The organism is Actinoallomurus liliacearum (assembly GCF_039542035.1).
GTDB lineage: Bacteria > Actinomycetota > Actinomycetes > Streptosporangiales > Streptosporangiaceae > Actinoallomurus > Actinoallomurus liliacearum.
In genome coordinates this window covers 617,226-721,245 of record NZ_BAABHJ010000002.1, presented here as the reverse complement: position 1 = coordinate 721,245, position 104,020 = coordinate 617,226, and the positions used below count along the sequence as shown (strand labels likewise).

At 70.4% G+C, this 104,020-nt stretch carries 96 protein-coding genes and 1 pseudogene (1 of these 97 running past the window's edge); 55 read left to right on the top strand and 42 right to left on the bottom strand.

All coding sequences use genetic code 11. The annotated features are described in order from the left end of the window. Positions 1 to 686: 686 nt before the first annotated feature. Positions 687 to 965, top strand: coding sequence for a transposase (locus tag ABD978_RS43775; protein ID WP_425550673.1), 279 nt, complete (start codon positions 687 to 689; stop codon positions 963 to 965). On the opposite strand, the pseudogene ABD978_RS05915 reads toward ABD978_RS43775, so the two are convergent. After that, positions 886 to 1,302, bottom strand: a pseudogene (locus tag ABD978_RS05915) (helix-turn-helix domain-containing protein); the annotation flags it as partial. The gene ABD978_RS43775 and the pseudogene ABD978_RS05915 sit on opposite strands and share 80 nt — an antisense overlap. 526 nt (positions 1,303 to 1,828) lie before the next feature. Here ABD978_RS05915 and ABD978_RS05910 point away from each other — a divergent pair. Further along, positions 1,829 to 3,118 (top strand): protein kinase domain-containing protein, encoded by a 1,290-nt coding sequence (locus tag ABD978_RS05910; RefSeq protein ID WP_345349536.1) that lies wholly within the window; start codon positions 1,829 to 1,831, stop codon positions 3,116 to 3,118. 442 nt (positions 3,119 to 3,560) lie between these two features. Here the strand turns inward: ABD978_RS05910 and ABD978_RS05905 are convergent, their stop codons facing one another. Both ABD978_RS05905 and ABD978_RS05900 read right to left on the bottom strand, forming a co-directional pair. Beyond that, positions 3,561 to 4,415: a PD-(D/E)XK nuclease domain-containing protein gene (locus tag ABD978_RS05905; RefSeq protein WP_345349533.1), complete on the bottom strand. Its 855-nt coding sequence runs from the start codon at positions 4,413 to 4,415 to the stop codon at positions 3,561 to 3,563. A 340-nt stretch (positions 4,416 to 4,755) separates the two neighbouring features. Then, a complete protein-coding gene (locus tag ABD978_RS05900) occupies positions 4,756 to 5,682 on the bottom strand; it encodes a hypothetical protein (RefSeq protein WP_345349530.1) in 927 nt (308 codons plus the stop codon). Between the two features lie 567 nt (positions 5,683 to 6,249). Between ABD978_RS05900 and ABD978_RS05895 the strand changes: the two genes are divergently transcribed. Both ABD978_RS05895 and ABD978_RS05890 read left to right on the top strand, forming a co-directional pair. Continuing rightward, positions 6,250 to 7,677, top strand: a complete 1,428-nt coding sequence (locus ABD978_RS05895) for a HAMP domain-containing sensor histidine kinase (RefSeq protein WP_345349527.1) — start codon at positions 6,250 to 6,252, stop codon at positions 7,675 to 7,677. Beyond that, positions 7,674 to 8,333 (top strand): response regulator transcription factor, encoded by a 660-nt coding sequence (locus ABD978_RS05890; protein WP_345349524.1) that lies wholly within the window; start codon positions 7,674 to 7,676, stop codon positions 8,331 to 8,333. The genes ABD978_RS05895 and ABD978_RS05890 overlap by 4 nt, the downstream gene beginning before the upstream one ends. A gap of 2 nt (positions 8,334 to 8,335) precedes the next feature. On the opposite strand, the gene ABD978_RS05885 is transcribed toward ABD978_RS05890, so the two are convergent. From ABD978_RS05885 to ABD978_RS05865, 5 genes are all read right to left on the bottom strand, one after another. Continuing rightward, positions 8,336 to 9,517: an ABC transporter permease gene (locus ABD978_RS05885; protein WP_345349521.1), complete on the bottom strand. Its 1,182-nt coding sequence runs from the start codon at positions 9,515 to 9,517 to the stop codon at positions 8,336 to 8,338. Then, positions 9,514 to 10,179 (bottom strand): ABC transporter ATP-binding protein, encoded by a 666-nt coding sequence (locus tag ABD978_RS05880; protein WP_345349518.1) that lies wholly within the window; start codon positions 10,177 to 10,179, stop codon positions 9,514 to 9,516. Before ABD978_RS05880 ends, ABD978_RS05885 begins: the two co-directional genes overlap by 4 nt. Next, entirely contained in the window at positions 10,166 to 11,302 is a 1,137-nt protein-coding gene (locus ABD978_RS05875; protein ID WP_345349515.1) for a peptidoglycan-binding protein, read from the bottom strand. Before ABD978_RS05875 ends, ABD978_RS05880 begins: the two co-directional genes overlap by 14 nt. Beyond that, positions 11,295 to 11,825, bottom strand: coding sequence for a hypothetical protein (locus ABD978_RS05870; protein ID WP_345349512.1), 531 nt, complete (start codon positions 11,823 to 11,825; stop codon positions 11,295 to 11,297). Before ABD978_RS05870 ends, ABD978_RS05875 begins: the two co-directional genes overlap by 8 nt. Positions 11,826 to 11,948: 123 nt before the next feature. Further along, positions 11,949 to 12,296, bottom strand: a complete 348-nt coding sequence (locus ABD978_RS05865) for a carboxymuconolactone decarboxylase family protein (protein WP_345349509.1) — start codon at positions 12,294 to 12,296, stop codon at positions 11,949 to 11,951. A 286-nt stretch (positions 12,297 to 12,582) separates the two neighbouring features. Here ABD978_RS05865 and ABD978_RS05860 point away from each other — a divergent pair, with 286 nt between their 5' ends. Beyond that, a complete protein-coding gene (locus ABD978_RS05860; protein ID WP_345349506.1) occupies positions 12,583 to 13,014 on the top strand; it encodes a cold-shock protein in 432 nt (143 codons plus the stop codon). Between the two features lie 17 nt (positions 13,015 to 13,031). Here the strand turns inward: ABD978_RS05860 and ABD978_RS05855 are convergent, their stop codons facing one another. Genes ABD978_RS05855 through ABD978_RS05845 form a run of 3 tightly spaced genes read right to left on the bottom strand, consistent with a single transcriptional unit; the run spans position 13,032 to position 16,378 of the window. Beyond that, a complete protein-coding gene (locus tag ABD978_RS05855) occupies positions 13,032 to 14,798 on the bottom strand; it encodes an alpha/beta fold hydrolase (protein ID WP_345349503.1) in 1,767 nt (588 codons plus the stop codon). Positions 14,799 to 14,853: 55 nt separating this feature from the next. After that, positions 14,854 to 15,423 carry a TetR/AcrR family transcriptional regulator gene (locus ABD978_RS05850; RefSeq protein WP_345349500.1) on the bottom strand — a complete coding sequence of 190 codons (570 nt, stop codon included), beginning with the start codon at positions 15,421 to 15,423 and terminating at the stop codon, positions 14,854 to 14,856. Between the two features lie 40 nt (positions 15,424 to 15,463). Beyond that, a complete protein-coding gene (locus ABD978_RS05845; RefSeq protein WP_345349497.1) occupies positions 15,464 to 16,378 on the bottom strand; it encodes a LysR family transcriptional regulator in 915 nt (304 codons plus the stop codon). Positions 16,379 to 16,465: 87 nt separating this feature from the next. Here ABD978_RS05845 and ABD978_RS05840 point away from each other — a divergent pair, with 87 nt between their 5' ends. Next, entirely contained in the window at positions 16,466 to 17,806 is a 1,341-nt protein-coding gene (locus tag ABD978_RS05840; RefSeq protein WP_345349494.1) for an aspartate aminotransferase family protein, read from the top strand. Between the two features lie 29 nt (positions 17,807 to 17,835). Here ABD978_RS05840 and ABD978_RS05835 read toward each other — a convergent pair whose 3' ends face one another. Continuing rightward, positions 17,836 to 19,137 carry a hypothetical protein gene (locus tag ABD978_RS05835; RefSeq protein WP_345349491.1) on the bottom strand — a complete coding sequence of 434 codons (1,302 nt, stop codon included), beginning with the start codon at positions 19,135 to 19,137 and terminating at the stop codon, positions 17,836 to 17,838. Positions 19,138 to 19,139: 2 nt separating this feature from the next. Further along, positions 19,140 to 19,499, bottom strand: coding sequence for a cupredoxin domain-containing protein (locus tag ABD978_RS05830; RefSeq protein ID WP_345349488.1), 360 nt, complete (start codon positions 19,497 to 19,499; stop codon positions 19,140 to 19,142). A gap of 91 nt (positions 19,500 to 19,590) precedes the next feature. Here ABD978_RS05830 and ABD978_RS05825 point away from each other — a divergent pair, with 91 nt between their 5' ends. Together ABD978_RS05825 and ABD978_RS05820 are read left to right on the top strand one after the other, a co-directional pair. Next, positions 19,591 to 21,414 carry a hypothetical protein gene (locus ABD978_RS05825; RefSeq protein WP_345349485.1) on the top strand — a complete coding sequence of 608 codons (1,824 nt, stop codon included), beginning with the start codon at positions 19,591 to 19,593 and terminating at the stop codon, positions 21,412 to 21,414. Then, positions 21,411 to 21,659: a DUF6479 family protein gene (locus ABD978_RS05820; protein WP_345349482.1), complete on the top strand. Its 249-nt coding sequence runs from the start codon at positions 21,411 to 21,413 to the stop codon at positions 21,657 to 21,659. The genes ABD978_RS05825 and ABD978_RS05820 overlap by 4 nt, the downstream gene beginning before the upstream one ends. Before the next feature lie 4 nt (positions 21,660 to 21,663). On the opposite strand, the gene ABD978_RS05815 is transcribed toward ABD978_RS05820, so the two are convergent. After that, positions 21,664 to 22,446: a MerR family transcriptional regulator gene (locus tag ABD978_RS05815; protein WP_345349479.1), complete on the bottom strand. Its 783-nt coding sequence runs from the start codon at positions 22,444 to 22,446 to the stop codon at positions 21,664 to 21,666. Between the two features lie 298 nt (positions 22,447 to 22,744). On the opposite strand from ABD978_RS05815, the gene ABD978_RS05810 reads away from it, so the two are divergent. Further along, the gene (locus ABD978_RS05810) at positions 22,745 to 24,781 is read left to right on the top strand and encodes a glycosyl hydrolase family 28-related protein (RefSeq protein ID WP_345349476.1); all 2,037 of its coding nucleotides are present in this window, start codon (positions 22,745 to 22,747) and stop codon (positions 24,779 to 24,781) included. 27 nt (positions 24,782 to 24,808) lie between these two features. On the opposite strand, the gene ABD978_RS05805 is transcribed toward ABD978_RS05810, so the two are convergent. Continuing rightward, entirely contained in the window at positions 24,809 to 25,456 is a 648-nt protein-coding gene (locus tag ABD978_RS05805) for a TetR/AcrR family transcriptional regulator (RefSeq protein ID WP_345349473.1), read from the bottom strand. 95 nt (positions 25,457 to 25,551) lie between these two features. On the opposite strand from ABD978_RS05805, the gene ABD978_RS05800 reads away from it, so the two are divergent. From ABD978_RS05800 to ABD978_RS05790, 3 genes are all read left to right on the top strand, one after another. Further along, positions 25,552 to 26,895, top strand: a complete 1,344-nt coding sequence (locus ABD978_RS05800; protein ID WP_345349470.1) for a cytochrome P450 — start codon at positions 25,552 to 25,554, stop codon at positions 26,893 to 26,895. Between the two features lie 78 nt (positions 26,896 to 26,973). Next, positions 26,974 to 27,174, top strand: coding sequence for a ferredoxin (locus ABD978_RS05795; protein ID WP_345349467.1), 201 nt, complete (start codon positions 26,974 to 26,976; stop codon positions 27,172 to 27,174). Between the two features lies 1 nt (position 27,175). Continuing rightward, positions 27,176 to 28,447: a cytochrome P450 gene (locus tag ABD978_RS05790; protein WP_345349464.1), complete on the top strand. Its 1,272-nt coding sequence runs from the start codon at positions 27,176 to 27,178 to the stop codon at positions 28,445 to 28,447. A gap of 102 nt (positions 28,448 to 28,549) precedes the next feature. Here ABD978_RS05790 and ABD978_RS05785 read toward each other — a convergent pair whose 3' ends face one another. Further along, on the bottom strand, positions 28,550 to 28,969 hold the full coding sequence (locus ABD978_RS05785) for a hypothetical protein (protein ID WP_345349460.1): 420 nt from the start codon (positions 28,967 to 28,969) through the stop codon (positions 28,550 to 28,552). A gap of 252 nt (positions 28,970 to 29,221) precedes the next feature. On the opposite strand from ABD978_RS05785, the gene ABD978_RS05780 reads away from it, so the two are divergent. Continuing rightward, positions 29,222 to 31,279 (top strand): NPCBM/NEW2 domain-containing protein, encoded by a 2,058-nt coding sequence (locus tag ABD978_RS05780; RefSeq protein ID WP_345349457.1) that lies wholly within the window; start codon positions 29,222 to 29,224, stop codon positions 31,277 to 31,279. Between the two features lie 127 nt (positions 31,280 to 31,406). Here the strand turns inward: ABD978_RS05780 and ABD978_RS05775 are convergent, their stop codons facing one another. From ABD978_RS05775 to ABD978_RS05730, 10 genes are all read right to left on the bottom strand, one after another. Continuing rightward, on the bottom strand, positions 31,407 to 32,177 hold the full coding sequence (locus tag ABD978_RS05775) for an enoyl-CoA hydratase-related protein (protein WP_345349454.1): 771 nt from the start codon (positions 32,175 to 32,177) through the stop codon (positions 31,407 to 31,409). 88 nt (positions 32,178 to 32,265) lie between these two features. Further along, entirely contained in the window at positions 32,266 to 33,147 is an 882-nt protein-coding gene (locus ABD978_RS05770; protein ID WP_345349451.1) for an SAM-dependent methyltransferase, read from the bottom strand. 102 nt (positions 33,148 to 33,249) lie between these two features. Then, positions 33,250 to 34,962 carry a helix-turn-helix domain-containing protein gene (locus ABD978_RS05765; RefSeq protein WP_345349447.1) on the bottom strand — a complete coding sequence of 571 codons (1,713 nt, stop codon included), beginning with the start codon at positions 34,960 to 34,962 and terminating at the stop codon, positions 33,250 to 33,252. A 319-nt stretch (positions 34,963 to 35,281) separates the two neighbouring features. Further along, a complete protein-coding gene (locus ABD978_RS05760) occupies positions 35,282 to 36,334 on the bottom strand; it encodes a DUF4331 family protein (protein WP_345349444.1) in 1,053 nt (350 codons plus the stop codon). A gap of 142 nt (positions 36,335 to 36,476) precedes the next feature. Then, positions 36,477 to 37,061: a GAF domain-containing protein gene (locus tag ABD978_RS05755; RefSeq protein ID WP_345349441.1), complete on the bottom strand. Its 585-nt coding sequence runs from the start codon at positions 37,059 to 37,061 to the stop codon at positions 36,477 to 36,479. 64 nt (positions 37,062 to 37,125) lie between these two features. Further along, positions 37,126 to 37,707 (bottom strand): GTP-binding protein, encoded by a 582-nt coding sequence (locus ABD978_RS05750; protein ID WP_345349438.1) that lies wholly within the window; start codon positions 37,705 to 37,707, stop codon positions 37,126 to 37,128. Next, the gene (locus tag ABD978_RS05745; protein WP_345349435.1) at positions 37,688 to 38,059 is read right to left on the bottom strand and encodes a DUF742 domain-containing protein; all 372 of its coding nucleotides are present in this window, start codon (positions 38,057 to 38,059) and stop codon (positions 37,688 to 37,690) included. The genes ABD978_RS05750 and ABD978_RS05745 overlap by 20 nt, the downstream gene beginning before the upstream one ends. Further along, a complete protein-coding gene (locus tag ABD978_RS05740) occupies positions 38,056 to 38,487 on the bottom strand; it encodes a roadblock/LC7 domain-containing protein (protein WP_345349432.1) in 432 nt (143 codons plus the stop codon). Before ABD978_RS05740 ends, ABD978_RS05745 begins: the two co-directional genes overlap by 4 nt. Before the next feature lie 29 nt (positions 38,488 to 38,516). Continuing rightward, positions 38,517 to 40,076: a sensor histidine kinase gene (locus ABD978_RS05735; RefSeq protein ID WP_345349429.1), complete on the bottom strand. Its 1,560-nt coding sequence runs from the start codon at positions 40,074 to 40,076 to the stop codon at positions 38,517 to 38,519. A gap of 614 nt (positions 40,077 to 40,690) precedes the next feature. Further along, on the bottom strand, positions 40,691 to 41,890 hold the full coding sequence (locus tag ABD978_RS05730; RefSeq protein ID WP_345349426.1) for an ROK family transcriptional regulator: 1,200 nt from the start codon (positions 41,888 to 41,890) through the stop codon (positions 40,691 to 40,693). 250 nt (positions 41,891 to 42,140) lie between these two features. Between ABD978_RS05730 and ABD978_RS05725 the strand changes: the two genes are divergently transcribed. From ABD978_RS05725 to ABD978_RS05705, 5 genes are all read left to right on the top strand, one after another. Next, the gene (locus tag ABD978_RS05725) at positions 42,141 to 45,770 is read left to right on the top strand and encodes a glycoside hydrolase family 3 C-terminal domain-containing protein (protein ID WP_345349423.1); all 3,630 of its coding nucleotides are present in this window, start codon (positions 42,141 to 42,143) and stop codon (positions 45,768 to 45,770) included. Between the two features lie 133 nt (positions 45,771 to 45,903). Beyond that, positions 45,904 to 49,029, top strand: coding sequence for a GH92 family glycosyl hydrolase (locus ABD978_RS05720; RefSeq protein WP_345349420.1), 3,126 nt, complete (start codon positions 45,904 to 45,906; stop codon positions 49,027 to 49,029). A gap of 16 nt (positions 49,030 to 49,045) precedes the next feature. Then, positions 49,046 to 50,710 (top strand): hypothetical protein, encoded by a 1,665-nt coding sequence (locus ABD978_RS05715; protein ID WP_345349417.1) that lies wholly within the window; start codon positions 49,046 to 49,048, stop codon positions 50,708 to 50,710. 60 nt (positions 50,711 to 50,770) lie between these two features. After that, positions 50,771 to 52,396: a GDSL-type esterase/lipase family protein gene (locus ABD978_RS05710; RefSeq protein ID WP_345349414.1), complete on the top strand. Its 1,626-nt coding sequence runs from the start codon at positions 50,771 to 50,773 to the stop codon at positions 52,394 to 52,396. A gap of 209 nt (positions 52,397 to 52,605) precedes the next feature. Further along, a complete protein-coding gene (locus ABD978_RS05705) occupies positions 52,606 to 53,805 on the top strand; it encodes an ROK family transcriptional regulator (RefSeq protein WP_345349411.1) in 1,200 nt (399 codons plus the stop codon). Positions 53,806 to 53,829: 24 nt separating this feature from the next. Here the strand turns inward: ABD978_RS05705 and ABD978_RS05700 are convergent, their stop codons facing one another. Together ABD978_RS05700 and ABD978_RS05695 are read right to left on the bottom strand one after the other, a co-directional pair. Further along, positions 53,830 to 55,134: an enolase C-terminal domain-like protein gene (locus ABD978_RS05700; RefSeq protein WP_345349408.1), complete on the bottom strand. Its 1,305-nt coding sequence runs from the start codon at positions 55,132 to 55,134 to the stop codon at positions 53,830 to 53,832. Continuing rightward, positions 55,131 to 56,288, bottom strand: a complete 1,158-nt coding sequence (locus tag ABD978_RS05695) for a substrate-binding domain-containing protein (protein ID WP_345349405.1) — start codon at positions 56,286 to 56,288, stop codon at positions 55,131 to 55,133. Before ABD978_RS05695 ends, ABD978_RS05700 begins: the two co-directional genes overlap by 4 nt. A 234-nt stretch (positions 56,289 to 56,522) precedes the next feature. Between ABD978_RS05695 and ABD978_RS05690 the strand changes: the two genes are divergently transcribed. Genes ABD978_RS05690 through ABD978_RS05655 form a run of 8 tightly spaced genes read left to right on the top strand, consistent with a single transcriptional unit; the run spans position 56,523 to position 64,625 of the window. Next, a complete protein-coding gene (locus ABD978_RS05690) occupies positions 56,523 to 57,911 on the top strand; it encodes an ABC transporter substrate-binding protein (RefSeq protein ID WP_345349402.1) in 1,389 nt (462 codons plus the stop codon). A 4-nt stretch (positions 57,912 to 57,915) separates the two neighbouring features. Next, positions 57,916 to 58,875, top strand: coding sequence for a carbohydrate ABC transporter permease (locus tag ABD978_RS05685; RefSeq protein ID WP_345349399.1), 960 nt, complete (start codon positions 57,916 to 57,918; stop codon positions 58,873 to 58,875). Beyond that, positions 58,872 to 59,768, top strand: a complete 897-nt coding sequence (locus ABD978_RS05680; protein WP_345349394.1) for a carbohydrate ABC transporter permease — start codon at positions 58,872 to 58,874, stop codon at positions 59,766 to 59,768. The genes ABD978_RS05685 and ABD978_RS05680 overlap by 4 nt, the downstream gene beginning before the upstream one ends. Before the next feature lie 45 nt (positions 59,769 to 59,813). Continuing rightward, positions 59,814 to 60,671, top strand: a complete 858-nt coding sequence (locus ABD978_RS05675) for an NAD-dependent epimerase/dehydratase family protein (protein WP_345349391.1) — start codon at positions 59,814 to 59,816, stop codon at positions 60,669 to 60,671. Next, the gene (locus ABD978_RS05670) at positions 60,668 to 61,336 is read left to right on the top strand and encodes a ThuA domain-containing protein (protein ID WP_345349387.1); all 669 of its coding nucleotides are present in this window, start codon (positions 60,668 to 60,670) and stop codon (positions 61,334 to 61,336) included. Before ABD978_RS05675 ends, ABD978_RS05670 begins: the two co-directional genes overlap by 4 nt. After that, positions 61,321 to 62,421 (top strand): Gfo/Idh/MocA family protein, encoded by a 1,101-nt coding sequence (locus ABD978_RS05665; protein ID WP_345349384.1) that lies wholly within the window; start codon positions 61,321 to 61,323, stop codon positions 62,419 to 62,421. The genes ABD978_RS05670 and ABD978_RS05665 overlap by 16 nt, the downstream gene beginning before the upstream one ends. A 10-nt stretch (positions 62,422 to 62,431) precedes the next feature. Then, complete coding sequence (locus ABD978_RS05660) at positions 62,432 to 63,598, top strand: Gfo/Idh/MocA family protein (RefSeq protein ID WP_345349381.1); 1,167 nt, start codon at positions 62,432 to 62,434, stop codon at positions 63,596 to 63,598. Between the two features lie 19 nt (positions 63,599 to 63,617). Then, on the top strand, positions 63,618 to 64,625 hold the full coding sequence (locus ABD978_RS05655; RefSeq protein WP_345349378.1) for a sugar phosphate isomerase/epimerase family protein: 1,008 nt from the start codon (positions 63,618 to 63,620) through the stop codon (positions 64,623 to 64,625). 25 nt (positions 64,626 to 64,650) lie between these two features. Here ABD978_RS05655 and ABD978_RS05650 read toward each other — a convergent pair whose 3' ends face one another. Next, positions 64,651 to 65,715, bottom strand: coding sequence for a lactonase family protein (locus tag ABD978_RS05650; protein WP_345349375.1), 1,065 nt, complete (start codon positions 65,713 to 65,715; stop codon positions 64,651 to 64,653). Positions 65,716 to 65,839: 124 nt separating this feature from the next. Here ABD978_RS05650 and hypF point away from each other — a divergent pair, with 124 nt between their 5' ends. Continuing rightward, positions 65,840 to 68,113, top strand: coding sequence for a carbamoyltransferase HypF (gene hypF, locus ABD978_RS05645; protein ID WP_345349372.1), 2,274 nt, complete (start codon positions 65,840 to 65,842; stop codon positions 68,111 to 68,113). A 74-nt stretch (positions 68,114 to 68,187) separates the two neighbouring features. On the opposite strand, the gene ABD978_RS05640 is transcribed toward hypF, so the two are convergent. Further along, positions 68,188 to 69,711, bottom strand: coding sequence for a PucR family transcriptional regulator (locus ABD978_RS05640; RefSeq protein WP_345349369.1), 1,524 nt, complete (start codon positions 69,709 to 69,711; stop codon positions 68,188 to 68,190). A gap of 180 nt (positions 69,712 to 69,891) precedes the next feature. On the opposite strand from ABD978_RS05640, the gene uraD reads away from it, so the two are divergent. The 18 genes from uraD to ABD978_RS05550 all read left to right on the top strand — a co-directional run bounded on the left by uraD (position 69,892) and on the right by ABD978_RS05550 (position 86,790). Then, positions 69,892 to 70,380, top strand: coding sequence for a 2-oxo-4-hydroxy-4-carboxy-5-ureidoimidazoline decarboxylase (uraD, locus tag ABD978_RS05635; protein WP_345349366.1), 489 nt, complete (start codon positions 69,892 to 69,894; stop codon positions 70,378 to 70,380). Positions 70,381 to 70,383: 3 nt separating this feature from the next. Continuing rightward, entirely contained in the window at positions 70,384 to 70,695 is a 312-nt protein-coding gene (gene uraH / locus ABD978_RS05630) for a hydroxyisourate hydrolase (protein WP_345349363.1), read from the top strand. A 2-nt stretch (positions 70,696 to 70,697) separates the two neighbouring features. Continuing rightward, a complete protein-coding gene (pucL, locus tag ABD978_RS05625) occupies positions 70,698 to 71,579 on the top strand; it encodes a factor-independent urate hydroxylase (RefSeq protein WP_345349360.1) in 882 nt (293 codons plus the stop codon). 3 nt (positions 71,580 to 71,582) lie between these two features. Beyond that, positions 71,583 to 72,452 carry an FAD binding domain-containing protein gene (locus ABD978_RS05620; protein ID WP_345349357.1) on the top strand — a complete coding sequence of 290 codons (870 nt, stop codon included), beginning with the start codon at positions 71,583 to 71,585 and terminating at the stop codon, positions 72,450 to 72,452. Next, positions 72,443 to 72,916, top strand: a complete 474-nt coding sequence (locus ABD978_RS05615) for a (2Fe-2S)-binding protein (protein ID WP_345349354.1) — start codon at positions 72,443 to 72,445, stop codon at positions 72,914 to 72,916. The genes ABD978_RS05620 and ABD978_RS05615 overlap by 10 nt, the downstream gene beginning before the upstream one ends. After that, on the top strand, positions 72,913 to 74,274 hold the full coding sequence (locus tag ABD978_RS05610) for an 8-oxoguanine deaminase (protein WP_345349351.1): 1,362 nt from the start codon (positions 72,913 to 72,915) through the stop codon (positions 74,272 to 74,274). Before ABD978_RS05615 ends, ABD978_RS05610 begins: the two co-directional genes overlap by 4 nt. Further along, the gene (locus ABD978_RS05605; RefSeq protein WP_345349348.1) at positions 74,271 to 76,571 is read left to right on the top strand and encodes a molybdopterin cofactor-binding domain-containing protein; all 2,301 of its coding nucleotides are present in this window, start codon (positions 74,271 to 74,273) and stop codon (positions 76,569 to 76,571) included. Before ABD978_RS05610 ends, ABD978_RS05605 begins: the two co-directional genes overlap by 4 nt. Continuing rightward, positions 76,562 to 76,942, top strand: coding sequence for an allophanate hydrolase-related protein (locus tag ABD978_RS05600; RefSeq protein WP_345349345.1), 381 nt, complete (start codon positions 76,562 to 76,564; stop codon positions 76,940 to 76,942). The genes ABD978_RS05605 and ABD978_RS05600 overlap by 10 nt, the downstream gene beginning before the upstream one ends. Next, the gene (gene allB, locus ABD978_RS05595; protein WP_345349342.1) at positions 76,939 to 78,243 is read left to right on the top strand and encodes an allantoinase AllB; all 1,305 of its coding nucleotides are present in this window, start codon (positions 76,939 to 76,941) and stop codon (positions 78,241 to 78,243) included. The genes ABD978_RS05600 and allB overlap by 4 nt, the downstream gene beginning before the upstream one ends. Positions 78,244 to 78,246: 3 nt before the next feature. Beyond that, entirely contained in the window at positions 78,247 to 79,275 is a 1,029-nt protein-coding gene (gene alc, locus ABD978_RS05590; protein WP_345349339.1) for an allantoicase, read from the top strand. 153 nt (positions 79,276 to 79,428) lie between these two features. Next, a complete protein-coding gene (locus ABD978_RS05585; protein WP_345349336.1) occupies positions 79,429 to 80,064 on the top strand; it encodes a hypothetical protein in 636 nt (211 codons plus the stop codon). A 158-nt stretch (positions 80,065 to 80,222) separates the two neighbouring features. Continuing rightward, on the top strand, positions 80,223 to 80,915 hold the full coding sequence (locus ABD978_RS05580; protein ID WP_345349333.1) for a YcnI family copper-binding membrane protein: 693 nt from the start codon (positions 80,223 to 80,225) through the stop codon (positions 80,913 to 80,915). A gap of 71 nt (positions 80,916 to 80,986) precedes the next feature. Beyond that, on the top strand, positions 80,987 to 81,205 hold the full coding sequence (locus tag ABD978_RS05575) for a hypothetical protein (RefSeq protein ID WP_345349330.1): 219 nt from the start codon (positions 80,987 to 80,989) through the stop codon (positions 81,203 to 81,205). Continuing rightward, on the top strand, positions 81,202 to 83,391 hold the full coding sequence (locus tag ABD978_RS05570; protein WP_345349327.1) for a heavy metal translocating P-type ATPase: 2,190 nt from the start codon (positions 81,202 to 81,204) through the stop codon (positions 83,389 to 83,391). The genes ABD978_RS05575 and ABD978_RS05570 overlap by 4 nt, the downstream gene beginning before the upstream one ends. After that, the gene (locus tag ABD978_RS05565; protein ID WP_345349324.1) at positions 83,388 to 83,852 is read left to right on the top strand and encodes a copper chaperone PCu(A)C; all 465 of its coding nucleotides are present in this window, start codon (positions 83,388 to 83,390) and stop codon (positions 83,850 to 83,852) included. The genes ABD978_RS05570 and ABD978_RS05565 overlap by 4 nt, the downstream gene beginning before the upstream one ends. Positions 83,853 to 83,895: 43 nt before the next feature. Then, positions 83,896 to 84,975 carry an ABC transporter substrate-binding protein gene (locus tag ABD978_RS05560; RefSeq protein ID WP_345349321.1) on the top strand — a complete coding sequence of 360 codons (1,080 nt, stop codon included), beginning with the start codon at positions 83,896 to 83,898 and terminating at the stop codon, positions 84,973 to 84,975. Beyond that, a complete protein-coding gene (locus ABD978_RS05555) occupies positions 84,968 to 86,020 on the top strand; it encodes a FecCD family ABC transporter permease (protein ID WP_345349318.1) in 1,053 nt (350 codons plus the stop codon). Before ABD978_RS05560 ends, ABD978_RS05555 begins: the two co-directional genes overlap by 8 nt. Continuing rightward, on the top strand, positions 86,020 to 86,790 hold the full coding sequence (locus tag ABD978_RS05550; protein WP_345349315.1) for an ABC transporter ATP-binding protein: 771 nt from the start codon (positions 86,020 to 86,022) through the stop codon (positions 86,788 to 86,790). The genes ABD978_RS05555 and ABD978_RS05550 overlap by 1 nt, the downstream gene beginning before the upstream one ends. Positions 86,791 to 86,923: 133 nt before the next feature. On the opposite strand, the gene ABD978_RS05545 is transcribed toward ABD978_RS05550, so the two are convergent. Next, positions 86,924 to 87,442, bottom strand: a complete 519-nt coding sequence (locus tag ABD978_RS05545; RefSeq protein WP_345349312.1) for a hypothetical protein — start codon at positions 87,440 to 87,442, stop codon at positions 86,924 to 86,926. Beyond that, entirely contained in the window at positions 87,439 to 87,735 is a 297-nt protein-coding gene (locus ABD978_RS05540) for an NIPSNAP family protein (protein ID WP_345349309.1), read from the bottom strand. The genes ABD978_RS05545 and ABD978_RS05540 overlap by 4 nt, the downstream gene beginning before the upstream one ends. A 167-nt stretch (positions 87,736 to 87,902) precedes the next feature. On the opposite strand from ABD978_RS05540, the gene ABD978_RS05535 reads away from it, so the two are divergent. The 3 genes from ABD978_RS05535 to ABD978_RS05525 all read left to right on the top strand — a co-directional run bounded on the left by ABD978_RS05535 (position 87,903) and on the right by ABD978_RS05525 (position 90,375). Next, complete coding sequence (locus ABD978_RS05535; protein ID WP_345349306.1) at positions 87,903 to 88,229, top strand: PadR family transcriptional regulator; 327 nt, start codon at positions 87,903 to 87,905, stop codon at positions 88,227 to 88,229. After that, the gene (locus ABD978_RS05530; protein ID WP_345349303.1) at positions 88,226 to 89,197 is read left to right on the top strand and encodes an HD domain-containing protein; all 972 of its coding nucleotides are present in this window, start codon (positions 88,226 to 88,228) and stop codon (positions 89,195 to 89,197) included. Before ABD978_RS05535 ends, ABD978_RS05530 begins: the two co-directional genes overlap by 4 nt. Positions 89,198 to 89,325: 128 nt before the next feature. Then, positions 89,326 to 90,375 (top strand): glycoside hydrolase family 113 protein, encoded by a 1,050-nt coding sequence (locus ABD978_RS05525; protein WP_345349300.1) that lies wholly within the window; start codon positions 89,326 to 89,328, stop codon positions 90,373 to 90,375. An 82-nt stretch (positions 90,376 to 90,457) separates the two neighbouring features. Here the strand turns inward: ABD978_RS05525 and ABD978_RS05520 are convergent, their stop codons facing one another. Next, the gene (locus ABD978_RS05520; protein ID WP_345349297.1) at positions 90,458 to 91,105 is read right to left on the bottom strand and encodes a TetR/AcrR family transcriptional regulator; all 648 of its coding nucleotides are present in this window, start codon (positions 91,103 to 91,105) and stop codon (positions 90,458 to 90,460) included. A gap of 122 nt (positions 91,106 to 91,227) precedes the next feature. On the opposite strand from ABD978_RS05520, the gene ABD978_RS05515 reads away from it, so the two are divergent. After that, a complete protein-coding gene (locus ABD978_RS05515; RefSeq protein ID WP_345349294.1) occupies positions 91,228 to 92,253 on the top strand; it encodes an aldo/keto reductase in 1,026 nt (341 codons plus the stop codon). Between the two features lie 67 nt (positions 92,254 to 92,320). Here ABD978_RS05515 and ABD978_RS05510 read toward each other — a convergent pair whose 3' ends face one another. The 3 genes from ABD978_RS05510 to ABD978_RS05500 all read right to left on the bottom strand — a co-directional run bounded on the left by ABD978_RS05510 (position 92,321) and on the right by ABD978_RS05500 (position 93,955). After that, a complete protein-coding gene (locus tag ABD978_RS05510; protein WP_345349291.1) occupies positions 92,321 to 92,860 on the bottom strand; it encodes a DUF6817 domain-containing protein in 540 nt (179 codons plus the stop codon). A 121-nt stretch (positions 92,861 to 92,981) separates the two neighbouring features. Beyond that, positions 92,982 to 93,146 (bottom strand): hypothetical protein, encoded by a 165-nt coding sequence (locus ABD978_RS05505; protein WP_345349288.1) that lies wholly within the window; start codon positions 93,144 to 93,146, stop codon positions 92,982 to 92,984. A gap of 11 nt (positions 93,147 to 93,157) precedes the next feature. Beyond that, positions 93,158 to 93,955, bottom strand: coding sequence for an alpha/beta fold hydrolase (locus ABD978_RS05500; protein ID WP_345349285.1), 798 nt, complete (start codon positions 93,953 to 93,955; stop codon positions 93,158 to 93,160). 117 nt (positions 93,956 to 94,072) lie between these two features. Here ABD978_RS05500 and ABD978_RS05495 point away from each other — a divergent pair, with 117 nt between their 5' ends. The 4 genes from ABD978_RS05495 (at position 94,073) to ABD978_RS05480 (ending at position 96,753) form a co-directional block, all read left to right on the top strand. Further along, on the top strand, positions 94,073 to 95,128 hold the full coding sequence (locus ABD978_RS05495) for a hypothetical protein (RefSeq protein ID WP_345349282.1): 1,056 nt from the start codon (positions 94,073 to 94,075) through the stop codon (positions 95,126 to 95,128). Between the two features lie 182 nt (positions 95,129 to 95,310). Next, entirely contained in the window at positions 95,311 to 95,580 is a 270-nt protein-coding gene (locus ABD978_RS05490; protein ID WP_345349279.1) for a carboxymuconolactone decarboxylase family protein, read from the top strand. Positions 95,581 to 95,617: 37 nt separating this feature from the next. After that, positions 95,618 to 96,106: a hypothetical protein gene (locus ABD978_RS05485; protein WP_345349276.1), complete on the top strand. Its 489-nt coding sequence runs from the start codon at positions 95,618 to 95,620 to the stop codon at positions 96,104 to 96,106. A 314-nt stretch (positions 96,107 to 96,420) separates the two neighbouring features. Next, positions 96,421 to 96,753 carry a YciI family protein gene (locus ABD978_RS05480; RefSeq protein WP_345349273.1) on the top strand — a complete coding sequence of 111 codons (333 nt, stop codon included), beginning with the start codon at positions 96,421 to 96,423 and terminating at the stop codon, positions 96,751 to 96,753. Between the two features lie 66 nt (positions 96,754 to 96,819). Here the strand turns inward: ABD978_RS05480 and ABD978_RS05475 are convergent, their stop codons facing one another. Further along, entirely contained in the window at positions 96,820 to 97,218 is a 399-nt protein-coding gene (locus ABD978_RS05475) for a hypothetical protein (protein ID WP_345349270.1), read from the bottom strand. Positions 97,219 to 97,369: 151 nt separating this feature from the next. Further along, positions 97,370 to 97,726 carry an SRPBCC family protein gene (locus ABD978_RS05470; protein ID WP_345349267.1) on the bottom strand — a complete coding sequence of 119 codons (357 nt, stop codon included), beginning with the start codon at positions 97,724 to 97,726 and terminating at the stop codon, positions 97,370 to 97,372. Positions 97,727 to 97,849: 123 nt separating this feature from the next. Here ABD978_RS05470 and ABD978_RS05465 point away from each other — a divergent pair, with 123 nt between their 5' ends. Then, positions 97,850 to 98,839: a hypothetical protein gene (locus tag ABD978_RS05465; RefSeq protein ID WP_345349264.1), complete on the top strand. Its 990-nt coding sequence runs from the start codon at positions 97,850 to 97,852 to the stop codon at positions 98,837 to 98,839. Positions 98,840 to 98,986: 147 nt separating this feature from the next. Here ABD978_RS05465 and ABD978_RS05460 read toward each other — a convergent pair whose 3' ends face one another. Next, positions 98,987 to 99,568 carry a TetR/AcrR family transcriptional regulator gene (locus ABD978_RS05460; protein WP_345349262.1) on the bottom strand — a complete coding sequence of 194 codons (582 nt, stop codon included), beginning with the start codon at positions 99,566 to 99,568 and terminating at the stop codon, positions 98,987 to 98,989. Positions 99,569 to 99,663: 95 nt separating this feature from the next. Between ABD978_RS05460 and ABD978_RS05455 the strand changes: the two genes are divergently transcribed. Then, entirely contained in the window at positions 99,664 to 100,545 is an 882-nt protein-coding gene (locus tag ABD978_RS05455) for an aldo/keto reductase (protein ID WP_345349259.1), read from the top strand. A gap of 123 nt (positions 100,546 to 100,668) precedes the next feature. Here ABD978_RS05455 and ABD978_RS05450 read toward each other — a convergent pair whose 3' ends face one another. From ABD978_RS05450 to ABD978_RS05440, 3 genes are all read right to left on the bottom strand, one after another. Continuing rightward, on the bottom strand, positions 100,669 to 102,219 hold the full coding sequence (locus ABD978_RS05450; RefSeq protein ID WP_345349257.1) for a cellulase family glycosylhydrolase: 1,551 nt from the start codon (positions 102,217 to 102,219) through the stop codon (positions 100,669 to 100,671). A gap of 458 nt (positions 102,220 to 102,677) precedes the next feature. Next, positions 102,678 to 103,469 (bottom strand): bestrophin-like domain, encoded by a 792-nt coding sequence (locus tag ABD978_RS05445; protein ID WP_345349255.1) that lies wholly within the window; start codon positions 103,467 to 103,469, stop codon positions 102,678 to 102,680. 2 nt (positions 103,470 to 103,471) lie between these two features. Next, positions 103,472 to 104,020: the 3' end of an FAD-binding oxidoreductase gene (locus ABD978_RS05440; RefSeq protein WP_345349252.1), read on the bottom strand. The gene runs 807 nt beyond the window's last position; only the last 549 of its 1,356 coding nucleotides appear in the window; the start codon falls outside the window, past its right edge; the stop codon is at positions 103,472 to 103,474.

Below are 104,020 nucleotides of genomic sequence, written 5' to 3'. Positions count from 1 at the left end.
ATCAACAAACGGGTCCATTTTCAGCCGCCGACCCTGGTCTCACATTGGAGCGCCGTTGACAGAGACTCAGCCTGTGGCGGCGACTCCGCCGTACAGCACCTGTCCGAGCCGTACGGCAACGCACGTCCGACGAGGGTCAGCCGGCGAGGACGTGATCGCCAGTAGTTCGCATCGATGGGGTAGGGCATCCGGTGGCGGGTCGGTTCGATTCCGACAGGCGACTCGTCTACGAAGAGGGCGTCTCCCCAGGGGAGACGCCCTCTTCGTCTTGGGCCACGTCGGCGACGCCTGATGCCTTGGTGGCAATGGTGGTTGTAGTCCGCTGGCGGGTTTTCATGATCCCTGGCATTCGCTGGCCTCTAGAAGCGCCATCTACCAGTGATCATGGCTTAGAGCTCAGCGATCGCCCCCGGTCGGCCACCCTGCGCGCGGCCGTCACCCGCTGAGCAGAGACCGGATGGCGGACAGGTGCTCTCTCGGTACGGGCTCCGGTGCCTCCAAGAGAATGGGGAAGCGCCGTTTCCCTCATCACGGGTGCTTCCCCTCACCGAGACGGTGGCAGGGTCACTAGGGCCTGTCTCGAAGTGCGGCTTGTGTCCGGGATGACGGCGTGTCGTGATCGATAAGTAGCGAGGCCTCCAGTAGTTGGGTTCATCGACCAAGAAGAACTGAACACCGGAGGCCTCGTGGCCACCCTAGCGGTGACGAGGCGGTTCGACCTGACCGATGTGCAATGGGCGCGGCTGGAACCCCTGCTGCCCGTGCCCGCCCGGCCAGGCCGGCCGTCGAAGTGGACGAAACGCCAGCTCATCGACGGGATCCGCTGGCGGGTCCGCGTCGGGGCGCCCTGGCGGGATGTCCCGGGTCACGTCCACGCGTGTGGGGTTGCCACAGCTGCATCGGCTCATCGCGTTCCCAGCGCTGATACGAGGCGCGGGGTCGGCGCCGCCCACCGGGGGCGATGAGGCTGTTGCGGGCCAGGATCCGTGACAACGTCGCCTGCGACGGAACCGGGGCAACACCTTGGCGCTGCAGTTCGTGCGCGAGACGGGCCGGACCCCACCGGGGATGAGCTCGCCGCAGCTCACACACCAGCGCTTCCACCTCCGCCGCGGTCTGATGCGGGCAACTGGCCGGCCGATGCGACCGGTCCGCCAGCCCGCTCAGGCCGCCTTCTCGATACCGGCGCATCCACGCATGCAGGGTCTGACGGGAGACCCCATAGCGTTCAGCGACCTCAATGACCGGGCATCCGGCCTCTACTTCCAGCACAGCGCGATACCGCTGCTCCACGACGCTCAGCTCCACCAGCGCCAACCCGGCCTCCCACGCGATCGCGACGAACCACGCGAAAGCCAAGCCAGCCGACAGGGCGTAAAGCATCAACCGAGGCCGGAGTGTCAAGTATCAACCGAGGAAGGACACCAGCAGATCTACAACCGGGTGAGGACTTTCTCTACGTCTTCAAGGCGCGCCCCGCTACGCGGGCCGCCGGCGGCCGACCGGCCCTCGGGCCGGGCGTGCGGCCTGTGCGGGCCGGTCCCGGCCCGAACCGGACGGCCGCCCTACCCGACACGGAACACCGCTGAATCCGTAGGAGCGGCCACCAACGGATCCGTCGCTCTCCCGCGCCGCGCAAGATCCAGTACCGATGCGTTAAGCCGCTACGCGGTCGACAGGCCCAGCCGCCCAACGTTGCACACGGTGAGCTCAAGGACAGGCATCGGTCAAGTTCGCCATCTGAGGGCCCGACTTCTTACAGACATTCGTGTGTATTCGTTGTTGGGATGCGCTCGTCTGTGCTCAACAGCAACGTTATGTTCGGCCTATGGGTGGATTGAACGGGGAGTTGCTGGCGGGTCGGTACCAGCTCGTGGAAAAGATCGGACAGGGCGGGATGGGGGTGGTCTGGCGAGCGTTCGACACCGGTTTGGATCGTGAGGTCGCCGTCAAAGAACTGCGGCTCCCCGAGTGGATCGGCGAACAGGAGCATCCCCGCTGGTACGCCCGGATGGGGCGTGAAGCGCGCGCCGCCGCGCGGTTGAAGCACCCGGGGATCGTGACCGTGTACGACCGGGTAGTAGGTGAGGACGGCCGGCCATGGATCGTGATGGAACTCATCCACGGCACATCCTTGGCCGATGAATTGAAGCGACACGGCCGGTTGCCGGTGCGCCGTGTGGCCGCCATCGGTCTGCGGTTGCTGGAGGCGGTGTCGGTCGCCCATGCCCACGGGATCGTCCACCGTGACATCAAACCCGCCAACGTGCTGTTCGAAGGGGATCGGGTCGTGCTGACCGATTTCGGTATCGCCGCGCTGGAGGGCGATGCCACCCTCACCCACACCGGCTCGATCCTGGGCACGCCCGCCTACATGTCACCCGAGCAGGTACACGGCCGACCGGTCCCCGAGTCCGACCTGTGGTCCTTGGGCGCAACCCTGTACGACGCCGTCGAAGGCCACCCGCCGTTCACCGGTCCGACGAACGGAGCGATCTTCGCGGCCATCGCCACCCAAGATCCCGTTCCGCCCGCCAAAGCCGGCCCTCTCGCCCCTGTGCTGAGCGGCCTCCTCCGCAAGACTCCAGCCGAACGGCTCACCGCCGAAGAAGCCCGCGACCTTCTCACTCCGCTTGTCAACTCGCGATCATCAGAACAGCAGGAGTCCGCGCACCGTCGGGGTCCGTCCGGCAAGACTCTCGTCGAGAGCGATCCTCTGACCGATCGGGACGCTCACTCCGCCAGCGTCAAGCCGAAGCAGGACGGTTGCGTAACCCCCCACGTCCGCAAGATCGCGGCCGAACAAGGCGTGGACCTGAACTCCATCAAGGGCACTGGCGCCAACGGCCGCATCCGCGAGCAGGACGTCATCACCGCCGCCAGGAAACGGCATGGAGCCTACGCGACTGCCGCAGCCCGCGAGTTCGCGACCGAACACGGTGTCGACCTGGCCAAAGTTCAAGGCACTGGCGCTGACGGACTCATCCTCGTGCAGGACGCCATGCGCGGTGCGCCGGTTGACGGTGATGCGGCGGCGGTCGGCGTCATTGCGGTGGTCGTCATCATCGTGCTCGTGCTTTTGCTCGTATTTGCTCTTCGAGCCCTCATAGCGAAGTAGCACTAGCGCAAAGACATATGCCCCAGGCGTGGGCGCCGCAGGTCGTGGTCTCGCGGATGATCACGGCGCCCAGTACGGGATGCGGGATGGCACTGCCTCTGAACGCCGTGCCACGTTGGAGCAGGACGGCCGAGCGAGCCCGAAGCGGAGGTCTCGCGACCCCCAGCCCCCCGCGAGCCGGAGCACTCACCCGCGCGAAGCCGTCTGTCACACCGTCTCACCGTTCGCGCGTGCGAGCACTCCGGACCGGCGCGCCCAGCCGCGTTAGGCCGGAGCTTGCTAACGTCCGCGCTAACAACCACCCTGGACGACCTGGGACAGGTCTGGACATTGTGGAGCCTGAAAGGCTGGTCAACGATCGGATCTGGACATCTGTGGACGTACTTAGCATGACTCGTAATGAGTCGCTCTGCCTGCCCGAGCTAGATAGCAGGCGCATAGGCTACTGGACGACATATACATAAACAGGCAGCCCATCATGCTTCCTGCTTAGGTCATGCTCGAGTGCGCGCCTGTTCCGAATCCTCCTGTCAGGGTCGTAAACAAGGGCGACCAGAGCGCCGCAATCTGGATGGGCTTTATATCGTTCGATATCCACAATGAGTTGCTCGGCTACTTCTTTGTATCCGAGACCGACTCTTGCCATCTTGGCTTCCACGACGATTTTTTCTAGTTTTAGCAGGAAGTCGACGCGCGATCTTGAGCCGGCCTGCTCTGGTACATAGTCTTCTGGCCTAACGTCGTCGAAAAAGATGCGAAGCAGCCCTTGAAGCACATCCTGCACGTCATATTCATCCTCCATCGGGAGCGGCGTGCGTCCCCGGCTTCGCTCGGTGAGAGGGGCGAGGAACTCCGAAAAGTTGCGGCAGATCCTCTCGATTATAAGGAGATCTGCGCTTTGGCTTCTTGGACCCTGTATCTTCTGCTTGCCTTCCAGCAGGATCTGGCGCTGATTCAGCAGTGGACCACGAAACGTTGTACTGAATGGTTTGGACCAATACTGTACGAGAGGGTTCATGTCATGGCCGTTGAATAGCGGATTGATATCACCTGGGGCTTGGAGGAAGCTTTTGATTTTGGGGCTGAAGAAGCCTCCTTCGTATTCGCCGCGAAAACGCTCCTCGAACTCGGCGGGCAATACGTCGAGTGCCCTGGCATACCAAGACTGGTAGTCGGATATTAGACTATCAATTTCGGCATCGCTGAGCTCCAGGCGCTGTTCTCCTTGAATCCGCGAAGCCCGCGATTCGATGTCTTTGATTTCTTCCAGGAGTTGATCAAGTTGGGTGTTTGCCATGAACGGACTATATCCGCATAAGGAGGGTATGGATCCGCTCTGAAGCACGGAAGTACAGCAACACTGCCGTACGGCACCTGCCGTGATCACAAAGCACTACACGTCCGAGCATGGCGAGCCAGCGCTGACCGTGAGCACGCCGGTAGTTCGGGACGAAGAGGTATCGAGGGAGCTGGCGAAGAGGCTGAGCGAGTCCCGAAGCGGGAGGCTCGCGCCTTCGGCCCCGCGGACCGGAGCACTCACCCGCGCGAGACTGTCTGTCACGCCTTCTCAGCGTTCGCGCGAGCGAGCACTCCGGACAGATATGCCCGTGATCTGCCGGTCCGGTCTCGCGCTGTCGTCAGGTCAAATCGCTCGTGTCTTCGTCCGGTACGGCCGGCCCGGGCCAGTCGAGCGGGAAAGCTTGGCGGAGCCGGTCCTTGACCCGCTCCCGGATCTCCGCCGCCCCGTACCGGACGATCGGCTTCACGCAATACTCCCGTACGGCCGGGTGACGGCGGGGTTCCCGGCACATCAACACGGCCAGAACACGGGCAGGCCAGATCAAGCCGAAGGCGTCCTGGACGGCGATACCCCCGGTCGCGGCCCTCGGCAGGTGTTTGAATACCAGTTCCACCGCCCGTTCGATCACGTCTTTTTCCGCCAGGAGAGCAGTCCAGCCGTCCGGGCGTCCCTCACCAGCACTGGTCAGCACTGCGGTGACCGCTCTCTTCGCCTGGTTGTATCGACCCCGGAATTTGTCAAGGGTATGGGCGGTCTGTGCCAGCAATTCGCACCAGAAGTGCGCCGTGCCGGCCTTTTTCTGGAAGTCCTTGATGCGCTGGTCGCCGAACTCCTTGCGTAGCCCCGGGATCACGTGCGCCTCGACGAACCGCTCCTCCTGCTCGGCGGTGAGACGTCGACGTGGTCCATCCGGGTCGGTGTCGCGAGAGATGCGGAACGGCTCGCCGAGTTGCTTAGTGGCCTCGCGCAGGTTCGGATCGCGCCGTAACCACCGGATCACCTCGGCGACGAACGTCTTGATCGCCGCCTGCCGCCCGGCCGAGGTCTGTGGCCCGGGCTTGCGCTGGTCGGTGCGACGTCGCTCGGCCTGGCTCCATGCCTGGTCGGCCTCTCGCTCAAGCCTGAGTAGGTCGCGGTCGGACGGGGCGGCGGCGATGGCGAGCGCACCTTGCCAACCATGCTCGGCACCCCCGCACTGGCAAGCGCACGGCGGCTTCTCAGCGTTCTCGCAGTTCGCGCTGTGACCGCTGCGCTCCGCCATCATGCGCCCCCAATCGAAAGTTCGGGTCGTTGCCTGTTGGGGTCGCAAAAAGTGGTGTCCGGGGTCGTTTCGCGGCTCACGGCTGCTCCTGGGCGTGAGGGGTCGCCTGGGTGGTGCCCTAATCCGCGTTCCGAGACTCGCTAGTTACCGGTTGTGGCCGTCAGGTAGCCGGTAGCGGCCGAAGCAGTTGACGACCCCGAGGTTGCAGGCACCAGACGGACGCTGGCGACCCAGCCGATGTCGTGCAGCTTTCCGCCGGTGACACCTGCTCACGCCGCTGGCGTCGTCGATGTCGGTGATCTCCGCGCGGGAAATGCGCGGGATGGCCTCCCGCCGCACAGTTCGCGGAGACCGTTATCGCATAGGTCAGGCCCCGTATTTCCGCTGCATCGCCTGTGGATTCCTAAACCCCGTGTGCGGTATAGAGCCGTGATTCACAATCGGGGTATGCGGCGGAATCCGGATCGGGCGGCGGTCCTGGTTGGTCTTCCCACGCGCAGTTGGTCACCTGCCGGGCCGAGACCGGATGGCGGGCGATAGGTGTTTTCTCGGTACGGGCTGCGGACTCGGATGGCGCTCTCGTATGTCATGGTCTCCGTGGCCGCCGTGCTGGTCGTCGAGGCCGTCCTGCTCCTGCTCGTGGCGCCTCGGGTGCTGACGGGCGCCGGCGACACAGGGGGAGCGGAGGCACAGGCGGCCGGTGACGCGAAGACGCTCAGCCTCGCCGCCGTCGACCTGGGCCTCGCCACGCCGGGGGTGTCCGACCAAGACCTCCTCGCCGGCCTGAGCGGCCAGGCGAGCGCGCAGACCGGGATCGGTGACGCTCGCATGCGGGACGGCGTCGCCCTGGAGGCGCTGGCGGCACGGGACGGAAGGATCGTGCTCAGCTCCGCGCCGGGCCGTAATCCGGTCGGCTCCCCGGTCCCGGTCAAGGGCGCCGCGACGACGGCCCGCTCCGGCCTGCGGAAGCAGCAGGGCCGGTCGGTCGCCTGGGCGTCGAGCCCGGTCGTCGCCTGGGGCGCGGCCACGGCGGCCCGTACCGGTCGCCCGGCCGGGCACGACCGCCGGGTCATCGGCATGGTCTACGTGCAGCTTCCGGCCGGGCGGCGGCAGGCGGCCGGGCACGTCGGCCGGTTGCTGTTGCCCGGCCTCATCGTGCTGCTGTTGATCGTTCCCGTCGGGGTGCTGTTCGGGCTGCTCAGCACGGGCGCGCTCATCCGGCGCATCCGGCGGCTGGCGGACGTGACCACGGCGATGGCCGACGGCGACTTCCAGGCGCGGATCCCGGAGTCGGGCGGGGACGAGGTGGGGAGGCTGGAGGAGGCGTTCAACCGGATGGCGGAGCGCCTCGAGGCGGCCGTGCAGGCCGAACGGGACGCCGCGGCGTCGGACGGGCGGCGGGCGGAGCGGTCGAGGATCGCCCGCGAACTGCACGACTCGATCTCCCAGGACCTGTTCTCCCTGCGGCTGCTGGCCGGAGGGCTGGGCAAAGCGCTCGCGGCCGAGACGGACCTGCGGGACAAGGCCGAGTCGATGGAGCGCACGGTCGACCGTACGATGCGGGAGATGCAGGCGCTGCTGCTCGAACTCCGTCCGGTCGCGATCGAGGACGCCGGGCTGATGCCCGCGCTCACGGAACTGTGCCGCGCGTACGAGGCGCGCCTCGGCGTGCCGGTCCGGACCGATCTTGAGACGGTACGGCTCGAGCCGGCGGTGGAGCACGCGGTGCTGCGAATAGCCCAGGAGGCGCTCGGCAACGCCGTCCGGCACGGCGAGCCCGGACTCATCGAGCTGAGCCTGACGGCCGGGGACGGCTGTGTCGTCGTGCGGGTGCGTGACGATGGGCGGGGGTTCGACCGGCGGTCGGTCGACGGGCACGGGATGGGGCTCGACCTGATGCGCGAACGCGCGACGGAGCTCGGCGGCACCTTCGAGGTGGTGAGCGCTCCGGGCGAGGGGACGACCGTCACGGCGAGCATCCCGGACGGCACGCCGTGATCCGCGTGCTCGTCGTGGACGACCACCAGGTCGTCCGCCAGGGCCTCCGTTTCGTGCTGGAGCAGGAACGGGACATCGAGGTCGCCGGAGAGTGCGGCGACGGGTTGTCCGCCGTGACCGCGATCCGCGCTCTGCGGCCCGACGTCGTCCTGCTGGACATGGTGATGCCAGGGACCGACGGTCCCGGCGTGCTCGAGGCACTGCGCGGCGACGAGACGCGGCCGGCCATCATCGTGCTCACCTCCTTCCTCGAGGAGGACCGGGTCGTCGAGGCGATCCGCGCCGGGGCCCTGTCCTACCTGCCGAAGACCGCGGCGGCCGAGGAGGTCGTGGCCGCCGTACGGGCCGCCGCGCGCGGTGACAGCGTCCTGGGCCCGGGTATCGCGTCGATCCTGGTCCGGCAGGTCCGCGACGGCGGACGGGAGGATCCGCTCAAGGTGCTCTCGCCCCGCGAGCGGGACGTGCTGGCGACCCTGTCCAGGGGCCGGTCGAACCGGGAGATCGCGCGACGGCTGTCGCTCAGCGAGGAGACGGTGAAGTCCTACGTCTCCAGCATCCTGACCAAGCTCGGCCTCCAGGACCGTACGCAGGCGGCCATCTTCGGGCTGCAGCAGGGCCTGGTCCCGCTCGATGAGGCGTTGTCCGACGACTCCTGACGTCAGGCGGCACGGAGGGCGTCGGTGGGGGAGAGCCGGGCCGCGCGCAGCGCGGGGTACAGCCCGGCCAGCGCCCCGGCCACCAGCGCGACGCCGATTCCGCCCCACAGGGCGAATCCGGGGATCAGCACGGCCCACCCGCGCGCGTACGCCATGCCTGCGGTGACCGCCGCGCCCAGGAGCACGCCGGCCGTCCCGCCGAGGAAGGACAGGACCAGGGACTCGGTCAGGAACTGCGCGGCCACGTGCGACCGCGCGGCGCCGAGCGCCCGCCGGAGGCCGATCTCCGAACGCCGCTCGAGCACGGAGATGACCATGACGTTGGCGATGCCGATCGCGCCGACCAGCAGCGCGATGCCGCCGAGCCCGAGGAACAGGGCGCCGGAGGTCCGCGTCACCGCCACGCGGGCGGTCAGGGCGTCGGACGGTCGACTCACTCCCACGGCGGTCGGCGCGGCCGGGTTCGCGGCGGCGGCGAGCAGCGCCGCGACGTCGGTCACGTGGTCCTGGTCGGCCCGGACGTAGATCCGGCTGGGATGCCCGTCGTACCCGAGCAGGCCGGAGGCCGCGGCGAAGGAGACGAGCGCGGAACGGTCGATCTCGGGCGCCAGCGGAAGCGGATTCAAGATCCCGGCCACGGTGAACCAGTGCCCACCGAGCCAGACCCGCGTACCGGCGTCGAAGTGACCGATGCCCAGGGTACGGGCGGCGTCGTGGCCCAGTACGGTCACCGGATACCGGCCCGAGTCCAGGAAGCGACCGGCGAGCAGTGAACCGTCCAGCGTCGTGAGGAGCGTGGAGTCGCAGGCGCGCACCGCGAGCCCGCCGCCCTGCCCGGCGGGGACGCGGTCACTGCGGTAGACGCCGGCGGAGACGAGCTGAGCCGTCGGCGCGACGCGCAGGACGTTCGGCAGGTGCCCGATCATCGGTCCGGCGGTCGCGGGCAGTTCCGTCTCCGCGCCGTCGAGCGTCTGCCCGTCGGCGACGGTCAGCAGGTTCGTGCCGAGGCGGTCGATCTGGGCCAGCAGCTGTGACTCGCTCGATCTCGTGACGCCGAGCACCGCGACCAGGGAGGCGATCCCGATCGCGACACCGAGCCCGGACAGGGTCGTGCGGAGCCGGCGGGAGCGCAGGCCCAGCGTCCCGACCGGAAGCAGGTCCGCCACCCGCATCGTGCTCTTCATGCCACCACCAGGCCGTCGCGTAGCTCGATCCGGCGGCGGCAGGCGTCGGCGACCCGGTCCTCGTGCGTGACGATGACGAGAGTGGTGCCCGAGTCGTTGAGCTCGCGCATCAGGTCGAGGATCTCGGCTCCGTTGGCCGAGTCGAGGTTCCCGGTCGGCTCGTCGGCGAACACGATCGCGGGCCGGCCGACGATCGCGCGGGCGATGGCGACGCGCTGCCGTTCCCCGCCCGACAGCCTGGCCGCCCGGTGCCGGACACGGTGGGACAGTCCGACCCGCGCCAGCGCCTCGCGCGCGGCGGCCCGTCTGCGCGCTCGCGGCACGCCGCGGTACAGCAGCCCCTCCGCGACGTTGTCCAGCGCCGTCATCGTCTCCAGGAGGAAGAACCGCTGGAACACCACGCCCACCTGGTGGGCGCGCAGCCCGGCCAGCCGCCGGTCCGACATCAGGTCGACCCGCTGCCCGCGCAGGCGTACGGAGCCGCTGGTGGGCCGGTCCAGGCCGGCCATCAGGTGCAGGAGCGTCGACTTGCCCGATCCGGAGGCGCCCCGGACGGCGAGCATCTCGCCGGAACCGACGGCCAGGCTCACGCCGCGTACGGACTCGACCGGCGGCTCGCCGGGATGGACCTTGCGGACGTCCTCCAGCTCAAGAACCGGCACTGGGGACCTCCACCCGCCGGCCTTCGGCGAGCCCGCCGCCGGAGACCTCGGCCAGCCCGGTGACCTCGTCGAACAGCCCCGTCCGCACCGTCATGTGCCGTCGCGCGGCACCGTCGACGACCACGACCTCGTACGCTCCGCCGGGCCGTGCGAGCAGCGCCACAATCGGCACGGCCAGCACGTTCTCGTGCGCCGCCGAGGTGATGCCGACCTGGACCCGGGCCTGGTCGAGCACTCCACGGATCGGGCCGTCCACGGTGATGGTGACGGTGGCCGTCGCCGCGGCGGCCGTCCCGCCGGTCCCGCCCGGCGCGCCCGCGGCGGCCTGCCCGTTCTCCGAGGTCTGGCCGGTCTGCGGCACCACGACCGCCCCCACCTCGCTCACCTCGCCCTTCCGGCTGCTCCCGTCGGGCAGCGTCACGACGACCGGGTCGCCGACGCGCACGTTCGGAACGATCGCCGGGTCGAGCTGAACCCGTACGGCCGGCTTGCTGCCCGTTCCGTGTTCGACGAGCAGGCCCTGACGCACGGGCGTGCCGACCCTGACGTCGAGTCCTCCGACGCGCAGGGGCCCGGGCAGGAACGTCACCTGGCCGGTGGGCACCGTTCCGGTCACGGGCAGGTGGGCGTCGGCCTGCCAGCGGCGGATCGCCCGGTACGTCGCGGTGGAGAAGTGATCGTCCACGGTGAGCCCGTCGCCGTACCCGAGGGCCTTGAGGTTGCTCTCCAACTGGCGGACGTCGGCGCCGTCGGTCATCCCGGGCCGAAAGGTCCGCCAGGCGGGGCGGGCTCCGTACAGGAGCGGCACCTTCGTGCCGTCGACCTCGTAGGCGGCCTGCCCGCGCTGCACCACCCTGGCGACGGGGGGGAGCCCGGTGACGACTCCGCCCTGCCCGGCCGCCACCACGTCGAGGCCGCCCGCGTGCCCGAGTGTCCCGGTGACCTGCTGGCGCTGCGCGACCTCCGTGCGCTCCACCGGAGCGGTGCCCGTCGGGACGCCGCCGGCGGAACCGCGCCGTGCCCCCGAGCCCGAGCCGTCCGCCGCCCAGACCATCCCGCCCGCCGCTCCCGCGAGCGTCAGCGCCGCCACCACGATCACCCCGACCCGTTTCCCGTCAGCCATGGGACGGATCCCCAGGTCGCCTGATCTTCAGCCCGCCTCCGACGCCGTACCGCTTGCACGCCTCCAGCTGCTTCATGATCGGCTGCTTGCCCTGGCCGGCCAGCCTCGCCGGCATCGTGAAGCTGCCGTCCGGGGCGGGGTCCGGCCAGTCCGGGACGCCGTGCCGGCGGAAGCACTCGGCGAACTCGCGCAGCTTCGCCATGTCCCGCGCGGACAGTGTCGTGCCGGTCCTGTCGGCGGGGATCCGGTCGGCGATCGAACGGCAGTCGTCCATGACGTTCTTCGGCGGATCGGGAGTGCCGGCGGGAAGTCCCCACTGGCCGGTCTGCGGATCCCGTACCGGGTCGGGGAAGTTCGGCAACCCATGGGCCCGGACGCACTGGGCGAGCCGCCGGTACGCGGCGGCCACGTCCTGGGCGTTCGGCGAGGACGAGGCCTTGGGGTGGCCACCGGAACCACACCCGGCGAGCAGGGCGGTGGCGGTGACTGCGGCAGAGAGCCTGCGGAGGAGTCGCTGAGACACGTCTCCAGCCTCGGCTCGCGCGCCCGGCGGCGCTTCCCACGATGGTGGTGAGCCCGTCCCCTCATTCGGGGGGCGGTGCTTCCCTGCACCCCTGCGGCGTGCCGCCGTGCCGCAGAAGCGACCTCAGACGGTCCCGCCGGCTTCCTCGATGATGGTCTTCAGCCGGGTGACCGCGCTCATGGCGTTCGGCCAGCCGGCGTAGAAGGCCAGGTGGGTGAGGGCCTCGACCAGTTCGTCCTTGCTCAGGCCGTTCTTCAGCGCCGTGCGCAGGTGGAAGTCCAGCTGCTCGGTGCGGTAGAGCGCCGCCAAGGTGGTGACGGTGACCAGGCTGCGGTCGCGCGCCGACAGCCCCGGACGCTCCCACACGTCCCCGAACAGGATCTCATCGGTGAGCTCCACCAGCTTGGGCGCGAAGTCGCCGAGCAGCGCCTGGGCGCCTGAGGGCTGAGTGCCGTCCGTGCTCTCTGCCATCGTTCATGCCTTTCGATGTGCCGGTCAGGAGGCTCGGGGAGGCGGACGGGCCGCGCACCCCTCGCACTGACCAGGAAACCGCTGGTCGCGCCGACGAGGGAGTTCCTGCCGTTCGGTGTACTGACAGAACACCCCAAGGCGTACGGAGACGGCCTCCTGCCCCGGTCGATGGATGAACTAGATTGATTCTGGAACGCGGGTGGCACCGTTACCTGGTGGTTCGGTGGGCGGGTGGCGCGTTCGAGTGGGATTCCGGTGAGTCGCGGATGGCGTGAGGTCGAGTGCCGTGGTCAGAGGGCGTGTGGTCAAGTTCGATGAGGTTCGCGGGTACGGGTTCGTCGCGCCCGACGACGGCGGCGACGACGTGTTCGTCCACGCGAACGACCTTCTCGTCGACAAGCGTGTGTTCACTCCGGGCGCGAGCGTCGAGTTCGAGGTGGTGGACAGCGGCCGCGGCCGCAAGGGCTATGACGTACGGGTCGTGGCCGAGCCGGAGAAGCAGGGCGGGGCGCCCGCGCGGACGGGCACGCCGGAACGGCCGGTCGAGGTGCCGCGCATCGAGGAGGGCACCTGTGAGTTGCTGTCCGCCGCGGAACTTCGCAACGAGCTCACCGAGGCGTTCCTCAAGACGGCTCCCGAGCTGACGGGCGCGCAGATCATGCGCCTGCGGGACGGGGTCATCGCGCTCGCCGCCGGGTACGGCTGGATCGAGGACTGAGCCCCACCCCGTGGCGGTCAGGCGAGGCCGAGGCCGGCGGCGACCGCGTCCGGGTGCGTGATGAGCGGGTGGTGACCCGCTCCCGCGACGGTGGACACGAGGACATCGCCGGTGTCGCCGACCAGCGGGTCGAGTTCGCCCACGATGAGCCGCACCGGCACGGGCGCGGCGGCCAGCAGGTTCCGCAGCGACGCGCGTTCGGCGGGCCGGTGGGCGAGGGCCAGCCGCCGGGCGGTCCGCCGGGCCACTCCGGGGCGGCGCAGTTGCGTGCGGGCGCTCTCGATCGCCGGATGCGGCGACGGGGCGCCGAGCAGCGCCGTGGCCAGCCGCTCGGAGGAACTGCGTCTCAGGAGCGGCGTGGCGAGCGCGGGCACGCGGAGGAACCGGGGCGCGGGCCGCTGCAGGAAGTACGGCGAGATCAGTACGAGACGGTCGACCCGGTCCGGATGCGCGGCGGCGAAGCGAAGCGCGGGCGCGGCGGCGGCCGAGTGCGCGGCGATCACCGGGCGGGTCCGCAGGGGAGCGAGCAGCTCGGCGAGCCATTCGGCCTCGGTGGCGGCCGCCACGCCGGACCGGCCGAGGCCCGGCAGGTCGGCGACCAGGGCGGGCGCGGCCAGCTCACCGATCACCCCTGCCCACGCCTCGCCGTCCAGCGGTAGGCCGTGCAGCAGGACGTAGCGGGGCGCGGTCCGTTCGCCGGCCAGGTAGGTACGCGCCCCGGCGACCTCGTGGAATCCACCGGGTAGCGGCGATTCGGCGGCCCCGAACCGGTCCGCGACCAGCCGGTCGGCCCAGTGCCGCAGGGCGGCCCGTACGGGCGGCCGGGTCAGGCCCGCGGCGGCCGCGACCTTGTCGGCCGAGCCGGTGTCATACCGATCCTCGGTCAGGAAGGTGAGCGTCTCCGGTTCCACCCGGCTGACCGCCCGCGGCAGGCGCCGTACGATCGGCAGCGGCACCAGCCGGCGCGGCGCGCGCACGCCGAGATGTTCCGCCAGCAGGCGGACCAGCTCGGGCAGGTCCGGCGTCGCCTCGTCCAGGATCCAGTGCAGACCGCCCGGCTCCGGATCGTGCTCGGGGATCGCCGCCGTCAGGCGGGCGAAGTAGTCCACCGGGACCACCGGTACGAAGGTGCGGGGCGTGCCGGCCAGGGCGGGCAGCCGTCCCGCCCAGAGGTTCTGGACCAGTTCGGCCAGGCCGATGTACTGGCCGGCCTCCCCGGTGCCGGAGTGGCCGATCACCGTGCTGGGGTTCACGACGGTCAGCGGCACCCCGCGTCGCGCGGCGGTGACGCGTACCGCCGCGTCCGCCTCGGTCTTCGACGCGTCGTAGGCGCCCCTGGCGCGGTAGAGCGCGTCGAGTTCGGCGGCCGGGATCGGGTACGTGGGCGCCGGGTCGAGCCCGACGCGGTAGCCGGACACGTGGATCAGCCTGCGCAGCCTCGGCCGGGTCGCCGCCCAGTCCAGGACGTGCAGGGCCCCGTCGACGTTGGCCTTTCGCGCCGTCTCCCGGTCGAGGCCGAACCGGTACACCGCGGCCGCGTTGAACACGTCTCGTACGTCGCCGAGCGTCTCGTCGTCGGCGGCCGTCAACCCGAGTCCGGGTTCGGTGATCTCGCCTCGGACCACCGTCAGCAGCGTCGGGTCGGCGCCGTGTACCCGCAGCCAGTCCCGCAACTCCGTTTCCCGCCCCCGGACGATGGCGGCGACCGCCCGGTTCCGGTTGAGCAGCTCGAGCACCAGCCAGCGACCGAGGAGGCCGGTCGCACCGATGACCACCGCGTCCATGATCCACCTTCTATCTAGACCGATCTACATATTTTGAAGTCAAAAAAAGAAAACCTCAGCCGAGCACCGCGGCGATCCGGCGGCGTACCCGGTCGATCGGCTCCCGGCTGCGCTGCGCGCGGGCGAGGACCAGGGCGCCCTCGATCAGCGCCAGCACCGTGGTGGCCACGTCATCGGCCTCCGCCGCTTCGCGTCCGTCCGCGTGCAGCCGGTCGGCCAGCCGCCGCTGCCAGCCCCCGTACACCTCGGCCGTGATCTGCTGCAGGGCGTCGTTGGACGAGGCGACCTCCAGCGCCACGGTGGCCACCGGGCAGCCCTTCGCGAAACCCGACGCCGTCATGCGCTCGGCCAGCGCGTCCAACAGGGCGTGCACCAGTGCCGGCACGTCGGCCGCCTCCTCGGCCAGGTCGGCGAGCAGGCCGTCCACCTCCCGGCCGGCCCCGGTCAGCGCTTCGCCGACCAGTTGGTCCTTGCCGCCGGGGAAGTGGTGGTAGAGCGAGCCGCGCGGCGCGCCGCTCAGCGCGAGCACCTCGTTCAGTCCGGTGCCGTGGTAGCCCTTCGCCTCGGTGAGGGTCCGGGTCGCCTCGATCATCCGGGCCCGTGTCTCGTCGCCCTTCGCGGCCATGCGCAGGAGAATAGACCGATCTACATAAAAAGGCCAGCCGTCACAGGGGCGACGCCGCCGACGGCAGGTCCTGGTTCTGGCGCAGCGCGTCGACGACCAGGTTGACCGCGGTCCTCGACGCGGATCCGCGCCGGACCGCCGCGGCGATGGTGCGCGTGACCGGTGCGGCGAGTGTCTGGGTGGCGACCCGGTACCGGGGGTCCACGGCGAGGCCGGGCAGCAGGGCGATCGACAGGCCGGCCTCGACGTGCTGCAGGGCCATCAGGTAGTTGCTGAACCGGCACACCACCCGTGGTTCGAACCCGGACTGCCGGCACAGCCTGGTCGCGAGGTTCGCCATGTACGACTGGGGGATGTCGAACGCCCAGGACTCGTCGACGCAGGCGGCCAGGTCGATCGGGCCTCGCCGTGCCAGCGGATGTCCGGGCGGCACCACGAGCACGATCGGGTCGGTCGCCAACGGCACGATGTCCACGTCCGGGTCCAGGGGCACCTCGACGAAGTCCGTGGTCGTGATGACGATGTCGGCGTCGCCGGCCCGCAGCGCCTGCATGCTCTGATGCGGCTCCACCTCCAGCAGTTCGACCTCGACGTGCGGATGCGAGCGCGAGATCCGGGTCACCACCGGCACGGCCAGCCCGTGGATCGCGCTCTGGAAGGCCCCCAGCCGTACCGACCCGGCCGGCTCCTCGCCGAGACCGCGCAGTTCCGCCTCGACCGCGTCCATGTGGTCGAGGATCGCCCGCGCCCGCCGCGCGAGGATCAGCCCGGTGGGCGTCAGCCGGACCCGCCGTCCGGTCCGTTCGAGCAGCCGCGTACGCGTCTCGGCCTCGAGCACCGCGAGCTGCTGCGAGACGCTCGACGCGCTCAGGTGGGCGGCGACCGCCACGGCCCGGATGGTGCCGAGGGCGTCCAGCTGGCTCAACAGCCGCAGACGCACCGGATTCAGTGTCATGCCGCCATCTTTGTTCGGTTCTTCCGAACAGGAAAGCCGGAATTATGAGATGGACGTGTCGCTGGAGCCTCTCCTAGCGTCGGGGGCATGACCGCTCCGACCACGGTTCCGGCGTCCTCGGCCGACACCTTCTGGGCCGACGCCGACCGGTACCTCACGCGCTACGCCGGCGCCGGCGGCTTCACGCGGAAGATCATCGAACACGCCGAGGGCAGCGTCCTGTTCACCGAGGACGGCGAGGAGATCCTCGACTTCACCTCCGGCCAGATGAGCGCGATCCTCGGCCACTCGCATCCCGAGATCGTCGCCACCGTGCGCCGGCAGGTGGCCCATCTCGACCACCTGTACAGCGGCATGCTGAGCCGCCCCGTCGTCGACCTCGCCCGGCGGCTGGCCGAGACGCTCCCGGCGCCGCTGGAGAAGGCGCTGCTCCTGACGACCGGCGCCGAGTCGAACGAAGCGGCCATCCGGATGGCCAAACTCGTCACCGGCAAGCACGAGATCGTGTCGTTCGCCCGGTCCTGGCACGGGATGACCAACGCCGCCGCGAACGCCACCTACAGCGCGGGCCGCAAAGGCTACGGGCCCGCCGTGCCGGGCAACTTCGCCATCCCGGTGCCCAACGCGTACCGGCCGGACTTCACCACCGCCGACGGCGAGCTCGACTGGCGGCGCCAACTGGACTTCGGCTTCGAGCTGATCGACGCCCAGTCGGTCGGCAGCCTCGCCGCGTGCATCGTCGAACCGATCCTCAGCGCCGGCGGGATCATCGAGCCGCCCGCCGGATACTTCGCCGCCCTGCACGAGAAGTGCCGTGAGCGGGGCATGCTGCTGATCCTCGACGAGGCGCAGACCGGGCTCTGCCGCACCGGGAACTGGTACGCCTTCCAACGGGACGGGATCGTCCCCGACATCCTCACGCTCTCCAAGACGCTCGGTGCGGGCCTTCCTCTCGCGGCCGTGCTCACCAGCGCCGAGATCGAACAGGAGGCGCACGACCGCGGCTTCCTGTTCTTCACCACGCACGTGGCGGACCCCCTGGTGGCGGCCGTCGGCAACACCGTCCTCGACGTCCTGGCCCGGGACCGGCTCGACGAGAGGGCGGCGGAGCTCGGCGGGTTCCTGCGCCGGGGCCTCGAAGCGATCGCCGAGCGGCACCCGGTCGTCGGGGACATCCGTGGCCGCGGCCTGCTGGTCGGCCTGGAGCTCGTCCTGGACCGGGAGACCAAGCAGGGGTCGGACGAGCTCGGCGCGCTGGTCACCCGGCGCTGCCTCGAACTCGGCCTGCACATGAACATCGTGCAGCTCCCCGGCATGGGCGGGACCTTCCGGATCGCGCCCCCGCTGACCGCCACCGAGGAGGAGCTCTCGCGAGGTCTGGCCATCCTGGACGAGGCCATCGGCGACGCGACCACCCGGCTCGGCTGACCCCGTCTTCCTTCACCGATACCGCGGGCTCATCCGCTGAGGAGGGCGAGCAGGCCCGCGCAGGTCAGGGCGATCATGGTCACGGCGAGCGGAATCTGGCCCCGGACCGCGCGGGCCGGGGGATGGGTGCGCAGGGCCAGGTCGTGCGCGGCGATGGTGGCGGCGATGTGGCCGAGCACGATGGCGTTCACCTGGACGAGCGCGGTGAGCCAGGACGGCACGGCGGCGTAGTCGACGCGGCGTCCGGTGGAGCCGAGCAGGTTCAGCCCGGTGCCGTACGGGTCGCTGGCCAGGATGACCGTCATCTGGCCCTCGAGCAGGAAGAAGGAGAAGTAGTGCGCGACGGTGTACCCGAGCGCGATGGGCAGTAGCGTCGCGGCGAACCGTACGGGCGGCGCGCCCGAGGGCTCGCCGGTCACGGCGGCGGTGACGCGCATCGCGCCCAGGTACAGCGCGGTGACGACGCCGATCGCGGCGGCCAGTCCCAGGGTGCCCGCCGTCAGGCTGCGGGGGACGACGTTGTCCCGCCAGTAGGTCGTACGGGTGATGCCGTCGAATCCGGTGGATCCGATCAGCACGCAGGCCACGGCGACCAGGCCGGGTTCGGGGTCGCCGCGCATCAGCCCGGTCAGCGGCGTCCGCAGGACGAGGGTGCCGTCGCCGCGCCGGCCGATCGGGCAGATCCGGGCCAGCAGCGTGGAGTACGCCTCGAATCCGTCGCCGAACGCGAACCAGGACGCGCCGTACACCGTCGCCAGGATGAGGTTGACCAGCGCGTACCCGAGGATGAGGAGGCCGACCAGGCGCGGGTCGGACCGGTCGGGCGCGACCAGCTCGAACCAGACGAACCCGGTGAGCCAGGCGGCCGCCGGCCAGTAGCCCAGGCGCCGGGGATAGGCGCGGCCGGACGCGCCCGTGAGCCGGCACAGTGCCGCGTGCAGGGTCCGCAGCGGGTTCACCCGCCGCCAGACCGGGCCGAACAGCACGCTGGCCGGCACCAGACCCACCCAGAACGTCACGAACAGCGCCCACGGCGCGAAGTTGCGCTGGTCGGTCGCCGGCCCGGTCAGGGCCACCACGACGACCGCGGCCGTGGCCAGGAGTGCGATGACGCGCCCGGCGGCCGTCAGGGCTCGGGCGTCGAGCGCGTGGGCGAGACGGGTGGGCAGTGGCCGGCCGTCGTCGGGGAAGAGGCGCGGCCGGCGCCACGCGATGGTGAGAGCGAGGAACGACGCGGCGATCGCGGCTCCGCCGCCGAGGATGGCCGTGAGCCCGTCCATCGGCAGATCGGTGCGGCCGCCGAGCCCGTGCGCGAGGACGGTGGCGTGCACGGTCAGTCGACCTGGAGCTCGAACGCCCGGGCACCCGACTTGTGCAGCTCCGCCTCGAACACCCCCGGCTGGTCCGCGACGAACCGCAGGACGCCCGGTACACCGGGCTTCAGCTCCAGTTCGCGGTCGTAGCCGTGGAGGTGGAACTCGTCGGCGGCGTCACTGGTGACGTCGATCTCCACCGTCCGGCCGCGGCGTACGGTGACCCGCGGGCTCGCCGTCCGCACCTTCCCGCCGGTCACGGTCACGGCGACCTTGACCGCGGGCGCGGCGGCCCGTGGAGCGGGGGCCTTGCTCCCACATCCGGCCGCGGTGAGGAGCGCTGCGGCCGCCGTCGTGGCCAGAACCCGCCGACGTGACATGACTCTCCTTCCGCCCAATGTGACATCAATCAATGTAACAGTAGAAGATGTCATAGTTTGTGGACGCATACCAGCGGCCTGAGGAGCGCGTGTGGTGCAGCAGCTGATCCAGCCGGCCCGCGGAACGGCGATGGGCCTCCTCGCCGTCCAGTCGAAACCGGCCGGGGGAGCCGCCCTCGGCCAGGTGCTGATCGCGAGCGGCGCGGCCGCCGTGCTGACCGCCGCGCTGCTCGTCCTGGGCATCGGTCACCGGAGCGGCCGAATCCGGCTGCTGAGCCGCCTGGCCGCCTGGTCCGAACGCGGGCCCGGCCGGGGACTGCCGGGCTGGGCCGCCCTGCCCTCGCTCGTGTCACTCGTGTCGCTGGTGACCGCGCTACTGGGGATGTACTGGGACATCTCGCTGCACATCTCCCGCGGTCGCGACGTCGGGCCGCTGGCCAACATCGCCCACTATCCGATCCTGATCGGCCTGTTCGGCATCTTCACCGCGGGTGTCCTGGCGGTGGTGCTGCCCCTGGGGGAGCGGCCCGGAGCCGGCGCAGTGCGCATCACCCGTGACTGGTACGCGCCGGCCGGGGGAGTGCTGCTGGCCGGCGCCGGCTTCTACGCCCTGCTCGGTTTCCCGCTCGACGACATGTGGCACCGGATCTTCGGCCAGGACGTCACGCTGTGGGGCCCGACCCACCTGATGCTCATCGGCGGCGCCGGGCTGTCCCTGGTCGCCCTCATGATCCTCGAACGGGAGGGACGCGCGCACCGCGGCGACGTGGCCGTCCGCCCCTGGGCCCGCCACACGCGGCGTGCGGCCATGGTCGGCGGGCTGCTGATCGGGCTGTCGGTCTTCCAGGCCGAGTACGACTTCGGCGTTCCGCAGTTCCGGCTGGTGCACCAGCCGTTCATGATCGCGGTCGCCGCCGGATGCGCGCTCGTGGTGGCGCGGCTGTGGATCGGCCGAGGCGGGGCCCTGTCGTCGGTCGTCTTCTACATGGTCGTACGCGGCGGGGTCTCGCTCGTCGTCGCCGGGGTCATCGGCCAGCTGTGGGCCGCGGTTCCCCTCTATTTCGCCGAGGCCGTGTGCGTCGAACTCGCCGCGCCGGCGCTGGCCCGCCGGCCGCTGGCGTTCGGCGCGGCCAGCGGCGTGCTGATCGGCGCGGCCGGATTCGGCGCGGAGTACGCCTGGAGCCACGCCGTGATGCGCCTGCCCTGGACCGGCGACATCATCCCGGAAGGCATGATCATGGCGGTCGTCGGCGGTGTCGCCGGCGGCCTGCTCGGCGCCCTGCTGTTCCTCGGCCTGCAGGGACGGCTGCCCCGCCCGGCCGTCGCCCGTACCGTCTTCGCCGCGTCGCTCGTCGCGATCGCCGCCGCCGTGACGAACGGACTGCTCGTCACCGTGCCGAAGGACGTACGGGTGTCCGTCACGCTCACCGACCTCCGCGGCGACGCCGCGCACCGTACCGCCGGCGCCCGGATCACCATCGCCCCGGCCGACGCCGTCCGGGACCCGGCCTGGGTGACCGTGACCGCCTGGCAGGGCGGCGGCCTGCACGTCGACCGGCTGACCGCGCTCGGCGGCGGCACCTACCGGACGACCGGCCCGATGCCGCTGTACGGGCAGTGGAAGACACTGGTCCGGCTGCACGACGGGCGGTCGATGGGCGCGGTGCCCATCTACCTGCCCGACGACCCCGCGATCGGCGCCAAGCGCCTGCCGGCCCAGCCGCGGTCCACTCGGGCGGTCCAGAACGAGCGCCGGGTCCTGCAGCGCGAGCTCAAGAGCGGCGTCCCCGGCTGGCTGTGGACCGTCGCCTCCGCGGTCGTCCTGTGCTGCTCGCTGATCCTGATCATCGCGCTCGGCTGGGGCGTCGCCCGGGTGTCCCGCCGGCTCCCCGCCGTGCCGGAGGCGCAACGGTGAACGGGGCGGTCAGCGGGGCGGGGACGCCGCTCGCGACGCACTCGGCGGTCACCGCGATCCCCTTCTTCGTGCCGACGATCGTCGTCGTCGCGATCATCGTCGTGGTCGTCTGGCGGGACCGTCGCCGGCACCCCGACGAGGACGGCCATCGCCCGCACCCCGACGAGGACGATCGCCGTGCACGGCCCGGCGAGGATGAGGCGCCGGGCTCCGGGACCGGGCGGGACGGGCCACCGGCCAGGTAGGGCCTCAGCCCTCGTCGCCCTCGGCGGCCTCCGGCGTCCGGCGGGTGTCGCGGGCCACGGCGGCGGCGAGCTCGTCGCCCAGCGCCGCGCGCACCTCGGCCTCCATGCAGCGGGCCAGCAGCCCCTCGACCGCCAGCTGCGCGAGGGGCCGGAGCCGCTGGACGAACGCCGCGGCCTCGGCGATCTGCTCACCGCTGACCAGGCGCTCGGCGCTGAGGTCGCCGTGGACGCGCGCCAGGTCGACGAAGCGCCGGGCGATCACCGCGCAGTCCTCCCGGATACGTCCGGCGATCTCGAACACCGCGGGCAGCGAAATCCCCGCCGCCACCAGTTCGGTGCCGACGTGCAGCAACCGCGGACTGGGCACCTTGTAGCGGTCGTCGCCCTCGGCCTCGAGGAAGCCGTGCTCCTCCGCGAGCCGCAGAAGCGCCGGGGCGTCCGCGCTCTCCGGATCGACGGCGAACAGCTTGACGAGCTCGGCGGCGTCGAGGTGACCGGGGATCTCGTCCGACCAGGGGTCGGTGAGCACCTTCTCGAGGCCGAGCAGGTCGCTGAGGTTCCGGCCGCGTTCCCAGGCCGAGATCAGCTCGGCGATGGTGGCGAGGGTGTACCCCCGGCCCAGGAGCTGGCCGATCAACCGCAGCCGGGCCAGATGAGACTCGTCGTACAGCCCGACCCGACCTTGCAGCCGGGGCGGCGGAAGCAGCCCGCGATCCTGGTACGCCCGGATGTTGCGCACCGTCGAACCGGCGGCATGGGCGAGCTCATCGATTCTGAAAACGGACATGCCACCGCATCTGTCGTCGGGATCGACCTTACCTACGGATGCTACCGGCGCGCCCTGCGCCGGACCCGTGCACACGGCCGAACGACGGCCGCGCCGTCGCAAATGGCTGCAAGAAACAAGCAGAAACCTGGTTCTACTCGACAGGCTGACGAAAAGTCGTCCGAAGAACCTTGTGGAGGGGGCACCGGCGGTTTAGTGTCGCCTCACCCGAATGGTGGCCGTCCACCCGTCTCGACCGTTTCTTCAGCCCTCCGAGAGAAGCGAGCACTCGATGTCACGGAGCATCCCAGGCCCTGTCATGAGGTGGTACGGCCGACCGGCGAGGTCCTTCGCGGCCGCGGTCGCGGTGGTGACCGCGGCCACCGTCGGGCTCAGCGGCGCGCTCGGCGGTACGGCCTTCGCCGGCGCGGGCGACGCCGCCGCCCCGGTCGTGACGCGCGCCGCCCTCGACCCGTCCCTCGTCACGGGCCGGGGCGCGAACGTCGACTTCGCCGAGCAGGAGGCGGAGAACGCCCGCACGAACGGCACGGTCATCGGCCCGGACCGCACCCCGTACACCCTCCCCTCGGAGGCGTCCGGCCGGAAGGCCGTCAAGCTGACGCCGGGACAGTACGTCGAGTTCACGCTGCCCGGCCGGGCGAACGCCCTCACCGTCCGCTACAGCATCCCGGACGCACCGCAGGGCGGCGGCATCACCGCGCCGCTCGACGTCTCGGTGAACGGCGCGAAGCGGAAGGCCATGACGCTGACCTCCCAGTACGCGTGGCTGTACAACCAGTATCCGTTCTCGAACGACCCGAACGCCGACCTGCTCCACCCCGACTGGTGGATCACCGAGTGCTCCTGCGTGCCCAACGCCACGACGCCGGCCCCGACGATCACCAAACCGTTCCGCCCCAGCCACTTCTACGACGAGCAGCGGCTCCTGCTCGGCCGCACGTACCACGCGGGCGACAAGGTGCGGCTGACGGTCCCGGCCGGGAGCAACGCGGCGTGGACGGTCGTCGACCTGCTGGACTCCCAGCTCGTCGGGGCGCCGCACGTCGTGCCCGGCGCGGCGAACGTGCTGGCGTTCGGCGCCGACCCGTTCGGCCGGCGGGACTCCGCGGCGGCGTTCGACAAGGCGATCGCCGTCGCCAAGCGGGCACGGCTCAAGGTCTACGTTCCTCCGGGCACGTACCAGGTCAACCGGCACATCGTCGTCGACGACGTGACGATCGAGGGCGCCGGAAACTGGTACACGATCATCAAGGGGCACGAGGTCGCCCTCGGCTCCCCGGCCCCCGACGGCTCCGTCCACACCGGCGTCGGCTTCTACGGCAGGGACGCGTCGGCGGGCGGCAGCCACAACGTCCACCTGTCCGGCTTCACGATCGAGGGCGACGTCCGCGAGCGCGTCGACACCGACCAGGTGAACGGCGTCGGCGGGGCCATGAGCGACTCGACGATCGACGGCCTGTACGTCCACCACACCAAGGTGGGCATGTGGTTCGACGGGCCGATGACGAACCTGCGGGTCACGAACAACGTCATCGCCGACCAGATCGCCGACGGTCTCAACTTCCATACCGGTGTCACGAACTCGGTCGTGGCCGGCAACTTCCTGCGCAACACCGGTGACGACGGCCTCGCCATGTGGTCCGAGAAGACCGCCGACGCCCGGAACACGTTCGACCACAACACGGTGCAGACGCCGGTCCTGGCGAACGGCGTCGCGATCTACGGCGGCGCCGACAACACCGTCTCGGGCAACCTCATCGCCGACCCGATCCGGGAGGGCAGCGCCATCCACGCCGGGTCCCGCTTCGGCGCGGAGGCCTTCACCGGGCGCCTGTCGATCGCGGACAACACGACGGTCCGCTCCGGGACGTACGACCTGAACTGGAAGATCGGCCTGGGCGCCGTCTGGTTCTACGCGCTCGAGAAGAGCATCGACGCGGACATCGAGGTGGTCGGGGACCACTTCCTCGACAGCACCTACAACGCGATCATGTTCGTCAGCGACTGGCCGGTCAAGGACCGGTACTCGATCACCAACGTCCACTTCAAGGACCTCCGGATCGACGGCACGGGCACCTCGGTGGTCAGCGCGCGGGCGGCCGGGTCCGCGTCGTTCCAGAACGTCGTCGCCCGCAACGTCGGCGCGGTCGGCGTCAACAACTGCGGGTCGTTCAACTTCCCGTCCACCGGCTCGGAGTTCACGCTGACGGATCTGGGCGGCAACTCCGGCGGCGGCACGACCGGCCCCTGGCTCGCGCCGTGGGAACTGCCGAACACCATCACCTGCGACGACCACCCGCCGGTCGTAGCGCCGCCGGCGCCGTCGGCCTGGTGACGATTCCGTCCGGGGGCCGGCGGCCGGTCACACCGAGGTGCGCGGGGCGAGCAGGGCGATCGAGGACCGCACCGCCACCTCGGTGATGTCGCCGATCCGGCCGCCGTCCTCGACGGTGGTCGCGGTGAGCTCGCGCAGCCCGCCGAGCAGCATGACCACGACCTGCCGCGACGCCGGCCCGGCCCCCGCGGCGCGCCACTCCTCGGTGTCGCAGAACGTCTGGATCACCGTGATGAACGCCTCCATCACCTCGCGCTGCAGGCGGCGCGCCGCGTCGCCGAGGGACGGCACGTCACGGATCCAGCTCAGCATGATGGCGGGCTCGGACTCGGCGCACGCGATCCACGTCTCGACCGCCTGCCGGACCTGGGTGGGCCAGGGGGCGGTCTGGTCGACGGCGGCCGAGATCTGCCGGATCATCTCGGCGTTGGCGGCGGTGAGCAGCGCGATGAAGCACTCCTCCTTGTCGGCGAAGTGCTCGTAGAAGGTGCGCCGTGAGGTCCGCGCGCGGCGCACGACGTCGGCGACCGTGGTGTTGCGGTATCCCTTCTCCACGATCGACGCGGCGAGCCCGTCGAGCAGCCGCCGGCGGAACCCGCCGGGGTCGTCGGAGGCGGTGGTCTCGGAGGCGGCGGGCACCCCCGCCTGCGCGCGCAGTCGCCGCACGGTCGTCACGCTGTCACCTCTCGTCGGGGCGAGCCCTTGAACCGGATGGTACATCGGCGTACCGTTTGGTACGGCCGCGTACCACGCGAGAGAGGTGCTTCTCCATGACGACCGTGACGCTCCCGCCGGGCCCGTCGTCCCCGCGGTTCGTGCAGGGCGCGTTCGCGGCGACCGCTCGGTCGCGCGGAATGCAACGGCTGCGCGCCCGTTACGGTGACGCCTTCACCGTCAACGTGCCGATCTTCGGCCGGGCGGTGGTCATCAGCGACCCCGCCGAGATCCGGCAGCTGTTCACCGAAGGTCCCGATCTCATCGAGAACGTGCAGCCCAACCTCGGGCGGGTGCTCGGTCCCGGCTCGCTCTTCGCCCTCATCGGGGAGGAGCACCGCAAGCAGCGCAAGCTGCTGGTCCCGCCGTTCCACGGGCGCCGGCTGGCGGCCTACGAGAAGATCATCGAGGAGGAGACCGTACGGGAGGTGGCGTCCTGGCCGGAGGACCGGGCGTTCGCGACCCTGCCCTCGATGATGCGGATCACCCTCAACGCCATCCTGCGCGCGGTCTTCGGAGCCGACGGCGCCGAGCTCACCGAGCTGCGGGCGATGCTGCCGCCGTGGGTCGCCTACGGCTCCCGGCTGGCCGTGCTGCCGATTCCGAAGACCGACCTCGGGCGGTGGAGCCCGTGGGGCCGGTTCCGGATCGCGCGCCGCCGGTACGACGCGATCGTCGACCGGCTGATCGACCGGACGGTGGGGGAGGACCTCGACGGACGCGACGACGTCCTCGCGCTGCTGCTGCAGAGCCGGTACGACGACGGCTCGCCGATGAGCCGCGCCCAGATCGCCGATGAGCTGCTCACCCTGCTCGTCGCCGGGCACGAGACGACCGCGACGACCCTCGCCTGGGCGGTCGAACGGCTCCGCCGCCATCCCGCGATTCTGCGGGACCTCGCCGAGGAGGCCGACGCGGGCGGCGGCGCGCTGCGCGAGGCGACGATCACCGAGGTGCAGCGCACGCGTCCCGTCATCGACCTCGTCGGGCGCCACGTCAGGGTCGACGGCTACCGGCTCGGACGGTGGACGCTGCCGAAGGGGTGCACCGTGCTGGTCGGCATCACCCTGTTGCACACCGACGCGTCGGTGTTCCCGAACCCGCGCGCCTTCGACCCCTCCCGCTTCCTCGACGCCAGGCCGGACCTCTACCAGTGGATCCCGTTCGGGGGCGGCCGGCGGCGTTGCATCGGCGCGGCGTTCGCGGGCATGGAGATGAACGTCGTCCTGCGCACCGTGCTGCGCGACTTCACGCTGCTGCCGACCACCGAGCCGGACGAGCGATGGCACTCGCGCGGCATCGCCAACGCCCCGGCCAAGGGCGGCCGGGCGGTCGTGCGCCGCCGGAACCCCCGCGCGGTGCCGTCCGCTCCGGGTGCGGCGGCTCGAACGGGGTCATGAGCGAGCGCGACGGCGGTCACGGCATTCTGGGAACGTCCGGGCTCAGCGCCGTCGTCAGCGGTGAGAGGGAGAAACACAGTGAAGGTACAGATCGACTCCGGCCGCTGCCAGGGACACGGCCGCTGCTACGACCTCGCCCCCGGCCTGTTCGGGGACGACGATGAGGGCTTCGGCACGGTCCTCGGCGACGGCACCGTGCCGCCGGACGAGGCGGAGGACGCGCGGCGCGCGGCCGCCAACTGTCCCGAACGCGCGATCGACCTGGTCGAAGGGGACTGACATGGCGGTAGACGACCGGTTCACCGAGGACTACCGGGATACGCGTGGGGACCAGCCTCTCGGCATCCGGAACGAGATCGTCACCGGCCCGGTCGGGGACTGGGCGACCGACTTCTCCCACATGGAACCGGAGTGGGCCGCGGACCCGTACCCGATCCAGGAGGACCTGCGGCAGCGCTGCCCGATCGCCCGCACGGAGCGGTTCGGCGGCGGATGGCTGCCGACGCGCTACGAGGAGGTCGCGGCGATCGCCTATGACACCGAGCGCTTCTCCTCCAGGTCGGTCGTCATGAGCAACTTCCGGCCGCCGCGAGAGATCGCCCCGATCGGCGTCGTGCCGCCGATCTCCTCCGACCCGCCGTTCCACCAGCACGCGCGCAAACTGCTGCTCCCGGCGTTCACCAAGACCGCCGTCTCCAGGCTCGAGCCGGGGACCCGCGCGTTCTGCCGCTCGCTCATCGACGCGTTCGAAGGCCGGGACGTCGTCGACGCCGCGCGCGACTACGCCCAGCACATCCCCGTGCGCGTCATCGCCGACCTGCTGGGCTTCCCCGAGGAGGAGGGGCCGCGCTTCCGGGAGTTCGTCGAGAACACGCTCGAAGGCGTCAACCTGCCGCCGGAGGAGCGGATCGCGCGGATGGACCGGCTGTTCGACTACCTGCTCCTCCAGATCCGCGACCACGTCGAGTCCCCCCGCGACGACCTGACGACTCATCTGCTGAACGCCGAACTCGGCGGCCGGAAGCTGGAGCCGTCGCACGTGGCGGGCACGATGGCGCTGCTGCTGATCGCCGGGATCGACACGACTTGGAGCGCGATCGGCGCCTCGTTGTGGCACCTGGCCAAGACGCCCGCGGACCGCGAGCGTCTCGTCGCCGAACCCGGGCTGCTGCCGACGGCGATGGAGGAGTTCCTGCGGGCGTACGCTCCGGTCACGATGGCGCGGCTGGTGAAAGAGGACATGCACTGGCACGGCGTGGACATGAAGGCCGAGGACTGGGTGCTGCTGTCGTTCCCCGCGGCCAACCGTGACCCCGCGCAGTTCGACCGGCCGGACGAGGTCGTCATCGACCGGGAGGTCAACCGGCACGCCGCGTTCGGTCTGGGCGTCCACCGATGCGTGGGTTCGCACCTGGCGCGCATGGAGCTGCGGGTCGCCCTCGATGTCTGGCTGGAGCGGATCCCGGCGTTCACCCTGGAGGACCCGGACGCGGTCACCTGGGCGGCGGGCCAGGTCCGCGGTCCCCGTACGCTCCCGGTCCGCATCGGCTGACGGCCGGGATCCAGGCACAGACCGGGCCGGCCGGCCCTCGGGGTGGTCCCGATGGCCGGCCGGGGTTGGTGTGGCTGGTCGTGTTCCTGTGGGGGAGGGCGGTCAGCCGTAGGCCTGCGCCCAGTACTCGACGGTGTGCTTGCGGTTGAGGTGGAACTCCGCGTCGTAGTTCTTGCTGCCGGCGTTGTTGACGCGGAGGATGAGGTACTTGCCGTCGCAGCGTCGGTGGCCGGTCTTGATGTTGTGCCAGCCCGTCCACGTGGCCCGGTACTGGAGCTCGACGTAGAGGGTCGCGTTGTTGCCCCAGCAGCGGGCTTTGACCTGCATCACCCGCCCGTACTTGCGGTTCCAGTTCCGCATCGCCGACCCCGTGAGCATGAACGATCCGTGCTTGAGGGTGTACCAGTGTGCGCTCTTGGCGGCCACCGCGGTGGCCTGGTGCGTGGTCGCGGTCGGTCGGGCGGCGGCGTGGGCCGGGGCGGCGGTGGTGGCGATGGTCAGTGCGGCCCCGGGACGGGACATGGCGGAATGGGAGGGGGAGCGATCTCCCCAAAGGCCGGCGCGCATACCTTCGGGCTGCAAGAGGGCGACGGCCGTACTCTCACGCCGGAGATCACCGCGCGCACGGAGGAGCGCCCGCGCGGCATCGTCGCGGACGGCCTTGTCCGGCCGCGATCAGCTCTTGTTCGAACAAAGGCGACCAGGTACAAACAAGGCGGCGCCCCGATATCGAACGCGTTCGCTCATCAGCCCCCGTCACGCTGGAGCCCCGCCATGCGTCGAATCCTCCGTGCCCTCATCGTGCTGGCCGTCGGTACGGTCGGCCTGAACCCAAGCCCTGCCACCGCCGCGACGCCGGTCGTCGCCACCCAGACCCCGCCGATGGGCTGGAACAGCTGGAACAAGTTCGGCTGCAACATCAACGAGTCCCTGATCAAGGGGATCGCCGACGCCATGGTCGCGGCCGGCCTGGACAAGCTCGGCTACAAGTACGTCAACATCGACGACTGCTGGATGGCCGGGACCCGGGACTCCGCCGGTCGTCTCCAGGCGGATCCGACCCGCTTTCCGTCCGGGATCAAGGCGGTGGCCGACTACGTCCACGGCAAGGGCCTGAAGCTCGGCATCTACGAGTCCGCCGGCACCGCCACCTGCCAGGGACTGCCCGGCAGCCTGGACCACGAGACCACGGACGCCGCCAGTTTCGCCGCCTGGGGTGTCGACTACCTCAAGTACGACAACTGCAACAACCAGGGGCGGCCCGCAGCGCAGCGCTACCAGACGATGGGCGACGCGCTGAAGGCCACCGGCCGGCCCATCGTGTACAGCCTCTGCAACTGGGGTCAGGACCAGCCGTGGATCTTCGGTCCGGCCACCGGCGGCAGCCTCTGGCGGACGACCGGCGACATCAGCGACTCCTGGGCGAGCATGACCTCGATCCTCGACCAGCAGGCCGGACTCGAGCCGTTCTCCCACCCGGGCGCGTGGAACGACCCGGACATGCTGGAGGTCGGCAACGGCGGCATGACCGACACCGAGTACCGTGCCCACTTCTCGCTCTGGGCGCTGCTCAACGCGCCGCTGATCCTCGGCAACGACCTGCGCTCGATGAGCGCCGCCACCAAGGCCGTCATCACGAATTCCGACGTGATCGCGGTCGACCAGGACTGGGGCGGTTCCCAGGGCCGCCGGATGCGCGACCTCGGCGGCGGCCTGCAGGTGTGGGCCAAGCCGGTGTCGGACGGCTCGGTCGCGGCCGTGCTCCTCAACCGGTCCGGCTCGACCGCGACCATCACCACGAGCGCGGCGGAACTCGGGCTGGGCGGGTCGAGCTCATACGCCCTGAAGGACCTCTGGAGCGGGGCCACCTCGACCAGTACGGGGAGCGTTGCGGCGAGCGTGCCGAGCCACGGCGTGGTGATGTACCGCGTCACCCGGACCGGGACTCCGCAGGCCGCCCGCCCCGCCGGCACCTACCAGGTGAGCGACCTCACCTGGCTGACATCGAGTAACGGCTGGGGCCCGGTCGAACGGGACGCCTCGAACGGCGAGCAGGCCGCCGGCGACGGGCACACCTTGACGATCGACTCCACCACGTACGCGAAGGGCATCGGCGCGCACGCCGACTCGGCCGTCCACCTGTGGCTGGGCGGATCCTGCAGCCGGTTCAGCGCCGACGTCGGCATCGACTCCGAGGTGGGATCGGGCCGCGGCAGCGTCCGGTTCGCGGTGTACGGCGACGGCCGGCTGCTGGGCTACAGCGACGTGAAGTCGTACGGCGCCGCCACCCGGCTCGTCGTGCCGACCGGCGGTGCCCGGACGCTCGAGCTGCGCGTCACCGACGCCCGCGACGGCGTCGACTACGACCACGCGGACTGGGGCGGCGCCCAGATCACCTGCGGTACGCCGGGCACCGCCCGGGACCTCTCGTGGACCACCGCGACCAACGGCTGGGGCCCGGCCGAACACGACCAGTCCAACGGCGAGCAGGCCGCCGGGGACGGCGGCGTCCTGACCGTCGGCGGCGCGTCGTACCCCAACGGCGTCGGCGCCCACGCGGCCGGGGACATCACCGTCAACGCGTCCGGTTGCACCCGCTTCACCGCGGCGGTCGGCGTGGACGCGGAGACCGGCGGGCGGGGCAGCGTCACGTTCTCCGTGGTCGGCGACGGCGTGACCCTGGCCTCGACCGGCACGCTCACCTCGGGAGCCGCCACGACGATCGACGTGGACGTCACCGGCCGTTCCACCCTGCGCCTGGTCACCGGCGACGGAGGCGACGGCAACACCTACGACCACGCCGACTGGGCGGGCGCCCGGCTCACCTGCTGATCGACGGCCGATCCGGCTCCTCGCCCCGCGCGGCGGCGGGGCGAGGAGCCCGGACCGAAGCCACCCGCGGACCGATCACGCCGCCCGCCAGGGCCGGTCCGGTGGACCGGCATCCATCGGACCGGCCCTACGCCGGCCACTCGGGGGCGCGCTTGTCCAGGAACGCGCGCATGCCCTCCCGCGCCTCGGGCGTCTGGCTCGCGGCCGCCATCACCTCGATCGCGTACGTGTACGCGTCCGCCTCCGGCCGGTCGAGCTGGGCGTACATCGCCTGTTTGCCGAGCGCCTTGCTGCGCGGGCTGCCCTGCGTGGCGCGCTCGAGCAGCTCACGGGTGGCCTTCTCCAGCTCCTCCACGGGCACCGCACGGTTGATCAGACCCCACTCGAGGGCGGTCGCGGCGTCGATGGCGTCTCCGGTGAGGGCCATCTCCATGGCCCGCTTGCGCCCGATGTTGCGCGCGATCGGCACCATCGGCGTGTGGCAGAACCAGCCGCCCTTCCCGCCGGGTGCGGCGAACCGCGCGTTCCGCTCGGCGACCGCCAGGTCGCAGGCGGCCACGAGCTGGCAGCCGGCCGCCGTCGCCATGCCGTGCACCTGGGCGATCACGACCTGGGGCACCGCGTGGATCGTGTCCATCAGCTCCCGGCACACGAGCAGGATCTCCCGGGTGGCGGCGAGGTCGGCGCCGGCCAGATCGGCGAAGTCGTGCCCGGCGGAGAACACCGGGCCGTTGCCGGCCAGCACGATCCCGCGCGCGTCGGTCTGCGCGACCTGCCGGAACGCCGCCGTCAGCGCCCGCATATGCGACAGTGACAGCGCGTTGCGCCGCTCCGGGCGGTTCATGGTGATGATCCCGAAGGGACCGTCCGTCTCGATGAGGACCTCGTCGACGCTCATGGTTCGAACGCTACGTCGCCGGCCCGCGTACGGCCACGCCGGGCACGACTCAGGGCGCGTCGCTTCCGGGCTGTACCGGTGCTCGCCCTCACGCTGAACGGGTGCGTCCGACGCCCGCATAGAGCCACAGGTCGTCCTCGCCATCACCCTCGACGCCGGGCTGCCATCTGAACACCGACACGAGCCCTGGCGGCTCCTGCTGCAAACCGTCGAAGAAGCCCATTATCTCTTCCTTCGTACGCCCGAACTTCTCGTAGCCCAGCGCCTCAGCGCACCGAGCCGTCTCAGGGCGTGCGACGACGTGTGAGATGGCGAGGTGACTGCCTGGCGCGATGGCGTCCCGAACGTGCGCCACGATCCCCGGTGGGTCATGATCGGCGGTCAGGAAGTGCAAGACGCCGATCATCAACACCGCCACCGGTTCGGTGAAGTCGATCAACCGGAGCGTCGCCTCGTGGTCGAGAAGACCCGCCGGGTCGCGCAGATCGCCCTCCACGACGGTCACCCGGCGATCGACCGCGAGCAGGGCCCGTGCGTGCGACAGCGCCACCGGATCGTTGTCCACGTAGACCACGCGTGCGTCAGGATCGACCCGCTGGGCGATCTCGTGGACGTTGTCCTCGGCCGGGAGACCCATCCCGATGTCGATGAACTGCCGGACTCCGTGGGCTCGGGCGAGGTGACGCACCACCCGTTTCTTGAAGTCGCGGTCGGCTTGCAACGCCGCAGGAGTTTCCGGCGCCAGCTCGAGCAATCGGCGGGCGATCTCGCGATCGACGGCGAAATGGTCCTTCCCGCCGAGGAGATAATTGCAGACGCGTGCAATGCTCGGTTCAGTGAGGAAATCGATCGGCTGCGGCCGATCGTCGACCGCCCGCGCCGTCGGGCGCCGTCCACCATGGCGATGGGGGGGTACGCGTGGCGTAGTCGCCAAGGCGCCCGGCCCGGATGCATTCTCTCGCTGGTTCACGCCCACCTCCGTCGGCCGTGGTCCGCACGACTCCATGCGCTTTCAAGCGCATGAGCACTGACTCTGACGACGGTAGAAGACGCGCTCGGGGATCAGCCAGGCTCAGGTTGCACAGTGAGCCTGCGACCGAGTGCCGGGATGCTCAGCCGGATCGGCGTAGACGCGCAGGGCGAACCACAGGTCGTAGCGCGCCGACGGGCCGTTGAGCAGGGACCGCCCGAGGACCTCCTCGATCCGGATCAGGCGTTTGCGCACACCGGGCGCCGAGATGCCGAGCGCGGATGCGGTCCGCTCCAGATGAGCGTTGTTACGCAGCCACACGCGCAGAGTCTCCAGGGCATGCTCCGAATCGCGCCTCGCCAGTGGGGACACCTGCGTCGCGGCCCAATCGCGCACTTCCGCGGTGTCGAGGATCGTTTCAAGGGCTGCTTCGTCAACGGCTCCTCCTGGTCCGCCGAGGACACGTAGCGCGAGATGCAGTTTCGCCTGCGTCTCGAGGTCGTCCAGGGAGAGGCCGAGGATCTTTTCGATGTGCCGGAGCCGGGCCGACAACGTGTTGCGATGAATCTTCAGCTGTCGTGCGGAGCCGCCGTAGAAGTCAAGCCACGACTGGAGAGTGGCGGTGAGTTCCGCCCCATCAGGATCTTGACTACGGTCAGGCCGGTAATCGCGAAGCGGCTCGAGCAGGGCTCTCGCCCACGCATACCCGCGAGGGCGTACCAGCGCCGCGAGGTCTCCCCGTACGCTGAAAGCGGCGTAGTGCTCGGATCTTCCCCGCGCGATCGCGAGGGCATGGAACGCCTGCCGGTAGCCGGACCCCAGATCCTGCAGCGGGACGGTGTGGCTCCGTCCGACATGGACATCCTCCGATCGGCCGGCGTGGCCGCGGAGCCTCTCATCCATGGCATCCGCTACCTCCTGAGCGGGCGCAAGCACGATGACGTGGTGGGTGTAGACGGGACACCGCACGATCCACGCCCTGCCCCGCGACGCGCGATCGCATTCGGCGACCGACAGGTCCCTGCCTTCCGCCGGGCACTCCACGATGTAGACGCGGATCTTCTCCGCGAGGCTCGGACCCACGGTCTCGGCGACGCGGCGTGCGGCCTCGAGCTGACCGACCATGAGGAGGTGGAGAACCACCTCGCGGATCTGCGCCTCCGCCTGGTCCACGTGGCGTTGCCGACGACCGGACTCCTCAAGGCGCCAGCGCAGCGAGAGCAGCCGTGACGCGTCGCCGATCAGATTCCGCACCGGTGCGGGGAACCGTTCGGACCGAGCCACGAGAAGCGTCGCGTCATGCGTACCGTCACCGATCGACTGAACATGGATCACACCCGCCTCGACGTCCGCTGCCGCGGCGTGGGCCTCCCCGCTGACCACGCGCTCAATGTCGGCTGCGGCTTGCTCGATCACGTTCTCCGGGAGTTCGGGGAAGGCGTGGCGGGGCATACCGGCGCGGTCGAGGAGGACGACGCTCCCTCCTACCCGCCGCCCGAGCCAGCGCATGAGACGCCTCAGGCCGTCCGGGCGGGTCACCTCCCGTTGTATCTCCCTGAGGTGATCGGCGGCGTGCTCACGCTCATTCCGGATGATGTCCGTGACGTCTGCCCATGCCCGGTACGGCTCACTCGTGGCCAGCATCAGCGGGGTTCCGCGCCCGTGCGCCCAGGCGGCGAGGGCCTCGACGTCGTACAAGCCCTCCCCGTCTGAGCCGACGGCGAGGACCACACCCCCGGCGTCCACTCCGCTCAGCCATCGCATGGTGTCCTCGGCGTACGCGGTGAGCCTTTCTTCCGTGAAGGGCAGGATCACGAGGACACGCCGGAGGATCTCCGGGTCGGCTCCGGCCCATATGGACAGATCCCCGCCGGCGGCTACGAGCGCGAACTCGATGTCCTCGGTCCTGCCGGGCTCGTTCGCGAGAAACCGCATCCCGAGGTCGGACCGACTCACGAGCGTGCGGAGCGTGGGCACCGGATAACCTCACCTGATCCAAAGACCCGCCGACCTGAATCAGCGTGGTTTGACCACAGAAGTCGGACCAGATTAGTGCCTGCCGCGAGGGTACGAGGTGTATTCGTAAACAGTCGTGGCAGGCCGGGGAACGGTCACCGGTGTGGGAGGGGTCCCCTCATACGGGAGGGGCGAGGTAGGGGAACTTCCGGCTCGGCGCTTCGGTGACGGCTCGGCTGTCGAGGCCGAGTGGAACGGCCCTGTTGAGCACCAGCGCGAACATCACCTCCGGCGCACAGTCGGCGAGGCCGCGACCGTTACGCCCTGCGAAGCCGAAACCGGCGGTCGTCCCGATCTCATAGCGAAGGATGTCAGGGAAGATCGCATCGACGACACGGCGTGCGTGCTCGGCAGGGTCATCGCTGGTGTGCGCCGCGGTGACGGCCTTGCTGACGAGGTCGTTCACGAGCGGGCCGTACAGTTCACGGTCCTCACTCGGCGGGGTGACGTTGTAGTCGTCCGCCTCCTGCGAGCCATCCGGATAGAAGATGGTGTTCACGAGTGGATGTGCGCAGCGGTTGATCTGACGCCAGCCGCCGGCGTCCGTCGCCAGAGCCGTCGTTCCCCAGAAGCCGATGGTCTTGGCCTCGAAGTCCTCATCGGGAATCTCCAGAACGATGGCGCTCACGTTCGTGCCGGCGAACAGGTTCGCCGACCGCTCATAGTCGATCGCGGCTGGATCGAACGGTGTTCCTTTCACCACGGCGTCTCTGACCGCACCGACCACGGCTCCGTAGATGTAGAAGGGATCCGCCGCGGGACCGGCCCAGATCCGCATGTTGCTCTCGGTGCCCAACTCCGTCCCGGTGCGGCCATGAGCCAGTACCGTCCCGGCGGCATCACGATTCCGCGCGTCCGCACCGTCGAGCCGCCGCAGTTCAAGGACCTGGTGACCGTCGGCGTCGAGGTCACCGAACGTGACACAGTAGGTGACATCCTCGACGGCATCTCCGTCGGTGTCGATCCTGAACTCATACCGGCCCTCCGGATGAAACGCTCCGGCGCCGGAAAGAGGGTTCACATTAATGACGAACGCTGTTCCTGTGGTGCCACGGAAAACATACACGTCGCTGATGTCGAGGCGTGGGTCCTCGCGTGCGAGCGGCGAGTCGAGATGATGGGACATCATTGGCTCCATCGATTGAGTGAACAGGCTTTGTTCCTGTTCCAAGGATGACTTCGTCGACAGTAGAAGCACCCAGGCGAGGACGGCCAGAACCGCGTCGCACAGTGGAGCACCGATCTGGTTACGAAACGCTGAGTCACCGTCAGTGACCGCCCGGCGGGTAACCGTTATGCCTGGACGCGCCGGTTCAGGTGCCGTGCGGCATGGCGTGAGGTCGACCGGCGTGCCCGTTCCTCACACTTGGCCGCTGTTCGATCTTCTCCATGAGTTCGGCAGCCCGGGCCTTGATGTAGGCGACTCCCTCTGCGCCCCAATTGCGGGGCCTGGTGTCTACGACGGCGACGGTGCCCAGGGCCAGCGTCCCGTCGATCAGCGGGGCGCCCAGGTAGGAGCGTGCTCCGATCGCCTCCACCACCGGATTGCCGGCGAAGATGTGGTAGTCCATTACTTCGTCCAGCGCCAAGGCGTGATTCCGTGCGATCACATAAATACAGTATCCGTGATCACACGCCATTATCCGGAACGGGTCGGCCCGCGGATCGACCCCCCGCTCGTGTGAAGAGGGGTACAACCCGGCGAAATACTGCCGCTCGGCGCCGATGATGTTAACCACGGCGAGTGCCACGTCCAGGTCCCTGGCGACGGCTGCGGCGAAATCGTCGAACTCCGGATCGGGCTCTTCCCGAATGCCCAGCTCCTGCAGCCGGGCGGCGCGAATCTGCGCATTCTTGTCGATGGGAGTCACGAGGCGGAAGGCGGGTGAAAAACTCATCGTGGATTCCTTGTCCTGATCATTCGGCGTTCCGGCCGCGTCTGCGGCGCGGATCAGCGATGGTTCACGCGGAAGGGGCATGTGCGGCGGTGAGCAGGTGCTGGACCAGGGATCGGAGGACCGACATCCCGGAGCGCGTGTCCCGGGCGTCGCACAACACGATCGGCACACCTCGACCGAGTTCGAGTGCGCCTCGCACCTCTTCAGGGTCGTAGCGGAACGCATCGTCGAACTCGTTGATCGCGATGAGGAAAGGAATGTTCCGGCGCTCGAAGAAGTCGACGGCGGCAAAGGACTCGTGCAGGCGGCGGGTATCCGCCAGGACGATGGCGCCCAGTGCCCCGGCGCAGAGTTCGTCCCACATGAACCAGAAGCGCTCCTGCCCAGGCGTGCCGAACAGGTAGAGCACGATGCCGTGCCGATCAAAGGTGATGCGACCGAAGTCCATGGCCACGGTGGTCGTCGACTTGTCCACCGTTCCGCTGAGGCTGTCGACACCCACGCTGGCCGCGGTGATCAGCTCCTCCGTGTTCAGCGGCTCGATCTCACTCGTCGCGGCGACGAAGGTGGTCTTTCCGACGCCGAAGCCACCCGCGATCAAGATCTTGACCTGGGTAGGGAACGCGTCAGATCCGTTGTAGACCATCGAGCAGCTTCTCCAATAGAACGCGGTCGGGGACGCCGGACGGGAGAGATGGAGCTCGGGTGGCGACGGCTCGGCAGTCCACGAGATCGGCGAGGAGGACCTTCGCGACCGCGACGGGAAGGCGCATGCGCGCCGCCACCTCGGCAACGGAGATCGGCGTGTGACACAGTCCGAGCACCTCGACATGCTCCAGGTCCAAGTCCGAGGTGGCCTGGCCGGTGGTGACCACCAGTGAGAGCAAGTCCAGTTCCACGGTCGGACGAGTGCGGCCCCCGTTCACCGTGTACGGACGGATCAGCGGGCCGGCCGCGTCATCGATCCAGACTTCGTCGTCACCGGCTTCCATGTTCATCGAGCCCGATCACCCGGGGGAGCGGCCGACGTGCGGGCCGCCGTGCCCAGGAAGGGCCGGACGGCTTTGATGAGCCTGGCCATTTCAAAACCGACTACGGCCGGATCCGCCTCCCTCTCCGCCAACACCGCGATGACCGAGTTGAAGCCTGCCCACGAGATGAACAGCTGGCTGGCGTGGAGTTCGGCCACGACCTGGCGGACTTCGGTGCCGCCATCGAATTTCGTACTGGCGCTCCGTGCCATGGAGAAGAGTCCGGAAGCGAGTGCCGCGAGGTATTCCGAGTTGGCGCGATCAAGACCGTGGGCGGCTTTTACCAGTCCGTCGGAGGACAACAGCACGCTGCCGCGAATGACAGGAACCTCCTGGGCCAAATCCTTCAGCAGCCAGGCGAGATCCGAAGACCGGTCCGGAGATACGGCGCTCAATGGATGCTCCTTATGAATTTGTGAGGTGGCTATGAACCGGTCTCGCCGGCCCCGTCGATCAAATCTTCTTCCTGGCCACTGAGCATTCCCTTCCGGAATGCCGCCATCAGCCCATGGTTGTGGCTGGTCTCCGCATCGTCGTCCCGGGGCGGGGGAGCGTTGAGGAGCTCGGGCACCAGGTTGGTCTGAGCGCGGCGTCTGGGCAGTTCCGGGCGTCGGTCGCCGCTCGCCGGAGACGCTTGGCCGAGTTGCCGTTCCGTCCGCCGTTCCGTCTGCCGGGCGGACCTGCTCACGGTCTGATCCCGCCACGGCTCGGACGGACCGCCCTGGCGGGCACCGGCGGCATCATCGTGAGCGCTCGGCGCCGAGGTCTGTACGGCGCCCGGACCGAAAGTGGAGGAAGACGACGACGCGGAGAGTCCTCGCCGTCCGTCGGGCGACGGCGCCGACACGGATCCAGCGGACTCGGGCGGCGCCGCCGGGTGGGCACCGATCCCCGGTACCTCTGAACCGATCAGCTCATTCGGGATCACGACGACCGCCTGCGTGCCGCCGTAGATGTTCGTCTGCAGCCTGACGGCGACTTTGTGTCGACGTGAGAGGGCGGACACCACAAGCAGTCCGATACGACCCTCCGCCACGAATTCGTCGGTGTCGACATCTTCCATGCCGGCGAGGAGCTCGTTCAGCCGGCGCTGGGTCTGCCGGGGTATGCCGAGACCGCGATCCTCCACCTCGATGGCCAGGCCGGCGGCCACGGCTTCCGTGCGGAGGTACACCTGCGTCTCCGGAGGCGCGAATCTGGTGGCGTTCTCGACGAGCTCGGCGAGTAGATGGATGACGTCCGCGACCGCGCCGCCGTCCAAAGTCCCCTCGACCGGCGGCACCACTTTGACCCGTCGATAATGCTCGACTTCGGCGATGGCCGAGCGCAGTACCTCGTATACGGTCACCGACCTGCTCCACTGACGCCGCGGAGCGCCCCCGCCGATCACGGCGAGGCTTTCCGCCTGGCGACGTATGCGGGTGGCGAGGTGATCGACCCTGAACAGGCCCTTGAGGAGCTCTGGATCCTCGACCCGGTTCTCCAACTCGTCGAGTCCCTGGATCGCCCGATGGGACAGTGTCTGCATCCGCCGAGAGAGGTTGACGAACACCTCGACCCGCTGCGCGGGACCGCCATGGGGTTTCCGATTCGCCACATCGATGAGGGCGTTCCACGCCTCATTCTGGGCTTTTCGCAGCTCATGCGCGAGGTGCATGACCGGGTCGGAGATCGCGGCAGGGCGGGGGTCGACGCCGCGTGGCGAAAGAGCCTCACCGGCCACGATTCGCTCTGTCAGGCCCCGCAGATCCTCCCGGCCGCGGGAGATCAAGAACGCCAGCTCGCCGAGTCGCCGCTGCACGTCCTCGAGCCCAGGAGACGGAGGTGCGGGCACCCGACGTTCCCGATGAGTCGCCATGTCCGCCGCGAAGGTTGCGCCGCACACGATGGTCACCGCTCCCGCAGCGGTGAAGATGAGTATCAGCCGAGCCTTCGGCGACGAAGATCCAGCCACCATCAGCCCCATCACCGCGACCAGTCCCACGCCCGCCATCAGGACAACGGGAAGAACCGAAATGCACAGGTGGACGGCATGGACGCCGCCCGGACGCCATTTACGGTGCCCGGACGGCCTCCTATGGTGCCCGGCGTCCTGGCGTTCGGGGACGGCAGAAGACGAGAGAGGATCAGACATCGGCGTCCTTGGTGCAGGGGGATCGGTTAACACAGGTCACCATACTGAGTCGTCTGCGCGCATATCCATATAATCCGAGTATCTGACTTGATACGGCATTCCATCGAGAGAGTAAATGGCAGGTGTTCATACGTCGTATAAGGCGACGAAAGGCCGAGATCCTTCCCGGCCGGCTCGGCACCTCTACCGTTTGGAGGCCGAGGGTGTGACCGGTCCAGTGTCGGCCACGACGATCTGGGTCGATGTAAAAGGCTGAACAGTCCACCATTGGATTGGCGGACGCCCATCTCGGCGAGAGCACAGTTTAATCCCCACTGGAAACGTCGCGGGTGTTTCGTTTCGCACAGTGCGGAGTGGCGGAGGTGTCGGATCGCACACTCACGGCTCGGTGCCGGACCATGACGCTCAGCGAGGTCGGTGGCGATGGACGGCCTGAAGTACCGGCGTGCGTGCCGGGTTCCGGTTCAGCGGGCGAGGGTGGCCGTGAGGACGCGGGGGGCGTCGGCGAGGACCATGCCGGCGGCGCCGCGGACCTCCGCGTGATCCCCGAGGCGCCCGCCGGTGACCCGGACGGACTCGGCGGCGGGGGCCAGCGCGTAACGGCGGATGGCACGGGTCATCGGCTGGAACAGGCGGTCACCCGCGGCCGCCAGGTCACCACCGACCACGATGAGCTCCGGATTGAGCATGGTGACGAGGTTCGCGAGGACCCGGCCGATCTCCTCGGCGGCGTCCTCCAGCGCGCGGACGGCGCCCCGGTCGCCGTTCTTGATGAGCGGAAGCAGGTCGGAGACGGCCACCGGATATCCCCAGCTCGTCTCCAGGAGACGGGCGATGGCGATCGGGCTGGCCACGGTCTCCAGGCAGCCGCGGTTGCCGCACCGGCAGACCCGCCCTTCCGGCGTCGCCCGGATGTGGCCGATCTCGCCGGCGAGGCCGCCGGCGCCGCGCAGGTGCCGGCCGCCGGAGATGATCCCGGCGCCGATCCCGGCCGACAACCGGATGTAGATCATGTCGTCGACGTTGCGGGCGGCGCCGTACATGCGCTCGGCGAGGGCTCCCGCGTTGGCGTCGTTGGCCAGCCGTGTCGGCAGGCCGGTACGCCGCTCGAGCTCGGCGCCGGGCTGCACGCCGACCCAGCCGGGCATGATCCCGTGCGCCTCCAGGACCCCATGGGGGTCGCGTACCGGGGCGGCGATGTCGACGCCGAGGCCGAGCACGCGCCGCGCCTCGACGTTCCGTTCCCGCAGCGCGCGGTGGACGAGGTCGGCGGCCAGGTCGAGCGTCTTGCCGGGCGCCCGGTCCACGTCCGTGGCGACGGCGTCGTTCCAGATGGGCGTCCCGCTCAGGTCGCACAGCGCGACCCGCACGTGTTGGTGGCCGATGTCGGCTCCGACCGCGTACGCCGCCGAGGCACGGACGGTGATGATCTGTGCCGGCCGGCCGGTGGGCCGTGCCTGGTCGTCCGGCTCGCTCTCCTCCACCAGACCGGCCGCCAGCAGGTCCGCGACGAGTGAGGAGACGGTGGCCCGGGACAGGCCGGTGACCTGGACCAGTTCGGAACGGCTCGTGCTCTCGGTGTCGAAGAGCGCCCGCAGGACCCGGAGCCGGCCCACCTCGCGCAGGTTCAGTGGGGTATCGATCGCTGACTCCTCGCACTTCATTCGGATTCAGGCCAATGAAGCTGTCCATAGGCGGACATTAGGTTGACTTGCGCTTAATGTCATCGTAACTATGGCGTGCGTCAGGTAACAACCCCGCAATGTACGCCTAAACCTGGCGATGCTGCGCTGTCGTGCACCGTACGCGGGAGTCGATCCGGTCGGGGGCTCGACCCACGAAGGGAGGACGGTGGCGCCGTCGGCGACGGCGCATGGTTCACCTCCGCCAGCTTCACGATCAGGAGTCACCCTGATGGCACAACCCACGTCCTCGTGGCGGCGCATCCTCGTGGCCGCCGCGTCCTCATTCGCCTGCGCGATCGGTCTGGCCGGTGTTTCGGCGACGCCGGCGCTGGCGGACACGACGCCGATCTACCTGGACACCCACTACTCCTTCGCGGAGCGAGCCGCGGACCTGGTCTCGCGCATGACGCTGGACGAGAAGGCCGCCCAGCTGCACACCAACGACGCCCCGGCGATCCCGCGGCTGGGCGTCCAGCGGTACACCTACTGGAACGAGGGCCAGCACGGCGTCAACACGCTCGGGGCGAACACGAACCACGGTTCCGCCTCCGGTGGTGTGCACGCCACCAGCTTCCCGACCAACTTCTCCTCGTCGATGTCGTGGGACCCCCAGCTGATCTACGACGAGACCACGGCGATCTCCGATGAGGCGCGCGGTTTCCTGGACAAGTCGCTGTGGGGCGTGGGGCAGAACAACCTCGGCCCGGACAAGAACGACTACGGCTCGCTGACGTACTGGGCGCCGACCGTCAACCTGGACCGGGACCCTCGGTGGGGCCGGACCGACGAGGCCTTCGGGGAGGACCCGTACTTCGCCGGGCGGATGGCCGGCGCGTTCGTCAACGGCTACCAGGGCCAGACACAGACCGGGAAGTCCACCACGCCGTACCTGAAGGTCGCCGCCACCGCCAAGCACTACGCGCTCAACGACACCGAGAAGGACCGCACGGGGATCAGCTCGGACACAGACGACCGGACGCTGCGGGAGTACTACACCGCCCAGTTCCGGGACCTGATCGAGAAGTACCACGTGTCCGGGCTGATGACGTCCTACAACGCCATCAACGGCACGCCGGCGGTCGCCAACACGTACACCGTCAACCAGCTCGCCCAGCGGACGTACGGGTTCGACGGCTACATCACCTCCGACTGCGGCGCGGTCGGCACGACGTGGCGTCTCCCACCGGGTGGGCATGACTGGGCGCCGCCCGGCTGGACCACCGACCATCAGGGCAACCCCACCTGGACCAACACCGCGACCGGGGCGAAGCTGTCCGGCCAGGCGGGCGGGCAGGCGTACGCGCTGCGCGCCGGCACCGACGTCAACTGCACCGGTGACGAGGCCACCGCGCAGAACATCCGGGACGCGATCGACGCCGGTGTGCTGAGCGAGGGCGTCGTGGACACCGCGCTGGTGCACCTGTTCACCGTCCGGATGGAGACCGGGGAGTTCGACCCGGCGAACCGGGTGGAGTACACCAAGATCACCAAGGACGTCATCCAGAGCCCCGAGCACCAGGCCCTGGCCACGAAGGTCGCCGACAACTCGCTCGTGCTGCTCAAGAACGACGATGTGCCGGGGACGAAGAACCCGCTTCTGCCGCTGAACGCCGCGAAGCTGAACAAGGTCGTGATCCTGGGCGACCAGGCGAACACGGTGAACCTGGGCAACTACTCCGGTGAGCCGACGCTCCAGGTCAGCGCGGTCAAGGGCATCACCACCGCGGTCAAGGCCGCCAACCCGGACGCCTCGATCGTCTTCGACGACGCCAAGACCTCGACGACGGCCACCACGCCCGCGGTGCTCAGCGAGCAGACCAAGGCCGACATCAAGTCCGCGGATCTGGTCATCGTGTTCGTCGGCACCGACCACGGCGTCGCCGACGAGGGCAAGGACCGGACCACCCTCGCCATCCCCGGCAACTACCACTCGCTGATCGACCAGGCCACCGCGCTGGGCAACGACAAGATGGCCCTGGTGATGCAGACCGGCGGCCCGGTCAAGATCGACGACGTCCAGGCGAAGTTCCCCGCGATCGTCTTCAGCGGCTTCAACGGCGAGAGCCAGGGCACCGCGCTGGCCGACGTGCTGACCGGCAGGCAGAACCCGGCCGGGCACCTGAACTTCACCTGGTACAAGGACGACTCCCAGCTGCCGGCGATGTCGAACTACAACATCACCACGGCGGGCACCGACGGGATCGGCCGGACCTACCAGTACTTCACCGGCACCCCGACCTACCCCTTCGGCTACGGCAAGAGCTACACCGGCTTCGCCTACTCCCACATACGAGCGAACGGCGCCTCGGCGAACGCGAACGGCAAGGTCACCGTCCGGTTCGATGTCACCAACACCGGCCACGTCGCCGGCGCCACGGTCGCTCAGTTGTACGCCGCGACCCCCTTCACCGTCCCCGGCATCGAGATGCCGGAGAAACGTCTCGTCGGTTTCAAGAAGACCGCGGTGCTGCGGCCCGGCGCCACCGAGCGCGTCTCCCTCACCGTGGACGTCGCCGACCTGGCCGTCTGGGACGCCAAGGCGATGCGCTCGTTCGTGCCGAACGGCACCTACCGGTTCCAGGTCGGGGCCGACGCGGCCGACATCGCCGCCGCGCCGGCGGTGAAGATCACCGGACAGGTCACCCCGAAGGTCCAGTACGTCACCGTGCAGCCCGAGTCGGTGCAGTACAAGGTCGGTGACACCATCGACCTGACCGGCAAGAACCAGTGGATCAAGGACGACACCGACCACAGCAAGGAACAGCGCAACCTCGACGTGACGGCCGACAACGTCGTCGAGGCCGTCAACAACGACCAGTCCTTCGTCGACCTCACCCACGCGAAGGTCCACTACGGCAGCAGCGACCCGCACGTGGCCACGGTCGACGCCGGCGGGCACGTCAAGGTGGTCGGCTCCGGCGTCACGACCCTCACCGCGAAGGTGGGCGGGGTCACCGGTTCGGCGGTCATCACCGCCAAGTACCCGTACTCGGTCACCGCGCCCTCGACGGTCGAACCCGGCGACAGCCTCACCGCCACGACGACGTTCACCAACTCCGGCCCGAACACACTGAGCGACGTGACGATGGCGCTCACCACGCCGAACGGCTGGACCACGGAGGCCACCTCCCCGGCCACGTTCGCTCACGTCGCCGCCGGCCAGACGGTGAAGACGACCTGGGCGGTCAAGGTCCCGGCCGACGCCGCCCGCAACGGCTACGACCTGCAGGCCAAGGTCACCTACACCGACAAGGGCGGCGAGCGGAGCGGGGACGCGGCCACCAACGTCGGGATCCCCTACGCGTCCCTGGCCGCCGCCTACAACAACACCGCCATCAGCGATGACGCCCGGCCGTCGGAGGGCAATCTCGACGGTGGCGGCCTCAGCCTGTCGGCCCAGGCACTCGCCGCGGCAGGCATTACACAGGGCGGCAAGGTCACCCACGGCGGGTTCACCTTCACCTGGCCGGACGTCCCGGCGGGCAAGCCGGACAACGTCCTCGGAAGCGGGCAGGCGTTCGATTTCTCGGGGTCGGGGTCGGGGTCCCAGCTCGCGTTCCTGGGGCTGGCGAACAACGGCACTGCCTCGGGCAGCGGGCTGATCACCTACACCGATGGCACCACCCAGCCGTATTCGATCAGCTTCCCCGACTGGTGGGCGAGCGGCGGGGACACCGTCGCCACCTTCCCCTACATCAATAACCAGTCGGGGAAGCAGAACCAGACCGTCCACCTCTACATGTCCACCGTCAAGTTGCAGGCGGGCAAGAAGGTGCAGTTCATCACCCTGCCCAACGTCAGCACGGGCGGCAGCGGCGCCAACGCGATGCACGTCTTCGCCGTCGCGACGGACGGTTAGCGGCCAAGGGGCGGGCGGTCGGCGGGCCACCGTCGACCGCCCGGCCCCGTCGTGCCCGTCGCGGTCACCTTCTCAAGAACCACCTCGCGTGCTCCCCGGCGAGTGACGCGGGCGATAGACCAGGAGGCTCGTGGTGCGACCACGAAGCGGCAGATGGAACGGGCTCGGGATCGCGGCGATGGGACTGGCGGTGTGCGTACTGGGCGCCCCGTCCGCGGTCGCGGTCACCCCCGCACGATCGGGACCGGCCACGCTGGTGTCCGATCCGACCGACTACGTCAACCCGTTCATCGGCACCAAGAAGGGCGTCGACTGGGAGAACACGTTCCCCGGCGCGACCGCGCCGTTCGGGATGGTGCAGTTCAGCCCCGACACGCCGTCCGGGCCGACCGGCTACTCCTACACCGATGACGCCATCAAGGGCTTCAGCCTCACGCACTTCTCGGGTGGCTGCTCGTCGTTCGGCGACGTCCCGATTCTGCCGGTGACCGGCGCGGTCGGAACGAACCCGGCCGGGCGCACCGAGCACTTCTCGCACGACGAGGAGCACGCCGCGCCCGGTTCGTACTCCGCGCGGCTCACCGACTCGAACGTCCAGGTCGAGCTGGGCGCCACCGAACGGACGGGGATCGCGTCGTTCCGCTACCCGGCCGGGAGCCAGGCCCAGGTGCTGGTCAAGTCGGGCACCAGCCTCGGCGGCGACCTGGCCGCCGACGTCAAGGTGGTCGGCGACCGTGAGCTGGTGGGCACGGCCACGGCACACGGGCTGTGCAACAACTCCAAGTACACGGTGTACTTCGACGTCACCTTCGACCGGCCGTTCACCGCGCACGGCACCTGGCAGGGCGGCACGGTCACGCCCGGCTCGTCGAGCGCGACCGGCTCCGGCTCCGGCGCCTACCTGACCTTCGATACGTCCGCCGACAGCACGGTGACCGCCAAGATCGGCCTGTCGTACGTCAGCACCGCCGGCGCGGCGAAGAACGCGGCGACCGAGATCCCCGGCTGGAACGCCGCGCGTGTCCAGAACGACACGCGCGCGGCGTGGCGCACCCTGCTGCGCAAGGTGGCCGTCGGCGGCGCGTCCGCCGACGAGCTCACGCTCTTCTACACCTCGCTGTACCGGTGCTTCCAGGCGCCGAGCGTCTTCAACGACGTCGACGGCCGGTACATCGGCTTCGACGATGTCATCCACCGGGTGCCCGCCGGCCACACGCAGTACGAGATGTTCTCCGACTGGGACATCTACCGGTCGCTGGCGCCGCTGCAGGCCATGCTCTACCCCGACCGCGCCGGGGACATGGCGAACTCGCTGCTGCGCGACGCCGAGCAGCAGGGCGGCTGGTGGCCGAAGTGGCCGGCGCAGAACATGACCGGCAACGTGATGAACGGCGACAACGGCGTGCCGCTGTTCGCCCAGTACGTCGCGTTCGGCGCCAGGGGCGTGGACGTCGCCGGCGCGCTGCCCATCATGAAGAAGGGCGCGACCCGGTCGCAGAAGGTCGGCTGGGGCTGGGTGGAACGGCCGGGCGTGGAGGACTATGTCCGGCTCGGCTACGCGCCCAATAACGCCGACTCCCAGGGCGACCACGGGTTGCAGGGCGCCTCGGAGACCCTCGAGTGGGCGATCGACGACTTCGCCATCTCCCGGCTCGCCGCGGCGATCGGCGACCCCGCCACCGCCACCGAGTACGCCGAGCGCGGCCAGAACTGGCAGCACATCTTCGATCCGAGCACGGGCTACCTGCGGCCGCGCGATGACTACGGCGCCTTCCCGGCCGGTCCCGGCTTCCAGAAACCGCCGGCCGGGGTGTTCGGCCAGGACGGCTACGACGAGGGCAACGCGGCGCAGTACAACTGGCTGGTCCCGCAGGACCTCGCGGGTCTCGTCACCGCGATGGGCGGCAAGGACAAGGTGATCCCGCGGCTGGACGATTTCTTCAGCGAGCTGAACGCCGGCGGCAACGACCCGTACGACTGGGCGGGCAACGAGATCGACACCGCCGCGCCGTGGGTGTACGACTACGTCGGGCAGCCGTGGAAGACCCAGGAGGTCACCCGGCGCATCGAGACCGAGCTGTTCACGACCGCGCCGGACGGGCTCCCCGGAAACGACGACCTCGGCGCGCTGTCCTCCGAATACGTGTGGGCGGCGCTCGGCATGATGCCGGTCACCCCCGGCACCCCGACCCTGGCGCTGAACAGCCCGCTGGTGAAACGCGCGGTGATCAGCCTGGGCACCGGCCGGAAGATCACCATCGACGCGCCGCGGGCCGCCGACGACGCGCCGTACGTCACCGGCATGCGGTTGAACGGCCGACCGCATGAGTCCACCGGTCTCCCCGCGTCGTTCGCCACGCGCGGCGGCACGCTGGACATCGACCTGTCCACCCGGCCCGACACCCACTGGGCCACCGGCGACAAGGCCGCACCCCCGTCCTACCGGGCCCATGAGGTGCCGGCGATCGGCTACCTCACCCCGACCGGTACCCAGGTGACCCGCGGCGGCACGAGCCTGCCGGCCACGGTCGGCGTCTCCGCGCTCGCCGGGCACGCCGGCAAGGTCCGCTGGACCGCCACGTCCGATGTCGCCGGGGTGAGTGTGACCCCCTCGTCCGGCACCTTGGACCTCACCCACAGCGACGCCGCCCACGTGCCGGTGACGATCGCCGTCGCGCAGGGCACCGCGTCGGGCTACCACCCGGTCACGGTGACGTTCCACGCCGCCGACGGGACGGCGCTGCCGGGCGGGGCCGTCGTCGTCACCGTACCGGCGGCCGACGGCGCCGCCACCGCCTGCGACACGCTCGGCGCCACCGACACCGAGTGCGGGCTGCGGCTGCGCGACAACGGCGACGGCCACACCACGCCCGTCACCGTCGGCGGCCGCTCCGGGCGCTCCACCACGGACGGCTCACCCTACGAGTACTTCGACGTCGACAACACCATCGTTCCGGGCGGCCACTACACGGCGACGGTGACGATCGACTACTACGACCACGGCACCGGCAACTGGAGCCTGCAGTACGACTCCACCGACGGCGCCTACAAGCAGAGTCCGTCGATCGCCAAGACCGGGACCGACACGTGGAAGACCGCGACGTTCACCGTCGACGACGCGGCCTTCGGCAACCGCGAGAACGCCGGGTCCGACTTCCGCCTCGCCAACGGCGGCGACGTCGGCACGATCGGACGCGTCCACGTCACCGTGACCGGCGACAACGTCCTCGCCCTCCACCTCTGCCCCGACGACAAGTGACATGAACGGAGTCGCCATGGGAATCTCACGCCGCGCGTTCATCCGCGGCTTCGCCGCAGGCGGGTCGGCCGCCGTCGGCCTGGCCGCACTCGGCATCGACGCCGGACCCGCCGTCGCAGGCCCGGCCGCCGCCAGCCCGGCCGGCGACGTGGTCGGCAAGATCACCGTCGGCTACCAGGGCTGGTTCGCCTGCACGGGCGACGGCGCCCCGATCAATGGCTGGTGGCACTGGAGCCAGAACTGGAGCCAGGCGCCCTCGCCGTCCAACAACAACATCAAGGCGTGGCCGGACATGCGCGAGTACGCCAAGGCGTACCCGACCGCGTACGCGAACCTGAACGGCGGTGGGGCCGCCACGCTCTTCTCCTCCTACGACCAGCAGACCGTCGACACCCACTTCGGCTGGATGAAGCGGTACGGCTGCGACACCGCCGCCCTGCAGCGCTTCAACCCCAACGGCGGCGAGGGCGCCACGCGCGACGCGATGGCGCAGAAGGTGCGCAGCGCCGCCGAGTCGCAGGGCGTGAAGTTCTACATCATGTACGACGTCACCGGCTGGACGAACATGCAGTCGGAGATCAAGACCGACTGGACGAACAAGATGTCCGCGTACACGGCCTCGTCCGCGTACGCGCGCCAGAACGGCAAGCCGGTCGTGTGCGTCTGGGGCTTCGGATTCAACGATTCCAACCATCCCTGGAGCGCGTCGGCCTGCCTCGACGTCGTCAACTGGTTCAAGGGACAAGGCTGTTACGTCATCGGCGGGGTGCCGCGCGAATGGCACGTCGGCGGCAGCGGCGGCCGCTCGGGGTACGACGGCGTCTACCTGGCGATGAACATGATCAGCCCCTGGATGGTCGGCGCGATCGGCAGTGCCGCCGACTCCGACAACGCCTACTCCACCTACACCGTGCCCGACCAGGCGTACTGCAACGCCAACGGGATCGACTACCAGCCGTGCGTGCTGCCCGGCGACGTGTCGGTGCCGAACCAGCGCGCGCACGGCGACTTCATGTGGCGCCAGTTCTACAACATGGTCCGGGCGGGGGTGCAGGGCATCTACATCTCCATGTTCGACGAGTACGGCGAGGGCAACCAGATCGCCAAGACCGCCGAGAACGCCGCCATGGTCCCGTCCGATTCCGGCCTGCGGGCGCTGGACGAGGATGGTACGGCCTGCTCGTCGGACTACTACCTGCGACTCACCGGCGACGGCGGCCGGATGCTCAAGGGCCAGATCGCCCTGACCGCCACCCGACCCACTCAGCCTGTGGTCACCGGCGGCACCCAGGTGATCAGCCTGCGCTCCCGCGCGAACAGCGACTACGTCACCGCCGAGAACGCGGGCGCCTCCGCGCTGATCGCGAACCGTACGGCGATCGGCACCTGGGAGCAGTTCGACCTGGTCGACGCGGGCGGCGGCGCCAACGCGCTGCGCGCCCACGCCAACAACCAGTACGTCTGCGCCGACAACGCGGGAGCCTCACCGCTGATCGCGAATCGCACGGCGATCGGCCAGTGGGAGTCGTTCCGCCTGATCCACAACGCGAACGGCACCGTCAGTCTGCTCGCGCTGGCCAACAACATGTACGTCACCGCGGAGAACGCGGGCGCCTCCGCGTTGATCGCGAACCGTACGGCGATCGGCCAGTGGGAGCAGTTCGACCTCGTCGTGTCCTGACGTCCGAGGCGGCATGGGTCGCGGCCCACCACCTGGCAGAGCAGAGGAGATCCCATCGTCATGCACATCCATGCCGACAAGGCCCGGCCGATGATATGGGCTGCGGCCGCCGCACTCGTCGCCGGATCGTTCACCGCACCGGCGGCAGCCGCTCCGGTACGGGCGCCCGCCGCTCAGCCCGCGGCCGTCTCCTGGACCGGAACCTGGTCCGCCTCGCCGCAGAGCACCGGCGCTTCGTTCAACCAGCAGACGCTGCGCCAGATCGTGCACACCAGCATCGGCGGCACCGCGGCCCGGGTACAGCTGTCCAACGTCTTCGGCGGCGAACCACTGATGATCTCGGACGTGCACATCGCGCAGTCCACGTCGGGAGCCGGCATCTCGACCGGCACCGACAAGCAGGTCACGTTCGGCGGCCAGAGCTCCGTCACGATCCCGGCGGGCGGCACCGCGGTCAGCGACTCCATCCCCTTCGCCGTCCCCGCCCTGTCCAACGTCGCCGTCAGCATCTATCTGCCCCGGGCGACCGGATCGGCCACCGGCCACTCCCAGGGCACCCAGACCAACTACATCGCCGGCGGTGATGTCAGCGGCTCCGCGACGCTGAACGGCGCGCAGACCACCGGCGCCTACGCCTTCCTCGCCAATTTGGACGTGCAGAATCCGGCGGCGCAGGGCGCGGTGGCGACGCTCGGCGCGTCGATCACCGACGGCGTCGCCTCGGGGCAGGACGACAACCGGCGCTGGCCCAACGACCTGGCGCAGCGGCTGAACGCCAGTGGCCGGACGATCGGCGTGCTCAACCAGGGGATCAGCGGGAACCAACTGCTCAGGGACGGGGCCGGCCAGAGCGCGCTCAACCGGTTCGACCGCGACGTGCTCGCCCAGCCCGGCGTGCGCTGGGTGATCTTCTCCGATGACCCGATCAACGACCTGGGCTCCAGCCAGGCCAACGCCGACGATCTCATCAACGGCATCAAGCAGTTGATCTCCCGCGCCCACCAGAAGGGCATCTCCTTCATCTGCTCCGCCCTCACGCCCTACCAAGGCGCGTCGTACTGGACGCAGACCGGCGAGAACGGCCGGGAGGCGATCAACTCCTTCATCCGCGGCGCGAACAGCGGCTGCGACGCCGTCGTCGACCAGGACACGGCCACCCACGACCCCGGCAATCCGACCCGCTATCTGCCCGCCTACGACAGCGGCGACCACCTGCACCCGAATGAGGCCGGCCTGCAGGCCATCGCCGACGCCGTCGACCTCGGCATCTTCGGTCAGGCACCGTCATCCGGTCCGGTGATCAGCCTGCGCGCGCACGCGAACAACATGTACGTCACCGCGGAGAACGCCGGTGCCCAGCCCCTCATCGCCAACCGCGCCGCGATCGGCTCCTGGGAGCAGTTCGACCAGGTCGATCGGGGCAACGGCGACGTCGCCCTTCGCGCCCACGCAAACGGCGACTACGTCACCGCCGAGGACGCGGGCGCCCAGCCGTTGATCGCCAACCGCACGGCCATCGGCCCCTGGGAGACGTTCCAGCTGATCCACAACAGCGACGGCAGCGTCAGCCTGCGCGCGCACGCGAACAACATGTACGTCACCGCCGAGAACGCCGGCGCCCAACCCCTGATCGCCAACCGCGCCGCCATCGGGCCTTGGGAGGAATTCGACTTGCTCACGAACTGACGGAGAATATTGGCCGATGTCAGGCAAAACCCTGGGATGGCGGTGGGCGGAAGTGGAGGATCCAGGGACGGATTAAGCCGATTTTACGCCTTAAATCAAGCAATAGGCGCTGATCCGCGGGCGATTCCGTCGACCGTGCTTGCTAATCTCAGAAGGTAAACGCCAACGTCGAGGAGTCAGCGATCGATACCCCGCTCAACCTTAGAGAGGTGGGGCGGCTCCGGGTGCTCGAGGCGCTCCACCACGTGGGCCATACGAGCCGTTCGCAACTCACCAGGCTCACCGGGCTGTCCAGGGCGACCGTCTCCTCGATCGCCGGCGACCTGCTGGCCGCGGGCCTGATCAGGGAAGAGCCCGACACGTCGGGTTCGCGGGACCGGCCGACCGGCCGGCCGGCGCAGCCCCTGACGCTCATCTCCTCCGCCGCCTACGCGGTCGCCGCCGACATCGGCCACCAGCACGTCCGCGTCGCCGTATGCGACCTTCACGGACACCCGATCTGGGACACCGCCGTGGCCAACGACACCGACCGGACACCTCGCGAGACCCTCGACCGCGCCGCCGACCTGATCCATCAAGCCCTCCGGGAGAAGGACATCCCCACCGGCGACGTCCTGGGGCTGGGCGTCGACATCGCCGCTCCGGTTCGCACCGCCGACGGCTCCTTGGAAGCGCGCGGCATCATGCCCGGCTGGGTGGGGCTTCGGCCGGGTCGCGAGCTGGAGCAGCGGACCGGCCTGACCGCCTGGATCGCCAACAACGCCGACGCCGGCGCCCTCGCCGAGCGCCTGTACGGCGCCGGGCGTGGCACGGCCGACATGATCTATATCAGGCTCTCCACCGGCGTCGGCGCGGGAATCGTCAGCGGCGGTCGGCCGCTGACCGGGGCGGGGGGCCTGGCCGGCGAGTTCGGCCACATCGCGGTCGACCCGCGCGGCCGTATCTGCCGGTGCGGAAATCGCGGATGCCTGGAGACCGTGGCGGCCCCGGCCGCCGTCGCCAGGCTCCTGGAGGACAGCCGGGGCCACCGCGTCACCGTGCCCGATCTTCTACGGCTGATCGACGAGGGCGACCGGGGGGCCGTCCGCGCCCTGGAGGACGCGGCCGAACACGTCGGCCGTATCCTGGCCGACCTCGTCACCCTGCTGAATCCCGAGTTCATCGTCGTCGGCGGCGAGTTCGCGGCCATCGGCCCGAAGCTGTTCGGGCCGATGGAGCGGGCGATCCGGCGTTACGCCCTGGCGCCCGCCGCGGAGGACGTCACCGTCCTGCCGGGCGAACTCGGCGACCAGGCCGAGGTGCGAGGCGCCGCCGGCATGGTCCTCGCCCACGCTCCCCGGATACTCGCCGACCGGCTCGCCTCCGCCGAACGTGGCGGGGACCCTCACGACCCGGTCGGCGCCGCCTGAGCGGGTCGCCGGGGTCGGCCCCGATCAGGGGGGCTCGAGGCCGCCGTCGGGGCGGCGGACCTGTGCCGCCCAGCGCTCGTGGAGGAACTTGGTCGGCGGGTACCTGAGGGCCGCCTTCTCATCGAGATCGACGCCCCAGCCCGGAGCGTTCGACGGGTAGAGGTGGCCGTCGCGGACGACCGGTGTCCCGGGGAAGACCTCATGGGTCGCGTCGTTGTAGGTGTGCGATTCCTGGTACCCGAAGGCCGGGGTCGAGATGTCGACCGCCAGGTTGGCCGCGACGCCGACGGGGGAGATGTCACCCGGGGAGTGGAACGCCGTGCGCACACCGCACAGCTCCGCCAGTGCGACGAGCTTGCGCGTCGGAGTCAGCCCGCCAACGGCGGAGGTGTGCAGGCGTAGCAGGTCGACGCCACCGTGCCGGATCAGCCGCGCCGCGTCGGTCACCGCGCCGATCTGCTCGCCGACCGCGATCGGCACCGGAGAGGCGGCGCGTACCTCCGGGAGCCGGTCGTAGTACTCCGGGGCGACGACGTCTTCGAGGAACGACAATCGGTAGGGCTCCAGCGCGCGGGCGAGCACGACGGCCTGTTTGGGCGTCAGCCGGCTGTGCACGTCGTGCATGAGGTTCACGCGGTCGCCGAGGCGGTCGCGTGCCGCCGCGAACAGGCCGGGTGTCGCGCGCAGATAGCGTTCGGCGTCCCAGCCGTCCGGATGCGGCGACCGCGGATAACCTCCGGGGGTGCCCGGGGCTCCGTACGTGCCGAGGCCGGGGCCGCCGACCTGGAGCCGGACGTTGCGGTAGCCCTGGTCGATGAGCGCCTCGGCCTGTTCGAGGGTTTCGTCGATCGTCGCCCCGGCCGCGTGGGAGTAGACCTCGACGGCGGCTCGGCTGCGACCCCCGAGAAGTTCGTAGACGGGCATGCCGGCTCGTTTGCCGGTGATGTCCCACAGGGCCTGGTCGACTCCGGACAGGGCGTTGTTCAGCACCGGGCCGCCTCGCCAGTAGGACGAGTAGTGGATCAGCCGCGTGATGTCCTCGATGTCCGCCGGGTGCCGGCCGATGACGAGCGGGGCGAGATGATCGTCGACCGCCGCCGCCACGGCGGCGTACCGCTGCGTGAACGTCGCGCAGCCGAGTCCGTACAGACCCGGCTCGGAAGTGTCGACACGTACGACGACCAGCGGAGTGCCCTCCGGCGCAGTCACGATCGCGCGGACGGCGGTGACCCGCAGGCCGTCGCGGGCCGGCCACGGTGGCAGCGCCTGCGGCAGCCCGCCGGACGGGCCGAGCAGGCGGTCGGCGTCGTGCTTCGGCGCCGCCGTCACTTGGCCCGCCGTTCCGCACGGCGGCCGGCGGACCGCCCGGTTCCGATGACCTGGAGGTGGCCCATGGCGGACTGGCGGGTCTGGACGGTCACCGGCAGCACGACCAACTCGGGTCCGGCCGCGCCGCCGGGCTCGCTGATCCGCTCGTGCAGCAGGCGCATGGCGCGTCCGCCCATCTCCCGCGACGGCAGCGATACCGCCGCAGCCGTCAGCGGCAGCACGTTGAACGGGCCGGCGGTGTCCATCCCGGCGAGGTCGACGTCGCCCGGGATCTCCCGGCCGAGTGCAATGAGGTCCTCCGCGGCGGTCGCCAGCGTGTAACCGTTGGCGCACAGCAGCACCGTCGGCGGCTGCGGCCCCTCGAGCAGCTCGGCGAGGAGCGTACGGCGAGTCTCGTCGGATTGGCCGTGATAGCGACGCAGGACCGTCAGATCCTGCCGAACCGGGATGTCATGCTCGCGCAGCGCCTGGATGTGCCCGGCGAGACGGTCGCGGACACTGGTGACGTCGGTCTCGTCCCAGAGTGTGGCGATGGTCCGGTGGCCGGCGTCGATCAGGGCGGTCGTCAGGTCGCGGCCCGCGGCGAAGTTGTCGGCGACCACCGCGTCGTTGGCCAGATCGGGGCGGTAACGGTCGACCATGATCAGCGGTACGCCGCGTCGGCGCACCTCGGCGTAGGGGGAGAGGACGTCGGTGCCGTCGGCGGGGTAGACGATGATCCCGTCGACCTGGTGCTCCAGCGCCTGAAGCAGGGCCTTCTCCTCACGGGCGGGGTCGCCTTCGCTGTGGGAGAGGAAGAGCCGATAGCCGAGTTCGGCGCAGACCTCCTCGATGCCCGCCAGGATCTGGCCGACGTGCGGGCCCTGGAACTGCAGTACGCACGCGATCGTGCGGTCCGCCGTGTCGGCGGCCGGATGCGGCGGGCGTTCGGCCACGAAGGTGCCCTGGCCCCTGCGGCGCACGACGTGGCCCTCGGCGGCGAGCTCATTGAGGGCCCGCACGGCCGTCGCGTGGCTGACGTTGAAGCGCTCGCAGATCTCCCGCTGGGTCACGAACGGGCGCCCCGGGGCGTACTCACCGGCGGCGATCGCCGCCAGCAGATCTCGCTTGACCTGCTGATACAGGGGGCCGTCGGCGTTGCTGGTTGACGTCAATCGATCTCCTTGCCCGGGCGCACCACGATACCGAACCCGCGCGGCTCTAGGCACGACTTTAGCATGTTAAAACCTCTATCCATTGTCCACGGGTGCGGCATCCGCTCGTCAACTTTGGACTATTGACATGTTAAATCTGGCGCACCTATGGTCAACGCACTCAATCCGAGATCGGCCCGGCCAGCGAGGGACTTTCGGGGCGGCCTTCGTACGGCAGCGATGCAAGGAGGACGCGTGGGCACAGGGCTGCGCAGGAGCAGAAGACCAGTAGTACACGCGGTCGCGGCGGTCACGGCGCTACTGGCGGCCACCGCCGGCTGCGGCGGTGGCGGCGGTGGCGGCGGCACCGGCGGCGGCAAGACGCTGACGATGTGGACGTTCAAGCAGACTCACGTCAAGGCGCTGGAGGCCGTCGCGGCGGCTTTCAAGGCGAAGACCGGCATCACGGTCAAGATCACCGCGTACACGCCGGACGATACGTACACCAGCAAGGTGCAGAGCGCGGCGGCCGCCCACAGCCTCGCGGACGTGCTCGAATTGCACGCGGCCGGTGAGGACCGGGTCTTCGGCGCCTCCGGAATCCTGACCGACCTCGCACCGAGCGTGGACGCCGGCTGGAAGGGCCGGTACCTCCAGGGCACGGCCGACGCCGGTCTCATCACCGACTCGGTCTATCAGGCTTCGCAGAAGCCGAAGTCGCCCTGGAAGGGCGTCAAGAAGGGCCAGATGTTCGACGTCCCGTTCACCGCGGGCACGTTCGGGATCGTCTTCGCCAACAAGAGCAAACTGCGGGCGGCCGGGCTCGATCCGACGAAGCCGCCGAAGACCTGGGAGGAGCTGATCTCCTGGATCAAGGCGACCCACGGCAAGGACCCGGCCACCGGCGGAATCACCATGGGCCTGAAGGTCACCTCCACCGCCTTCGACTGGGCGCTGCAGCCGCTCACCTACGCCTATCTGGGCAAGCCCGCGTACCAGGCGCTGTTCGGCCAGGACCGCTCCCAGACGTGGGGGAGCCCGAACGGGCAGCGCGCGCTCACCGTGTACGACCAGATCACGCCGTACTGGACGGCCGGCAGCCAGACGCTCGGGATCGACGACGCCGACCAGGCCTTCGCCCAGGGCAAGTCGGCCTTCGACATCGGCGGCACCTTCACCATGGCCTCGATCAAGCAGAACGGCATGGATCCCAGCAACATCATGGCCTTCGGTCTGCCCGCCGCACAGGGCAGCGCGGTGAAGGACTTCAAGCTCGCCCCCATCGCGCTGACCGGCCTGGGGATCTCCGCGCAGAGCAAGAACCAGAAGGCCGCGCTGCAGTGGGTCAGGTATCTGTCCGACAAGGAGCAGGCCGGGGCGTTCGCGCAGGCCTCGCTCGACCTGCCCGCCACGGACCTGGGAGCCGACGCGAGCAGGCTCGTCGGATCGGATCTGAGCTCGCTGGAGGCCGTGTTCGGTACCGGCGACAACGCCTATGACGCGAGTGACAGCACCTTCTCGAGCTCGTCCTGGGACATCGAGAAGGCCGGCGACCTGCTGATCAAGATGTCGCCGCTGAAGGAGCTCAGTCCGGCCGCGCTCAACACCCAACTGGGCGCGTACGCCGCCAGCACGTGGAAGTGACACTGTGACTCCGCGCGAGATCTCCGGTGGGGATCCGCCGACCTCATCCGCCGCCCTCCTGCGGGGGCGGCGGGTGCGGGAAGCCCTCACCGGCTATGGGTTCGTGCTGCCGGCCGTGGTCCTGTTCGCCCTCATGGGCGTCTATACGGTCGGCTACGGCCTGGCACTCAGCTTCGCCCGCTGGAACGGTTTCACCCCGAACTGGACGTGGGTCGGGTTCGGCAACTACCTCGACCTGCTCTACCGCGACCCCGCCCATGCCCCGGCGGTTCAGAGCGCCGCGGTCCACACCCTCGTCGTGGTCATCGCGGTGCCGCTGCTGACGGTCGCCGTCGGTTTCCCGCTGGCGGTCGCACTCAACCGCATCACGTTCCTGCGATCGGCGTTCCGCACCGTCTTCTTCCTGCCCTACGTCACGACCGGCATCGCGGTGTACTACGCCTGGACGTACGTGCTGCAGCCGGACGGGTCGCTCAACTACATCCTCAAGCACCTGGGGCTGGGCACCCTTTCGCAGCCCCAGGGCTTCCTCGGGAACCCGACGACGGCCCTGCCCACCCTGATCGTGGTGATGTCGTGGGGGGCGATCCCGGTCGCGATGCTCCTGTACCTGACCGGCCTGCAGTCGATCGACAGTTCGATCATCGACGCGGCGCGCACGGACGGCGCGGGGAACCTCCGCACCGCGACGGCGATCATCTGGCCGCTGCTGCGTCCCATCACGGCGGCGGTGGTGATGCTCAACATGCGCGACGCGCTGCAGGGCTTCCAGATCTTTCTCGTCATGACCTTCGGCGGACCCGGCGGGCACACCAACGTGCTCGGTCTGGAGACGTACAAACTCGCCTTCTTCTCCAACCTGAGCCCCACGCTCGGCCTGTCCAGTGCCTTGGGCTGGATGCTGTTCGTCGCGGCCCTGCTGCTGGCGGGGATCAACGTTCGCGTACTACGGAGGCGCACATGACCGCCCCCACCCTCTCCGCCGACCGGGCCGCTCCCGCGGCCGACGCGGCCCGGACGTCGTCCGCCCGCCGCGGTGTGCGCTTCTCCGCTCGGACGGTGACGTACCTGCTGTTGCTGGTGTACGCGGTCGTCAGCGTGTATCCGTTCCTCTGGATGGCCTCCGCGGCGTTCAAGAACGGCAAGGAGATCCGCCTCGGCGGCCACCTGGTCCCGCACCACCCGACGTTGTCGACGCTCGGCCACACCTGGACCGAGTTGCACTTCCTCCGGTACTTCGGCAACAGCCTGGAGGTGACCGCGTTCACCACCATCGGTGTGCTGGTGATCTACTCTCTGGCCGGCTATGCCTTCGGCGTGCTGCGATTCCCCGGCCGCAGAGCCCTCTACGGCCTTTTCATCGCGCTGTTGTTCGTGCCCGGTGTGACCGTGCAGCTGCCGGTCGTCCTTCTGCAGAGCAAGCTCGGCCTGCTCGGCACCCACCTCGGGATCATCCTGCCGTTCATCAACGGTACGGCGCCGCTGTCGATTCTCCTGCTGACCAACAGCTTCCGCAGCGTGCCGCGGGAATTGAGGGAGTCGGCGCGGTGCGACGGCGCGGGGGAACTGCGCACGTTCTGGTCGATCTACCTGCCGTGCTGCCGGCCGGCGCTGATCACCATCGCGGTGCTGACCGCGATCCCCACCTGGAACGAGTACGTCCTGACCCGTGTCTCCCTCAACAACCCGTCCAGCTACACCTTGCCGATCGCCCTGCAGAGCCTGAATTCGACCACTTCTCCGCAGCAGAACGTGCTCATGGCCGCGTCACTGATCATCGTGGTGCCGGTCGTCATCCTCTTCGTCCTGCTCCAGCGGTACTTCGTCAACGGCCTGCAGGGCGCGGTGAAGGGGTGAATCCCGCGTGCCGGGGCGGTTCTCAATCGGGGAGAGAGAGTCCATTTGAAGATCTTGGTAACCGGTGCCGCCGGAATGCTCGGGCGCGAGGTGGTGGTCCGGCTGGTCGCCGACGGGCACAGCGTCCGCGCGTACGACCGCGTGGCGGCGACGGATCAGGCCGATGAGGCCCACGAGGTGATCGTCGGCGATCTGCGGGACGAGACGCACCTGGCGGGGGCACTCGGCGGAGTGGACGCGGTGGTCCACGCCGCCGCGCTGCCGTCGCCGTTGAGCGACACGGAACACCGCGTCTTCACCAACAACGTCGAATCGGCCTACCACGTGCTCGACGCGGCAGGCCGTTCCGGGATCGGCCGGATCGTCAACGTCTCCAGTCTCTCCGCGATCGGGCTGGCCTGGGCGCGGCGTCCCGTCTCGCCGGAGTCCGTGCCGGTCACCGAGGCCCATCAGTACGTCGGCGAGGACGTCTACGGCCTGTCCAAATACGTGGGAGAGCTCATCGCCGCAACGGTCAGCCGACGCTGGGGGACCACGGTGGTGAGCCTGCGTTTCCCTTTTCTGGGTACCGGCGAGCGGCTTCGGCATCACCTCGCGCGGGTGCACGCCGATCCCGGCGCCGACGCCGCCACGCTCTGGGGCTGGCTGGACACCCGCGACGCGGCCGGTGCGGTGGCCGCGGCGCTGACCCGCCCGTTGCACGGTCATGTCCTGATCAACGTCGCCGCTCCGGACACCACCGCGCTCGTGCCGACCGCCGAACTGCTGCGGCGCTACCACCCGGCCACGCGGATCGACGCCCCGCTCGACGGCTTCGAGGTCCCCTTCTCCACCCGGCGCAGCCGTGAACTGCTCGGCTTCACACCGGTCCACGCCTGGCGTACGACGAAAGGCACAACATGACCCCACCCACCGGCAAGACGGCGCTCGTGGTACGAGGCGGCTGGGACGGCCACTTCCCCATCGAGGCGAGCGACCGGTACGCGAAGGTACTCGAGCGAGGGGGATACGACGTGACCACGTCGGAGACCCTCGACAGCTATCTCGACGCCGACCTGCTGCGGAACATCGACCTGATCGTCCAGTGCTGGACGATGGGCACGATCAGCGGCGAGCAGGTCGCCGGCCTGTCCGCCGCGGTCCGCGCCGGCACCGGATTCGCCGGCTGGCACGGGGGCGTCATCGACGCCTTCCGCGACGCGACCGCGTACCAGCTCATCACCGGCGGGCAGTTCGTGCACCACCCCCGGGGTTTCGTCGAATACGAGGTGCGCCCCGTTCCGGGGAAGGAGGAGCACCCCGTCACCGCGGGACTCGAAGCCTTCACGGTGTGCACCGAGCAGTACTACGTCCATACCGATCCCACGATCGACGTGCTCGCGGTCACCGACTTCGTCGACGACCCGGACCTGCCCGGCGCGGCGGGCACCACCGTGCCGGTCGCCTGGACCAGACGGTGGGGAGCGGGGCGGGTGTTCGTCACCACGCTCGGCCACGCGCCGGCCGATCTCGAGGTGCCGCAGACCCACGCGATGGTCACCAGGGGGCTGACATGGGCGACTCGCTGAGACTGGGGCTGGTCGGGGCCGGTCAGATCAGCGGTGCGTACCTGAAGACGCTGCCGCGCCTGACCAACGTCACGCTGACGACGGTCGCCGATCTCGACGGTAACCGTGCCGCGGCCGTGGCCGCGCAGATGCCCGACGTCCGGGCGGTCACCCCGGAAGAGCTCTATGCGGCGGACGACGTCGATCTCGTTCTCAACCTGACCATTCCGCGGGCACACGCCGAGGTCGCCCATGCGGCGATCGCCGCGGGCAAGCACGTCTACGGGGAGAAGCCCCTGGCCGCGACCACCGAGGAGGCACGCGCGATCCTCACGGCCGCGGCCGAGGCGGGCGTCGCGGTCGGCTGTGCGCCCGACACGGTGCTCGGCACCGGCGTCCAGACCGCGCGGGCGAGCCTCGACGCCGGCGACATCGGCAGCGCCGTCGCGGCGACCGCCTTCATGGTCACTCCCGGGCACGAACGCTGGCATCCCGCCCCGGAGTTCTACTACCAGCCGGGCGGCGGTCCCCTCCTGGACATGGGGCCGTACTACCTCACGGCGCTGGTCACCCTGCTGGGGCCGGTCCGGCGGGTCGTCGGCATGTCCGCCACCCCGCGCGCGACGCGCGTCATCGGCAGCGGACCCCGCGCGGGCACCCGCTTTCCCGTCCAGGTGGCCACCCATGTCACCGGCGTCCTCGAGCACGCCGGCGGCGCCCTGTCGACGCTCATGATGAGCTTCGACGTCTGGGACGCGCAGCTGCCGCGGATCGAGGTCTACGGCACCGGGGGAAGCCTGTCGGTGCCCGACCCGAACGGCTTCGACGGTACGGTGCGGATCTTCGAGGCGGGCCGGTCGGAATGGGCCGACGTACCCGAGAACGGCGGCTACCGCGGCGCGGCCCGCGGCTACGGCCTCGCCGACATGGCGCGTGCCATCGCCGAGGGCACCCCCCACCGGGCCGACGGCGAACTCGCCTACCACGTCCTCGACGTCATCGAGTCGCTCCTCGCATCGGCCGACGCCGGTGCCGCCGTCGAGGTGGGCAGCACGTGCGCCCGCCCGGCGCCGGTCGCCTCAGGTGCCCGTCCCGAACAGGCGTGAGGGGAATATCGTGAAACCTCCACTGAGAGTCGGCATGGTCGGGTACGCCTTCATGGGCGCGGCGCACTCTCATGCCTGGCGCACCGCCGGCCGCTTCTTCGATCTTCCCGCCGCCGTCGAGATGACCGCTCTCTGCGGCAGGTCCGAGGAACGCGTGCGCGCCGCGGCGGAGCGCTACGGCTGGGCGTCCTACGAGACCGACTGGCGGGCGCTCGTGGCCCGCGAGGACATCGACGTCGTGGACATCTGCACCCCCGGCGACAGTCACGCCCCGATCGCCATCGCCGCCCTGGAAGCGGGCAAGCACGTCCTCTGCGAGAAGCCGCTCGCCAACACGGTGGCCGAAGCGGAGGCGATGGCGGCCGCGGCCGAGAACGCCACCGGGAGCTCGATGGTCGGGTTCAACTATCGGCGGGTCCCCGCCCTGGCGCTGGCGCGGCGGCTGATCGCCGCCGGGCGACTCGGCGACATCCGCCAGGTGCGCGCCCAGTACCTCCAGGACTGGCTGGTCGACCCGGACTTCCCGCTCGTCTGGCGGCTGCGCGAGGAGCATGCGGGCTCCGGGGCGCTGGGCGATCTGGGCGCGCACAGCATCGACCTCGCCCAGTACCTCACCGGCCGGCCCATCACCAGCGTCGGCGCGCTGCTGACGACGTTCGTCGCCGAGCGTCCGCTGCCGGCCGGGTCGAGCGGGCTGTCGGCGACGGGCGGCGCCGGACGCGGCGAGGTCACCGTGGACGACGCGGCGCTGTTCACGGCGCGTTTCGGTGGCGGTGTGGTCGGCGTGTTCGAGGCGACGCGCTTCGCGGGCGGCCGTAAGAACGCCATGCGGATCGAGGTCAACGGATCCACCGGAAGCATCGCCTTCGACGTCGAGTCGATGAACGAGCTGGCGTTCTACGACGGTACCGAGGACGCCGGCACCGCCGGGTTCCGGCGCGTCCTGGTGACCGAGCCCACCCACCCGTACATGGACGCCTGGTGGCCTCCCGGCCACCTCATCGGCTACGAGCACACCTTCACCCATCAGGTCCGGGACTTCGTGACGGCGGTCGCCACCGGAACCGGTCCGCGGCCGTCGTTCGCCGACGGCCTCCAGGTGCAGCGCGTCCTCGCGGCCGTCAAGGCGAGCGCGGAGGCATCCGGCGTTCACACCCCCGTCACAGAGTCCCGCTGACGCACCTCAGGAGGCTGCCATGCCCCGACCGATCACCCTGTTCACCGGTCAGTTCGCCGATCTGCCGTTCGCCGAAGTCTGCCGGCTCGCCGCCCAGTGGGGGTATGACGGGCTGGAGATCGCCTGCTGGGGCGACCACTTCGACGTCGAAGCGGCACTTCGCGACGACGAGTACATCTCCCGGCTACGGGAGACCCTCGACCGGCACGGCCTGCGCGTCTGGACGATCTCCTGCCATCTCACGAGCCAGGCGGTGTGCGACTCGATCATCGACGAGCGCCACCGGCGCATCCTGCCCGACCGCGTGTGGGGCGACGGGCGGCCGGAAGGCGTGCGGCAGCGCGCAGCCGAGGAGATCAAGAACACCGCCCGCGCCGCGGCCCGGCTCGGGGTGCGTACCGTCGTTGGATTCACCGGTTCGTCGATCTGGCACACGGTGGCGATGTTCCCACCGGTGCCCGCCGAGATGGTCGAGCGCGGATTCGCCGACTTCGCCGAGCGCTGGAACCCGATCCTCGACGTCTTCGACGAGGTCGGCATCCGCTACGCGCACGAGGTGCACCCGGGCGAGATCGCCTACGACTACTGGACCACCGTACGCGCGCTCGACGCGGTCGGCCGCCGGCCGGCGTTCGGCCTGAACTTCGACCCCAGCCACTTCGTGTGGCAGGACCTGGACCCCGTCGGCTTCCTCTACGACTTCCGTGACCGCGTCTACCACGTCGACTGCAAGGAGTCCGTGAAACGGTTCGACGGGCGCAACGGACGCCTCGCCTCCCATCTGCCCTGGGGCGACCCCCGCCGCGGCTGGGACTTCGTCTCCACCGGCCACGGCGACGTCCCCTGGGAGGCCTGTTTCCGCATGCTCAACAGCATCGGCTACGACGGCCCGATCTCCGTCGAATGGGAGGACGCGGGCATGGACCGCCTGGTCGGGGCCGCCGACGCCCTCGCCTACGTTCGCGCACTCACCGCGATCGAGCCTCCTGCCGCATCGTTCGACGCCGCGTTCAGCTCCGCCACGTGATCGGCTCGTGCCAGGCGCCCCGAGATCAGTGATCTTCGAGCTCCCGGGGCGCGACCGCGACACAGGTGGGCGTGGACACCGGGTAGTGCGCCGCGAGTGACGGCGCGCCGCTCGCCGGGTCGACGGTGAACGCGGTCACGAGATCGCTGTTCTGGTTGGCCACATAGAGCCACCGTCCGGCCAGCGCGAACTGCCGTGGCCACGCTCCACCGCTCGGCCACTCGCCCACCGGGCGCAGGCCGTCCGGTTCCGTGGCGAACACACTGATCCGGTCGGCGCCCCGGTTCGCCAGGTACAGGAAACGACCGTCGTCCGACAGGCCGAGATGTGAGGGGAGGTTGCCGTCGGCCGCGGCGACCGTCGCGGGCACGGCGCCGGTGACACGCGGGCCGTCCGCCGTCTCACTCAGAGTGATCAGCGCCGACGCCAGCTCGCCCACCACGTACGCGCACGGCATCGACGGGTGGTGGATCAGCTGGCGTGGTCCGAACCCCGGTGGCAGTGACAGGCACCCGACCTGTTCGAGCCGGCCGGCGGCCGACAGCCGGTAGGCGCGGATCTCGTCGGTGCCCAGATCCACCGCGCTCACCGTGTCGCCGGCCCGATGCGGCACGGCCATGTGCACGTGCGGGGCCTCCTGGCGCTCCAGGTCCGGTCCGTGACCGCGATGGCGCACCAGGTCCACCCGCTCGATCAGCCGGCCCGCGTCGTCCAGTTCGAAGACGGCGAGACTGCCTCCGCCGTAGTTGGCGCACAACAGGAACCGCCGGTCCGGCGTCAGTGCCAGATGACACGGCGTCGCGCCGCCGCTCGGCAGGTCGCCCATCGGCCGCAACCGGCCGTCCGGCTCGGCGCGTAGCGCGGTGACCGTGCCCTCGGTGAGCTCGTTGGCGGCGTAGAGCACCGGCAGAGTGGGATGCCATACGAGGTAGGACGGCGCGGGCACGGCGACCGAGCCAGCCGGCTCGAGCGCCCCGTCCCGGGGGTCCTGCCAGAACGTCGTGATGCCGATCCCGCGCCCGCCGGCCTCCTTCGTGTACGAGCCGACGCACACCAACCGGCCGGTACGGGATCGAGTGTCGTGCGGCAACGGCTCCGTCCTCCTCTTCGGCGGCACTCGTAGATCTTCCCAGACGACACCGATCGATCTCCCGGGCAACCCGCCTCCCCCTCAGGAGAGGCGACCCGCCGGCCCCGGATGGGAGAATCGGGAGGTGCGGGTTCGGACCGGTGTCAGGGTCGAGGGCGTCGTGCAGGGGGTCGGGTTCCGGCCGTTCGTGCACGGTCTGGCCACGACTCTCGGTCTGGCCGGGCTCGTGGGAAACGACGCGGGCGGCGTGTTCATCGAGGTCGAGGGGGAGGACGACGCCGTCGATCGGTTCCTTCGCGGGCTGCGCGCCCCGCCGCCGCTGGCCGTGATCGAGCGGATCACGACCCGGCCGCTCCCGGCGGAGGGCGGCGGCGGATTCGCGATCGTGGGGAGCGACGCGGGCGGCCGGCGCAGCGCGCTGGTGTCCTTCGACTCCGCGACCTGCCCCGCCTGCCTGCGGGAACTGCGGGACCCCGCGGACCGGCGCCACGGCTACCCGTTCGTCAACTGCACCGACTGCGGGCCGCGGTTCACGATCGTGACGGACGTGCCGTACGACCGGCCGAACACCACGATGGCCGGGTTCGCCATGTGCGCCGACTGCGCCGCCGAGTACCACGACCCGGCCGATCGCCGGTTCCACGCCCAGCCGGTGTGCTGCCCGGCCTGCGGGCCGCGGCTCGTCCTGCGGGACCGGGAGGGACGCGAGCGGGCGGGCGATCCGATCGAGGAGGCACGCGGGCTGCTCAGGCGCGGCGGGATCGTCGCGGTGAAGGGTGTGGGCGGCTACCATCTCGCCGCCACGGCCGCGGACCGGGCCGCGGTCGCGGCCCTGCGGGCCCGCAAGCACCGGGAGGACAAGCCGTTCGCGGTGATGGCCCCCGACCTGCCGTCGGTGCGCCTCCTCGCGGACCTGGAGCCCGCCGAAGAGGCGTTGCTGACGAGCGCCGCCCGGCCGATCGTGCTGCTGCGGCGGAGGGCCGGCGCGCCGCTGGCCGAGGCCGTCGCTCCCGGCAACCGGTCGATCGGGGTGCTGCTGCCGTACACGCCGCTGCATCACCTGCTGGTGTCGGAACCGTTGGTGATGACGAGCGGGAACGTCTCCGACGAGCCGATCGCCTACCGTGACGAGGACGCCCTCGCCCGCCTGCGGGACATCGCCGACGCCTTCCTGACCCACGACCGGCCGATCCACGTGCGCACCGACGACTCGGTGGTCCGGGTCTTCCAGGGGAGGGAACTGCCGGTGCGCCGGTCCCGCGGCTACGTGCCGCGGCCGCTGCCGGTGCCCGTGGGCGGCCCGGCGGTGCTGGCCTGCGGGGCGGAGCTGAAGAACACTTTCTGCCTCGCCGAGGGCGGGCGCGCCTTCGTCTCGCACCATATCGGCGACCTTGAGAACTATGAGACGCTGCGAGCGTTCCGCGAGGGCGTCGGACACTTCGAGCGCCTCTTCGGGATCGCGCCCGCCGTGCTCGCGCACGATCTGCACCCGGAGTACCTGTCCACCAAGTACGCCGTGGAACGGGCCGAGGAGCGGGAGCTGCCGCTGATCGGTGTGCAGCACCACCACGCGCACATCGCCGCGTGCCTGGCCGACAACGAGCACGCCGGGCCGGTGATCGGGGTCGCCTTCGACGGCACCGGGTACGGCGCGGACGGCACGCTGTGGGGTGGGGAGTTCCTCCTCGCCGACCTGACCGGTTTCCAGCGGGCCGGGCACCTGCGGCCGGTGCCGCTGCCGGGCGGCGCGACGGCGATCAGGGAGCCGTGGAGGATGGCCGCCGCGTACGGTGTGCCGGCCACGCTGGACGTCGCCCGGCGCAACGCCGCCACGTGGGATCAGGTCGTCGCGGTCGGCCGGGCCGGCCTGGGCGCGCCGCCGACGTCCAGCGTGGGCCGGCTCTTCGACGCGGTCGCCGCCGTGCTCGGCGTGCGCGATCGGATCAACTACGAGGGGCAGGCCGCCGTCGAACTCGAGCAGTGCGCCGACCCAGCGGAGGGCTCGGCCTACCCGGTCAGGCTCGACGACGCCGGAGACGGCGGTCCGTCGTTCGTCGTGCCGGGCGCCGAACTCGTCCAGGCCGTCGTCGACGACCTGCTCGCCGGCACGCCCGTCCCGGCCATCGCCGGGCGGTTCCACAACGCGGTCGGCGACCTGGTGGTGGCCGCAGCCGTACGGCTGCGCGAGGCGACCGGCCTCACCACGGTCGCGCTGTCCGGCGGGGTGTTCCAGAACCTCCTGCTGCTGAAGCGCGCGGTCACCGGCCTGGAGGCCGCGGGCTTCGCCGTGCTGGTCCACCACCGCGTGCCGCCGAACGACGGCGGCATCAGCCTCGGTCAGGCCGCGGTCGCCATCGCCCGCGCGGCCACGGAGCCGGCCGGTCCGGCCCCTCGGTGACGGAGCCCCACGGGTTCACCCGGAAGCGTCGACTCACGCGAAGCGTACGTTTACTCGGCCCGGCAAGACGGGTGTCAGCGCAGGCGGAGGGCGAGGAAGAAGTCGACGCGGTCCTCCAGGCGGGCGAGATCGCGGCCGGTGAGTTCCTCGACGCGCTGGATGCGGTACCGGACCGAGTTGACGTGCAGGTGCAACCGGTCGGCGCACCTGGTCCAGGAGCCCGACACCTGCAGGAAGGTCTCCAGGGTGCGGATCAGGTCGGCGTGGTGGGCCTCGTCGTAGGCGTGGAGCGGTCCGAGCAGGCGGTCGCGGAACGTGATGCGGGCGTCGTCGGGGACGCTCGCGAGCAGCAGCGCGTGCGTGGCCAGCGCGTCCGGGCCGACGACGCGGACGGGGCCGGTGCCGTCGGCGGCCAGCCTGCGGGCGTGGCGGGCCTCGGTGACGGCGCCGCGCAGCCCCTCCACGGTGGCCGGTTCGCCGACGCCGACCGCGATGCCCCCGCCGGTGAGTCCCGGGGCCAGGACCGAGAGCGCCCGCCGGACCTGCGCGGCGAGGTCGTGGTCGGGCCCGGCGGCCGGGACCAGGGCGACGACCTCGTCCTCGAGCAGGCCCACGGCGGACCCGGCGGGCAGGATCTCGCGGAACAGCCGGTGCAGCTCGGCCGGGCGCACCGTGTCCCGGGTGCCCGCAACGACGGCGACGAGCGTGGCGGCGGTGTCCAGCCCGGCGAGTTCGAGCCGGGGGAGGATCTCGGCGGCGGGGGCGTCGGCCAGGACGAGGCGGACCAGCTCCCGGGCCAGCCGGCTCGCGGCGTTCGAGCGTTCGCCGGAGCGGGCCCGTTCGATGGCGACGATGGCGGTCAGTTCGGCGGCCAGGGCCCGGCGCTCGGCGGGCCATTCGGTGCAGTCGCCCTCGCATACGAGGAGCCAGTCGGCGACCCGCGCGGTGCCGTCCGGGGACACGGCGAACAGCGAGAGGCCGGGGCCGGGCAGCACGGCCGGCAGGCGGGGCGCCGTGAGGAAGCCGCGGGTCAGGTCGGCGGGGGACAGCGAGCCCGGCAGCTCACCGGGGCCGGCGATCAGCCGGCCGGGCGGCGCCAGCACCCAGCACCGCATGCCGAGGTCGCGGCCGACCAGGTCGAGGAGGGGGCCGAGGCCGGCGCCCTCGGTGACGCCCGCCACCAGGGTGCGGTGGCGGCCCAGCACGGCGGTCAGGTCGGCGGCGCGGGCGGTGGACAGGCGCCGCATGACCTGTTCGGTCACGCTGGCGAAGGCGACGTCCTCCGGCACGCGGAACAGCGGCAGGCCGTGCCGGTCGCAGGCCTCGACGAGGTCGGCGGGAATGGTGGCGGCCTCGGCGTCCCAGGCGGCGAGCGCGGAGACCCGGGCCCGGGTCAGGGCCCGGACGAAGACCTCGGTGTCGGCGGGCCGCGTGCGCCACACGAGCCCGGACAGGACCAGCTCACCCCCGTGCAGGTAGCGGCCGGGGTCCTTCAGGTCGGTCGTGACCACCCAGCGGATCGTCCGGTCCAGCTCGTCGTGCCCGGTGATCAGCTCCAGTCGTAGATCCGGGATGGCCAGCAATGTCCGCAGCCGCACGACCCGGCTCCCTTCATCGTCGATCGCTGGGCACCCGGCGGGAACGCCGGCGGCCGAGACTGGAGGAACCTACAGAAGACCATGAAATCGGACGATTCTGCTTCGGAGGTCCTGCGTCTCGACCTACCCAGACCGTGCTGTGTGTACTGGCCGGAACGGGGAAGGCGGGAAGGAGACGCGGTGGGAGCGGAGCAGTGGATCCCCCAGGAGGCGGACCTGCTGACCTGCTGCGCCTCCCGCCGCTGGGCCCGTACGGTCGCGGCCGGGCGGCACGGCGATCCGGCCGCGCTGCGGGCCGCCTCCGCCCGCGCTCTGGCCGAGCTGGACTGGGAGGACGTCATGGAGGCACTGGCCGCCCATCCCCGGATCGGGGACCGCGTGGCCGGATCCGGGCGGGAGGCCCGGTGGTCCCGCGGCGAGCAGTCCGGGATGGACACCGCGGCCGAGGATATCCGGCGGGCACTGGCCGAGGGCAACCTCGCGTACGAGAAGCGCTTCGGCCACGTCTTCCTGGCCTGCGCCACCGGGTGCCGCGCCGCCGAGCTGCTCGCCGGACTGCGGGCCCGCCTGGGCAACGACATCGGGACCGAACGCCGGATCGTCCGCGCCGAACTGTCGAAGATCGTCGATCTCCGCCTCGCCAGGTTGGTCAAGGAAGAAGGGCACTGAGGGATGTCCCTGTCCACCCACGTACTCGACGCCGGGGTCGGACGGCCGGCCGCGGGCGTGCCGGTGCGGCTGGAGAGCCGCGCGCCCGACGGGTCCTGGCGGCCGGTGGCCGCGGGCCGTACGGACGCCGACGGCCGGCTCGGGGACTGGCCGGCCCCGGGCGCGGGCGTCCACCGGCTGATCTTCGAGACCGAGGAGATCTCCGCGTTCTATCCCGAGGTGACGGTGGCGTTCCGGATCACCGAGCCCGATCGGCACCACCACATCCCCCTCCTGCTCAGCCCGTACGCCTATTCCACCTACCGGGGGAGCTAGCGATGCTGCTGGGCCCGAACCGGTACGGCAAGGCCGAGACCCGCGTCGTGCGGATCACCAGGGACGGCGATCTGCACGGCATCAAGGACTGCAACGTCGGCGTGGCCCTGTCCGGGGACATGGCTGCGGCCCACCTGGCCGGCGACAACGCGGCGGTGCTGCCGACGGACAGCCAGAAGAACACCGTCTTCGCCTTCGCCCGCAAGTACGGAATCGCCGAGATCGAGGAGTTCGCGCTGCTGCTGGCGCGGCACTTCGTCGACTCGCGGCCGAGCGTGCACCGCGCGCGGGTCGCGGTCGAGGAGTACTTCTGGGACCGGATCCCGGGCGAGGACGGCACCGCCGGTACGGGACACTCCTTCGTCCGCTCCGGCCGCGAGACCCGCACCTGCGTCGTCCACTACGACGGACCGTCGCGGCGGGTCACGGTCGTGTCCGGCCTGACCGGGCTGACCGTCCTGAACTCCACCGGCTCGGAGTTCCACGGCTTCGCCGAGGACGAGTTCACGACGCTCGCGCCGACGCGTGACCGCGTCCTCGCCACCGAGGTCCGCGCCGCGTGGCGGCACCGGGCCGAGCACGACGGGTACGCCGCGTCGTACGCGCGGGCGCGCCGGGCGCTGCTGGCGGCCTTCGCCGGGACGCACAGCCTTTCTCTGCAGCAGACGCTGTACGCGATGGGCTGCCGGGTACTGGAGGAGTGCGGGGAGATCTGCGAGATCCGCCTGTCGATGCCGAACAAGCACCACTTCACGGTCGACCTGGCGCCTTTCGGCCTCGACAACCCGCAGGAGGTGTTCTTCGCCGCCGACCGCCCGTACGGCCTGATCGAGGGCGCGGTCCTCGCCGAGGACGCCCCCGACGCCGGATTCGCCTGGGAGTAGCGGATGGACTTCCTACACCCCACGACCTGGGAAGAGGCGCTCGCCGCCAAGGCCGAGCGCCCGGACGCCCTGCCGATCCAGGGCGGTACCGACGTCATGGTCGAGCTGAACTTCGACCTGCGCCGCCCGTCGGCGCTGCTGGACCTGGGACCGGTCCGCGAGCTCGCCCGCTGGGAGACGCTGCCCGACGGGACCGTCCGCGTCGGGGCTGGTGTGTCGTACGCCCGGCTGATCACCGAGCTGGGCGACCGGCTGCCCGGCCTGGCCCAGGCGGCCCGTACGGTGGGCTCCCCGCAGATCCGGACGCGTGGCACGGCCGGCGGCAACCTCGGCGCGGCCTCGCCGGCCGGCGACGCGCATCCGCCGCTGCTGGCGGCGGACGCGGTCTACGAGGTCGAGTCGGCGGCGCGCGGCGTCCGGCTGATCCCGGCCACCGAGTTCTACCTCGGCGTGAAGCGCAACGCGCTCGAGCCTGACGAGCTGATCCGCGCCTTCCGAACGGCGCCGGCCGCGGGCCCGCAGTACTTCTCCAAGATCGGAACCCGCAACGCGATGGTGATCGCGGTCTGCTCGTTCGCCGTCGCGCTGTTCCCGGCCGAACGGCGGGTCGGGACCGGGCTGGGCTCCGCCGCTCCGACGCCGCGCCGCGCGTACGCGGCCGAGGAGTTCCTGGCCGCCGAGGCGGACTGGGACGCCGACCTGGACGACGCGGTGGCCGAGCGCTTCGGCGAGCTGGTCCGGACGGCCGCTAGCCCGATCGACGACGTGCGCGGCACCGCCGAGTACCGCCGGCACGCGCTCGGCGTGCTGGCGCGCCGGGCGCTGACCTGGGCGTGGCACGACCACCGGAGAGGAGCCCGCGAATGCGCGTGACGTTCACCGTCAACGGCCGCGAACAGGTCGCCGACGACGTGTGGGAGGGCGAGAGCCTGCTGTTCGTCCTGCGCGAGCGCCTCGGCCTGCTCGGCGCGAAGAACGCCTGCGAGCAGGGCGAGTGCGGCTCCTGCACGGTCTACCTCGACGGCCTGCCGGTCTGCGCGTGCCTCGTCGCGGCCGGGCAGGCGCAGGGCCGCGAGGTCCGGACGGTCGAGGGCCTGGCCGGCCCGGACGGGCTCGCGCCCGTCCAGCAGGCGTTCGCCGAGTGCGGCGCCGTGCAGTGCGGCTTCTGCACGCCCGGCCTGCTCGTGCAGGCCGACGACCTGATCACGCGGGTGCCCGAGCCCTCCGACGCGGAGATTCGCGAGGCGCTCGCGGGCAACCTGTGCCGCTGCACGGGGTACGAGAAGATCCTGGACGCCGTACGACGTGCGGCCGAGCTGAAGGCCGCGATGCGATGATCGTCGTCATCGACCACGCCTACCTCGCGCCGGTGGTCGGCGCGGAGATCCCGGACGGCCACCTGGTCATCGACGGAGACCGGATCACCGCGATCGGCCCCGGCCCGGCGCGGGCCCTCCCCGGCACGGAGCGGGTGGAGCGGATCGACGCGCGCGGCTGCCTGGTCACGCCGGGCCTGGTGAACACCCACCACCACCTCTACCAGTGGGCCTCGCAGGGCATGGCCGCGGACGACACGCTCTTCGACTGGCTGGTCACCCTCTACCGGCCGTGGGCGAAGATGGACGCCGAGGTCGTCGGCGGGGCGGCTGCCGCCGGGCTCGGCTGGCTGGCCCGGTCGGGCGCCACGACCGTCGCCGACCACCACTACATCTTCCCGAAGGGCCGCGGCGACCTGCTCGCCGCCGAGATCGACGCCGCCCGCCGCGTGGGCCTGCGCTTCCATCCCTGCCGGGGCTCGATGGACCGGGGCGAGTCGGACGGCGGACTGCCGCCCGACGAGGTGGTGGAGACGCTCGACGACATCCTCGACGCCACCGCCGCCGTGATCGACGCCTACCACGACGACTCGTTCTCCTCCATGCTGCGGATCGCGGTGGCCCCGTGCTCGCCGTTCTCCGTCAGCGAGGACCTGCTGGTCGAGTCGGCGCGCCTGGCACGTGCCACGGGCGTCCGGCTGCACACCCACCTCGCCGAGACGCTCGACGAGGAGGAGTACTGCAAGGAGCGGTTCGGCCGCACTCCGGTCGAGTACATGGAGCGGGCCGGCTGGCTCGGCGGCGACGTGTGGTTCGCGCACACGGTCCACCTGAGCGACTCCGACATCGCCGCGATGGCGGGCGCGGGCACCGGCACGGCGCACTGCCCCAGCTCGAACGCGCGGCTCGGCTCGGGCATCGCCCGCGTCCGTGACCTGCTCCACGCGGGCGTCCCGGTCGGACTGGGCGTGGACGGTCCGGCGTCGGCCGAGATGGTCCCGCTGATCGGCGAGCTCCGGCAGGCCGTGTACCTGCAGCGGGCCAGGTACGGCCCGAGCGCGCTGACCGCCCGGCAGGCCCTGGAACTCGCCACCCTCGGCGGCGCCCGTCTCCTGGGCCGGGCGGACGAGATCGGCTCGCTGGAGGCCGGCAAGCTCGCCGACATCGCCGTCTGGCGGGTCGACGGCTTCCACGCGGCCGTCGAGGATCCCGTGGTCGCGCTCGTCCACGGGCAGGCCCCGCCGCTGGCGCGACTCCTGGTGGGCGGCCGGACGGTGGTGGAGGACGACGTGCTCGTCTCCGCGCCACAGGACGAGATCGGCCGGGCCGGCGCCGACGCGCACCGCCGCCTGATGGAACTCGCGAAGGAGGTCCTGTGACGACGTCGGCCACGCGCGGGAACGTCGTCGCCCCGGGCCGGGGCGGGGTGGGCGACAGCGCGCTCCGGCCCGACGGAACGCTCAAGGTCACCGGCGAGTTCGCGTACGCCTCCGACCTGTGGATCGACGGCACGCTGTTCGGCGCGACGCTGCGCAGCCCGTACGCGCGGGCCAGGATCCGCGCCATCGACCTAGGCCCCGCCCTCGCCGTGCCCGGCGTCGAGGCGGTCCTCACGCACGAGGACGTTCCGGGCACGAAGGTGTACGGGCTGGACCACGCCGACCAGCCCGTGCTCGCCATCGGCGAGGTCCGGTACCAGGGCGAGCCGATCGCGATCGTCGCGGCCGACCACCCGGAGACGGCCCGCCGCGCCCTGGAGCGGATCAGGATCGACTGGGAGGTCCTCGAGCCGATCACCGACGCGCGCGCCGTCGTCGCCGACCCGGACGGCCGCAAGGTGCAGGAGCGCGGAGGCGTCGTCCGCCACCAACCGGTCCGCGTCGGGGACGTCGCCGCCGCCCGCGCGCGGGCGGAGGTCGTCGTCTCCGGCGAGTTCTCCGTCGGCATCCAGGACCAGGCGTTCCTCGGGCCGGAGTCCGGCCTGGCGGTCCCGGCCGAGGACGGCGGGCTCGACCTGTTCGTGGCCACCCAGTGGCTGCATCAGGACCTGCGGCAGATCGCACCGTGCCTCGGGCTGCCCCAGGAGAAGGTCCGGATGACGCTGGCCGGGGTGGGCGGGGCGTTCGGCGGCCGCGAGGACCTGTCGATGCAGATCCACGCGGGCATGCTGGCGCTGCGCACCGGCCGGCCGGTCAGGATCGTCTACAACCGGTACGAGTCGTTCTTCGGCCACGTGCACCGGCATCCCGCGCTGATGCGCTACGAGTACGGCGCGACCCGCGACGGCCGGATCGGCTACGCGACCGCCGAGATCGTCCTCGACGGCGGCGCCTACACCTCCTCCACGCCCAGCGTCGTGGCGAACGCCGCCTCGCTCGGCCTCGGCCCGTACGAGATCCCGAACCTCGAGATCGACGCCTACGGCGTCTACACCAACAACCCGCCGTGCGGCGCGATGCGCGGGTTCGGGGCGGTGCAGGCGTGCTTCGCCTACGAGTCGATGATGGACCGGCTGGGCGCGGCCTGCGGGCTCGGCCCGGTGGAGATCCGCCGGATCAACGCCGCGGGCCAGGGGTCGAAGCTGGCCACCGGCCAGGTCATCGACTCGCCGGCCCCTCTGGCCGAGATGCTCACCCGGCTGGCGGCGATGCCGATGCCGGCCGCGCCGGACCGCACCGACCTGCGGAACCTGCCGGGCGGCGTCTCCCAGACCACCCACGGCGAAGGCGTCGTCCGCGGCGTCGGCTACGGCGTGGGCATCAAGAACATCTGCTTCTCCGAGGGCTTCGACGACTACTCCACCGCGCGCGTACGGCTGGAGGTCGCCGGCGGCGAGCCCGCGGTGGTCGTGCACACCGCCGCCGCGGAGGTCGGCCAGGGCCTGGTCACGCTGCAGGAGCAGATCGCCCGGACCGAGCTGGGCGTCGACCGGGTCACCGTCGCCCCGGCCGACGACCGGGTCGGCGACGCAGGGTCGTCCTCCGCCTCCCGCCAGTCGTACATGACCGGCGGCGCGGTGCGGGCGGCCTGCGCGGCGGTCCGCGCGGAGGTCCTCGCCCTCGCCCGGACCCGGCTCGGCACCGACGACGACCTGTCGCTGGCCGGCGGGAAGGTCGTGTCGGCGTCGGCGGGCGCGGTCGCCGCGATCGCCGACGTCCTCGGCGACCGGGCCGTCGAGCACATCCGTGAGTACCGGCACCGGCCCACCGTCCCGATGGACCCGGTCACCGGGCAGGGCGACACCCACGTCCAGCTCGCGCTCTGCGTGCACCGCGCCGTGGTCGACGTCGACGTCGAGCTGGGCCTCGTCAAGGTCGTCGAGCTGGCCGCCGTCCAGGACGTCGGCAAGATCATGAACCGGCTCTCGCTGGAGGGCCAGATCCACGGCGGCACGGCGCAGGGCCTCGGGCTCGCGCTGATGGAGGAGATCGTCGTCCAGGACGGTCTCGTCCGGAACCCGTCCTTCACCGACTACCTCATCCCCACCATCCTCGACATGCCGCCGATGCGGCTGGACATCCTGGAAAGCCCCGACCCGCACGCGCCGTACGGCCTGCGCGGCGCCGGCGAACCGCCCACCCTCTCCTCGACGCCCGCCATCGTCGCGGCCGTCCGCGACGCCACCGGCCGCCCGTTGAACCGGGTACCGATCCGACCGGAGCACATATGCCGCTGATGTTCCTGAACGGCGGGGGGATGCGCGGCGGACCGCTGCACCACCTCCTCGACGGCGCCCCGATGGTCGCCGCGACGACGACCGCGCCCCGGTACCGCCTCTACTCGGTCGCCGACCGGTTCCCCGCGCTCCTCCCGGTCGCGCACGGCGGCGCCCCCGTCACCGGCGAGGTCTACGACGTGGCCCTCGACGTCCTGCGCGACCGGCTGCTGCCCGCCGAGCCGCCCGAGCTGGAACTGGGCGTGATCGAGCTCGCCGACGGCACGTCGTCCCTCGCCATGGTGCTGCGGCGCCCGCCCACGTCCTTTCCGCAGCTGCTCGACATCACCGACCACGGCGGCTGGGCCGCCTACCGGCGAACCACCCCATGAACGACTACGACCTGGTCGTACGCTCGCGGCGCACGGTCCTCCCGGACGGGGAACGGCCCGCGGCCGTGGCCGTACGGGACGGGCGGATCGCCGCCGTCACCGGCCACGACGACGCTCCGCCGGCCGGTACCCGAGTGGACCTGGGCGAGGTCGCGCTGCTCCCCGGCCTCGTCGACACCCACGTCCACGTGAACGAACCAGGCCGTACGGAGTGGGAGGGCTTCGCCACGGCGACCCGCGCGGCGGCGGCGGGCGGGGTCACCACGATCGTGGACATGCCGCTCAACTCGCTCCCGCCGGTGACCACCGCCGCCGCGCTGGCCGTCAAGAGAGACGCGGCCGCCGGCCGGTGCCGCACGGACGTCGGCTTCTGGGGCGGCGCGATCCCGGGCAACACGCCGGAACTGCGGGCACTCCACGGCCTCGGGGTGTTCGGCTTCAAGTGCTTCACCGCCGACTCCGGCGTGCCCGAGTTCCCGCCGCTGTCGTACGAGGCGATGGAGGAGGCGTTCACCGAGATCGCCTCCTTCGACGGGCTGGTCATCGTGCACGCCGAGGACCCCGGGTCCCTGTCCGTCCCGGTCGGCGGGACGTACGACGCGTTCCTGGCCTCGCGGCCGCCGAGCGCGGAACAGAAGGCGATCGAGCAGGTGATCCGGCTCGCCGAGGCGACGGGCGTACGGGCCCACATCCTGCACGTGTCGGCCGCCGACGGTGTCGAACCCCTCAGCCGGGCACGGGCCAGGGGAGTGCGGGTGAGCGCCGAGACCTGCCCGCACTACCTGACCCTGTCGGCGGCGGACGTACGGCCCGGTGCCACGCAGTTCAAGTGCTGCCCGCCCATCCGCGACGCCGCCGTACGGGACGGGCTCTGGCGCGCGCTCGCCGCCGGAGCGATCGACTGCGTCGTGTCGGACCACTCGCCGTGCCCGCCCGAGCTGAAGCGCGGCGGCTTCGACGAGGCCTGGGGCGGGATCTCCGCCCTGCAACTCGGCCTGCCCGCCGTCTGGACCGAGGCGCGCAGGCGCGGTCACGAGCTGGCGGACGTCGTGCGGTGGATGTCGGCCGCGCCCGCGGCACTGGCGGGCGTCACCGGCAAGGGCGCGATCGAGGTCGGGAACGACGCCGACCTGGTGGCCTTCGCCGCGGACGAGACGTTCACCGTCGACCCGGCGGCACTGCGCACCCGCCACCGCCTCACCCCGTACGAGGGCCGCGAGCTGACCGGCGTCGTACGGGCCACCTGGCTGCGCGGCGAGGTCGTCGACGACATGCCGCGCGGGCGCCTCCTGAGGAGGTGACGGATGGCCGACTTCACCGCGCTGCCCGATCTGGCGGTCCGGAGCCTCGGCGGCTCCGTGCCGGCCGCGAGCGACGAGTCCTTCGCGGAGCGGGAGAACCTGATCAACCCCTGGGCGGCCGAGCACCGGGCGGCGACCTTCGGGCGCAAGGGCCAGGTGTACGACGGCTGGGAGACGGCCCGGCGGCGGCCGTCGGCGCTCGACCTGGCGGTCGACGACCGCGGCCACGACTGGGCGCTCATCCGGCTCGGGCTGCCGGGCGTGATCCGGGGCGTCGTCGTCGACACCGCCTGGTTCCGGGGGAACTTCCCGCCGTACGCGTCCGTCGAGGCCTGCGCGGCCGAAGGGTACCCGTCGGTCACGGAGCTGGCCGCCCGGGACTGGACGGAGATCGTGCCGCGCGGCCCGCTGCGCGGGGATGCGCGACACCGCTTCCCGGTCGAGGCGCCGCGGCGGTTCACCCACGTCCGGCTGAACATCTTCCCGGACGGCGGCGTCGCGCGGCTCCGGGTCCACGGCGAGGTGATCCCGGACCCGCGGCTGCTCACCGGCCTCACGGTGGACCTCGCCGCCCTGGAGAACGGCGCGCGGGTCACCGGCTGCTCGAACCTGTTCTACTCCCGGCCGGAGAACATCCTGGCCCCAGGCCTGCCGCGCGACCAGGCCGAGGGCTGGGAGACCGCGCGCCGGCGCGACGACGGCAACGACTGGGTGGTGGTCGAGCTGGCCGCCCCGGGTGTGCCCAGGCTCGTCGAGATCGACACGACGCACCTGAAGTTCAACGCTCCGGGCTGGGCCGCGCTCTCCGGCCAGGACGCCCGGACATCAGGGGAGTGGACGCCGGTGCTGCCGCCGACGAGGATCCAGCCGGACGGCCGTCACCGTTTCCGGCTGCACCCGGCCCCCGAGCTGACGCACGTCCGATTGGACATCTACCCCGACGGCGGCATCGGCCGGCTCCGCGTCTGGGGCGACCTGACCGAGGCCGGCGAACGGGCCCTTCACGACCGCTGGACCGCCTTCGCCGGTTGACCACCCGTCCAGAGACCCGACCCCACCGACGAACGCGGCCGGCCCGGATCGACATCGGCCCGCTGGGGCGGGAGAGGCGCGCGGTGTAGTCTCCGGGTACTACATGTCGTAGTCGTTGGTGAGGTCATGCGTCCGCCCGGCTGGTTCCGCTTGATGCGCGCCGCGGTTTTCGCCGTGGTGTGCGGCGTGCTGTCCCTGGCCGGGCATGACCTGATGGCCTCCCGCCCGGCACCGGCGTGGGCGGGCTGGGCCGCTGTCGCGGGGGTGACCGCGGTCGGCTACCACCTGGCGGACCGGCGCCGGTCCGCGTGGTGGATCCTGCTGGCGGTCGAGGGCGCTCAGCTGTGCCTGCACGAGTGGTTCGCCTGGGCCACTCCCGCCGATCCCGGCCCGACGCCCGCGCACCTGGCCATGACCATGCACGGTGGGATGCACACCGCCATGAGCTCGGGTGCGGCCTCGTCGATGAACCACGGATCCGGAGCGTCCGGCCTGGGCATGGCCGGGGCGCACGCGCTCGCCGGAGCGCTGGTCGCGCTGTGGCTGTACGCGGGGGAGCGGGCCGCCTGGCGTGCGCTGGCCGTACTCGCCGAGGCGGTGCTCGGCCGCGCCCTGCGGGTCCTTCTTTTGCTGGCGTACATCGATCTCGCGGCCTCGCGGCGGCCCGCCGGGGCGCGGCGTCGGCGGGGCGCGGACCAGACGCCCCCGGCCATGGCCGTGTTGCGGCACTTCCTGGTCCGGCGTGGCCCTCCTCGGGGCAGCGGCGCCGTTCTCCGCGTCGCCATGTGATTCACGGCTCTTTTCCGCGCGCTCACCCAGGTCGTTTCGCGCCTTGAACCCGGTCCCGCCTACGCGTGGCCGGGGCGTTTCGCGCTGCCTCGTGGGACGAGGAACGGGCCGTGATCACCATCATCGTCGTTCGCCTGCCCTTCTCCCGAGGAGTACCCATGTCCTTCACGCATGGCGCCAAGCGCCTGCTGACCGGTTCCGGCGTCGTCGCGGCCGCCATCGTCGCGCTGGCCGTGCCCGCTTCCGCGCATGTCACCATCAACCCGAGCACCGCCGAGCCGGGCGGTTACGGCGCGTTCAACATCCGGGTCCCCAATGAGGAGCCGGACGCCGACACCACGAAGGTGCAGTTGTATCTGCCCACCGACCACCCGATCGCGTCGGTGTCGGTGCAGCCGCTGCCCGGCTGGACGGCCGAGGTCACCAAGAGCCGGCTGCCCAAGCCGATCAAGGTCGAAGGCGGCGAGCTCACCGAGGCCGTCACGGCGATCACCTGGTCCGGCGGGAAGATCGAGCCCGGACAGTTCCAGCAGTTCTGGGTATCGATGGGGGCGCTGCCGACCGACACCCCGAAGCTGTACTTCAAGGCCCTGCAGACCTACACCGACCACAGCGGCAAGACCAGCGTCGTGCGCTGGATCGACCTGCCCACCGGTGGCCCCGAGCCGGAGCACCCGGCGCCGTCCCTCACCCTGGCCAAGGCGACCGCGCCGCAGGCGAAGCCGATCGTGAAGAAGACCGAGAACGGCACGGGGACCGCCCTGGGCGCCGCGGGCCTGGTCGCCGGACTGCTCGCCCTCGGCGTCGCCGTCGTCGCCCTGCGCCGATCCGGTAGGTCGACCGGCGCATGAGGATCGCTCACATCCGCCCGGCGGCCAGGACGGCCGGGCGGCGCTCCCGTATGCCCGCGCAAGGACGTGAAGTGGCGGTTCGCTCCGATACGAAGCAACCGCTGACGGCGCCACCGTCCCCGCTGGTCCTGTGCTTCGCGGCGCTGCTCGTCGCGCTGTTCGCGGTCTCGTTCGCCGTCGGGCGGCTGGTCGGGCCGGTCGCACCGGGCATGCACCGCACCGCGCCCGGCACCGCACCGGCCGACGAACGCGATATGGGCGGCATGACCATGCCAGGAGGACATCGGTGAGTGCCCAGACCACCGACCTGGCCATCGAGGGGATGACCTGCGGTGCGTGCGTGTCCCGGTTGGAGAAGCGGCTGGGCCGGATCGACGGGGTGAGCGCGGCGGTGAACCTGGCCACCGGCCAGGCTCGGGTCACCCACCCGGCCTCGGTCACCAGCGAAGACCTGATCGGCGCGGTGCAGCGCGCCGGATACCGCGGCCGCCTGGTACGCCACACTCCGGAACAGGCTCCCGAGGAGGATCGGACCGGTCGGCGCACACGCGATCGCGTCATCGTGCTGACCGTACTCACGGTTCCCGTCCTCGTCCTGTCGATGACCCCGGTATTGCAGTTCCGCGACTGGCAGTGGCTGTGCCTGGCACTGGCCGCCCCCATCGCCACCTGGGGTGCGTGGCCGTTCCACCGGCGCGCGGTGGCCGGCCTTCGGCACGCCACGGCGACCATGGACACCCTCGTCAGCCTCGGCGTGCTGGTCTCGTTCACCTGGTCGGTGTACGCGCTGTTCATCGGCGGCGCGGGCACGCCCGGGATGCGGATGCCGTTCGCCTGGACGGCCACCCCGGAGGACGCGAGCGCGCACCTGTACCTCGAAGCCGCCGGCGGCGTCACGTTGTTCGTCTCGATCGGCCGGTACCTCGAAGCCCGCGCCCGGCGGCGTACCGGATCCGCGCTGGCGACCCTGAACGCGCTCGCCCCCACGGAGGCGCACCTGCCGGACGGCCGCCGCATCCCGATCGGCGAGCTGCGGCCCGGTCAGCGGTTCATCGTCCGGCCCGGACAGACCGTCGCCACCGACGGCGTCATCGTCGAGGGAGCCTCGGCCCTGGACACCCGCCTGCTGACCGGCGAGGCGGTCCCAGCCGAGTACGGTCCCGGAGACCTGATGACCGGCGGGACCTCCAACGTCGGCGGCGCACTCGTGGTCCGCGCCACCGCCGTCGGCGGCGACACCCGGCTCGCGAAGATCACCGCACTGGTCGGCGAGGCGCAGCTCGGCAAGGCGCGGGCACAGCGCCGCGCCGACCAGATCGCCGGGGTCTTCGTGCCGATGGTGCTGGCGATCGCGGTCACCGCGCTCGGGTTCTGGCTCGGAGCCGGTGCCGACCCCGGCGCGGCGATCAGCACGAGCATCGCCGTGCTCGTGGTCGCCTGCCCCTGCGCACTGGGGCTCGCCACCCCCTTGGCGCTGCTGGCCGCCACGGGAGCCGGCGCTCGCCACGGCGTGCTGATCAGCGGCCCGGACGCCCTGGAACGACTCGGCCGGATCGACACGGTCGTGCTCGACAAGACCGGCACGCTCACGACAGGCCGCATGACGCTGCTGGAGACCACCACCGCACCCGGCGTGAACGCCGACGAAGCGCTGCGGCTGGCGGGCGCCCTCGAAGACCGGTCCGAGCACCCGATCGGCCGCGCCATCGCGCAGGCGGCACGCTCCGGCGGCTCGCTGCCCGAGGCGGACGGATTCCGCGCCATTGCCGGCCACGGGGTGTGTGGGGTGGTGGACGGCCGGTCGATCAGCGTGGGCCGCTGGGCCGGCGAGCCGCTGCCCACATCGCTGGGGGCCGCGGTCGACCGCGCTGACCACGACGGCCACACCAGCGTCCTCCTGCGGATCGAGGACCGGCCGGTCGCGGTGTTCGCGGTCGGGGACGGTCTGCGCGACGGCGCCCGGGAGGCCGTCGCCCGCCTGCACCGGATGGGACTGCGTACGGTGCTGGCCACCGGAGACCGCCCCGCACCCGCACGCGCCGTCGCCGACCGGCTCGGCATCGACGACCGGCACGCCGAACTCGATCCCACCGGCAAGGCCGACATCGTCACCGACCTGCGCGGACAAGGCCGTGTCGTCGCCGCGGTCGGTGACGGCGTCAACGACACCGTGGCGCTCGCCGGCGCGGACCTCGGCATCGCGGTCGCCGACGGCACCGACGCCGCCATCGGCGCCGCCGATGTCACACTCATGCGCTCCGACGTCAGCGCGATCGCCGACGCCATCGTCATCGCCCGCCGCGCCAGCACGACGATCAAGGTCAACCTGGCGTGGGCGTTCGCCTACAACCTCATCACCATCCCCCCGGCCGCACTCGGGCGGCTGAACCCGATGCTGGCGGCGGCCGCCATGTCGCTGAGCTCGCTGCTGGTCGCCGGCAACAGCCTGCGGCTGTTGCGCGGGAGGAGGACATGAGCGCCGTACGGGCCACCGTTCTGGCGAGCGCGGTGACACTGGCGCTGCTGGCGGCCTGGACCCTGACCGGCCTGGCCGGGAGCCCCGCTCGGATCCGGGTCTCCGGCGCGTGGGTGATGGCGCCCACCGCCGCGCAGACCGGGGCCTACTTCACCATCGTCAACACCGGCCACCAGAACGACGAACTGCTGAGCGTCAGCACACCGGACTCCTCGTCGGCGATGCTCATCCGTCACTCGTACGCGGCAGGGGTCGGGCGGATGACCATGCTCGACGGCCTGGCCCTTCCCGCCCATACGGACGTGCGCATGACGCCCTACACCACCAACGTCATGATCCGGCCACGTGGACCACTGCCCGTCGGCCGCAGAGTGCCGTTCACGCTGACGTTCCGGTACGGCGGCACGATGCGCGTCACCGCTGTGGTCGCCCCTCCCGGCAGTGGGTCCGCCGCGCCCTGACGCTCGAGACCTGCCCCATCATCTCGCGAAGGAATCACTCACCATGCTCGTACGCAGGCCGAACCTGACGGCCCTGTGCGCCTTCACCGCAGCCCTCGCCCTGACCGCCGCCGGATGCGGGAAGGCCCCCGACCGAAGCACGTCCGTGACACGCGAGGCGGCGCCCGGGAGGACCGCCTACCCGTTGACCTTCGACAACTGCGGCCAGAAGGTCGGCTTCACCCGGCCACCGAGCCGGGTGCTGATTCTCAACGGGACGTCGGTGGGGGAGGTGGAGAGCTTCATCATGCTCGGGCTGACCGGGCGCATCCTGGCGAACGTCCAGCACTACGGCGTGTCGGACGACCCGTCGATGGTCGCGGCGATCAAGGCGCTGCCCACTCGTGGCCTGACGACGAACAAGAACTTCGACGTCCCCGCCGAGCAGGTTCTGGCGGCGAAACCCGATCTGGTGGTCTCCACCTGGTCCGGCGGGTTCGACGCCAGGAACGGATTCGCGACCCGGGAGCAGCTCGCCGCCGCGGGCATCAATTCCCTCGTCAACCCGGTCAACTGCGCGATGGGGAAGCCGAACGCGTCTTCGGCGGAGAAGGAGGCGCTGCGGCACGCGTCGATCGAGTCATCGTTCCAGTTCATGACCCTGCTCGGACGGATCTTCGACGTGCAGGTCAAGGCGGCGCAGGTCGTGGCCGGGCTCCGTGCCCGCGTGCGAGCCGTTCAGGCGAAGGCCGCGGGGGCGCCGCCGCGCAAGGTGCTCATCGCGTATCCGGGGATGTCGATGATGAACGCCAACGGCCTGCCCGCGGTCATGACCGGCGGCATCTACGACGACGTGATCAAGGCCGCCGGCGGCCAGAACTCCTTCGCGGGACGAGGAGAGGACACCACACGGACCCTCAACGCCGAGCAGCTGGCCGCCGCGCAGGTGGACGTCCTGGTCGTCGGCGTCTTCACCCCCGATGAGAAGCCGGCCGAAGAGGCGCGGCGGCTGTTCGCGGCCTATCCGCAGTGGCAGGCGTCGAAGACCGGCACCTACGCGGTCGTCTCCGACGGCGCGTATCTGGGACCGATGAACGCCTGGGCGGTCGAGAAGCTGGCGAAGGTGATCCACTCCGATGGCTGAACGACTCGACCGGCCGCATCTGGTCTCCGGCCGCGCGACCGGCGTACTGATCGCCGGGCTGGCGACGGCCGTGCTCATGGCGTCCCTGGTGGCGATCTCGATCGGCTCGGTGACGCTGCCGATCGGCGCGGTGTGGCGGGTGGTCGGCGCGCACCTGACCGGCCGGACCCACGGGATCGATCCGCTCCGCGACCAGGTCGTCTGGCAGATCCGCACTCCACGGGTGCTCCTCGCGGCGGCCGCCGGTGCGGGCTTGAGCGTCGCGGGCGTCGCCCTGCAGGCGCTCGTCCGCAACCCGCTCGCCGACCCGTACGTCCTAGGCGTGTCCTCGGGCGCGTCGCTGGGCGCGGTGCTGGTCGCCGCGCTCGGGACGACGGCGCTCGGCGGAATCGGGGTCACCGGCGCCGCGTTCGGCACGGCCCTGCTGAGCGTGCTGGTCGTCTACCTCCTGGCCCAGCGTGCCGGCCGCCTGCTGGACTCCCGGCTGGTGCTGGCCGGTGTCGCCGTCGGCTACCTGTGCTCGGCGGCGACCAGCTATGTACAGCTCCAGCTCGACCCCACGCAGTTGCAGGGCTTGATGTTCTGGCTCATGGGCAGCGTCGCCGGTGGTACCTGGCACAGCCTCGGCGTGCCCGCGGTCGTGATCGGGCTCTGCCTGATCTACCTGCTGTCGCAGGCTCGGAACCTGAACGCGCTCGCCGGGGGCGACGACGCCGCCGCCGGACTGGGGGTGCCGGTCCAGACGCTGCGCGTCACACTGCTCATCGTCGCATCACTGCTGACGGCCACGGTGGTGAGCGTCGCCGGCGGGATCGCCTTCATCGGGCTGATGGTGCCCCACATGGCCCGGTTCATCGTCGGCGGTGACCACCGGCGCGTCCTGCCCGTCGCGCTGCTCCTCGGCGCAGTCTTCCTCGTCCTGGTCGACCTGGCCTCCCGTACGGTCGACCGCCCGGAGGAGCTCCCGATCGGGATCTTCACCACCGCCCTGGGCGTGCCCTTCTTCCTGTGGCTGCTGCGACGGCGCGCCGGGGGGAGGATCTGATGCGACTCACCATCGCGGGCCTGTCCGTCCGCATCGACGACCATCCCATCCTGTCCGACATCGAGCTGACCGCCGAACCCGGAGAGTTCGTCGCCCTCATCGGGCCCAACGGCAGCGGCAAGTCGACCCTACTGCGCACCGTGTACCGGGCGCTTCGTCCCGCCGGCGGGATCGTGTGCCTGGACGGCGACGACCTGTGGGCGATGCGGCACCGCGAGGCCGCACGCCGCCGCGCGGTCGTCACCCAGCACGGCGACGTGGACGCCGAACTCTCCGTCGCCGAGGTCGTCACCATGGGCCGGACCCCGCACAAAGGGCTCCTCGAACGCGAAGACGGCACCGACCGCGCCATCGTCCACTCCTCGCTCGAACGGGTCGGGATGGGGGCACAGGCCGGACGGCTCTTCTCGACCCTGTCCGGCGGCGAGCGACAGCGTGTCCTGCTGGCGCGGGCGCTGGCGCAACAAGCCCCGCTCCTCGTCCTGGACGAGCCCACCAACCACCTGGACATCCGAGCCCGGCTGGATCTGCTGGACCTCGTCCGCGACCTCGGCCTGACCGTGCTCGCGGCGCTGCACGACCTGGACCACGCCGCCGCTTACGCCGACCGCGTCGTCGTGCTGCACAACGGCCGGATCGCCGCCGGAGGCCCGCCGCCGGAGGTCCTCACCCCCGAGCTGATCGCCCAGGTCTTCGGGGTCCGCGCGCACATCGGCTCCCACCCCATCACCGGCCGGCCGCACATCGCCGTGGCCTCACCACTCGAGTGAGCGCCCGCGCCGACCGGAGATCGACGTGATCGCGTCAGGCGCTCGATTCCGCCCGAGCGGGTGCCGCATGAGCGGACGAGTCCTCCTAAGCGCCGGGTTCCGGCGTCCGGCCCATGCGGTGCAGCAGCGGAGGTCAGAGGCAGCACCAGCAGTAGAGCCGGTGGTCGGCCCGCCGGGCGCGACGGGCCAGCGCGACGAACCCCTCGATGATGTCCCGCGCGGCGACGACGTCCATATGGCCGCGGAATTCCTCGATGTGCGCCCACTGATCGGCGATCGAGGGCAGGGCGAGGTCATCGACGTCTGCCAGCGTGTCGCGGAGCCGGTCGTCGAGTTCGACCAGCCAGGGACCGCTGTTCCACGGCGAGTCCTCGGGAAGCCGGTCGTACTCCTCGAGCGAGGCGGGCTTCGATTCTTCCGGAGGCCACACTCCGACGGTCTTGACCAGATCGACGCTCCACGGCACGTTTCCCATGAACGCGATCAGCTGTCCGAGGATGACATCGGGGTCGATTCCCTTGGCGTCGAGCGCGTCGATGTCCGTGTGCACGGTCGCCGGGCCGGACGGTGTTCCATCGCCCTCGTCGAGCAGCCGGAACGCTGTTCCAGCGTCCGGCGCCCGGAAGTAGTCGTACAGCACGCCCACGGTCACTCGTCTCCGCGTTCGGGAAGCAGCGGGCGCATGAAGGTCCGTTCGTAGCGGAGCACGCACCCGCTCTCGTCCCTGATGCGATCGGCCGCGACGAAGTCGGGGTCGACGCCGAAGAGCTTGCGGTACTCCTCGTAGGCGGCGAGGCTGGGAAAGCTGAACAGGGCGAGGGCCTTGTCGCTGGCGCCTTCGGCCGGCAGGAAGTATCCGTGGTGCGTGCCACCGTGGCGATCGACCAGTTCCATCCAGCGGCGGCTGAAGCGTTCGAACGCGTCGATCTTCGCCGGATCGATCACGTACTCAACGACACAAGTGATCACAGTTGACCCTACAACGCTTGTGATCACGACCCGGGGGCGGCGAGCATCCCGCCATGGCCGCCAGGCATCCGGTCGGACGGGTCAGGCGGGTGTGGCCCTTGGGGGAATGTCACGCTTCGCATTGGATATCTAGAGTTCGACACATGGTCGATGGTCCTCGGATGACCCTGCAGACGATGCTCGTCCTGAACGTGATGCTGGCCGATCCGGCGAAGCGGCGCTTCGGGCTCGAACTGTGCGCGGAGACCGGTCAGCCCAGCGGCACGATCTATCCGATCCTGGCCCGGCTGGAGCGGTTCGGCTGGATCGAAGGCCGCAAGGAGTCCCCGGCCGAGCACCTGGCCGAGGGGCGACGCGCCCGCTACTACTACACGCTCACCGACGAGGGCGCCGTGCGTGCCCGCGCGGCTCTCGAACGGGCCCGGCGATCCCGCGGAGCGGCCGCCGGCCTCCGGACGGCGACCCCGTGAACGCCGTCCTGGAACCACTGCTGGCACGACTGCCCGACGATCTTCCGGCCACGGAGCGTGACAGGATCCGGCGCGCGTACGAGTTCGCGTCCCGCTGCCACGAAGGCCGGTTCCGCAAGAGCGGTGACCCGTACATCACCCATCCGCTGGCGGTCGCGGAGATCGCCGCCGGCTCGGGCCTGGACGGCGCGACCGTCTGCGCCGCTCTGCTTCATGACGTCATCGAGGACACCGGATGCGACGCCGCCCGGCTCCGCGAGGAGTTCGGCGACGAGATCGCCATCCTGGTCGAGAGCGTGACCGAGCTGGATCGCCGGCACGACGAGGCGGCCATCGACACCGCCGACGATCGCGTGCTCGCGTTGAAGGTGCTCGACCGGCTGCACAACATGCGCACCCTGCGCTACCTGGACGAGGACAAGCAGCGGCTGAAGTGCCGGCACACGCTGGACCTGATGGCGCCGCTCGCCCGGCGGCTCGGCCTGCGCGACGTCTCCGACGAGCTCGCCTCGATCGCCCGCGATCACCTGGCCGTCCTGTCCGAGGACACCGGTGCGATCTGCCGGGCGCTCGCGCTCGGCGCGCTGCTGCTCCCGGCCACGGCCAGGTCGCGTTATCTGGACGAATGGCTCGGCGAGCTCGATGTCCTGCCGAGCCGCCCTGACCGGATCCGCTTCGTATTACGGCTCATCCTCGGCATGCCCGCGCTGGCCTTGACCCTGCGCCGCCCGGCGCGCGCCACCCCGGCCCACTGGCTCCTCGCCGCTCTCCGCTGGATCCTGCGAACGGACCTGCGCACGTGGGTTCCGCTGACACTCCTGGTCGGCTGGATGATCGTGGAGACCGCCCGGACGAGCGTCGTCGACGCCACGGTCACCCTGATCACCGTGCCGCCCGTCCTGCACGCCGGGGTCGCCCGTCTGCGCGCGAGGCTCGGCATCGGCGAATCGGACGAGACGTCCTCGTAGCCGGTCCCGACGCGAAGAGGATCTCGTGCGCGGGCCGGCGCCCGTAGATCGCGCGCGTTGTGGGGCACGGCGTATCGTCCACATAAGGTACGCTCCGTACCCTAAGTCCACCACGGATCGGAGCGGCGATGCGCGCCTTCGGCATCAACTACGACACCGGTTTCACCTCCGGTGGGACCACGACCCACGAACCGTTCCTCCCGGACGTCGTCCAGCGTGAGATGCGGGTGATCCGCGAGGACCTGCACTGCGACGCGGTCCGCATCACCGGCGGTCACGCCGACCGCCTGGAGGCCGCCGCGCGGGCCGCAGCCGACGCGGGGTTGGAGGTCTGGTACTCGCCGTTCACGAACGGCCTGAGCCAGGAGGAGCTCCTCGCGTTCCTCACTGACGCCGCCGAACGTGCCGAGCGCCTGCGCCGTGACGGCGCGCGCGTCGTGTTCCTCACCGGCTCCGAGATCACCCTGTTCACCGACGGCTTCCTGCCGGGCGACACCTTGCAGGAGCGGTCGGCGAACCTGGCCGATCCCGCCGCGTTCCGCGCCCTGCTTCCCCGGCTGCACGCCACGCTCAATGCGTTCCTCGGCCGCGTCGTCACCGAGGTTCGCGCCCGCTTCGGCGGCCCGATCGGCTACGCGTCCGTCGCCTTCGAGGGCGTGGACTGGACGCCGTTCGACATCGCCGCCACCGATTCCGGGTATCGCGACGCGACGAACGCCGAAGCGCTCCCCGACGCGCTGCGCGCGCAGGTGGCGTGGGGCAGGCCGTTCGGCGTCACCGAATTCGGCTGTGGAACCTTCCGTGGCGCCTTCGACCTGGGCGGACGCGGGGACTCGATCGTCGAGTGGAGCGAGAACGCGCGGCCGGTGCGGCTGTCCGCCGGAACGGTGCGCGACGAGCAGGAGCAGGCCTCGTACATCCGGGAGATGCTCGACATCTACGACGCGGCCGGCGTCGACGCCGCGTTCGTCTACACCTTCGCCCGCTGGGACCTGGCGACCACGGCCCTCCACGATCCAGAGTTCGACTTCGACGCGGCCAGCTTCGGGGTGGTCAGGGTCCTGCCGCCCGGCGCGGCCGAAGGGCCGTACGCGGAGCTGGGGTTGGAGCCCAAGGCGGCCTTCCACGTCATGGCCGAGTTCGGCCGGGCCCGGAAGAAGAAGGCCGCCGAGGCCTGACCCTGCGGCGCCATCGCGTGCCGCGAGCCCCCCAGCATGTCTCTCCGCCTGGGGGCGGCGCCGGTAGGCCCGGCTGGCGGCGTCAGGAGCGAGAGCGGCCCGGATCGGCGCCGTAGCGCAGTCCGTCGACGAGGAGCGCGACCATGCGCCGGCTGTAGGCGGCTCCCTCGTCCGCCGCGGGCATGCACAGATTGGCGACGGCGTACAGGAGGTCCTTGGCGCTGATGTCGGCACGGATCTCGCCGCTCGCCGCGGCGGCTTCCAGCAGGGATCCGAGGGCAGGTCTGAATCGCTGCATGAAGTAGCCGGGCAGCGCGTCGAACGCCGGATCGCCGGAGTGCAGGGCGGTGGCGAGTCCGCGTTTGGTCGCGAGGAACTCGGTGTAGCGGTGGAGCCACTTGGCGAGTGCCGCTCCTGGCTCGTGCGCCTCGGCCAGCGCCGGGGCCACGTCCGCGCAGGCGTCCACCTCGCGCTGGAATACGGCCTTGACCAGGTCCGAGCGCTGCGGGAAGTGCCGGTAGAGCGTGCCGACGCCGACGCCGGCCAGATCGGCGATCTCCTTGGCGGGCGCGTCCACGCCCGAGGTGCCGAAGACGGTCTTGGCCGCTTCGAGCAGGGAGTCGACGTTGCGCTGCGCGTCGGCGCGCCGCCGACGCGGCGCGCGTTCGGGTGCGCCCGGGCCCGCGGCGCCGGTCGAGTCGACACCGGTCGGCGCCGTCTTCTCCGTCACGACACTCCTTCGCTTGCTTAACCGGAAAGCTTTTCCGTATAGTTCCGGAAGAGCATTCCACTTACGTTCAGGGTACGGCATCGACCGAGCGCTCACCACGCCTCGACCTCAGGAGTAACCGTATGCAGTACCGCGTCCTCGGCCGGACCGGCATCAGGGTCAGTCCCTACGCGCTCGGCGCGATGATGTTCGGCGCCCACGGCAACACCGACCACGACGACTCGATCCGCATCATCCACAAAGCGCTGGACGCGGGGATCAACTTCATCGACACCGCCGACGCGTACGCCCACGGCGAGTCGGAGGAGATCGTGGGAAAGGCGCTCAAGGGGCGTCGCGACGACGTCGTCCTCGCGACCAAGCTCCATCTCCCGATGGGTGACGATCCCAATCAGCGCGGCAACTCGCGGCGCTGGATCATGACCGCGGTCGAGAACTCGCTGCGTCGCCTGCAGACCGACCACCTCGACCTCTACCAGATCCACCGACCGGACCCCGACACCGACATCGAGGAGACGCTTTCCGCGCTCTCGGATTTGATCCACAGCGGTAAGGTCCGAGCGATCGGGTCGTCCACGATGCCCGCCTCCGACATCGTCGAAGCCCAGTGGGTGGCCGAGCGGCGCGGTCTGGAACGGTTCCGCACCGAACAACCGACCTACTCGATCCTCAACCGTGGCATCGAGGCCGAAGTGCTGCCCGTCGCCCAACGCCATGGGATGGGCACGCTGGTGTGGAGTCCGCTCGCGCAGGGGCTGCTCACCGGGCGCATCCGGAAGGGACAGCAGACCGACCTCCGCCGCGCCGCCTATTTCAAGCATCTCAGCGACGAGCGCCGGCTCGATGCCGTCGAGCAGATCATTCCGCTCGCGGAGAAGGCGGGCCTGCGGATGACGCACCTCGCGATGGCGTTCGCGATCGCTCATCCCGGCGTGACCAGCGCGATCATCGGGCCGCGTACGATGGAGCAGCTCGACGACCTGCTCGCCGGTGTCGACGTCACCCTCACCGACGAGATCCTCGACCGGATCGACGAGATCGTTCCGCCCGGCACCGATGTCGGCACGCTCGACATGGCCTACGTGCCCCCGGCCCTCCAGCGCCCGGCCCTCCGCCGCCGACCCGTCGGTGAACGCGCCGCCGCCTGACCGCCCCACCCTCACCGCTCTCGTACGGCGGACGCCGCAGCGGCGCCCGCCGTACCGTCGACGCCGGTCAGGGCAGGGTCGTCTGGACGGCCTGCCAGGCGGGGGCGCTGAGGAGTTCCCGCCATGAGGTGAACAGCCGGAGGAGACCTGGTCCATGCTGGGCGCGCAGGTCGGGGTTGACCCGCATGATGTCCAGCTCGTTGGCGGCGGTGAGCTCGGCGAAGTCCCGCCGCATCGGTAGGGGCGGGCGGCTCACGGCGCCGGTGAACCGATCCTTGAACGGTCCTTCGGCCTCGGCGAGATGGGGGTAGGAGAAGCCGCGGTCGCAGCCGGCGTAGAAGCGGACGAGTCGTTCGGCCTCCACGCCGATGAGCGCGGCGAACTCGTCCCGTTCGGCCACGTCGCCCAGCGCGGTGGGGAAGCCATCGGTGCCGTAGTACGCATGGCACAGCCCGGCGAGCCGCAACGCCGGTCGCGCGCCCCACTCCGTGAGCAGCGCGTGAACGCGCTCCAGATGGGCCAGCAAGGTACCGCCCGGATGCGGGATATCGTTCGCGCCGTACGAGGCAAGCGACTCGACCAAGGTTGCGATCCGATCGATGGCCATGCGGCGCCTCCTCATGATGGTCGGGCTCCATTACATCGGCGATCCGCCGGGAACGACAGTGCGGGGAGCGGAGTACGGGCGTCCCGGCGTCCGTCCCCGCGCGTTACTTCGCAGCGATGTATCAGGACAGGTCGACGGTCACCTGCACGTCGTTCAGCGCGCCCGGGCGGCCCTTCATCGCCCACAGCACACCACCGAAGAACTGCCGCGCGCTGATCCGCCGGGCTTCGTTCCATGCCTTACGGCCGCCGTACGCGGCCATGATCTCGTCGAGCAGGTCGGACATGTCTCTGCCTTTCAGTCCAGGAACTCGTTGATGTCCTTGGCGGCCTCGGCCGGGTACTGGAACAGCGAGGCGTGCGCCGAGTCGGGGTAGACGCGAATGCACGCGTCCGGGATGAGCCCCGCCATGAGGTGACTGGCCCTGGTGGGGATCATCAGGTCGTCGTCGCCCTGCAGGATCAGCGTGGGCATCCGGATGCCGGTCAGCCGCTGCAATGCCGCGTGGTCGGGAATGCCCCACTCCACGATCGCGTCGTACTGCGCGTCGCGCACCGCGGTGGTGGTCGGCGCGTCGCGGTCCTCGGTCCGTCTGAAGATCCGGCCGAGGAACTCCCTGCCCAGTGCCTGGCTCGTCTCGGGGTGAGCGAAGAAGATGTACAGCAGGTCGTCGGCGTCGTTGACCGTCGCCCGGGCGTGCGACTCGATGTCGGCGCGCCACGCGTGCATCCCCGGCGCACCCTCGGGGCCGGTGCCGGCCAGCACCAGCCGCCGGATCAGCCGGGGTCGCACCAGGGCGATCTCCTGGGTGACGAACCCGCCGAGAGAGAAGCCGAGCAGGTCGATCTGCTCGAGGCCGAGCGCCTCGGTGAGGGCGATGATCTGGCGGGCGGTCTCGGCGACCGACCCCGACGGCGCGCCGCTCGACGAGCCGACCCCGGCATAGTCGACGAGGATCACCTCGCGAGACGCGGCGAGCCCGTCGGTCAGGACCGGGTCCCAGTTGTCGAGGTTGCAACGGCGGCGAGGGATGGTCGAAAGGGCGGAAGCCGTCGCCCCGGCGGACACGACGACGCGCCGCTGGGATGCGTTCACGTTGAGTAGTCGATCTGTTTCACTGTGTTGCACGCATGGCCAACGAAGGAGAACCGGATGCCGACGACCGTCCCGCCCGCCGTATCGACCGCCCATGCCGGGAGTTCCCGGAGAGCCATGCCCAATGCGATCACCGCGGCGACCGTGGCGGCCGCAGCCGCCACCGTCCTGCTGGTGGGAACCGCGCCACGCGCGCATGCGTTCGGCACGGTCGGCCACCTGGCCGAGCACGAGCGGATCACGCGTGCCGCGCTGGGCTGCGCCTCTGGTGCCGGCTCCGACTGCTTCGAGCCGCGGTCCCTGGATCAGGTCGCGGGCAAGAAGGGAACGTTCGGAGCGGTGGGCTCCCCGGACAACCCGCTGACAGGGGAGATCCTGACCTCCGCGGCGCACTGCGACAACGCCGACTACGTCGACGGCCCCGACTACCGGCCGCAGGACCGGCAGCGAGCGACCGCCGCCCTGATCGAGTGCGTCGATCACGCCCGCGCCCGAGTACGCGCCGGCCTCCGCCGAGCCGCCGACCTGCTCGACCGCGACGGCCGCATCAAACCAGGAGAGGTCAGCCTCAAACCCTCGCTGTTCCCGCCGCGCCCCAACGGCGACTGCACCTTCAACCGGGTGTCCGGCCGGGCCAAATGCGATGTGATCGAAGAGTTCGGGCGTGCCCTGCACGCGGTCCAGGACTTCTACTCGCACAGCAACTGGGCCGATCAGGCCGCGGCCGGGCCGGTCGGCGTGCACAACCCGCCCGGCGGCCGGCAAGGCGGCGTCAGCCCGCTGTTCGCCCTGTTCGGGGCCGAGCCGACCGGAACGAACGTGCCCGGCTGGCTGACCACCGGCTGCTTCGACGCCCAGGCCGCCATCACCGGCGAACGCGCCGGGTGCACCGACGGCGGCCGGACCCGACTCAAGCACGCCTGGATCAACAAGGACCACGGAGTGATCGACGCTCGTACGGGCGTCACCTCCTGCACGGAGGACGGCAAGAACGTCTGCACCGCGCGCGGCCAGGTCCAGGACAACTTCAGCCGCGCGGTGCGCCTGGCCATCGACGACACCCGCCGCCAGTGGCACGACTTCGCCGCGGCGGTGCGCCAGACCTATCCCGGACGCGGCGACCGCATCATCTGCGCCCTCACCCACGACGACCCGACGACGACCTGCCACTGACACCTGAACCGCCCTGGGCCGGGCCGGGGTGAGCGCTTCGGCGGTGGCGGCGGCCAGTGCGTTTGAGGTGACCGCGATCGCCTCCGCACCGGCCCCCCGGGAGTCCCGGTCCAAGTGAGTGACTTGAGCTGATAGCCGGCGGAGCCCGTAAGAGCCTCCGTCCTGAGTGGACGGAACACGGCGTGCCAGGCATCTCGGCTCCCGTCGCAGAGCCGCTGCGGGCAACGCTGCGAATGCTCGGCAAACTGACTCGGGAGGGGAAGGCCGACGCCGAGGACATGCGGGAGGTGCTGGCCGCCGGTGTCTCACCCCAGCAGGTCCAGGACGCGCTGGCGGTCTGCGTCGCCTTCAACACCACCGACCGGCTCGCCGACGCCTTCGGGCTCGTATTGCTGAGCCCCGAGGGCTTCGAAGCAGGAGCCAAATACCTGCTCAAGCGGGGTTACCGGTAGCCCGCTCCGCCGGTCAGGTGAGAAGTAGGCTCATCGGGTGAGCGGTGAAGCGTCGAATTCCCCGAATGATCGGTCAGCCCAGAACCCGCCTCCGCGTCAACGCCGGTTGCGGCAGGTTCATCCGACGCGGCGTGGCCTGATCCTTTCGTGGTGGGGATTCACCGCCACATTCACTGGGTTGCGTTTGCTGACCTGGGCAATCCATGTTCACGTCGCGGGACTGGGCAATGTCCACGTCGGTCGTGTCCATATTCACCATTACATCTGGGGGATTCTGCTGTTGATCGTCGTCGGCGCGTGCGGGCTCGTCGAGAGGTCCCCTCTCTGGCGGGCCTGGATGGGCCTCGCCTTCGGGATCGGGCTGGCCCTTGTGATCGACGAAGCCGCGTTGCTGATCGAGTTGAAGGACGTGTACTGGAACCGCGCGGGCGGGATCAGCGTCGCCATCGCGATCATCCTCATCGGTGTGGCCGGCAGCATCCTCGCGTTCACGCGTGCGCCACACGACGAGGCCACCGCGCCCTGAGGAGGGCGAGACCCGGAAGGCGGCGGTTCTCCAGGTCTGGCTTCCTGGGAGCGTCCCGTAAAGGCTGCTCAAGCTGTCGATCTTCGTCGTCCCCCCGATCCGTGGGCGGGGGCGTGCCGAATGCTCGGCAACCGCGATCCAGGGAAGGGGCAAAACCCTCATGTCGGCACCGTGGGTGGGTCTTTTCCGAGCATCCGGTACGCCGACATCGGAGGTCGAGGCGGGTGTGCGGAGTGCCGGACGCACCGATGAGTTGAGGGCGCGATGGAGGTCAGTACGTGCGAGCAGTCCAGGTGACCAAGGGAGGGCCTGTCATGGCCAAGTTCGTGACCATCGGGTACGGCGACCAGGAAGGTTATGACCGCACCGACGCGGCGGTCCGCGACCAGGCGCACGCGCACGACACTCGCCTGCGAGCGGCGGGAGCCGAGATGGGGATCGCGGAGTCGCCCGTACAGGTGCGAAATCACGACGCTGCCGGCATGAGCGTGGAAAGCGGATCGTTCATGTCGTCGGCTCTCCCGGTCGCCGGGTTCGCCATCATCGAAGCAGCGACCCTGGAGGAAGCGATCCAGCTCGTATCAGGGACTCCCTGCGCGGTCGCGCACGGTGTCGTCGAGGTCTGGCCGTTGCGGGAGACGCCGTAGTCCGCCGACTGCGGCATGCGCGAGCGTGTGGGAAGTGCTGCCGAGATTCGCTCGTCTGTGCCACGGTCAGACTTCGTCGTCGCTGGGCGGAAGCGCGAAGACGTCACCGCGAAGACAGTCACTCCTGGGTTCGGGCGACAAGGGAGCCGGTTCGCCGACGACGATCCGCGCGCGCCACCCACCGACCGCGAGCCCGTCGGCGGCGTGACCGGACAGCCGGTCATCGGCTGCGTCACCGAGCAGGCCGGCGTGCTCAAGGATGACGAACAACGCGTCTGCGGCGCAGCTCACCGTCCCGGCGGCTTCGACGGCACTCGTGTCCGGATTGAGTTCGCGGTAGATGCGGCGCGCGGCCGTAAGGAGACGGTCGGCGTCGGTCACCGTGAAATCGCGCCGCAGCCGCAAGGACAGGGCCATTCCGTCAGCGAGCGGATCATCCCCGATCGTGCTGTCATCGCCCGGCATGCCGACAAGATACGGGAACTCGCCGGTGAGGCGCCCCCAGTCGGCACGCTCCTGACATCGTTAGCCGCGCTGTTCTATCGATCAAGGATCGTGGCCTTTTGTCGGCGAGGCGAACCGGATCGCGGCAGATCCGGGCGCCTGTGGCATGCAGTCACTGACCGTAAGAGAATCGAAGGTCGGCGAAGAGCAGGTGGTTGAGTCGCCGCCGAAGGTGTCCGGTCTTGCTCTGATCAGGAGCTTCATCAGGGGTGAGCAAGGTGAACTTCAGCGAGGTCTCGCCGCCCACGGCCGTCAGTTCGAAGTGCACCTGGTCGTTGGGTCTACTTGGCCAAAGCGATGACCAGACGACCCGGTTGGGCTTTTCGGCTTCCAAGACCCTCGGCTCTATTTCATCGGAGAGCAGGCTAAGCCATGGCCGCGCTCCCCGCCGATGAGGTTCCACAAGCGACTCCCAGACTACTGACGGGGGCGCCGGCAGTTTGCGTGCCCTCGAGCCGATCTCGATCACCTCAGAATCGTATGTGGACTCGCGCGACGCTCGACCTTTCAACGACAGCCAGGTATTCCCTCCGCGGCAGAAGCGGATGCGGATGCGGATGCGGTGGTACTGATCGCCGTAAACTACGCGACCGTGGCGGAGATCGTGCTGCTCGGCGAGGTGACCTGTCCGTCGGGCGAGTTGGTGCTGATGGATGGCGGCTACCTCGGGCTATGGTCCGGCGACCGCGAACCGGACGACGTGGAGCGGCCCGACGACGCGCCTGCCGTCGACTTCGAGGTGGTCGGCCGCGATGCAGACGCCGCGGCCCGGTCGTTCGACCGGCAGTCCGGCCGCACCCTCTACGACATCCCGCACCACGCCGTCGCAGCGTTCACCTCGCACTTCGATGACCACTGCCGTGAGCGCGGCCACCAGGCGTCGCTGCGCTCCTTTCCACGGCAGGTCCCGCACCGTGACCGCGTCCGGCGGGCGATCGCCGGAAACGACCCGGATTTTCTGATCAGCGGCGTGCCGGTCATCGCCATCGGTGGCCTGCCGACCGACCGCCCGCTGCCGGTCACCGCGACACCGCACAGCGACTGGGGCTGGACGCACATCCGCATCGTCGTCAGTGACGAACCGGTCATGGATACCTGCTCGCTGGGCAAGATCGGCGTCGACTACGCCCGCTTCGTGTTCGCCGACGCGGACGCGTTGAACGCGTGGATACACGAGGAGCCGATCGACGGGCTCGCGGACGTCGTGTTCTGGGGCAGGCACGAGACCGAGATCGCGGCCGAGTTCGGTGCCACCCGTACCGGCACGCCTGGCGAGGACAACTACGGCTGGCTGAACCTGCCGGTCCGCGACGCGTACGCGAAGGCGATCGCGTTGAACGATCGGAAGACGGCATCGGACCGTAAGTTCGCCTTCGATTTCCGGCCGCACTCGCATCACTGGCGGGTGATGGCCGATGTTCGCGCGTCGGAGAATGAGGCCGCCTCGATAGAGGTCGGCGGTGCCCGCGTCATGTTCGCGATGACGTCCGTGGGCGACGGGTTCTTCCCCGTCCATGTCGAACTTGATGCGGCGGGTGCCCCGGCCGCCATCGAGGTAACGATCCGAGGCGCCGGGGACTGACCGCGGTCTGGTCAGGCCGCATCCCCGGTTGAAAGCGAGCCGTCTGGCGCCTGCGTCCGGAGGCTGGATGTCCGCTCGCCGGCTCAGGCTCTCCGTACGCGACCGGCGGCAGAAGCGTGCGTCACGGCTTTCAGGCCCGGGGCTGCTTCAGGAGGGGCCGCGGGCGAGCATGCCATTGACGAGGAGTCGCAGCATCCGGGTGGCCTGGTCGACGTCGGCGGCGGTCAGCATGATGCCGGCCATGCTGGCGGAGACGTCGGCCGGGTGGACGTCGGCGCGCAGGCTGCCGTCGGTTCGGCCGGCGTCGAGGATGGTGGCGATGGCGCCGTTGAGGTGTTCGCGGGTTTGGCCGGAGCTGATCGCACCGCTGGCGATCACCGCGCGCAGGGCTTCGGCCATGCCGCGTTTGGTGGCGACGAAGTCCTGATAGCGGCGCATCCATTCACGCATGGCGTCGGCCGGCGCGTGGTCGGCCACCAGCTGCGCGGCCATGGCGCAGAGGCGGGTGAGTTCGCTGCGGTAGACCTCTTCGACCAGGGCTTCGCGGGACGGGAAGTTGCGGTAGAGCGTGCCGACGCCGACTCCCGCCTCACGGGCGATGGTCTCGATCTTGACGGGGTCCGGGCCGGTGGTGAGGGCGCGGGTGGCAGCGTCGATGATGCGCTGCCGGTTGCGCTGGGCGTCCCTTCGTGCGCCGGGGCGTCGCTCGAGCTCGGAAATCGCGATCACCTCACAAGCGGAACCGGTTCCGCTTTTGCTAGAGTCCAACTAGGCTAAGCGGAATCGGTTCCGCTTATGGTCATCGTATCTGGAGGGCCACGACCATGACCACATCGCATGCGTACGCGTACGGAAAGCTGGGCGACCACGATGTCCTGCGGGTCGGCTTCGGCGCCATGCAGCTGGAACACGGCGACCCTGCGGATGCCGTCAAGGTTCTGCGCCGCGCGGTCGAACTCGGCGTCGACCACATCGACACGGCCCACTTCTACGGCCCGGTCAACGACCTGATCAGGACCGCCTTGCATCCGTACGCCGACAGCCTGCGGATCGTCACCAAGGTCGGCGCGGTGACCCACCCGACCGAGCGACTGGTCGCCGCCCAGAAGCCGGCGCAACTGCGGGCATCGGTCGAGGAGAACCTGCGCACCCTCGACACCGAACACCTCGCGGTCGTCAATCTCCGCCGGGCCGACACTCCGCCGGGCATCACCGCCACCGGCGACCAAGTGGTCGACCTCGACAGCCAACTGGCCGAACTGATCGCCCTGCGCGACGAGGGCAAGATCGGTGGCATCGGCCTGAGCCAGGTCAGCCTCACGCAACTGCGGCAGGCTCTTCCGGCCGGAATCGTCTGCGTGCAGAACATGTACAACGTCCTCACCCGTGACCAGGAGGACGTCCTGACCGAGTGCGCCGAGCAGGGCGTCGCCTGGGTGCCGTACTGCCCGCTCGGATCGGCCTTCGACTGGCTGCCCAGCGTCACCGACAACCCGGTGGTCATCGCGCACGCCGAGCGACTCGGCATCACCCCGGCTCAGGCCGGGCTGGCCTGGCTGCTCGGGCACAGCCCGGCAACGCTGCTGATCCCCGGCACCCGTGACCTCGCGCACCTGGCCGACAACGTCGCGGTCGCCCGGATCGAGCTGGACCAGGAAGCGATGATGGCCTTCGACACGCTGGCCGGTCAGGCCGGGAGAGCCTAACGGTAGTCATCCGCGTGCCGGCTGTTCGGTGCCCGACGGTTCGTGACGCATCGTTACGCGCGGTCAGCGGCAGATGAGTGCGTTCGGTCTTCTGGTCCTGACCTGTCCGGGCGGCTCGTCGGCTTAAGAGCATCGGATGTTCGTCGCTCCCGGGCTGGACGGGCCGTTGGCCGTGAAGCCGATCGTCATTGACGCGTTGGGTGCGAGGGTGGGCGATTGACTCGGTGCCTTGGCCGTCCACGTAGTGGCGTTCGCGGTGACGGTCGCGTTCCACCCACTGCCGAGAGTCACGCCGGACGGCATGGTCCAGGTGACGGTCCAATTGTTCCAGGCCGACGTGCCCGAGTTGGTGACCGTCAGAGCCGCCTGGAAGCCGCCCTGCCAGACGTTGGTCAGGGCGTAGGTCGTTGCGCACGAGACTCCCGCCGGCGGGCTCGACGTGCCGGGCGACGTGGGCGGGGTGGCGGTCGGTGTACTGTCCACCGGCGGGATCAGGGACGGCCCGATGATGTTCATCTTGTTCTGGTTCACCGTGACCCAGTCGTCCTGGACGATTCCGCCGGTGTCGCCGGAGTCGGGGTTCCAGGACCAGTACGTAAACGACATGCCGTTCGTACCCGAGCCCATATAGGTCATCAGCTTGGCCATCCACTGCGTGTCCAGCGGATTGGCCAGCGTGCTGCCGAACTCGCCGACCAGGATCGGCGCGGTGTTGTTCTTGAACAGGTAGCCCCAGAAGTGGTCCCAGACGTCCGGCAGGTTGTTCGGGAAGTTCGCGTCTTTGAACCACGGCTGCCGATCGTAGACCGAGATGCCATAGTCGTGCGCCGAGTACACGAGCCGGTTGGCCACGCTCAGCTGTACCGGGAACTGGGCCGCGGCTGCGAGGTTGCCGCCCCACCAGTCGCATTCCATCGGGTCATCGGGGACGTTGTCCCACTGGTTCGGCGTACCGCCTGATGGGCAGCTGACTCCCTCGACAAAGATCAGCCAGTTCGAGTTGGCCTGGAGCACCGCGTTGCCGATGCGCTGCGCGGCCAGCCGCCAGTCGCGGGCGGTGTCGCCGCAGCCCCAACAGGCGCCGGTACCGTTCGGTTCGGTGCCCTCGGCGTGTGGCTCGTTGAACAGATCGGCGCCGATGACGGTCGGGTTGTTCGCGTAGTGCTGGGCCAGCATCTGCCAGTCGGAGATCTCGCTGGCCTCAGAGACGCTCGAGGTGTACCACAGGGCGGTCTGGCCGGCCGCCGACGGGCGGTGCCGGTCAAGGATGATGCGCATCCCCTTCTGCCCGGCGTAGGCGACGACCTTGTCGAGGATCTGCAGCGGGCTCAACCCGATCAGGTCCGGATTGCTGTCGGTGTTGATGCTGGTCGCCTGCGCCCCAGAGCGCAGCGAGTCGCCGGTGAACGGCACCCGGATCGTGTTGAAGCCGAGTTGTGCCATGTGGTCGATCTGCATCCGCCAGGTGGCGTTCCGGCCGGCCCACAGCCCGTGGAAGGTGTGGTTGTCGGTCTCCATGCCGAACCAGTTCAGGCCGGTCAGCCGTACGGTCGCGCCGGTACTGTCGACGATCTTGTTGCCGCTGGTGTGCAGATAGCCGGTGCCGGTACCCGCCGCCGCGGCCGGGGTCGCGGAGACGGTGAGGGCCACGAGCGCGGCGGCCGCGGCCGTCAAGACCGAGGCGGCCGCGGCGAGCGCGCCCCGACCACGCCTACTGTGCGATCGACCCCGCCCGTCCCTGCTGGGAAGCCGCCAACGGGAGCGACGTGCGACGTCCATGGGGAATCCCTTCGCAGCCCGAACTCTCACCACCGTGGGCAGGAGCGGCGTCATTGTTCGATTTTCGATCCGATGCCGTCAACGACGAGTCCACTCCCCGCCGGTGACCTGCGGCGACAGATGAAAGCTTTCACTACGGCGGCGGAGCTCACTCCAACGATCGGATCGACCATCATCGCGCACCCGCCCCCGGACGGCCCTGCGGCGGGCGCTCATGCAGAGGCGTGATGCCGGTGACCGGCGGGCGAGCAACGCCCTGCCCCTGCTGGTTCTGCTCCCCTGCGGATTGCTGCAGTCGGCCGCCCCGACGGCGAACCGGCGTGGGTCCTGAGACGGTCCGAGTTGAGCGTCGGCTACAGACCACAGTCGTGCGGGGTAGGTTGCCCGGTGCGGCCGGCCTCCAGCAGTGCGATGGCGTCTGTCATCGCGTTGGGCTGAACCTGAGCGATGGGAGAGAACGGGCGGTCGAGGACAGCGAGGGAAGCGACTTCGACGGTCACCAGCACGGCCACTGCAGCGAACACTATGCGCCTGATGATCTTTGGTTGCGATTGAGAGTCGCCGACCAGCAAGAAAATCAGCAGGCCGCTACTGAGGAGCACGACAGCCCACAGGATTGCCGGTATTCGGGGTTGGGCCAGGAACAGGAGCTGCTGGCGCGCCTTGCCCGCGTCGCTCAGGTCCGTGCTGACCTGTTGAGATGCGGCCTGGGTTGCAGGTGAGTCCTTCGGAAGCGTGGTCCTGAGGTTACGCAGGCGGTCACCCCGCACGACCGTGTCGGGCGCCTCCTGAGTGCTCCCCCGCTCTTGCGCCTTCCAGTCACGCTCGGCGACCGACCACATATAACAGATGACCTCGCGACGCGCCGCTGTGCGCACCTGCGGCGGAAATACGCCTAGGTCGTCGTACACCGCCACCAGGCTCGCCGGCTCGGACTGGGTCTGAGAACGGGCGTCAGAGTAGTGGTTGGTCGCGAATACCTGGAGCGTGGTGAGCAGGAACCCGAACAAGAACCCGACGAACAGGACCACGTTGGTGAACTGCCCGGACATGGCCGCCCCGCGCCGCTTGAGCCACCACGCCACAAGCCATCCGAGCGCGATGAAGCCCCAAAGAATGAGGACGTATATCAGGATGGTGAGCATGGTCAGGCCGGCGGGATGCTCTGCTCGTACTGGAAGACGTTGTCAGGGTCGTACTTGGCCTTGATCTCGCGCAACCGGGGGTAATGGTCACCCCAGTAGGCGGTCTCCCAATCGACCATGCCCGGGTTCGGCACGTTGACGTACGCGCCGTTGACGTATGGTCGCAGCGCCTGGCTGAACTCGGCGACCCAGGCCTGTGCCCTGGGCGTGATCGCGTCGCCACTCCAGCCCGCGCCCGGCTCGGCGTAGAAGAGCGCGTCGCGGTGCGCGAACGCGGAGCCCCCCGGCGGCGCCTTCTTAACCGCGCCGCCGAGGCTCGAGCAGAAGTAATCGCTCACCTCCGAGGGCGCGTTCTTCATGAACTTGCCGACGATATCGATCGCCTCCGCCGGGTACGGTTCGGTGACGAACTGCGAGAAGAACTTCCAGTTCTTTGCTTTCTCAACCGCACTCTTCGACGGCGGTTGGAGCCGGGCAAAGGTGTCGGCCCAGCTCCCGGCCTGGATGGAGACGTCGGGCTTGCCCACCGACAGCACCGGCGCTAGCAACTC

Excerpts from the sequence above, each read along its gene's own strand:
- ABD978_RS05910 (WP_345349536.1), top strand. The coding sequence starts at position 1,829 with ATGGGTGGATTGAACGGGGAGTTGCTGGCGGGTCGGTACCAGCTCGTG.
- ABD978_RS05905 (WP_345349533.1), bottom strand. The coding sequence starts at position 4,415 with ATGGCAAACACCCAACTTGATCAACTCCTGGAAGAAATCAAAGACATC.
- ABD978_RS05900 (WP_345349530.1), bottom strand. The coding sequence starts at position 5,682 with ATGATGGCGGAGCGCAGCGGTCACAGCGCGAACTGCGAGAACGCTGAG.
- ABD978_RS05895 (WP_345349527.1), top strand. The coding sequence starts at position 6,250 with ATGGCGCTCTCGTATGTCATGGTCTCCGTGGCCGCCGTGCTGGTCGTC.
- ABD978_RS05885 (WP_345349521.1), bottom strand. The coding sequence starts at position 9,517 with ATGAAGAGCACGATGCGGGTGGCGGACCTGCTTCCGGTCGGGACGCTG.
- ABD978_RS05875 (WP_345349515.1), bottom strand. The coding sequence starts at position 11,302 with ATGGCTGACGGGAAACGGGTCGGGGTGATCGTGGTGGCGGCGCTGACG.
- ABD978_RS05865 (WP_345349509.1), bottom strand. The coding sequence starts at position 12,296 with ATGGCAGAGAGCACGGACGGCACTCAGCCCTCAGGCGCCCAGGCGCTG.
- ABD978_RS05855 (WP_345349503.1), bottom strand. The coding sequence starts at position 14,798 with ATGGACGCGGTGGTCATCGGTGCGACCGGCCTCCTCGGTCGCTGGCTG.
- ABD978_RS05850 (WP_345349500.1), bottom strand. The coding sequence starts at position 15,423 with ATGGCCGCGAAGGGCGACGAGACACGGGCCCGGATGATCGAGGCGACC.
- ABD978_RS05845 (WP_345349497.1), bottom strand. The coding sequence starts at position 16,378 with ATGACACTGAATCCGGTGCGTCTGCGGCTGTTGAGCCAGCTGGACGCC.
- ABD978_RS05840 (WP_345349494.1), top strand. The coding sequence starts at position 16,466 with ATGACCGCTCCGACCACGGTTCCGGCGTCCTCGGCCGACACCTTCTGG.
- ABD978_RS05830 (WP_345349488.1), bottom strand. The coding sequence starts at position 19,499 with ATGTCACGTCGGCGGGTTCTGGCCACGACGGCGGCCGCAGCGCTCCTC.
- ABD978_RS05815 (WP_345349479.1), bottom strand. The coding sequence starts at position 22,446 with ATGTCCGTTTTCAGAATCGATGAGCTCGCCCATGCCGCCGGTTCGACG.
- ABD978_RS05810 (WP_345349476.1), top strand. The coding sequence starts at position 22,745 with ATGAGGTGGTACGGCCGACCGGCGAGGTCCTTCGCGGCCGCGGTCGCG.
- ABD978_RS05800 (WP_345349470.1), top strand. The coding sequence starts at position 25,552 with ATGACGACCGTGACGCTCCCGCCGGGCCCGTCGTCCCCGCGGTTCGTG.
- ABD978_RS05790 (WP_345349464.1), top strand. The coding sequence starts at position 27,176 with ATGGCGGTAGACGACCGGTTCACCGAGGACTACCGGGATACGCGTGGG.
- ABD978_RS05785 (WP_345349460.1), bottom strand. The coding sequence starts at position 28,969 with ATGTCCCGTCCCGGGGCCGCACTGACCATCGCCACCACCGCCGCCCCG.
- ABD978_RS05780 (WP_345349457.1), top strand. The coding sequence starts at position 29,222 with ATGCGTCGAATCCTCCGTGCCCTCATCGTGCTGGCCGTCGGTACGGTC.
- ABD978_RS05775 (WP_345349454.1), bottom strand. The coding sequence starts at position 32,177 with ATGAGCGTCGACGAGGTCCTCATCGAGACGGACGGTCCCTTCGGGATC.
- ABD978_RS05755 (WP_345349441.1), bottom strand. The coding sequence starts at position 37,061 with ATGAGTTTTTCACCCGCCTTCCGCCTCGTGACTCCCATCGACAAGAAT.
- ABD978_RS05750 (WP_345349438.1), bottom strand. The coding sequence starts at position 37,707 with ATGGTCTACAACGGATCTGACGCGTTCCCTACCCAGGTCAAGATCTTG.
- ABD978_RS05745 (WP_345349435.1), bottom strand. The coding sequence starts at position 38,059 with ATGAACATGGAAGCCGGTGACGACGAAGTCTGGATCGATGACGCGGCC.
- ABD978_RS05730 (WP_345349426.1), bottom strand. The coding sequence starts at position 41,890 with ATGAAGTGCGAGGAGTCAGCGATCGATACCCCACTGAACCTGCGCGAG.
- ABD978_RS05725 (WP_345349423.1), top strand. The coding sequence starts at position 42,141 with ATGGCACAACCCACGTCCTCGTGGCGGCGCATCCTCGTGGCCGCCGCG.
- ABD978_RS05715 (WP_345349417.1), top strand. The coding sequence starts at position 49,046 with ATGGGAATCTCACGCCGCGCGTTCATCCGCGGCTTCGCCGCAGGCGGG.
- ABD978_RS05710 (WP_345349414.1), top strand. The coding sequence starts at position 50,771 with ATGCACATCCATGCCGACAAGGCCCGGCCGATGATATGGGCTGCGGCC.
- ABD978_RS05680 (WP_345349394.1), top strand. The coding sequence starts at position 58,872 with ATGACCGCCCCCACCCTCTCCGCCGACCGGGCCGCTCCCGCGGCCGAC.
- ABD978_RS05670 (WP_345349387.1), top strand. The coding sequence starts at position 60,668 with ATGACCCCACCCACCGGCAAGACGGCGCTCGTGGTACGAGGCGGCTGG.
- ABD978_RS05665 (WP_345349384.1), top strand. The coding sequence starts at position 61,321 with ATGGGCGACTCGCTGAGACTGGGGCTGGTCGGGGCCGGTCAGATCAGC.
- ABD978_RS05655 (WP_345349378.1), top strand. The coding sequence starts at position 63,618 with ATGCCCCGACCGATCACCCTGTTCACCGGTCAGTTCGCCGATCTGCCG.
- uraH (WP_345349363.1), top strand. The coding sequence starts at position 70,384 with ATGTCCCTGTCCACCCACGTACTCGACGCCGGGGTCGGACGGCCGGCC.
- pucL (WP_345349360.1), top strand. The coding sequence starts at position 70,698 with ATGCTGCTGGGCCCGAACCGGTACGGCAAGGCCGAGACCCGCGTCGTG.
- ABD978_RS05620 (WP_345349357.1), top strand. The coding sequence starts at position 71,583 with ATGGACTTCCTACACCCCACGACCTGGGAAGAGGCGCTCGCCGCCAAG.
- ABD978_RS05615 (WP_345349354.1), top strand. The coding sequence starts at position 72,443 with ATGCGCGTGACGTTCACCGTCAACGGCCGCGAACAGGTCGCCGACGAC.
- ABD978_RS05610 (WP_345349351.1), top strand. The coding sequence starts at position 72,913 with ATGATCGTCGTCATCGACCACGCCTACCTCGCGCCGGTGGTCGGCGCG.
- ABD978_RS05600 (WP_345349345.1), top strand. The coding sequence starts at position 76,562 with ATGCCGCTGATGTTCCTGAACGGCGGGGGGATGCGCGGCGGACCGCTG.
- allB (WP_345349342.1), top strand. The coding sequence starts at position 76,939 with ATGAACGACTACGACCTGGTCGTACGCTCGCGGCGCACGGTCCTCCCG.
- alc (WP_345349339.1), top strand. The coding sequence starts at position 78,247 with ATGGCCGACTTCACCGCGCTGCCCGATCTGGCGGTCCGGAGCCTCGGC.
- ABD978_RS05585 (WP_345349336.1), top strand. The coding sequence starts at position 79,429 with ATGCGCGCCGCGGTTTTCGCCGTGGTGTGCGGCGTGCTGTCCCTGGCC.
- ABD978_RS05580 (WP_345349333.1), top strand. The coding sequence starts at position 80,223 with ATGTCCTTCACGCATGGCGCCAAGCGCCTGCTGACCGGTTCCGGCGTC.
- ABD978_RS05565 (WP_345349324.1), top strand. The coding sequence starts at position 83,388 with ATGAGCGCCGTACGGGCCACCGTTCTGGCGAGCGCGGTGACACTGGCG.
- ABD978_RS05560 (WP_345349321.1), top strand. The coding sequence starts at position 83,896 with ATGCTCGTACGCAGGCCGAACCTGACGGCCCTGTGCGCCTTCACCGCA.
- ABD978_RS05555 (WP_345349318.1), top strand. The coding sequence starts at position 84,968 with ATGGCTGAACGACTCGACCGGCCGCATCTGGTCTCCGGCCGCGCGACC.
- ABD978_RS05550 (WP_345349315.1), top strand. The coding sequence starts at position 86,020 with ATGCGACTCACCATCGCGGGCCTGTCCGTCCGCATCGACGACCATCCC.
- ABD978_RS05535 (WP_345349306.1), top strand. The coding sequence starts at position 87,903 with ATGGTCGATGGTCCTCGGATGACCCTGCAGACGATGCTCGTCCTGAAC.
- ABD978_RS05525 (WP_345349300.1), top strand. The coding sequence starts at position 89,326 with ATGCGCGCCTTCGGCATCAACTACGACACCGGTTTCACCTCCGGTGGG.
- ABD978_RS05515 (WP_345349294.1), top strand. The coding sequence starts at position 91,228 with ATGCAGTACCGCGTCCTCGGCCGGACCGGCATCAGGGTCAGTCCCTAC.
- ABD978_RS05510 (WP_345349291.1), bottom strand. The coding sequence starts at position 92,860 with ATGGCCATCGATCGGATCGCAACCTTGGTCGAGTCGCTTGCCTCGTAC.
- ABD978_RS05505 (WP_345349288.1), bottom strand. The coding sequence starts at position 93,146 with ATGTCCGACCTGCTCGACGAGATCATGGCCGCGTACGGCGGCCGTAAG.
- ABD978_RS05495 (WP_345349282.1), top strand. The coding sequence starts at position 94,073 with ATGCCCAATGCGATCACCGCGGCGACCGTGGCGGCCGCAGCCGCCACC.
- ABD978_RS05480 (WP_345349273.1), top strand. The coding sequence starts at position 96,421 with ATGGCCAAGTTCGTGACCATCGGGTACGGCGACCAGGAAGGTTATGAC.
- ABD978_RS05475 (WP_345349270.1), bottom strand. The coding sequence starts at position 97,218 with ATGCCGGGCGATGACAGCACGATCGGGGATGATCCGCTCGCTGACGGA.
- ABD978_RS05455 (WP_345349259.1), top strand. The coding sequence starts at position 99,664 with ATGACCACATCGCATGCGTACGCGTACGGAAAGCTGGGCGACCACGAT.
- ABD978_RS05445 (WP_345349255.1), bottom strand. The coding sequence starts at position 103,469 with ATGCTCACCATCCTGATATACGTCCTCATTCTTTGGGGCTTCATCGCG.